At 66.4% G+C, this 106314-nt stretch carries 85 protein-coding genes and 2 pseudogenes (1 of these 87 only partly in view); 35 read left to right on the forward strand and 52 right to left on the reverse strand.

The genetic code is table 11. The annotated features are described in order from the left end of the window. The 11 genes and pseudogenes from ABD231_RS20510 to ABD231_RS20550 all read right to left on the reverse strand — a co-directional run. Window positions 1-1638 carry the 5' portion of an SDR family NAD(P)-dependent oxidoreductase gene (locus ABD231_RS20510; protein ID WP_344154145.1) on the reverse strand. Its footprint begins 4002 nt before the window's first position, so 1638 of the gene's 5640 nt are visible here — the first part of the coding sequence; the start codon lies at window positions 1636-1638; the stop codon falls past the left edge of the window. Beyond that, window positions 1638-4913, reverse strand: a complete 3276-nt coding sequence (locus ABD231_RS20515) for a non-ribosomal peptide synthetase (protein WP_344154148.1) — start codon at window positions 4911-4913, stop codon at window positions 1638-1640. The genes ABD231_RS20510 and ABD231_RS20515 overlap by 1 nt, the downstream gene beginning before the upstream one ends. Window positions 4914-4974: 61 nt before the next feature. After that, window positions 4975-6363 (reverse strand): serine hydroxymethyltransferase, encoded by a 1389-nt coding sequence (locus tag ABD231_RS20520; protein ID WP_344154151.1) that lies wholly within the window; start codon window positions 6361-6363, stop codon window positions 4975-4977. 20 nt (window positions 6364-6383) lie between these two features. Continuing rightward, complete coding sequence (locus tag ABD231_RS20525) at window positions 6384-8798, reverse strand: non-ribosomal peptide synthetase (protein WP_344154154.1); 2415 nt, start codon at window positions 8796-8798, stop codon at window positions 6384-6386. A 182-nt stretch (window positions 8799-8980) separates the two neighbouring features. Continuing rightward, a complete protein-coding gene (locus tag ABD231_RS20530) occupies window positions 8981-10483 on the reverse strand; it encodes a condensation domain-containing protein (RefSeq protein WP_344154157.1) in 1503 nt (500 codons plus the stop codon). Between the two features lie 126 nt (window positions 10484-10609). Then, complete coding sequence (locus tag ABD231_RS20535) at window positions 10610-12301, reverse strand: DUF885 domain-containing protein (protein WP_344154160.1); 1692 nt, start codon at window positions 12299-12301, stop codon at window positions 10610-10612. Next, the gene (locus ABD231_RS42190) at window positions 12291-13691 is read right to left on the reverse strand and encodes a SagB/ThcOx family dehydrogenase (protein WP_425554194.1); all 1401 of its coding nucleotides are present in this window, start codon (window positions 13689-13691) and stop codon (window positions 12291-12293) included. Before ABD231_RS42190 ends, ABD231_RS20535 begins: the two co-directional genes overlap by 11 nt. Next, a pseudogene (locus tag ABD231_RS42195) lies at window positions 13668-14942 on the reverse strand (amino acid adenylation domain-containing protein); the annotation flags it as partial. The gene ABD231_RS42190 and the pseudogene ABD231_RS42195, both read right to left, overlap by 24 nt. A 63-nt stretch (window positions 14943-15005) precedes the next feature. Then, a pseudogene (locus tag ABD231_RS42200) lies at window positions 15006-16427 on the reverse strand (condensation domain-containing protein); the annotation flags it as partial. Between the two features lie 147 nt (window positions 16428-16574). Then, window positions 16575-23606, reverse strand: coding sequence for an amino acid adenylation domain-containing protein (locus ABD231_RS20545; RefSeq protein WP_344154166.1), 7032 nt, complete (start codon window positions 23604-23606; stop codon window positions 16575-16577). 361 nt (window positions 23607-23967) lie between these two features. Continuing rightward, entirely contained in the window at window positions 23968-24900 is a 933-nt protein-coding gene (locus ABD231_RS20550; RefSeq protein WP_344154169.1) for a phosphotransferase, read from the reverse strand. Window positions 24901-25085: 185 nt separating this feature from the next. Here ABD231_RS20550 and ABD231_RS20555 point away from each other — a divergent pair, with 185 nt between their 5' ends. From ABD231_RS20555 to ABD231_RS20565, 3 genes are read left to right on the forward strand one after another with little or no spacing between them, the layout of a single operon-like run. Further along, window positions 25086-25769: a hypothetical protein gene (locus tag ABD231_RS20555; RefSeq protein ID WP_344154172.1), complete on the forward strand. Its 684-nt coding sequence runs from the start codon at window positions 25086-25088 to the stop codon at window positions 25767-25769. A gap of 1 nt (window position 25770) precedes the next feature. Further along, complete coding sequence (locus ABD231_RS20560) at window positions 25771-26922, forward strand: phosphotransferase family protein (RefSeq protein ID WP_344154175.1); 1152 nt, start codon at window positions 25771-25773, stop codon at window positions 26920-26922. 22 nt (window positions 26923-26944) lie between these two features. Further along, window positions 26945-28063 (forward strand): DegT/DnrJ/EryC1/StrS family aminotransferase, encoded by a 1119-nt coding sequence (locus ABD231_RS20565; RefSeq protein ID WP_344154178.1) that lies wholly within the window; start codon window positions 26945-26947, stop codon window positions 28061-28063. On the opposite strand, the gene ABD231_RS20570 is transcribed toward ABD231_RS20565, so the two are convergent. Then, window positions 28047-29381: a condensation domain-containing protein gene (locus tag ABD231_RS20570; RefSeq protein ID WP_344154181.1), complete on the reverse strand. Its 1335-nt coding sequence runs from the start codon at window positions 29379-29381 to the stop codon at window positions 28047-28049. The two genes, ABD231_RS20565 and ABD231_RS20570, sit on opposite strands and share 17 nt — an antisense overlap. Before the next feature lie 109 nt (window positions 29382-29490). On the opposite strand from ABD231_RS20570, the gene ABD231_RS20575 reads away from it, so the two are divergent. Continuing rightward, window positions 29491-30333: a thioesterase II family protein gene (locus tag ABD231_RS20575; RefSeq protein WP_344154184.1), complete on the forward strand. Its 843-nt coding sequence runs from the start codon at window positions 29491-29493 to the stop codon at window positions 30331-30333. On the opposite strand, the gene ABD231_RS42205 is transcribed toward ABD231_RS20575, so the two are convergent. The 9 genes from ABD231_RS42205 to leuA form a co-directional block, all read right to left on the reverse strand. Then, complete coding sequence (locus ABD231_RS42205; RefSeq protein ID WP_425554192.1) at window positions 30280-30558, reverse strand: SAV_915 family protein; 279 nt, start codon at window positions 30556-30558, stop codon at window positions 30280-30282. The two genes, ABD231_RS20575 and ABD231_RS42205, sit on opposite strands and share 54 nt — an antisense overlap. Before the next feature lie 64 nt (window positions 30559-30622). Further along, window positions 30623-32080 (reverse strand): bifunctional GNAT family N-acetyltransferase/NUDIX hydrolase, encoded by a 1458-nt coding sequence (locus tag ABD231_RS20580; RefSeq protein WP_344154187.1) that lies wholly within the window; start codon window positions 32078-32080, stop codon window positions 30623-30625. Between the two features lie 40 nt (window positions 32081-32120). After that, window positions 32121-33956, reverse strand: coding sequence for an ABC transporter substrate-binding protein (locus ABD231_RS20585; protein WP_344154190.1), 1836 nt, complete (start codon window positions 33954-33956; stop codon window positions 32121-32123). A gap of 13 nt (window positions 33957-33969) precedes the next feature. Then, a complete protein-coding gene (locus ABD231_RS20590; RefSeq protein WP_344154193.1) occupies window positions 33970-34176 on the reverse strand; it encodes a hypothetical protein in 207 nt (68 codons plus the stop codon). After that, window positions 34176-35162 (reverse strand): ABC transporter ATP-binding protein, encoded by a 987-nt coding sequence (locus tag ABD231_RS20595; protein ID WP_344154196.1) that lies wholly within the window; start codon window positions 35160-35162, stop codon window positions 34176-34178. Before ABD231_RS20595 ends, ABD231_RS20590 begins: the two co-directional genes overlap by 1 nt. Beyond that, window positions 35159-36217, reverse strand: coding sequence for an ABC transporter ATP-binding protein (locus ABD231_RS20600; protein WP_344154199.1), 1059 nt, complete (start codon window positions 36215-36217; stop codon window positions 35159-35161). The genes ABD231_RS20595 and ABD231_RS20600 overlap by 4 nt, the downstream gene beginning before the upstream one ends. A gap of 5 nt (window positions 36218-36222) precedes the next feature. Then, window positions 36223-37128: an ABC transporter permease gene (locus ABD231_RS20605; protein ID WP_344154201.1), complete on the reverse strand. Its 906-nt coding sequence runs from the start codon at window positions 37126-37128 to the stop codon at window positions 36223-36225. Between the two features lie 4 nt (window positions 37129-37132). After that, the gene (locus ABD231_RS20610) at window positions 37133-38233 is read right to left on the reverse strand and encodes an ABC transporter permease (protein ID WP_344154203.1); all 1101 of its coding nucleotides are present in this window, start codon (window positions 38231-38233) and stop codon (window positions 37133-37135) included. Between the two features lie 213 nt (window positions 38234-38446). Then, window positions 38447-40120, reverse strand: a complete 1674-nt coding sequence (gene leuA, locus ABD231_RS20615; protein WP_344154376.1) for a 2-isopropylmalate synthase — start codon at window positions 40118-40120, stop codon at window positions 38447-38449. Between the two features lie 293 nt (window positions 40121-40413). Here leuA and ABD231_RS20620 point away from each other — a divergent pair, with 293 nt between their 5' ends. Further along, a complete protein-coding gene (locus tag ABD231_RS20620) occupies window positions 40414-40830 on the forward strand; it encodes a PPOX class F420-dependent oxidoreductase (RefSeq protein WP_344154205.1) in 417 nt (138 codons plus the stop codon). A gap of 52 nt (window positions 40831-40882) precedes the next feature. Beyond that, window positions 40883-41872: a GNAT family N-acetyltransferase gene (locus tag ABD231_RS20625; RefSeq protein ID WP_344154208.1), complete on the forward strand. Its 990-nt coding sequence runs from the start codon at window positions 40883-40885 to the stop codon at window positions 41870-41872. On the opposite strand, the gene ABD231_RS20630 is transcribed toward ABD231_RS20625, so the two are convergent. From ABD231_RS20630 to ABD231_RS20660, 7 genes are all read right to left on the reverse strand, one after another. Further along, the gene (locus ABD231_RS20630; RefSeq protein WP_344154211.1) at window positions 41869-42540 is read right to left on the reverse strand and encodes a GNAT family N-acetyltransferase; all 672 of its coding nucleotides are present in this window, start codon (window positions 42538-42540) and stop codon (window positions 41869-41871) included. The two genes, ABD231_RS20625 and ABD231_RS20630, sit on opposite strands and share 4 nt — an antisense overlap. After that, window positions 42540-43607 carry a GTPase Era gene (era, locus tag ABD231_RS20635; RefSeq protein WP_344154214.1) on the reverse strand — a complete coding sequence of 356 codons (1068 nt, stop codon included), beginning with the start codon at window positions 43605-43607 and terminating at the stop codon, window positions 42540-42542. Before era ends, ABD231_RS20630 begins: the two co-directional genes overlap by 1 nt. Continuing rightward, on the reverse strand, window positions 43591-43923 hold the full coding sequence (locus ABD231_RS20640) for a cytidine deaminase (protein ID WP_344154217.1): 333 nt from the start codon (window positions 43921-43923) through the stop codon (window positions 43591-43593). Before ABD231_RS20640 ends, era begins: the two co-directional genes overlap by 17 nt. 10 nt (window positions 43924-43933) lie before the next feature. Then, window positions 43934-45238: a hemolysin family protein gene (locus tag ABD231_RS20645; RefSeq protein WP_344154220.1), complete on the reverse strand. Its 1305-nt coding sequence runs from the start codon at window positions 45236-45238 to the stop codon at window positions 43934-43936. Window positions 45239-45245: 7 nt separating this feature from the next. Next, complete coding sequence (ybeY, locus tag ABD231_RS20650) at window positions 45246-45725, reverse strand: rRNA maturation RNase YbeY (protein ID WP_132406537.1); 480 nt, start codon at window positions 45723-45725, stop codon at window positions 45246-45248. Next, on the reverse strand, window positions 45722-46654 hold the full coding sequence (locus ABD231_RS20655; protein WP_344154379.1) for a PhoH family protein: 933 nt from the start codon (window positions 46652-46654) through the stop codon (window positions 45722-45724). Before ABD231_RS20655 ends, ybeY begins: the two co-directional genes overlap by 4 nt. 138 nt (window positions 46655-46792) lie before the next feature. Next, window positions 46793-47785 (reverse strand): hypothetical protein, encoded by a 993-nt coding sequence (locus ABD231_RS20660; protein ID WP_344154226.1) that lies wholly within the window; start codon window positions 47783-47785, stop codon window positions 46793-46795. Between the two features lie 119 nt (window positions 47786-47904). On the opposite strand from ABD231_RS20660, the gene ABD231_RS20665 reads away from it, so the two are divergent. Together ABD231_RS20665 and ABD231_RS20670 are read left to right on the forward strand one after the other, a co-directional pair. Further along, window positions 47905-48414, forward strand: coding sequence for a SigE family RNA polymerase sigma factor (locus tag ABD231_RS20665; protein WP_344154229.1), 510 nt, complete (start codon window positions 47905-47907; stop codon window positions 48412-48414). Further along, the gene (locus ABD231_RS20670; RefSeq protein ID WP_344154232.1) at window positions 48411-49553 is read left to right on the forward strand and encodes a Gmad2 immunoglobulin-like domain-containing protein; all 1143 of its coding nucleotides are present in this window, start codon (window positions 48411-48413) and stop codon (window positions 49551-49553) included. Before ABD231_RS20665 ends, ABD231_RS20670 begins: the two co-directional genes overlap by 4 nt. Before the next feature lie 857 nt (window positions 49554-50410). On the opposite strand, the gene ABD231_RS20675 is transcribed toward ABD231_RS20670, so the two are convergent. From ABD231_RS20675 to ABD231_RS20695, 5 genes are read right to left on the reverse strand one after another with little or no spacing between them, the layout of a single operon-like run. After that, window positions 50411-51127 carry a 16S rRNA (uracil(1498)-N(3))-methyltransferase gene (locus ABD231_RS20675; RefSeq protein WP_344154235.1) on the reverse strand — a complete coding sequence of 239 codons (717 nt, stop codon included), beginning with the start codon at window positions 51125-51127 and terminating at the stop codon, window positions 50411-50413. Window positions 51128-51130: 3 nt separating this feature from the next. Beyond that, complete coding sequence (gene dnaJ / locus ABD231_RS20680) at window positions 51131-52273, reverse strand: molecular chaperone DnaJ (protein WP_344154238.1); 1143 nt, start codon at window positions 52271-52273, stop codon at window positions 51131-51133. 28 nt (window positions 52274-52301) lie between these two features. Next, complete coding sequence (gene hrcA, locus ABD231_RS20685; protein ID WP_344154241.1) at window positions 52302-53324, reverse strand: heat-inducible transcriptional repressor HrcA; 1023 nt, start codon at window positions 53322-53324, stop codon at window positions 52302-52304. A 49-nt stretch (window positions 53325-53373) separates the two neighbouring features. Continuing rightward, window positions 53374-54459, reverse strand: coding sequence for a Gfo/Idh/MocA family protein (locus ABD231_RS20690; protein ID WP_344154244.1), 1086 nt, complete (start codon window positions 54457-54459; stop codon window positions 53374-53376). Beyond that, a complete protein-coding gene (locus tag ABD231_RS20695; RefSeq protein WP_344154247.1) occupies window positions 54456-55097 on the reverse strand; it encodes a ThuA domain-containing protein in 642 nt (213 codons plus the stop codon). Before ABD231_RS20695 ends, ABD231_RS20690 begins: the two co-directional genes overlap by 4 nt. 90 nt (window positions 55098-55187) lie before the next feature. Here ABD231_RS20695 and ABD231_RS20700 point away from each other — a divergent pair, with 90 nt between their 5' ends. The 5 genes from ABD231_RS20700 to ABD231_RS20720 all read left to right on the forward strand — a co-directional run bounded on the left by ABD231_RS20700 (window position 55188) and on the right by ABD231_RS20720 (window position 59224). Then, window positions 55188-55532, forward strand: coding sequence for an EF-Tu/IF-2/RF-3 family GTPase (locus ABD231_RS20700; protein WP_344154250.1), 345 nt, complete (start codon window positions 55188-55190; stop codon window positions 55530-55532). 10 nt (window positions 55533-55542) lie between these two features. Next, window positions 55543-56313: an MBL fold metallo-hydrolase gene (locus ABD231_RS20705; protein ID WP_344154253.1), complete on the forward strand. Its 771-nt coding sequence runs from the start codon at window positions 55543-55545 to the stop codon at window positions 56311-56313. 78 nt (window positions 56314-56391) lie between these two features. Then, window positions 56392-56838 carry a DUF4870 domain-containing protein gene (locus ABD231_RS20710; RefSeq protein ID WP_344154256.1) on the forward strand — a complete coding sequence of 149 codons (447 nt, stop codon included), beginning with the start codon at window positions 56392-56394 and terminating at the stop codon, window positions 56836-56838. Between the two features lie 60 nt (window positions 56839-56898). Further along, a complete protein-coding gene (locus ABD231_RS20715) occupies window positions 56899-58407 on the forward strand; it encodes an NCS1 family nucleobase:cation symporter-1 (protein WP_344154259.1) in 1509 nt (502 codons plus the stop codon). Further along, window positions 58400-59224, forward strand: coding sequence for a DUF3097 domain-containing protein (locus tag ABD231_RS20720; protein ID WP_344154262.1), 825 nt, complete (start codon window positions 58400-58402; stop codon window positions 59222-59224). The genes ABD231_RS20715 and ABD231_RS20720 overlap by 8 nt, the downstream gene beginning before the upstream one ends. Here ABD231_RS20720 and ABD231_RS20725 read toward each other — a convergent pair. After that, a complete protein-coding gene (locus ABD231_RS20725) occupies window positions 59199-61775 on the reverse strand; it encodes a DUF3376 domain-containing protein (protein ID WP_344154264.1) in 2577 nt (858 codons plus the stop codon). The genes ABD231_RS20720 and ABD231_RS20725 overlap by 26 nt on opposite strands. Before the next feature lie 156 nt (window positions 61776-61931). On the opposite strand from ABD231_RS20725, the gene ABD231_RS20730 reads away from it, so the two are divergent. Together ABD231_RS20730 and ABD231_RS20735 are read left to right on the forward strand one after the other, a co-directional pair. Beyond that, a complete protein-coding gene (locus ABD231_RS20730) occupies window positions 61932-62564 on the forward strand; it encodes a hypothetical protein (RefSeq protein ID WP_344154266.1) in 633 nt (210 codons plus the stop codon). A gap of 3 nt (window positions 62565-62567) precedes the next feature. Further along, complete coding sequence (locus tag ABD231_RS20735) at window positions 62568-63404, forward strand: hypothetical protein (RefSeq protein ID WP_344154268.1); 837 nt, start codon at window positions 62568-62570, stop codon at window positions 63402-63404. 11 nt (window positions 63405-63415) lie between these two features. Here ABD231_RS20735 and ABD231_RS20740 read toward each other — a convergent pair whose 3' ends face one another. The 3 genes from ABD231_RS20740 to hemW all read right to left on the reverse strand — a co-directional run bounded on the left by ABD231_RS20740 (window position 63416) and on the right by hemW (window position 67263). Then, window positions 63416-64423, reverse strand: coding sequence for a LacI family DNA-binding transcriptional regulator (locus tag ABD231_RS20740; protein ID WP_344154271.1), 1008 nt, complete (start codon window positions 64421-64423; stop codon window positions 63416-63418). An 81-nt stretch (window positions 64424-64504) separates the two neighbouring features. Continuing rightward, window positions 64505-65815: an ABC transporter substrate-binding protein gene (locus ABD231_RS20745; RefSeq protein WP_344154274.1), complete on the reverse strand. Its 1311-nt coding sequence runs from the start codon at window positions 65813-65815 to the stop codon at window positions 64505-64507. Between the two features lie 236 nt (window positions 65816-66051). Further along, complete coding sequence (gene hemW / locus ABD231_RS20750; protein ID WP_344154277.1) at window positions 66052-67263, reverse strand: radical SAM family heme chaperone HemW; 1212 nt, start codon at window positions 67261-67263, stop codon at window positions 66052-66054. Between the two features lie 83 nt (window positions 67264-67346). Between hemW and ABD231_RS20755 the strand changes: the two genes are divergently transcribed. Beyond that, entirely contained in the window at window positions 67347-69359 is a 2013-nt protein-coding gene (locus ABD231_RS20755) for an MDR family MFS transporter (protein ID WP_344154280.1), read from the forward strand. On the opposite strand, the gene ABD231_RS20760 is transcribed toward ABD231_RS20755, so the two are convergent. Beyond that, a complete protein-coding gene (locus ABD231_RS20760; RefSeq protein ID WP_344154283.1) occupies window positions 69356-69823 on the reverse strand; it encodes a hypothetical protein in 468 nt (155 codons plus the stop codon). The genes ABD231_RS20755 and ABD231_RS20760 overlap by 4 nt on opposite strands. Before the next feature lie 40 nt (window positions 69824-69863). Next, window positions 69864-71093 carry an MFS transporter gene (locus ABD231_RS20765; RefSeq protein ID WP_344154285.1) on the reverse strand — a complete coding sequence of 410 codons (1230 nt, stop codon included), beginning with the start codon at window positions 71091-71093 and terminating at the stop codon, window positions 69864-69866. Window positions 71094-71256: 163 nt separating this feature from the next. Here ABD231_RS20765 and ABD231_RS20770 point away from each other — a divergent pair, with 163 nt between their 5' ends. From ABD231_RS20770 to ABD231_RS20795, 6 genes are all read left to right on the forward strand, one after another. Beyond that, entirely contained in the window at window positions 71257-72162 is a 906-nt protein-coding gene (locus ABD231_RS20770) for a DUF929 family protein (protein ID WP_344154287.1), read from the forward strand. Next, window positions 72163-72627, forward strand: coding sequence for a vitamin K epoxide reductase family protein (locus tag ABD231_RS20775; protein ID WP_344154290.1), 465 nt, complete (start codon window positions 72163-72165; stop codon window positions 72625-72627). It abuts the gene before it with no gap. A gap of 233 nt (window positions 72628-72860) precedes the next feature. Continuing rightward, on the forward strand, window positions 72861-73061 hold the full coding sequence (locus ABD231_RS20780) for a hypothetical protein (RefSeq protein ID WP_344154293.1): 201 nt from the start codon (window positions 72861-72863) through the stop codon (window positions 73059-73061). A gap of 8 nt (window positions 73062-73069) precedes the next feature. After that, entirely contained in the window at window positions 73070-73588 is a 519-nt protein-coding gene (locus ABD231_RS20785; RefSeq protein ID WP_344154296.1) for a DUF6879 family protein, read from the forward strand. Then, window positions 73569-74426: a helix-turn-helix domain-containing protein gene (locus ABD231_RS20790; protein WP_344154299.1), complete on the forward strand. Its 858-nt coding sequence runs from the start codon at window positions 73569-73571 to the stop codon at window positions 74424-74426. The genes ABD231_RS20785 and ABD231_RS20790 overlap by 20 nt, the downstream gene beginning before the upstream one ends. A 48-nt stretch (window positions 74427-74474) precedes the next feature. Further along, complete coding sequence (locus ABD231_RS20795; protein ID WP_344154302.1) at window positions 74475-74678, forward strand: hypothetical protein; 204 nt, start codon at window positions 74475-74477, stop codon at window positions 74676-74678. 127 nt (window positions 74679-74805) lie between these two features. Here the strand turns inward: ABD231_RS20795 and ABD231_RS20800 are convergent, their stop codons facing one another. Beyond that, window positions 74806-75246, reverse strand: coding sequence for a hypothetical protein (locus ABD231_RS20800; protein ID WP_344154305.1), 441 nt, complete (start codon window positions 75244-75246; stop codon window positions 74806-74808). A gap of 9 nt (window positions 75247-75255) precedes the next feature. Further along, entirely contained in the window at window positions 75256-75984 is a 729-nt protein-coding gene (locus tag ABD231_RS20805) for a TIGR02391 family protein (protein ID WP_344154308.1), read from the reverse strand. 388 nt (window positions 75985-76372) lie between these two features. Between ABD231_RS20805 and ABD231_RS20810 the strand changes: the two genes are divergently transcribed. Next, complete coding sequence (locus ABD231_RS20810; protein WP_344154311.1) at window positions 76373-76624, forward strand: hypothetical protein; 252 nt, start codon at window positions 76373-76375, stop codon at window positions 76622-76624. A 195-nt stretch (window positions 76625-76819) separates the two neighbouring features. Beyond that, entirely contained in the window at window positions 76820-77032 is a 213-nt protein-coding gene (locus tag ABD231_RS20815; protein ID WP_344154314.1) for a DUF6458 family protein, read from the forward strand. Window positions 77033-77681: 649 nt separating this feature from the next. Here the strand turns inward: ABD231_RS20815 and ABD231_RS20820 are convergent. Next, window positions 77682-79496, reverse strand: coding sequence for an AMP-dependent synthetase/ligase (locus ABD231_RS20820; protein WP_344154317.1), 1815 nt, complete (start codon window positions 79494-79496; stop codon window positions 77682-77684). Window positions 79497-79604: 108 nt separating this feature from the next. On the opposite strand from ABD231_RS20820, the gene ABD231_RS20825 reads away from it, so the two are divergent. Next, window positions 79605-81188 (forward strand): peptide-N4-asparagine amidase, encoded by a 1584-nt coding sequence (locus tag ABD231_RS20825; protein ID WP_344154320.1) that lies wholly within the window; start codon window positions 79605-79607, stop codon window positions 81186-81188. Here the strand turns inward: ABD231_RS20825 and ABD231_RS20830 are convergent. The 5 genes from ABD231_RS20830 to ABD231_RS20850 form a co-directional block, all read right to left on the reverse strand. Beyond that, window positions 81176-83239, reverse strand: a complete 2064-nt coding sequence (locus ABD231_RS20830; protein ID WP_344154323.1) for a tetratricopeptide repeat protein — start codon at window positions 83237-83239, stop codon at window positions 81176-81178. The genes ABD231_RS20825 and ABD231_RS20830 overlap by 13 nt on opposite strands. Beyond that, the gene (locus ABD231_RS20835; RefSeq protein ID WP_344154326.1) at window positions 83193-83363 is read right to left on the reverse strand and encodes a hypothetical protein; all 171 of its coding nucleotides are present in this window, start codon (window positions 83361-83363) and stop codon (window positions 83193-83195) included. Before ABD231_RS20835 ends, ABD231_RS20830 begins: the two co-directional genes overlap by 47 nt. Window positions 83364-83381: 18 nt before the next feature. Next, window positions 83382-84407, reverse strand: coding sequence for an aspartate-semialdehyde dehydrogenase (locus ABD231_RS20840; RefSeq protein WP_344154328.1), 1026 nt, complete (start codon window positions 84405-84407; stop codon window positions 83382-83384). 294 nt (window positions 84408-84701) lie between these two features. Further along, window positions 84702-84887, reverse strand: coding sequence for a tautomerase family protein (locus tag ABD231_RS20845; RefSeq protein WP_132194310.1), 186 nt, complete (start codon window positions 84885-84887; stop codon window positions 84702-84704). Between the two features lie 20 nt (window positions 84888-84907). Next, on the reverse strand, window positions 84908-86419 hold the full coding sequence (locus tag ABD231_RS20850; protein ID WP_344154331.1) for a sodium:solute symporter family protein: 1512 nt from the start codon (window positions 86417-86419) through the stop codon (window positions 84908-84910). A gap of 160 nt (window positions 86420-86579) precedes the next feature. Here ABD231_RS20850 and kduI point away from each other — a divergent pair, with 160 nt between their 5' ends. From kduI to ABD231_RS20875, 5 genes are read left to right on the forward strand one after another with little or no spacing between them, the layout of a single operon-like run. Continuing rightward, on the forward strand, window positions 86580-87416 hold the full coding sequence (gene kduI, locus ABD231_RS20855; RefSeq protein WP_344154333.1) for a 5-dehydro-4-deoxy-D-glucuronate isomerase: 837 nt from the start codon (window positions 86580-86582) through the stop codon (window positions 87414-87416). Beyond that, window positions 87413-88189: an SDR family oxidoreductase gene (locus tag ABD231_RS20860; protein WP_344154335.1), complete on the forward strand. Its 777-nt coding sequence runs from the start codon at window positions 87413-87415 to the stop codon at window positions 88187-88189. Before kduI ends, ABD231_RS20860 begins: the two co-directional genes overlap by 4 nt. A gap of 20 nt (window positions 88190-88209) precedes the next feature. Continuing rightward, window positions 88210-88959 carry an IclR family transcriptional regulator gene (locus ABD231_RS20865; RefSeq protein WP_344154337.1) on the forward strand — a complete coding sequence of 250 codons (750 nt, stop codon included), beginning with the start codon at window positions 88210-88212 and terminating at the stop codon, window positions 88957-88959. A gap of 54 nt (window positions 88960-89013) precedes the next feature. Further along, window positions 89014-92028 carry a glycosyl hydrolase 2 galactose-binding domain-containing protein gene (locus tag ABD231_RS20870; protein WP_344154340.1) on the forward strand — a complete coding sequence of 1005 codons (3015 nt, stop codon included), beginning with the start codon at window positions 89014-89016 and terminating at the stop codon, window positions 92026-92028. Window positions 92029-92058: 30 nt separating this feature from the next. Further along, the gene (locus ABD231_RS20875) at window positions 92059-94719 is read left to right on the forward strand and encodes an AfsR/SARP family transcriptional regulator (protein WP_344154343.1); all 2661 of its coding nucleotides are present in this window, start codon (window positions 92059-92061) and stop codon (window positions 94717-94719) included. 95 nt (window positions 94720-94814) lie between these two features. Here ABD231_RS20875 and ABD231_RS20880 read toward each other — a convergent pair whose 3' ends face one another. From ABD231_RS20880 to lepA, 3 genes are read right to left on the reverse strand one after another with little or no spacing between them, the layout of a single operon-like run. Then, a complete protein-coding gene (locus ABD231_RS20880; protein ID WP_344154346.1) occupies window positions 94815-95441 on the reverse strand; it encodes an MOSC domain-containing protein in 627 nt (208 codons plus the stop codon). A 14-nt stretch (window positions 95442-95455) separates the two neighbouring features. Continuing rightward, window positions 95456-96358: an aminoglycoside phosphotransferase family protein gene (locus ABD231_RS20885; RefSeq protein WP_344154349.1), complete on the reverse strand. Its 903-nt coding sequence runs from the start codon at window positions 96356-96358 to the stop codon at window positions 95456-95458. Further along, entirely contained in the window at window positions 96358-98244 is a 1887-nt protein-coding gene (gene lepA, locus ABD231_RS20890) for a translation elongation factor 4 (RefSeq protein WP_344154352.1), read from the reverse strand. Before lepA ends, ABD231_RS20885 begins: the two co-directional genes overlap by 1 nt. Before the next feature lie 117 nt (window positions 98245-98361). Here lepA and ABD231_RS20895 point away from each other — a divergent pair, with 117 nt between their 5' ends. The 3 genes from ABD231_RS20895 to ABD231_RS20905 are packed head-to-tail and all read left to right on the forward strand — an operon-like array spanning window position 98362 to window position 101018. Next, a complete protein-coding gene (locus ABD231_RS20895; RefSeq protein ID WP_344154355.1) occupies window positions 98362-99264 on the forward strand; it encodes an aminoglycoside phosphotransferase family protein in 903 nt (300 codons plus the stop codon). Window positions 99265-99309: 45 nt separating this feature from the next. Continuing rightward, window positions 99310-99837, forward strand: coding sequence for an RNA polymerase sigma factor (locus ABD231_RS20900; RefSeq protein ID WP_344154358.1), 528 nt, complete (start codon window positions 99310-99312; stop codon window positions 99835-99837). Next, window positions 99834-101018, forward strand: a complete 1185-nt coding sequence (locus ABD231_RS20905) for a hypothetical protein (RefSeq protein ID WP_344154361.1) — start codon at window positions 99834-99836, stop codon at window positions 101016-101018. Before ABD231_RS20900 ends, ABD231_RS20905 begins: the two co-directional genes overlap by 4 nt. Before the next feature lie 56 nt (window positions 101019-101074). Here ABD231_RS20905 and ABD231_RS20910 read toward each other — a convergent pair whose 3' ends face one another. Beyond that, the gene (locus ABD231_RS20910) at window positions 101075-104059 is read right to left on the reverse strand and encodes a S8 family serine peptidase (protein ID WP_344154364.1); all 2985 of its coding nucleotides are present in this window, start codon (window positions 104057-104059) and stop codon (window positions 101075-101077) included. Between the two features lie 139 nt (window positions 104060-104198). Here ABD231_RS20910 and ABD231_RS20915 point away from each other — a divergent pair, with 139 nt between their 5' ends. Continuing rightward, window positions 104199-104648, forward strand: a complete 450-nt coding sequence (locus tag ABD231_RS20915) for an SRPBCC family protein (RefSeq protein ID WP_344154367.1) — start codon at window positions 104199-104201, stop codon at window positions 104646-104648. Between the two features lie 148 nt (window positions 104649-104796). After that, window positions 104797-105057: a 30S ribosomal protein S20 gene (gene rpsT / locus ABD231_RS20920; protein WP_344154370.1), complete on the forward strand. Its 261-nt coding sequence runs from the start codon at window positions 104797-104799 to the stop codon at window positions 105055-105057. A 91-nt stretch (window positions 105058-105148) separates the two neighbouring features. Here rpsT and holA read toward each other — a convergent pair whose 3' ends face one another. Next, window positions 105149-106084 (reverse strand): DNA polymerase III subunit delta, encoded by a 936-nt coding sequence (gene holA / locus ABD231_RS20925; RefSeq protein ID WP_344154373.1) that lies wholly within the window; start codon window positions 106082-106084, stop codon window positions 105149-105151. Between the last annotated feature and the right edge of the window lie 230 nt (window positions 106085-106314).

Here is a 106314-nt window from a genome sequence, read left to right on the forward strand (position 1 = left end):
CAAGGTACGCAGCTGTGCCAGCGTACCGCCCGCCTTCCAGACAGGTTCGTGCGGCAACGCCCCGTCGTGATCACTCGGCAGTCCGGGGCCGAAGTCGCGAAGCTGCTCCAGGATCTGCGCGCGCGACCCCGCGAAGAAGGCCCGGTGTTTGAAGTCTGCTCTACCGGCGCGAAGTGTGAAGGCGATATCGGCCAACGAGTCGCCGGCCGCATGCTGCAGGTGATGCATCAGCCCCGCGGCGGCCGCACGTAAGGCCGGACGCGTCTTCGCCGACACGAGCAGCAGTTCATCGCCCTTCTCCGCGCGCGGCCGCGGCCGCTCCGGTGCCTGTTCCAGGATCAAATGCGCATTGGTACCGCCGAGTCCGAACGAGCTGACCGCCGCCCGTCGCGGCCGCCCGCGGTCGGGCCAGGCGATGAGCTCCGAGTTGATGTGGAACGGGCTGCTCTCCAGTTCCAGATCGGGGTTGGGCGTCTGAAAATGCACAGTGGCCGGGATCATCGCGTGCTCGATTGCCAGGACTGTCTTGATCAATCCCGCGACGCCCGCTGCGGTATCCGGATGGCCGATGTTGCTCTTCACTGATCCCAAGGCGCAGTACTGCTGTCTGGCGGTCTGCTCTCGGTAAGCCTTGGTCAAGGCTCGGACCTCGATCGGATCGCCCTTGAGCGTGGCCGTGCCGTGGGCCTCGACGTAGTCGAGGGTGTCCGGATGTACGCCGGCCAGGCGCAGCGCCTTGCGAATGACTCGGTACTGTCCGGAGACCGAGGGCGCCAGGTACCCGACCTTCAGCGAACCATCGTTGTTGATCGCCGACGCACAGATGACCCCGCGGATGTTGTCGCCGTCCGCGATGGCGTCCTCGAGACGCCGGAGCACCACGACGCCGACTCCGTTGCTGACGACGGTGCCGGCGCCCTCGGCGTCGAAGGGACGGCAATGGCCGTCCTGCGAGAGGATGTTGCCTTCCTGGTAGCTGAAGGCCGAGCTGGACTCGAGTCCGACGGTCGCGCCGCCTGCGAGCGCCATGTCGCATTCGCCCGAGAGCAAGCTTCGGCATGCCATGTGGACCGCCACCAGCGAGGTGGAGCAGCTCGTCTGCACGGTTACCACAGGGCCGGTCAGTCCCAACTTGTAGGCGACCGCGGTCGCCAGATGGTCCTTCTCGTTGCCGATGATCTTCTGGAAGCCGATCCGCTCGCGCTCAAGCAAGCCACCAGCGACCATCTTCAAGGTATAGGTGCTCAGACCGCAGCCGGCGAACAGACCCGTGGTGCCATCAAACTTCTCGGGCGTATATCCCGCGTTCTCCAGCGCTGACCAGGTCTCCTGCAAGAACAATCGATGCTGCGGATCAAGAATTTCGGCGTCGCGGGCCGAATACCCGAAGAACTCGGCATCGAAGTGCCCCGCGTCGGTCAGGATCCCCAGCGCACGGATCAGCGCCGGATCGCGGAGGCGCCCGTCGTCCAGCCCCGCCGCCCGGAGCTCCGCATCCGACAGACGGGTGATGCCCTCTCTGCCCGAAGCCAGCAGGTCCCAGTATTCTTCGAGATCGCGGGCTCCCGGCAGGCGAGCGGCCATACCCACGATCGCAATCTCCAGACCGGTGTCTTCGCGCGTGGTCGTCGTTGACATCAAGGCGCTGCATCCTCTCTTCTCAAGGTTGCGTTCAACCGAAGAAGACGTTCACGCTCCACGTTCGCCGGCTCAGGATCCTGGGGGGACTCAGATTCGACCGGCGCGGCTGTCCCCCGTTTCCCCAGGTATTCTGCGCAGCTTCGCACCGTGGGGTACTCGAACAGCTTCACGGCAGGAAATTCGTGCCCCGTCATGTCCACGAGGCGGCGATAGACGACGTACAGACGCGGAGAATCCCCGCCCACGTCGAAGAAGTTGTCGGTGGGCTCGATGCCCTCGTTCCCCAGAACCTCACGCCATGCGGCGAGCACCTGCGATTCCAGGTCGGCACCGGCCGGCGGCGCCTCCCAGACCGACGCCAGCTCCGCTTCCCGCACGAGCACGCCGTTGCGGTCCACCTTGCCGCTGGGCAGCAGCGGCAGCCGCTCCACGAAGCGCAACAGGCGCGGAATCATGTGTGCAGGCAGCGAATCGACCAGAAGTTCGCGGATCTCGCCGAGGCTGCACGAAGCCCCCCGCTCCAACTCGACGTGCGCCACCAGGCTCGGCATTTGCTTGTCCCGCGAGAGGACCACAGCGGCTTGCCGCACCTCTGGATGCGCGGAGATGGCAGCTTCGACGTCAGCGGGTTCGACGCGGTACCCGCGCAGCTTGATCTGCTGGTCTCTGCGGCCGAGGAACTGGATGTTGCCGTCGGCCAGGCGCAGTCCGAGATCGCCTGTGCGGTACATCCGTCCGCCGGATGGACCAAGCCCGTCCTGGGGCAGGAAACTGGCAGCTGTGAGCGCGGGGTTTTCCGCGTAGCCTCGGGCAACGCCCGATCCTCCTAGACAGATCTCCGCAGGCGATCCGGCGACCCCCGGCCGCAAGGCCGGGTCGAGCAACTGAGCGATCGTCCCCCGGATCGGAACCCCGATGGGAACCGCGCCTCCGCTACTGCCCGCCTCAAGGAAGTGCGTCAGGCTGCCGACCACCGTCTCGGTCGGACCGTATTCGTTGACAAGCCGCATCCTCGCGTCCCGCCATTCAGCGACGTCGGAGTCATTGAGTGCTTCGCCTCCCAGGATGCAGATGTCGCACCATTCGCGGCCGGCCAGCCCTGCCTCTTCGTCCTTGAGCATTCGCAGATGGGTGGGCGTCATCTTGATCACCGCATAGTGCTGTTCTTGCAACAAGGCCGCGCGTAGACCCTCGATGCCCTGAGTGGCGTCGGCGATGTGTACTCGCTGTCCCGCGACCAGAGGCCCCAAGATCGTGGTCACGGTCATATCCGAGAGCAGCGAGGTGTGCGACAAGGTCGGCGCCGTGCGCATCCGGTACTGCTCGACGCACCACGACAAGTAGTTCTGCAGCCCGCCATGGGTGATCATCACCCCCTTGGGCCTCCCTGAAGAGCCTGAGGTGAACATGACATAAGCCAAGTTCTCGGCATCGGGTGAGGCAGGGCGCCCCGCATGCTCCGGCTCCGAGAGCGGAAGAGCACCAAAGGGCAGCAAGGTCGCCCCGCCGAGTTCGCCGCCGAGCGTCGCATCCGTGCAAAGAATCCAGCGAATCCCCGAGGATCTCACCTGGGCCGCCACCCTGGCACGGGGGCCGTGGACATCCAGAGGCACGTAGGCGGCGCCCGCTTTCATGACCGACAGCAGCGCCGGGACGGCGGCGATGCCAAGGTCGACAGCCACCCCCACGCGGTCTTCAAGTCCTACGCCTCGGGCACGTAGCGCCTCGCACCCGCGATCGGACAGGCGATCGAGCGCTGCGTACGACAGAGCCTCTTCGCCGTTCTCGAGGGCGATACGGTCCGGTGCCCGCAGAGCCCACTCCGAAATCCGCTCGTGCACAGGTCCTGCACTCCCCCGCGTGCCGGATCCTGACGGCAACGGCTCAGGAGTCTCCTCCCCACGATCCACTTGGGCGAGCAGGTCGCGCAAGCATGTCTGCGGGTTCTCCACGGCGTGATGGATCAGCGCCAGATACTTGCGCCGCAGCCGTTCGACGGCCTGCTTGCTGAACAGGTCGCTGCGGTACTCGATGGCGCCAGTCGTGTTGCGGCCATCTTTCTCCAGCAGCATCGTCAACTCGCATTTCGTGGTTGCCCCATGCAGTACGAACGATTCGACACACAGCTCCTTCCCGCGGCGGCTGCCATGCCCCCGCTCCTGGAAAGCAAACATGGCTCGGTATGCCGGACGCCCTGGCATCCCGGCCGTCCGTGGCGGCTCGTTCCTGGCGGAAAGCAGCAACATCACCTCGCGGCGTACCCTGCCCAGGTAGTCGGACACTGTCGAATCGAGCGCCACGTCCATCGTGAACAGCATCGTGTTGACGAAGCATCCGATCAGGTCCAGATCCTCCGGCCGCTCCCGGCAGTCCACGGGGCAAGCGATACGGACCGCGCTTCCCGCATATCGGTAGAGCAGGAGGTTGAACATCGCCAGAAAGAGAACGAACGAGGTGACACGCTCGCCGTGCACGAACTCGCTCAGACGCTCTGCGTCAGCCAGGCTCAGCGGGACGCTTTCGCACGGGCGGTCGGTTCGTGCCTGACCGGGCAGGTCCGTCGGCAGTCGCGGGTCCGGACTGGCCAGTACCGCCGAATGCTGCTCAAGTTGCGCCTCCGGCAGTCGGCCCCTCGCACGTTCGGTGCACTCGAGGGCGTACTGCAGATACTGGCGCTTCGGAAGCGGCAAGGGCGGTGCCTTCAGATCGGCGGCGCGTTCGTAGTGCTCAACCAACTCGTCGATGAGCAGCTGCCTCGAGCGCCCGTCGAACACCACGTGGTGAATCACGAGGACGACAACGTGCAGATCCTCGCGCTCCTTCAGCAGCGCCGCGCGCAGCGGAGGGTGCCGATCCAGATCGAACGGCCTGGCAGCGAAAGCTGCGACCCACTCCTTCGCTGCCCTGCTGTCTGTCTCGCGCGTGCAGTCACGGGTCTCCCAGACGATGGGTTCGGCCGGCGCCAGCCGCTGCACCAGCTGACCGGCTTCCAGGCCGATCCGGATACGCAGAATGCTGTGTCTGCGGATCACCTCCTCCAGTGCCAGTCGAAGGCGCCGCGGATCCAGGGCTCCTTCCACTCGGATACCGAGCGGCACGTGGTAGCTCGAAGGCCCTTCTTGGAAGCGCTCGCCCAGGAAGATGGCCGCTTGCGCCGGAGCCAGGGGGTAAGCCGCGTGCTCGGACATCACGTCTGCCGAGCCGACCTCGCCTCGCTCCTGATTGAGCAGAGACCTGAACAGAGCGTTCCTGGACAGCGGCTTGTCGCTCATGATCGCTCCCTGGCCTCCGCCTCGTGACAGGTCGTCCCCGCCGCCGTCGAGCACGTCCGCTTCACTCCGGCCCTCCCGTGACGGGATAGCCGTCCATCGGATGCCGACGGCACAGCTGCACCACTTCACCTTCCACTTGGGCGGCTACCTGCTCGTCGAGCGAATAATCACGCTCGCCGCGCTGCTTGGCTGCACGCAGCACCCTGTCGACCAGATCAGCGCATTGCTCCATCTCGGCGCTGCCAAAGCCTCGTAGCGAAGTGGTATTGCTCCCCAAGCGAATGCCACTGGCGATCGCTACAGACTTTGCGTCGTTCGGGATGGCGTTCTTGTTGACGTTGATGCGGCAGCGCTCGAGCGCCTTCTGAGCGACGATGCCGGTGAGTCCGTAGGAGGAGGCCACGTCGACCATGACGAGATGGTTGTCCGTGCCGCCCGAAACGATGGCACAGCCGCGCTGCGCCAGACCGGTGGCGAGGTCGCCGGCGTTGGCCTTGATTCGCAAGGCGAGCTCTCGGAACCAAGGTGTCGTGAGCCGATGAAATGCTCGAGCCTTGGCCGCGATCACATTGGGAACCGGGGCCCCCTGGAAATAAGGAAAAACGCCTCGCTGCACTTCGTCCTCCAGGCTGACGTCCCCCTTCCACAACCCCGATCGGTCCGGTCCCAGGAGAATCAGGCCGCCACGAGGCCCGTAGAGCTGCTTGTGCGTGCAGGTGGTGACCAGATGCGCATGCGGTAAAGGACTCGGGTGCAACCGCGCCGCGACCAGCCCGGCGACGTGAGTGATGTCGGCCAGCAGCAAGGCCCCCACCTCGTCTGCTATCTCACGGAAGCGCTGAAAATCGATGTGCCGAGGATAGGCGGTGGCACCACAGATCAGCAGTTTCGGACGATGGGCAAGGGCCAGATCACGCACCTGAGAGTAGTCGATGAAGCCTTCTGCCGTGACGCCGTAACCAACAGCCCGGAAACGCTTGCCCGAGACCGAAGCGCCGGCGCCGTGAGTCAAATGCCCGCCGGCATCCAGGCGCATGCCCAGGATGACGTCACCAGGCTCCAGCAGCCGCAGCAGGAGCATTTCGTTGGCAATCGAGGCCGAATGGGTCTGGACATTGGCAAACTCGGCGCGAAATGCCACCTTGGCCCGTTCTATCGCCAGTAGCTCGATCTCGTCGATCACCTCGCAGCCACCCTGGTAGCGTCGGCCCGGATAGCCTTCGGCGGTAACATTCGCCGCCACCGACGCCATGCAAGCATGAGTCGTCGGGTCCACAACGCTCGAGGAAGCCACGAGATTCAGGGACGTCTGCTGGCGCTGAAACTCCTGCTCCAGCAGCGAGTACAGGGCTTCGTCTTCTTGCTGCAGCCTGGTGTGGCCCTGTCTCAGCAGCTGCCCCATATCTGTCGGCATCTCATGAGGCTCGGCATCTCCGAGCTGCTCGCTCACGGGTAGCGGCTGCGAGTTGTTCATTGGCCACCCCGCAATTCTTGGCGAGAGAGCGCGTCGATCTCGCCCGCGCTCATGCGATTGACCGAATTCCACAGCTCGACAACCTGGTCCAGGTCAATGGATCTCGCCCGGGCCTCCCGCTCCAAGTACGCGGCCAGCCCCGCCGGGGTAGAGAATTCGAAGACCGCGGGCAAGGGCACCTCGACCCGAAAAATATCGTCGAGGCTCGAGACCAGGCGCAGTGCCAGTAGGGAGTGGCCGCCCAGCGCGAAGAAGTCCGCACCCGGTCCGACCCATTCCCGGCCGAGCAGCTCCGCGAAGACCGAGGCGACCACAACGGCCAGCGCCGATTCCGGAGTCTCGGCGGCGCGCGGTGGCTGCAAGCTGACCAGCCGGCCACGGTCGATCTTGCCGTTCACGGACAACGGCAGCTCGCGCAACGGCACGATCTGCTGCGGGATCATGTAGTACGGCAGGTGTTCCGACAGGGATCGACGCAGTGCCGACAGGTCAAGCTCCCCCGAAGTCGCGACGAAGGCGGAGAGCACCGGGCCACCTTGCTCCGCCGCTGTCACCAGCGCCACTGCGCGCGTGATCCCGGGATACCGCGCCAGTACAGCCTCGATCTCGCCGAGCTCAATGCGCCAGCCATGGAGCTTGACCTGAAAATCCCGCCGGCCCAGCAGCTCCAGCTGGCCGTCGGGCTGGAACCTTGCGAGGTCACCCGTCGCGTAAAGCCGCGTGTGCGGTCCGCCGCTGTACACATCAGGCCTGAATTTGGCCGCGGTCAGGCCCGGCTGACGGTGATATCCCCAGCCCACGCCATCGCCACCCAGAAACAGCTCACCAGCGCTGCCGGTCGGCGCCAGCCTGCCCCGTTCACCGATAACATAGGCCTTTTGATTGGCCATGGCCCGGCCGTAAGGAACGCTTTTCCAGTTCTGATCGGCATGATCGATGGCGTAAAAGGTCGAGTCCATCGAAACCTCAGTGGCGCCGCCAAGACCGACAATACGGGCCTTCGGCCAGAAAGCCCGTATTCGGTCGGCCATGCCCACTGGAATCCAGTCTCCGCCCAGCAGCACCAGCCGCAGTGACGACGGCACCGTGTCAACCGTTTCGTAGGACTCGACATGATCCAAGAGACTTTGCATCAGGCTGGGCACAGAATGCCAGATGCTCACTCTTTCCCTTTGCATCAGCTCCAGCCACTCCGACGGCGCTGCCTGCTCGCGCTCCGACACGAGAGCCAGCTTGCCGCCTGCCATGAAGGTGCCGAGAACGTCGTAGGCGCTCATGTCGAAGCTCATCGACGACAATCCCAGGACACAGTCTCCGGGCCCGATCTGGAAACGCCTGTTGAAATCCGAGAAGTTGTTGACCCGGCCACGCTGGTCGAGCAGAACGCCTTTCGGATTTCCGGTGGAGCCGGACGTGTAGATCAAGTAAGCAGGAGCAACAGGACAATCCAGGGCCGGCAATCCTGAGCTGCTGTCACCCGTCAGCAGGTCCTCGATGCACAGCACCGGGCAGTTCGTCTCCGGCAGCTCTGCGTGCAATCGGCGCTCGACCACAACCAGCTCCGGTTCCGCGTCAGCGAGCAAGTACGCGGCACGCTTGGCGGGATACAACCTGTCCACGGGGAGGTAGAAGCCACCGGCCCGCAGGACCCCCAGCATGGCCGCGGCCGCAGCGAACGTCCGCCCGGCGAAGATGGCCACGCCTCCTGCCGGGCGCAGGCCATTCGCGCGCAATTGTGCGGCGATCGCGCCCGAAGCGCGTCCGAGTTCGGCATAGCTGTAACTGCGGCTTTCGCAGGCGAGGGCGATGCTGTCCGGCAACTGCGCCTGGGTTCGCTCGACGAGAGCCTGCAGCGTGCTGTCGCGCTCGTAGGCGATCTCGGTATCATTCCACTCATGGACGGCGGAGACATCAGCAGGTCCGCTTTCCCACATCTTTTCCAGCTCGACCGCAGGTGCCCGTAGGCCCAGGTCCAGGATGTTGACCATGCCGCTCACCGCGTCGGCGACGGTATCCGACCGGTAGAGGTCGCTGCTGTATCGGCAGGACACCTCTTTTGAGGCCTCGAGAATACGAACGTGCAGGCCGACCGGAGCAGCTCGGGGATCGGAATGCAAGTCGGCTGTGCTCACCAGCGTGGCAGGGGAGGCACAGTCACCGGCACCGATCGCTGCCGACGGTGACTGATAGGCAGCCCGGAGCTGCTGCCTCATTGATTCGAGCACGTCCTGAAAGGTCTGAAGGCGCTCGAAATCAACAACGACGGGGAACCATGAATCCCCGGAGCCCGCCGGCGAAGGGGAATGGAGAACGAAGTACTGCTGACCGCCGTGCCGTTTCACGTAAACAGCCACTGCGGACAGGAGCGCAACGTGCTCCAGAAAAGGATTGCCACCCGTCAACTCCTTCATTCCCCGCACCAGATCAGGCTGCAGAGTCGCCACATGGGTTCTGAAGGAGGTAAGGGAGTCCTTGCGGACATAGTCGGTTCTCAGGCTACCGCTGGTACCACCCTGCGTATCTGACATCGCGTCCCGGCCTTTTCCGATCGATGTACTAGCGGGGAGTCGATCTGCGCACCGTTCCTTGCTTGTCAGGATGCGGACGACTCGGTCGGGTACCGGAAGCCTTCCTCGAAGAGCCGGCGGTCGTCCAGGCCCGCCACCGGCAGTTCTCCGATGACGCGATCACGCGAGCCGGGCAAGGCTTCCAACAGACCGATGTACTGCTCGATCCAGGCAGCGACGGTCTCCGGAGCGAACAGGTCCGGGTCGTACTCGACAACGCCGTCCAGCGCCTGACCTGACTCCCAGCAGCAGAGGAAGAGGGAGCACTTCGCCGTCTGGGTATGTACTTCGACATCGAAGTCCAGGGACACCGGCGCCGGCCAGCTCGACTCCTGGGCTACCTCCGTGGAAGCACTGGGTCGGCGAAAATCGAGGAACTCGAACATCGCGTCGTACGCTCCGTCTTCCAACGGCTCACCTGACCGCCAGTTCGAGACCACCTCTTCGAACGGCGCGTCCTGGTGGGTATGCGCTCCCAGCACCGTGTCCCGTACAGCAGCCACTGCCTCGTGCACCGTCATCGTCGGCGACAGCCGACTGAGGCACAGCACCGTATTGCCGAAGTACCCGATCAGCTTTTCCAGTTCGGCCCGGCTTCGGCCGCTCATGGGGACAGCAACCAGCACGTCGTTCACGCCCGCGACTCCGGCCAGCAGGATCTTGTAGCAGGCCAGCATCACGACGAACATCGTGACGCCCTCGGCCCGGGCGAAGTCGCGCAGACGGGCCACCACCGACTCGTCCACCGTGAGACGATGAACCGCGCCGCGATGGTCACGGCGGGCAGGCCGGGGGAAATCCGTTGGCAGCGGCAACCTCGGCCGTCTGTTACCCAGCACCGAACGCCAGTACTCCAAACTCTGGAGGCGAGACGATCGACCGGCCTCGGACTGTTCCCACAAGGCATAGTCGACGTACTGGATGGGCTGCGGCTGCGCCTCGAACGGCAGTCCTTGTCGCAGGCACTGGTACCTGTCTCCGACCTCACGCACGAGCAGACGCACCGACAAAGCGTCTGTGACCAAATGGTGCAGGACGAAGACCACATACTGTTCCTGGCGGTCGAGGTGAATGACCTGCACCCGGAGCAGCGGCGGAACCTGCAGATCGAAGGGCAGGAGAGCAAAGTCGTCGATTCGACGCTGCAGAATCGTCATGACCTCAGCCTCCGGGGCATCGGCGATCCGATCTTCACCGAGGACGGCCGGCACGGATCGGTGAACAACCTGCCGGACTGTCCCATTGCGCAGGCAAAAGCCCAGGCGCAGCACCTCGTTCTGATCGATCGTCTGCTGCAAAGCTTGCCGTAGGAGTTCTGGCTGCAGCCTCTCACCCAGCCGGACAATGGAGGGAACATTGTAGACCGCGGTGCCCGGGTACAATTTCTCGAAAACAAACACACTGGCCTGCGCGGACGACGCAGGATAATCGGACTGGGACCGCGGCTGTGGCAGTATCGGTATTTGCTGCAGATCGATGTCTTCTTCAGCCAACAGCTTGCAGAACAGACGTTTTTTGACCTCGCTCATTCCCGCATGGAGCGAGTAGAAGAGTTGCCGCGAATATGCTGACACCATAGTACTGTAACTCTCTTACGCCCCGGATTACCAGCGTCCGCGTTGATTGACGAAAGCGGCCCGGCCCGATCCAGGCCATTAAACGGGATCCGCGACGACCAGTTCTCCTAGCATCGTCAACGGGCAGGGCCCCAGATCAAGGACACGGTGATGGAATCGAGCCAAGTCGAATTTTGCGCCCCAGGACTTGCGCGCGCGCTCACGCGCACTCAGCAGGGCTAGTTCACCTGCTTTATAAGAAACACCCTCACCAGGCTGTATGCAGACACGCTCGATTTCCTCGTCGAGCCATGCCATTTCTCCAATTTCTGAATGCAGCCTCCGCCGCGCCTGCCCCTGCGACCAGCCGCGGTGATGAATTCCGGTGTCCAGCAACATCCGCGTCGAGCGGCGGAGGTCGGCGGCGAGCCGGCCGAGCTCACCGACCCGGTCTCCTTCGTAGAAGCCGAGATCGGCGACCAGCCGCTCCGCGTAGACGGCCCAGCCTTCGGTGTAGCCGTGGAACGGCAGGGCCAGCCGGAACGCCGGCAGGGCCGGAGCCCGCCCGTACAGATGGACAGACTGCAGGTGGTGACCTGGAATCGTCTCGTGCACAGTCAAGGTTCTCAGCGCCGCGGGCTCTCTTCGACAGCTTTCCGGATTGAGGCGGAAAACCCCGTAACCAGCGCTCAAACAAGAAGGTGGCTGATAATATCCCTGCCCGGCAAAAGGCCGCATGAACTCGTCCATCGGCTCCACCCGCACTGGATGCGACAGCGGGCCGGCCACATCTCGAGCTACCTGGGGAGAGATTTCGTCGATGCAAGCCTGGGCGCCTGCCAACAGTGCTTCCGCGCTGGTGTCCAGGTCCGAGGCCCAGCGCGGTGAAAGACACAGGTCCCGATGGCCCAGGAAGGATCGCAGCTCGTCGCATGCTCGCTCGAACTCGCCCTGCGCTTGCAGATACAGCGTCTCGGGGTCTGCGTCTGTGGTAGCGAACTTGGTCAGCAGGTACCGGTAATAGCCGGGACCGTCGTCGCGCACAGCCAGGGAACAGGATTCCGGCGCCTCGGCGACGAGGGCGACGCAGGTTCCGATCAAGTTGCCATAGGCAGGCGAAACGCTCTCGGCGATAGCGGAGGCAGCCATCTGCAGGAGCACCGCCCGCTCGCGTTCACTGATATCGAGCACAACCCCGAGCTTCTGCCGAAAACTCAGCAACAGCGGGTGGCCGGCCCCCGCCGTCGCATGGACCCGCATTGCCTCGATGGCCCGTTGCATCACCAATGCCGGCGTGCGAAAACCGCGGGCATGCCGCTCGATCAGCACAGCCTGCAGTTGCTCCAGCTTGACCGGAACGGAGTGCAGGCGGGAGAGGTAGTCGAAGGCATCCTGCCGTGTGAAGATCGCATGTCCGTGGATCAGCAGCATCGGCAACTGCTGGGAGACACCACTCAGCAGAAGATCACTCAAGCCACCCCTCGAATGCACCGGGTAACTGTTCAGGCAGTACGGTTCGGCGTCCACGATCCGTTGCAGATACCAGTACAGGAGCCGCCTGGAGTGGGCTTCGTCGCGACTCATCGTTGCCTCGTCGAACCCGTCCAAGGTGTCCAGGCAGGCCCGGGCCCTGGAAATGCGCTCGGCGACGAAACGTTCTGTGCATTCGGTCAGTGCACCGTTCCCGAGCACCAGCCCTGTTCGGCTGCCCAGACCCAGCGCGGTCGACAACTCGCTGTCGTCTTCCAGATAGTCTCGCAGAAACGAGTTGAAGTAGATTTCAGGCTTCATCGAGCCCATCTCCAGCAATACAAGCCTCCAGCTCCCTGGCGTGAGGCTCGTCCAGAGCATCGACGCGGCGGAGCAGAGACACAGCACGATCCAGTTCAGCGGCCTCACGCCCGACGCGGTTCTCCCCGTCGAGATCCAGGTTCCCCTCGTCAACGGCACCGCAGGTCAGCGAATGCAGCAAGAGGTGCCGCTCGTCGATGCCGAAGCCGGGCCTGACCCTTGAGAAGTCGAGTGTGCCAATACTGCACACCCCCAGGCCGAGCTGCGCGGCGGCTTCGCGCAGCAGCTGTCCCATCGAGCCTGCCTCGAACAGGGCCAGGTCGTAACCCCACTCGCCGTAGGACGCCTCCACCGCGTCGAGCGAGCAGACCAGGAACACCACGAGGCCCGCCTGGTCGTAGATCAGGCGGTTCTCGTCGCCGTAGACGTCCCTGTTCACGCGGGAACCCGGGCCGAGCTCGACCAGACTCTGTTGTCCCGGGTGGTAGTAGTAGTCACCGCCCAACAGCCCCGACACTCTGCCCGGTTTCACATGCAGGTAGACCTGAACGGCATAAAGGCTGCCCGCCGATCCGTACCGATAGCTCGGACCGCCTTCAGGACCCAGCGCGGCCAACGTGGCGAGCCAGCGGCTGAGGGTACGGAAACCGATCGGGTCGAGGGAGTAGCACCTGCGGGAGCGGAGCCGGCGTCGCAGCGACGGGTCGGCGTCGGACTCGCGCAGAAGTCGCACCGCCGGTGCTTCCCCAAGGTCCTTGCGCAGGCCCACGTGGGCCTGCTTCACGGAGAGTTCGATGCTTGTCCTGCCGGTCGCAAGTCCCCCCGCGGCGCCCCGTTGCCTCGGCGGCGCCAGGTCGGACGTGTGAGGGTCGTCCGCAAGCGCGAGAAGCAGCGCGTCGATCGACGGAGCAGCAAAGTAGTCCTGCAGCCCCAGACGATCCTGTGCGTAGCCGCGCACCCGATTGCTCAGCCGCACGATTTCGATCGAAGCGGCTCCCATCGCGATCAGGCTCTTGCTGGTGTCGACTTGCTCGAGGCCCAAGATATCGGCAATGTCCTCAAGAAAATGGCGGCTACGGTCGTCGTCGGGTGCTGCCGACCGCGCGGTCCGCGCCGTCTCCTTCTTGAGCGAGGCGTAGTCGAGCTTGCCATTGGTGGTGATCGGTAAGGTGTCCAGCACCAGGAATCGCGACGGCACCAAATAGGTCGGCAGAAGCTCCGCCAGATGCGATCGCAGGTCTTCGGCGGTGCAGGAGGAGTCAGCCGGCGTCACGGCGGCCAGCAGCTGGTTGGACTCGGTCTTGACCACAGCTGCGCGGGCCACCGACGGATGCGCGCGCAGCTGTAACTCCACCTCGTCCAATTCGACCCGGAATCCGTTGATCTTCACCTGGCGGTCGTCGCGTCCCAGGAATTCGATGTCGCCGCCCGGAAGGTACCGGCCCCAATCACCGGTGTCGTACAGGCGCTCGCGCTTTCCTGCTCTGCGGCGGAAGCGGAGATCGGTCTGCGCAGGGTCGTCCCAGTAGCCGACGGCCAAGCCGGTGCCCTCGATGCAGAGCCGGCCGGGAACCCAGACCGGGCAATCGCGGTCCTGCTCGTCGAGCACATGAAAACGCTGGTTGGACAGCGGGCGACCATAGGGGATGCTCGGCCAGGAAGGAGACACGGAGCCGACCGGGAAGAAGATCGACCAGATCGCGGCCTCGGTGTTGCCGCCCATACTGACGATCTCGACGTCGTCGCACAGGGCCCGGACGCGGTCCGGAAGGTCGACCGGGATCCAGTCGCCCCCCAAGAAGACCAGCCGCAAGCTCGGCGGCAGGCGTTCCCCGGTGTCCTCGGCGTACTGGACCAGCATCTCCATCAGCGCCGGCACGGTATTCCATACTGTGACGCCGTGGGCGCGCATCAGACGAAGCAGAGCAGCCGGGTCCCGCAGTCCGTCCGGCTCGGGCAGCACCACGCAGGCACCGACGGCATGCGCGCCGAAGATGTCATAGACCGACAGGTCGAAGCTGAGTGACGAAATCCCGAACACTCGATCCCTCGCTGTCAACCGGAACCGCTGGTTGACGTCCCGCAGGGTGTTGACGGCGCTGCGATGGCTGACCATCACGCCCTTGGGTTGACCTGTCGACCCAGAGGTGAAGATGACGTAGGCGAGATCATCAGGTGCGCACGGCGCTGCCACGGCTTCCGCTTCGTCGCGGGCTGCTTCCGAAGGGATCACCTCGTCGATGGCGATCCGGCAAAGGCCGGCGAATTCCTGCGCCTGCAACAGGGCCTTTGGCGCAAGGACGATCCGTGCTCGCGTGCGCTCGAGCAGTCGTCGGCGATAGTCCGGCGGCAGATCCGCAGCCACCGGCAGGTAGGCAGCGCCGGCCTCGAGCGTCGCCCTCGCGGCAACGATCTGTTCCCATCCCTTGTGCGCCACGATCGCGACGAGTTCGTTGGGCTGAACCCCTTCGCTGATCAGTTCCTGCGCCAGCGCTCCTGACAGCCTGGCCAGATCTCGATGGCTGAGGGTCCGACGGCTGCTGATCACCGCGGGCGCCTCCGCGAGAGCAGCATCGAGCGAGCCGCCGAAATCATGGAGCAGACCGTCGAGGATCGGTGCGTCGGTGGCATTGGCCTGCACCCGCTCCAGTCGCTGCTCCGGCGGGATGTCGACCGGGGAGGTCTGGTGCAGCAGGGAGGGATCAGCTGCGCAGCCCCGCAGCAAGCTGCAATAGGCGTCGAAGAGCACGCGTAGCAGTCCAGGAGGGAACAGCTCCTCGACCACATCCCAATTGAAATGCAGGCAGCCCTGCATCTCAGCGGCCTGATGATCCAGATAGACCTGGGGTGTTTGCGTGATACCGAACAGGACCTCGGCGTCTTCCGCCCTGGGCTCTGCCGCAGCCCGTCCGTCACGCAGACTGGAAGCCATGGTGAACACCACCGGCACCTCGACCGACCCTGAGGACTGTCTGTGCTGGGTGAGCTCGCGGATGATCCGCACGCCGCTGACACAGTCGTGCTCCAGGCCCTCGAAGACCCGTTGCTGGAGACCCTGAATACGCTCGATCAACGTTCCCAAGGTGAGCCCGTCATTGCCTATGAGAATGAAGGAGGCGAAATCTCCGACAACGTCGTTGATGTGCTCATGGAGCGGTGGTCGATTCAGCGTAGGCATACTGACAGTCAGCTCCGGAGACCTGCTCCATCGGCCCAGTACCTCCATGAAACAGGCCAGCAGCAGGCCCGCGGGCGTGACCCGATGTTCCCGGCACTGTGATTTCAGGATCTCCCACTCGTCCCGGTCCAGCTTGGAGCTGTAGCGTTGAAACCTGGCTCGCACCGCACCGAACTGCTTGGCCATCGGCAGCTGCGGACTTTCTGGCAGGCCGGCCACCCGCTCCCGCCAGTAGGTGAGGGCCCGGGTATAAGCAGGCAACTCTCGCCCGGCTCGTTCTGCCAGCACGTAGTCGCGGAACGAGTACTCCAAAGGAGGCAACGAGAGCGCGGGATCACGGTACAGCCTGATCCACTCCCTGATCAGGATCTGGTAGCTGCGATCGTCGATCAGCATGCCGTCGAAACCAATGTGCAGGCGCGTCAATCGCTCGTCGATCCTGGTCGCTCTGATCTCCCATTGCGGCCACACATCCAGCGGGAACAAGCGATGGGACATCTCATGGCGGGTCGCATCCAGGTGCGCGTTGACGACCTCCGGGGCGCGGCCACGCAGATCCTCGACGGCGATCTCGTAGGGCGGCGTCTCCGCGACCATCCGCTGCGTCCCCGCATCGGTCACCACCGAGCGCAAGGCACCGTGCCGGCGCACCAGCGCGGACCAGGCCGCGCTCAGCCGTTCGATGTCCAGGTCCTCGATCTCGGTCTCGCGATAGCTGTGGATCGAGGTCCCGCCGAGCTCGAATCCACTCTGCCGTCCCACCCAATAAGCCTCCTGCATGTCGGTGAGCGGAAAGGGATCGAAGGTGCGGGAAGCCTGCGGGCCGTCCTGACGCCGTGGCATCTCTGGGGCCTTGCCATCGGCACCGCTTCGGGCCAGCGCGTCGATTCCGTCCTTGAGCCGTTGCTGCAGCCTTGCACGCCGCTCGGTTGCCTCGGATCGATCCATTCCTTGTGCCCCTCGATCTCTTCTGAGTCTGTCGTCCCGGCGGACTCCGCCGGATCATCAGAGTTGATTTCGTGGACGAACTCGCACTACGGACGGTCGCCCCAGTACCTGAGATTCGGAAACCTGACACCCGACCGATACACATGGTCAGTCCAGCTCGGCAGCCAGCTTCTGTTCGATGACTGCAGCTAGTTGCCGCACCGTCGTCGCCGCGACAACCTCGCGGAGCGGGATTTCTGTCGAGAATGATGCCCGCAAGCGATTCATCAATTGCACCGCCAGAATCGAATCACCGCCGAGCTGGAAGAAGTCGTCGTGGCGGCCGACCCTTTCGACACCGAGCACATCGGCCCAGAGCCCGGCGAGGGCCTGCTCCAACTCGGTCTCCGGCTCGGCGAAATCGTGTAGTGCTTCGGCGCCGTGCACCTCGATCGCCTCCAGCGCGGCGACATCGACCTTGCCGTTGCTGTTGTAGGGCATTTTTTCGACGGGCACGAAGTGGTCCGGAACCATGTGCCGGGGCAGCAGCCGGCGCACGAACGGCGCCAGCGCGTCGACGGGAGCGGATTCGGCGGGCTCCGTCCATTTCTTCGACGTGTCGGTGAGATAGAGCTTCGGATCGGAGAATTCCGCCGCGGACACGGCGCCGCCGAGGAAGGCATAAAACAGGTCATGGCTGTCACCGAGAGCAAGGCGTCCACGCAGTTCGTCGAACTCCATGGTGCCCACCGGACAGAGCCCCAGATCGAAATCCGGTGCCCGCGACATCAGCAGCTGGCCCAGGTGCCCCGCCTCCAGCAGCCCGAACTCAGCCGCCTTGGCACCGTAGAGAGGCACCATCGCCGCCATGTCGCACAGCACGAACAACGAGAAGGCAGCCTGTTGCGATACCGGCACGTTGTTGGCGGCGTGCAGAGTATCGTCCCAGTTGCCTTCCGGCGAAAACATGATCAACCTGTGTTCGACCGGATGGTAGTAGTAGGCCCCCTCGGGAACTCCGTCGATCCTGCCCGCGCGCACCAGCAGATAGCACTGCAGTGGGTAAGCGTTGCCGGCAGAAGGATATTGGTACTTCGGCATCGCGAACCCTGGCGGCATGATCTGCATGAGCAGGCTCAGGAATCCGCCGATGTGGCCATGGCTGATCGGCGAGATTTCGAAGTGCCGCTGGGTCCGGCGCCTCATCAGAACCTGCAGATCCTTGTCGGTCAGCTCCGGCCGGGAAAGGTCGACGGTGCGCGTCTGCGCCGGGATGTCTTTGCGGATGCCCCGCTGGTCCGTCTTGAACTGGATGCGCTCGATGGCATTGAGCAGCATGCCGTGGCTGTCCGTGCTGCCCTCAGGCGGTTCGGCGACGGTGGTGTGATCGGTGACCAGCTCCACGTAAGCCGTCAGCGAAGTGCCGGTGCCGACATCAGCTCTGAGCGCGACTGTCGCTGCTCGCACGAGTGGATGCCGTTGCAGAACCAGCTCGATCTCCTCCAGCTCGATGCGCTGTCCGTGCAGCTTCACCTGGCGATCCAGCCGCCCCAGGATGTCGATGGTGCCGTCCGAGCGCAAGCAGCCCAGATCGCCACTGCGATACAGGCGTTCGCCGGTCGCTTCATGGTGGAAGAACTTGGCCGCTGTCTTCTGCTCGTCCCGCCAGTAGCCGCGCGCCAATCCCGCGCCGGCGATGCACAGCTCCCCAGGGACGTTCACCGGACAGAGCCGGTCCTCACTGTCCAGTACGTAGTAGCGCGCATTGTTCAGCGGCCGGCCGTAAGGCAAGCGCCCGGTGTAGGCGCCGGCCAGTCCGATGGGGTGCCAGATATCCCACACCGTGGTCTCCGTGGGCCCGCCCAGGCTGTACAGCGCCGCCTCGGGCAGCCATTGCCGCATGAGTTCGTTCAGGGACAGGGAGATCGTGTCACCGGACAGCAGCACACGCAGCCCCGCCGTCCGCGGCAACGGTCCACGACCGCATCCGGAAAGGTACTCCAAGAACATCGCCATGAACGCGGGTACCGAGTTCCACAGCGTCACCTGGTGCACCGTCACGAGGTGTGTCCAGTGCTCAGGATCGCGCTGCAGATGAGCCGAGGGCAGGACCAGCGCCGCGCCCGCGCTCAACACTCCGAAGATGTCGAAGACCGAGAGATCGTGGTGGAGCGCCGTGAGCCCGAGCGCCCTGTCGTCCGGCCCGACGGCAAATCGGGCGTTGACGTCCGCGATCAAGTCGGCAATGCTGCCGTGCTCGATCATGACCGCCTTGGGCCGACCGGTCGAGCCGGAGGTGTAGATGAGATAAGCCAGATCCTCGGAACGCCACGTCTGCGCGAACGGTAGGCATGACTGTTCCTCGAACCAGGTCCGCTCGTCCCACGACAGATAATTGACCTGGGCGCTGAGGGGCTGCCTCAGCGTGTCCTGGGTGATCAGGACGGAAAGGCCGGCATCGCGCATCACGTACTCGACACGCTCGACCGGAGCTTGCGGGTCGATCGGGATGTAGGCCGCGCCGGCCAGAACTACGCCGAGGACAGAGGCGATCTGCTCCCAGCCCTTGTTCAGCAGGATTCCCACGACATCTCCACGAGCGACACCTTGACCGCGAAGCGCGTGCGCTACCCGCCACGCGGTGTCGGTCAGTTCGCGGTAGCTCACCTGTCGTGTGCCGGTGATCACTGCCGGGCTGTCCGGCCGTGACGCCGCTGTCCGCAGGATGGATTCGAGGGCGAGCTCCGCAGGTGGCGGCACGGAAGTGTCGTTCAGGCTCGCGTAGGCGTCGAGCGTCGTGGCCGGCAGCAGATCCGGCGGCTGTCGCCAGGCGGACTCCTCGGTCAGCGAATCGACGAAGGCGCAGTAGCGCTCGAACATCGCATCGAGCATGCCGGCCGGAAACAGCTCGTCGAGGCTGTCCCAGTTCAGGCTGAGTTCGCCATTCTCTTCGACCAGCTGATGATCGAGATAGATCTGCGGCGTCTGGTTGACGCCCATCGCATCGACCTGCTGATCCTTGAGGAACGTCGCCTCGTCGGGCTTGCGGTGTGTCAACGTGCTGGTGAAGACCACCGGCATGATCGGAGCCGACTTGAAGCCTTGCTGGCGACCCATCTCACGCAGCACGCGGACGCCGCTGAAGAAGCGATGCCCCAATCGTTCCATCAGCCGCCGCTGGACCTCCTGCGCGCGCTGTTCGAAATCAGCGTCCGACGGCTGGAAGTCGATCAGTACCAGGGAGGTGAAGTCTCCCACGATGTCGTCGATCTCGGGGTGCAAAGGCTGACGATCGAAAACCGTCAGCACCAGCGTGAAGCTCTGCGTTCTGCTCCAGCGCGAAAGAACCTCGGCGAAGGCCGCCAGCAGCAGCGCCGACGGAGTGACCTCTGCTGCCGCGGCGCGCAGCTTGATCCGGCCCCATCGCTCGGCGTCCACGAGGTGATTCCGCCGCTCGAACCGCGGCTCGGCGACCTCACCCAGCTGCTTGAGCATCGGCAGTTGCGGCGCTGAAGGGATGCTCCGGATCCGATCCCTCCAGTAGTCCTCAGCTTGCCGGAACAGTGGCGAGCGGAGTGGGTCGGCGGTTGCCTGCACGTAGTCGCGGAAGGTCAGCTGCAGCGGCGGAAGCGCCAATTCGGGCTGGGTGTACAGCTTGGAGAAATCTCGTAACAGAATCTCCAGGCTCCAGGCGTCGGCCATCAGTGCGTCAAAGCTCAGATGGAGGCGGATCTGCTGTTCGTCGATCAGGCAGGCGCAGACCGCGAACAAGGGCCATTGCGACACGTCGAACACCTGACGAGTCATCCGGTCGCGGATTCCGAGGACGACAGCCTGCTGCTCGCCCGCGGTCTGATCCCGAAGGTCGAAGACCTCGATCTCGTAGTCGGGAACCTGTTCGAGTACCTGCTGGCGACCGTCCGGCAGAATGATCATGCGCATCATGTCGTGGCGATCGATCAGTTTCCTCAACGCAGTCTCCAGGTGCCGCAGATCCAGCCCGTCGAACTGCGTCTCCTGGTAGACGTGAGCTCCGACGTTGCCAAGCTCGTAGGCGTCGGTCTGACCCACCCAGTAGGCCTGCTGCACATCGGTCAGCACGAACGGTTCGTAGCGGCCCGCCGGGTCGAGCTCGATGCCCGCCGGCAGCCTGGGCCCGGTCCCTTGCCCGTCACCGACCCCGCGCTGCCGAAGGAATTCGGCGAGCTCCGCCACTGTCGGACGATCAAAGATGTCTCCGAGCTCCAACTCCGCCGGTATTCTGCCGCGGATGTCGAACAGGATCCGCATCGCCATCATGGAATGGCCACCGAGATCGAAGAAATTGTCGCGCACGCCGATGCGCTCAACTCCGATGTACGTCTCCCAGATCTCGACCAGGGCCGCTTCGATCTCGTCGCGCGCGGCCACGTAGTCCGCCTCCGACCTGGCCACTGGAGCCTGTCGCGCCAGTGCGATCAGGTCGACCTTGCCACTGCGCGTCAGAGGCAGGGCATCGAGCAGGAGGATGTCGTTGGGCACCATGTGCGCGGGCAGCCTGTCCTTGCAGAAGTCGCGTAACGCGTGCGAGGACAGCGCGGCTCCCGCTCCAGGTACCACGTAGGCAGCGATGCCGACGTCCTGCGCGAAGAGACGCAGATCCACGGCGACGTGAACAACCTCGGGATGCGCATGCAGTACGGCTTCGATCTCGTCGAGTTCCACGCGGAAGCCGCGGATCTTGACCTGACGATCCCTACGCCCGAGGTACTCCAGGCAACCAGGCGCACACGCGGCGACGAGGTCACCGGAACGATAGGCTCTTGCTCCGGGCACGAGACCGAAGGGGTCCGGGATGAACGCAGCGGCCGTGAGTGCGGGACGTCCGCTGTACCCTTCCGAGAGCACGCTTCCCGCGATCACCAGCTCCCCGCGCACACCGTCGGGAACGGGACGCAGAGCCTCGTCCAGCACGTACAGCCTGGCGCCGGCTATGGGGCCGCCAATCGGAACTCGTCCGTGCCCGGTTTGCTGAGGTATGTCGAACGCGCAGCAGGCCACGGTGGCTTCTGCCGGTCCGTATTCGTTGACCAGAAGCGGAGCTTCAACGTGGCCGAGCCAAGGCGAGAGATGTTCGTAGAGCAAGTTCTCACCGCCCAGAACGAGGCCGTCGAACCCAGGGAGCGGATCGTCCTCGATCGCCCAGTGCCCGGCGAGCAACATGGCGTGGGTCGGTGTCATCTTCAGCAATCCAGCATGGCCGGTACGGCGCAGCAGCCGGGCCAGTGCGTCGATGCCGTCGCCCTCCTCGACCATCTCCACACAGCCCCCCGCGACCAGCGGCAGCAACAGTGCCGTGATGCTCAGGTCCACGTCTGGAGATGTGTGCGCGATCGCACCGACGGGCTTGCCGTCCGCGTAGCGCCGCCACGCCCACTGCAGGTAACGAGTCAGCGAACCATGGCTGACGGCAATCCCCTTCGGCCGGCCGGTCGAGCCAGATGTGTACACGAGGTAGGCCGTGCTTTCGAGCGGCATCTCCGCGGCCGTCGATTCCTGCGTCGCCCCCTCTTCCGGAACATCCGGAAGAACTACCGGCAGACCCCATCTCTCCTCTGTGTGGCGAGAGACCATCACTTTGGCGGCCGAGTCGCTCAGGATTCCCGCTTTGCGTGCCTGCGGCAACTGGACGTCGAGGAGGACGTGGCAGCCGCCCAGCTGATAGACGCCGAGGACGGCGACGAGAAGATCCGCCGATCGGGGTAAATGAATCGCGACCGTGTCGCCAGGCAGAACACCGAGGGAGCGCAGGTGCGCCGCGAATGCGTCGCTGCGTTTGGCCAGGCCACCGTACGTGAGAAACGCCCCCTCCCCTTCGGCCACCGCGATGGCGTCAGGCGTGGCCACCGCCCAGTTCCGGAACAGGGCATGAACAGGCACATCGCGCGGCTGCGCGTCGGTATCGGCCTCAGCGTTGAGGCCGGCTATGACTGCGTCGGCGGACTCGGCATCCAGTAGTCCGGAGCAGAGAACGGCTGATTTCTCGGCGTCGAGCAGGCGCGCCAGCCACTGCACGAACAGGCTGAGTAGACCGGGCCCAGCTTGAGCATCGAACGATGCCCGCCGGCCGACCAGGGCCAGGCCGACCCGCTCTGCCTGCACCCATGCCACCAGCTTCAGATCGCTTTCGTCCGAACCGCCGGCGCAAAACTCGAGCCGCGGACCAGCGGGCTGTGCCACTGGCATCTCGGTTCGCAGAAACTCGAAGGCCACCCGGTGTGCGTCATCCGGCACTTGCCACGCCTGCATCGAAGCGTCATAGGCATCCTGCTGTTCCCTCGCCAGGCAGATCGCGGACGCCGCCTGCTTCGCCAGCTCGACCAAGGTGGCACCTGCCCGCATCGATACTCGCAGCGGCAGCGTCTTCGCCAGCAGTCCCACGCAGGCACGCTGTACTTCCAGCGTCCTACCGTCCGCCACGTACCCCATCTGCAGCTCGCCGCGACGCGACAACTTGCCGACGAAGCCTTGGAAGGCAGCCATCAGGACCGACTCGGCATTCAGCCCGTAGGCCCGGCAAACCCGCTCGAGGCCGGCCCCGGGCACGCTGGTCCAGTCGATCCATCGACCGGCTTCGGTAGCAGAATCCTGGCCGGCATCGCGGGCGTACGGCAGTTGCGGCGCGTCGAAAGCCGTCCACCCGGTCTCCTCGGCAGTAGCACTCGCCGTGACGTCCTGCTGCCGACAGTACTCCAGATACTGTTGCGCGGGTGCGGCCTGCTCAGATTCCGCCGCGACGAGCTGAGCGGCCACGAGGCGAAGGCTGGTGCTGTCCATGAAGAGCGCGCAGGCGCTCAAGAGCAGCCACGACACCTCGGCGTCGCGCATCAGCACCACGCGCAGCTGCGGGCCCTCAGCCGCATCGAATCCGAGCTCGCGCTCCTGGCGCGCCAGGTCCGCCGCGTCGGTCTGCGTCCCGACAGCTTCGCGGATCCACAGGTCGCAGGTGTCGGCTACCTGCAGAACCGGCCCGTCGGAGTCCTCGACCGCGAGCCGCAAAGCGTCGTAAACCTGTACGAGCCGCGCCAAGCGCTCGCGCATCTCCGGCAGTGGAAATTCGCCGGATATCTGGAACAGACATTGCGTGGCGGGCATCCGTGTCGACTTCACAGTCCGCCACAGATTCAGTTGCTGACCGGAAATCGGGATCTCTGGGCTCATGCTATGAAGGAGTCCCATCGGGCTTCAGCCCCTTTTGACTGAATAACATCCGCCGCCTCCATCTCGTCGTTTGCCAAGCAACTCGCGATGGTTCGATCGCTCCGGGAAACCCGAGCGAGCTCCTCACATTACAGCCCTTCAGGGGCCGCTACAAGATCGACGTATGTCAGCAAGAAATTGCCAAAAAACCAATGTCGGCGACAGCCGGCGTCGGCACTACTCAGTTCATACCGAGCAGGATTACAGGACCGCTGGCCGACGATGTCCACTGATTATCCGATTCATGGCCGTCGAGATTTTCGGCGTCGAAGAATTCCACGAAACCGGTCCTTATCGGCCGACTATGATCCGCCTTACGGGATCAGATCGATCGCCAGTCCCGCAGGTCTGCGACGGGAAGCCCGCGGGCTGCGCTCACCCAGTGCAGATTGATGAGCGCCAGCCTTTTGAAGACGTTCACGAGCCACGAAGGCGCCGGCTCGGCTGCACGGTTGACCATCTCGCCGGCGCGCCAGGCGGCGAAGGGAGCCGCGTCGGGCAGAACGTCCTGCGGATCGGGGCCGCCTTCGAGCGGCAGGCCCTGGACCAGATTGGCGAGATCGAATCCGCCGGCGCCCCGACTGGCGTCGCTCCAGTCCACGAGCACCACTTTGTCTTCGAGGAAGCACACGTTGTCGCTGCGAACGTCGCCGTGCACGAAAGTCGCGCCGCGTAGGTCAAGCGCCTTCTCTGCCGCAACGAGCTCTGGCAACGCGGAGTCCAGCCATCCAGGACCGGCGAGCCCCAGAGCGTGAAAGCGATCCGGCTCCTCGGAGATCAACTCCCATTGGGGCCGGTAGACCGACTCGAGAGGTGGCAAGACCGGCGGCGGCGTCACCTTCGCAAGTCGATCGAGCGCGTCGAACAGACGCTCGACATGCCCTGGCTTCCACAGGACCTCCTGCCCGCCGCCGCCTGGAGTCTCGAAGACCCCCGCCGGCCAGTAGGCACGATCGTGCAAGGACTCCGTCACCAGCACAGGCCGCCCGGCGGCTGCTGTCACCGCGATCACTTCGGGTGCGAAATCTCTGGCGGCCGACATTGCGGCAAGCTCCGTCTCCAGCCACTGCTGAGTCTGGTCGTCAACGGCCGCCTTGACGAAGACCGAACTTCCGTCGGGCAGCGTGACGACGAACCTCTGAGCGTCGCTCAGCCCAGCATGAGGGCTCCGCCAGGCGACACCCCGTGCCTGCAGCGCGGTCTCGACCGCGTCGACGAGATCGCTGGTCGGAAGTCGCTCTTCCTCGGTGCTCATGGTAATCACAACGCTACTCGACCCACAACGCAATCGCGCTCTTCGGCACACCGTGTGGAACCAGTACTGGAAAACCCGAGTCAGGCACTCACCAGACTGGTGCAGCCGCATTGCTTCGGCAACCGTCAGGCCCTGACAAGCAGCCGCGCACGACATTTCCAGGACCGCAACTTAGGATCGTCGTCATGAAAAAATGCGGAGCTCAAACAATTTGGCTTTCCGAACTGATTGAAAAGTCGCGAAGTCCAGCCGTGCACATCAGACCGCCCACATCCGGCAGCTCCGAGGATCGGATGCTGTACACGGCCTACCGGAACGTGCAAATACAGGAGATTTCAGATGGCGGCTTCTGGCACGCCGACGAGGTCCATTACGAGAGTGGCAGCCTGGAGACCAGCGAGCCGGTGCGCTCGATCGGCCACTGGAACAAACCGGATCAGGTCGAGATATTCCAGGTGACCAGTGGACGCGTGATGATGATCGTTGTGCCACGCAGCCCCGTAGACGTAATTTATGCCGCAAACTACGCTGCCGGTGATTCCTGCGTGATTCCGCTGGGCGCCTTCCATCTCACCTATTCGCCGTGGACCGCCAGCACGGTGTTCAATATATCATTCGAGGGCGCCGCGCCCCCGGATCAAAAATACGATCGGCATCCCGCCCCCGAAATATCGGCAGTACTTGAATCGAACCGAATCCGTCTTGAGACGCCTGCGGGCATGTCCGTGAAAACTGACCAACTGTCCCCGGTGCTCAGCTCGGTCCCGTCGGATCTCGCGAAATTTCTGTGCGCGGCCCGGCCCAGCGACCTCGCGGAACTGCGCGCGGAAGTTGCGGCACTGACAGCCGCCGGCTGGCCGGCTCGGTAACGTGAAGAACTCCGATGCGCTGGAACGCGCCATGACGCGCTTCCGCATCCAGCCGATCGCTCCGATGCATGGCGGATCCTCGGCCACGACGTGGCTCGGGAGAAGCGAGGACGGGGCCCCGGTCGTGGTGAAGTGCCTCGCGGACGGCGAGGGTCTGGTGGACGGTCACGATCTGGAGACCTTCCGCCGCAAGGAAGCTCAGATCGAGCATCTTCGCCAGGTCGCACCGCGTATTGCCGAGTGCTATCCGCGGACACTCGCGAAAACTCATCAGCCGGACTGGTCCGCGTATGCGTTCGAGTACATCGACACACCACCGCTGGCCGAAGTGATCCGCGAAAACCATGCCGATCGTGGCGCGGAACTACTGGTGGGGGTCTGGCATCGATTGGTGACATGCGGCTACACGATCTCCCGGCACCGCACCGATCCGGAGCGTTTGTGGCGGGACTTCTATCTCGACCGCATCGCTCGGCGTGCGGTGATATTGCGCGCCAGCCTTCCGGCTTGTCTCCTCACCGCGGAGAGCGTGGTGGTGAACGGGACGGTGATCCGAGGTCTGAACCGGACCTGTGCCGATGCCTGGGATCTCCGGACGCATCTGGGCGAGGCCGTGCTGACAGTTCCCGTCCATGGCGACTTGAACCTGCGCAATATGCTGTTTGGGCCGGCGCGCGAGGCCACGAACGGCGTGACGCTGGTCGACCCGCGCGGCACCCTGGCCTACTGGGACCCCTATTACGATCTCGCCAAGATGCTCTTCAGCGCCAGCATCTTTGATGCCACGATGGCGTCGGGCTTCAACGTCGACCAATACGGCCGCGAGTTTCAAATCTCCTTGCGGAAGGCCCGCGACGAGCCGTTGCTGCGGAGCGTCCTGACGGCGATTCCGAGGATGGCTTCGGAGATCGCATCGGCCGCTGATCGAGGTACGGAAAGCACGTTTCCCTGGCACGTCGCACTGGCTCACGCATGTCATGTCACGGCGGAGGCCGCCTGCCGGCTGTCCGTGACACAAGACAGCCTGGGCACGCGGAAGAACAGAGCCATCGGACTTCTCCTGTTCGGCATGATTTTACTGAACGATCTCCTGGAAAAACATGCGGACAGGCGGCCCCTGGACCTGTCCGAGCACCTTTCCCTCATACACTGACCAGTAGACTTATGGAGCCCGCATGACGGTCCCATTTCGTGATCTGAAACGCCTGCACGAGATTGGTCGAGACAGCTCCAGGTCGCGTCTTGAATCGGCGCTCGATTCGGCGACATTTGCTCGGCCGAATCAATGGATCGAGGACTTCGAAGCATCTTACGCGGACTATTGTGGCGTCGACCATGCCGTCGCGACGGCGAGTGGAACGGCGGCGCTGATGCTCACGTACCTCGCCCTGGGCATCGGCCCGGGCGACGAGGTCGTCACCGCTGCCAATACGTTCGTTGCGACCATAGAGCCTGCATTGGCGCTGGGTGCCACCGTGCGGCTGGCAGATGTCGATCCGGAAACCCATTTGATGAGCCAAGAGGCCGCGCTCGCCCTGGTAACTCCAAGGACGAAGGCGATAGTCCCCTTCCACGCCTACGGCAGGCTGGCGGACCTGAGCCTACTGCGCCGGGAGACTTCCCGGCTCGGCATCACACTGGTCGAGGAGGCTTGCCATGCTCCGGGGGCGACCCGGAACGGACGCATGGCGGGCTCCTTCGGCGACTGTGCAGTCTTCAGTTTCGGTCCGACCAAGCCACTTGCCGGTCTCGGCGAAGGTGGCGCCGTCGTCACCAATGATTCCCAGCTCGCGCTGCGCCTGCGGCGATGGAACGACCACGGGCGGACCGGCGGCGAGCATCTGGAGATCGGGCTGAATTTCCGGATGCACCCCATGGAGGCGGCGTATCTGACGGAGAGATTGAAACTCCTGCCGGAATTCCTCGAGGAGCGCCGAGCGCTGGCGCATGTCTACAACGACGCCTTCGCGCCGTACGGAGTGGTCAAGAATCCGGACGTCACCGACTATTCCGCACACAGCTACTATGTCTACGTTCTCGATGTGCCAGAACGCCGCAGATTCACCGAACTGCTGACGGAGCACGGAATTGGGTGGGACATTCACTACCCCCGGGCGATCTATGAACTTCCCGCGCATCAAAAGATGTTTGCCGACCTGGACTTTGCCAACTGCAGTGCCCTGCAACGCCGGATCGTCTCACTGCCGATGATTACCGGGCTCACCGAACTCGAGCGAAATCAGGTCGTGTCGTGCGTGTGTGATGCACTGGCCGAGGTCAGCCCGGATCACTGATCGTGGCGTCAGATGAAGTCAGCTCACGTGCCACCAGGCCAAGCGTTTGCTCGCATTCATACAGCGCCGACCTGATCCATTGCGGTGGGATGTGTTCACTGTCCGCCAGAAGCCGCAGAACGACACCGCCGTGGTGGATATCGACGTTCCAATACATCATTTGACCGTCACGATCCAGCCCTGGCAGCCACTCGAACCCGGTTGGCCCCTCGGCACCCGGCAGCCGTTGCTTTCGCTGGAGCTCCGCACCCGGTTCTCGATGGTCGAAGAAGTTGAAGCAGGCCAGGCGGGCATTGTTTGTATAGGCATCCCGGCCGGCTCCGCGCAGCATCGTTTCGACCGCACGCGGGTCGCTCGCTGCGTGCCGGCAGGCCTGCAGGATGCCCCGGCTGGTGCGGCGCAACGATTCACGACTGTCGCCACGGCCGTCCAGCGCGATCAGGGTTTCGCGGAAGAAGCATCCCACAGACGTTGCGGCCGCCCTGTCGATCCGATTGTGGAAGATCACGCGGAATCCATTCGCGTCGGCCCCGGTGACCTGGGCCGTGACCGAATTGATCGCCATCAGGAACGGAGCAGAAGCGGTACAACGAACCACCGAGCGTATGGTCGACAAGGATTCAAGAAGTCGCGCGGAAGTAAGTTGACCCCATCGGTACCGAGTGCCACCTTCGTCGGGCCGCGGAAGCTTGGGGACATGCCGCGACGGCAGCTCCCGCAATTGCGAAGCCCAGAATTCCAGCGCGCTGGAATTCTGCGATCGGAAACTCTCCGTCTGCTCAGCGGCAGCCCTGTCAACAGGCTGCTGCGCCGTCACCTCGGGCCGCGGCACACCCGCTTCTGCGTACCGCAATTCGGCATCGAGATCGTGGAGCAATCGCTGTGCGCCCCAGCCGTCGATGGCGAGGTGCGAGGCGGCAAAGTCTATCCGCGTGACCAGGCCACGGGTGGTTCGGACGGCGAATTCGAGAGGCCATTCCGACGTGCGCGCCGTTGCCGGCTCACACGCACTGCCGGTCGGCGACTCGAGGATCTCCGCGACGATGACGCCGGCGCCGAGAACGCGTTGAGCCGGAACCGCGTCCGGCCCGACTTCGAACACGGTGCGGAGACTTTCGTGACGCCGCACGAGAATCTCCAGCACCCGCTCGACCGTAGATATCGAGGCAGCCGGCCGAAGGATGTGACTGAACTTGACGTCGTACCGTTCCACACCTGGCGACATCCGCTGGAAATAGTCCCACATATATAGTTGTGACCACGTGAGCGGACCGGTTCTTGAACTGAGGCCGTCGAATCGAAGATTGATAGCGGGCAATCAATTCTCCTCGAGCACGGAAGGTGGGCAATATGTCGAGTCGCTTGAATGTTACCGCTTCGTTCAGAATCGATGAAGGTGCCGATCTCGCAAGGAAGGAATCAGCTGCATGACTGACTCGGTCCCGGGGGCACCTTGGCTGCGTCGGCTCACGCACAGGCCGGCACCCAGCGGCCAGCTGATCGTCGTTCCCCACGCCGGGGGTGCCCCGTCCTCGTTCCGCAGATGGGGCGATCTTCTCGGCGGTGCGGTCGGCTTGTGGGCAGTTGAACTGCCCGGTCGCGAGAGCCGCCTGGCCGAGCAACCCATGAAAGACCTCGAGATGATTGCAGACGCTGTGTCGGAGGCAGTCCGCGAGGCGGTGCCGGCACCCTATGTCATCCTCGGGCACAGCATGGGCGCACTCATCGCCTATGAGGTTGCCCAGAGGTTGCGCTCTGTGCACCCGCCTCGACGTCTGTTCGTCTCCGGCTGCTCGGCACCGCACCTGGTGCGTCACCGCGACACCAAGCATGCTTCCGACACCGAGTTCGTCGAGCTCCTACGGGCGTTGAAGGGCACGCCTGGAGAGGTGCTGCAGAATCAGGAATTGATGGCATTGCTCCTGCCCACCATTCGCGCGGATTTCGAGGCCGTCGACAGTTATCGGTGTGCTGACCGACGTGCCTTGGACATTCCGCTCACTGCCCTGACCGGCTCGGAGGATCCCGGAGTCGGGCCTGGAGACATCGACGGCTGGGCCGTGCACTCGACGTACGCCCTGAACTCGTCGGTGCTGGCGGGGGACCACTTTTTCCTGGACACCGCGTTTCCGGAGGTCGTCCGGTTGGTGCTGGCAGCCTTCGATCCCTCGGCCCACGGCGGCGCCTCGAGTAGACCTCGTTCAGGGCGACAACTCTCAACCGGCGAGCGAGGCCGCAGCGGAGGCGGAGGTTACGCGGAGGGGGTTTAGCTGGATTCGGGTGATTCCCAGAGCCGCCAGGGCTTCGCGGAGGGAAGGTTCGCTCATGCGGAGGTATTCCTGGTCGCCGGTGGTGGCTGCGCGAAGGCACAAGCAACTGGTGAAGGCGATGCCTACGCGTTGGCCGGTGGGGAGGTGGCCGGTTTGGAGGGTGTAGGCGACGCCGCCGGCGGAGTGGACGGGGACGAACCAGTCATCGCTATGTCGAGGCTTCACAGTGAAAACGGTAGGACGGGATGCAGCGCAGCGGGGAGTTTCTCACAGGGTTTGTGCGGGGTTCTCACAGGTCCAGGGAGAGGGGGATGGTGGGTGGGCCGGTGTGGAGTAGGTCGGCTACCAGGTGCGGGAGGTTGCGGGGAGCGAAGCGGCCTTCGTGGGATTGGAGTTCGGCCAGAGTCCACCAGCGGTGGCCGTGGACTTGTTCGGCGGCGAGTTCGGCTGCCGTCAGGGTGCCGGCTACCTCGAAATGCTCGGTGCGGATGAGGAAGTAGTCGTTGATGACGCCGTCGTAGCCGGTGGCATGGCCTTCGGCTACTACTTCCTGGTGCCAGATGTGAGGCGGGTCCTCAACCAACGAGAGGCCGACCTCTTCGGTGAGTTCGCGTTGCAGGCCTTCGAGGAGGGACTCGCTCCCCTCAAGACCGCCGCCCGGCGTCGCCCAGAGGGGGCCGTCGGCGAATTCGAAGCGGACCAGGAGGATGCGGTCGTCGGGATCGACAATCAGGCCGCGGGCGGCTGGGCGGAGGCGCGGGCGGGTTAGTTCGAGTTCCTGGTTCTGCTCGACGGTTGTGAAGCCGAAGCGGGCGTTGACCTTTTGCATGGCGGTGTTGGAGAGGGCGGTCCACGTGTGCAGGTAGGACTGCGCGACGCGGTGGTCGGCGAGGAGGTCGAGGTTTGCCAGCTTCAGGTGGGTGCCTAGGTTGTGCCCGCGGTGGTCAAGCAGCACGAGGGTGTCGTCTTGCTGGACGTTGTCGGGGTCATCCCGGGGAACATAGATGAGCGTGTACCCGGCCGGCTCACCGGCGTCGGTGTGCGCCATCGTGACCAGGGCCAGGTAGCTGCGGTCCACGCGCTCCTCACTGGCCATCAGCCGCTCGACCGTCCACGGGACCGTCTCGCGTGTCATCCCGCCGGTCGGCACGTCGTTGTCCATCGCCGTGTGCAGATCGGCGTACGCCTGCTGGTATTCCGGCGGGCAGGCCCCCGCCCACGACGTCAGCGTGTAGCCCTCGAACTTCCCTGCGGATTCGCGCAGGGAGGCAAGCCGCGCCGAGTCATAAGGCAGCGGTACGACGAGGTGGTCCTCGACGTGCTCGACCGTGAAACCCAACCGCTCCGCGAACACGGACCCCGGCCACGGCGTCGACGGAACTCCGAGCTCGGTCTGGAAGATCGTCCGGCCGAGTTGGGCGGCGCGAGTCGCGGCCCACTGCCACAACGCCGTACCGATGCCACGGCGTCGAAACGCAGGCGGTACGTCGATCTCGACGTCGACGCTGTCCAGGTTGTCCTGCAGGCGGTACTCGAAGAGCATCGCGCCGACGACCTGATCGTCGTCCAGGGCAACGATCGCGAGCCGGGTCTTCAGCGGTGACGGGTCGCGCAGCGAGACACGGAACGTCTCTCGCGTTCCGAGGAGGGCCGCCGAGCGGCCCGCGACCACGCCGGCGCGCAGGGCGTCGTACCACTGGTCGAACAGAACAGGGTCGGCCGGGTCGATCTCGCGAACGGTGATCACCCGGCCGACCCAACCAAATCGAAGGGTCAAAAGCTACCGATTAAACCGGCGCGACCTTGCCCGAGTACATGCCCATGATGACGAAGTTGTCGGCGTACGGCGCGTTCTTCAGGATCGGGTCGTCGTCGGCCGGGAACTTCGCGACCCGCTTGCCTTCGAGCGCGGGGTTGTTCCCGTAGCGCTCCCAGAGCGGGATGATTGGCAGCAGTTCGTTGAACGCGAGCGCGGCGGCGGTCACGTTCTTCTTCTGCTCGTCGAGGTCGAGGCCCTGGGCGGACTTGTCGACCACCGCTTGTAGGTCGATCGGGCCGGCCGTGGTGGTCTGCTTGAGCGGGAAGTTCATCCCCTTGCCACCGGTGTTGGCCGCCAGGACGTAGTTGAAGCGGTAGAGGTCCGCGACGAAGGAGAAGTACGGGTGCGGGTGGGATGACGCGCCCCAGGCCTGGATCGCGATGTCGAACTTTCCGTCCAGGACGTCGGGCTCCTGCTGCACGTAGTTCACACCGCGCTTGGTGATCGTGATGCCGAACTTCGTCAGCTGGTCGGCCGCGTTGGTACCGGCCGGGTTCCAGTCGGCGAACTCGGTCGGGAACTTGATGTCGTACGCCGCGGGCTTCCCGGCCGGGGTGAGCCACTTGTCGCCGGACTTCTTCCAGCCGGCCGCGGTGAGCAGCTGGGTGGCCTTGTCGAGGTCCTTCTCGTAGGCGTTCAGCTTCTTCTGATCGGCGTCGGAAACCCAGTCCGGGACGGAGATGTCGGAGAAGCCGGCCATGAACTTGCAGGGCTTGCCGGAGTCGCCGAGCGCGACGGTGCCGTTTTCGTTGCGGTCCAGGATGTAGGCGATCGCCTGCCGGACCCGGACGTCGGCGAACTCGGGGTGGGTGGTGAAGTTGAAGTACAGCGCCGGGCCGGAGTAGACCGGCGGACGGAGGATCCGGAATCCGCTGCTCTGGAAGGTCTTCTCGCTCGCCACCGCGAAGCCGTGGGTCGCGTAGTCGACGTCCTTGTTCATCACCGTCGGCGTGACGTCGGAGGTCTCACCGTTGTAGAGCACGACCTTGCTGAACGCGATCTTGTCGGCGAACAGGCCCTTGTCGTTCTTCACCAGCGTCATCTGCGCGTTCGTGAAGCTCTTGTGGTCGTAGTTGAACGGGCCGGAGACGATCGGGTTCTCCGGGCGGAACTTCTGGAAGTCGCCGTTCAGCGCCTTGCCCTCGCCCTCGTCCAGGCTGCCCTTGGCCTTGCGGAGCGTCTCGGCCTTGGTCGCCCACTCGCCGTACACGGCGGCCGGCAGGATCGGGGCGCGCATGATGTAGCGCTCCAGCACGGTCGACGGCGTACCGATCGTGAAGACGACCGTGGTGTCGTCGGTGGACTTCACGTCGGACAGGAAGGTCCAGGACTGCTGGCGCATCAGCCAGTGCAGGTTGAACGTCGCGACCACGTCCTTGCTGGTCACGGGCGTACCGTCGCTCCAGGTCAGGCCGGAGCGCAGCTTCATCGTGTAGGTCTTGGCCTTCTCGTCCAGCGTGCCGGACTCGGCCATCATGTATTCCCACTTCTTGTCCGACCAGTAGTACATGGCGCCGCTGGGGTAGATCAGGTCCATGTACGGGCTGGTGGCGCGCTGGATGCCGTCCAGGACTCCCGGGCCGAGGTTGAAGTGCCCCTTCGGCGGCAGCTCGTACGGGTAGGCGCCGTGGAACGGCTTGTCGCCGCCACTGCTGCCGGAGGCGTTGGGCTTGCTGGGCGAGCAGGCGACGGCCGAGCCGATCCCGGCGGCGCCGAGGCCGGCGAAGCCGAACAGCTGCAGCACGTTCCGGCGGGAGACCTCGAGGTTCCGCGGGTCGGGCTCGTTGGTGCCGATGGAGCTCATTCTCGGTCCTTTCCTACAGGGATTCTTCTCGCTTTGCCCGCCGTCGGCTCCAGACGACACCGGCGGCCACGGCCAGGCCCAACAGCAGGCCCAAGGACAAGGTGAACAACGTGACCACGAACTGCGGCGTACCGGGAGTCAGCGTGAGCAGCAGAACCCCGGCGCCGAGCACCAGGAAGACCGCCCAGCCGAGCGCCATCCGGCCCACCTCGGGAGGCATTACGCCGCGCCGTCCCGCTGTACGACGTGACACGCGGCAGCCTGATCGTCGCGCACCGCGAGCAACTGCGGTACGGCGCCGTCGCACAGCCCGTCCTCGAACCGGCCGCAACGTGGGTGGAACGCACAGCCCGGTGGCAGATGCGCCAGGCTCGGAATCTCCAGGCTACGCAGGGATTCCGCGTTCTTGGTCCGGGTCAGATCGGGGTCCGGTTCCGGGATCGCGTCGATCAGCGCCCGGGTGTACGGGTGCGTCGGCGCGTTGATGATCCGCGGGGTCGGGCCGAACTCGACGACCCGGCCGAGGTACATCACCGCGGTCCGGCCGCGCCAGCCGAAGTACTTCGCGATCGCCAGGTCGTGGGTGATGAAGAGGAACCCGACTCCGAGCTCGTCGCGCAGCCGGCCGAGCATCGCCAGCACGCTGATCCGGATCGACACGTCGAGCATCGAGGTCGACTCGTCGGCGATGATGATCTTCGGATCCAGCGTGAGTGCCCGGGCCACCGCAACTCGTTGCCTTTGGCCACCAGATAGCTGGTGCGGATACTTCGACAGGTAGTTCTCCGGCGGCGTCAGATCGACCTTGGCGAGCAACTCGGTCGCGCGCTCGACGGCGGCCTTGTTTCCCTTCACCACACCATGCTTGAGCAGCGGCGCGGTGAGCGTCTGCTGGATCGTGCGCGTCGGGTTCAGCGAGGCGTACGGGTCCTGATGGACGTACTGCACGCTGCGCCGGAAGGTTTTGAACTCGTTCTTCCGCAGCGACCAGATGTCGGTGCCCTCGTACCTCACCGTACCGCTGCTCGGCCGGGTCAGCCCGGCCGCCATCCGCGCCGCGGTCGTCTTGCCCGAGCCGCTCTCCCCCACCAGGCACAGCACCTCACCGGGGTTGATCGACAGGTTGCCCTGGTCGACCGCGCGGATCGGTCCCGCCTTGGTGTCGAAGACCTGGCTGACTCCGTCGAGCTGCAGTGTGCCCTTCATGACGCACTCCGGCCGAGGTGAACCGCGGCGGAGTGGATGCAGGCGACGTCGTGGGCGTCCCCCGGCTCGTCGGTGATCGGGATCAACGGCGGATCCGCCTCCTGGCACTCGTCGGTGGCGAACTTGCAGCGCGGATGGAACGTGCAGCCCTTGGGCAGGTTGGCCAGGCTCGGCGGCCCGCCCGGGATCGACTCGAGATCCGGCAGATCGCCGACGATCGGCGGCACCGCCTTGATCAGACCGAGCGTGTACGGGTGCCGCGGTTTGTAGAACATGTCCCGGACGCCGCCGGTCTCGATGATGCGACCGGCGTACATGGTGGCGACGCGGTCGGCCAGCTCGGCGGCCAGCGACAGGTCGTGCGAGATGAAGATCATCGAGAAACCGAGCCGCTCGCGGACTTCGTGCAGGACGTCGACCACCGAACGCTGGGTGAGGATGTCGAGCGCCGTGGTCGGCTCGTCGAGGATCAGTACTTCGGGCTCCAGCAGCAGGCTCATCGCGATCAGGACGCGCTGCCGCATCCCGCCGGAGAGCTCGTGCGGGTAGGAGTCCATCACCCGCTCGGGCTCCAACCGGACCAGCCGGAGCAGCTCCGCGGAGCGCTCCTCGATCTCCTGCTTGGTCGCCTTCGTGTGCGCCCGCATGGTGTCGTGCATGTGCCCGCGGATCTTCAGCACCGGGTTGAAGGCATTCATCGCGCCCTGGAACACCATCGCCGCGTCCCGCCAGCGGAACTCGCGCAGGTCGCGCCCGTTCAGCTTCAGTACGTCGATCTCCGTACCGTCGCTGCGGTTGAAGGTCACCTGGCCGGACGCGTGCCCGAGCCGCGGCAGCAGTCGCAGGAGGCCGAGCCCGAACGTCGTCTTGCCGCAACCGCTCTCGCCGACCAGCGCCAGGCTCTCGCCGGGATACAGGTCCAGGTCGAGGCCGCGGACGGCCTGCACCGTCGTACCGGAGCCGGTGCGGTACTCCACCTTGAAGTCGCGGATCGAGAGCAGCGGCTTGCCACCGCCACCACGGGTCGCGCGGGGCACGGAGGAGGTTGTCGTCATCGCTGTCACCGGTCCCGGAGCCGCGGGTTGAGGATCTCTTCGAGCGACCGGGTCATCATCACCAGGCCGAGCAGCAGCAGCGTGATCGCGACCACCGGACTCAGGATGAAGCCGATACTCGCGTCGTTGAAGATCGCGCCGGCGATCCAGGCCCGGTTCAGCATGATCCCCCAGTTCGAACCGGTCAGCGGCGCGAGGCCGAGCAGGTAGAGGCCGACGAGCGAGTAGATCGCGTTCGTGATCCCGATCATGAAGTTCATCAGGATGAAGCTGGCCATGTTCGGCAGGATCTCGACGAACACGACCCGCGCCGTCCCGAGATCGAGCAGCCGGGCCGCCTCGACGAACTCACGCTCCTTCAGCGACAGCACCTGGGAGCGGATCGCCCGGGTCAGCACCGGCCAGGACAGCCCACCGACCAGCAGCGCGAGCAGGATCGGCGAGTCCAGCCGGAAGAGCGCACCCAGGACGGCGAGCAGCACGATCTGCGGAACGGTCAGGACGACGTCGGCCGCGGTGACCACGACCGAGTCGACCCAGCCGCCGAGGTACGCGGCCAGCGACCCGAGCACGATCGCCAGCGCGGTCGAGATCGCGGCCGCGACGAACCCGATGAAGATGACGGACCGGCCGCCGTCGATCATCTGGATCAGTACGTCTTTGCCCTCGTTGTCGGTGCCGAGCAGATGCCCCGGCGACCCGAACGGCAGCAGGATCTCCTTGACGTTCGGCTCCAGCACCGGGGTGAAGATCGGCCCGATCGCGGTGATCAGCACCAGCGCGGCGACGATCAGGAAGCCGATGAAGCCGGCCGGGCTGCGGCGCAGCGAGCGCAGGATCCCGGCGAACCGGGAGACCCCGGTCGTCCCGATCGCGGCAACGGCCCCAGAGGTCACGGTCTCGGTCGCCACGCGGCTACCCCTTGGTCTTCCCGCCGACCCGGATCCGCGGATCCAGCCGGCTGTAGAGGAGATCGGCGAGCAGGTTGGCCACCACGACCGAGATCGTCACGACCAGGAAGATTCCTTGCAGGACCGGGTAGTCCCGGCCGGAGACCGCGGTGTAGAGGCTGTACCCGATGCCCTGGTAGCCGAAGATCTTCTCGACGAAGATCGAGCCACCGACCACGAATCCCAGCGAGACCGCAAGCTGGCTGAACATCGGCAGGACGGCGTTGCGCCCGACGTACCCGGAACGGATCCGGCGGTCGGTCAGGCCGCGCGCCCGGGCGACCGTCACGTAGTCCTCGCCGAGCGTCTCGACCGTCGACGACTTCATCACCAGTGCCCAGGATCCGACAGTGGTCAGCAGATACGCCAGGATCGGCAGGGTGGCGTGGTACAGGATGTCGTTCAGGAAGCTGAGGCTGAAGCTCGGCGTCACGCCGGGCGTGTAGGAGCCTCGGGCCTCGGTCAGGTTGAAGACCTGGAGCTTCACGCCGAGGAAGACCACGATCAGGATCGCGACGATGTAGTTCGGGATCGCGTGCAGCAGCGAGCCGATCGAGGTGAGCAGATGGTCGATCCAGCTCTCCCGGCGGTAGGCCATCACCATGCCCGCGACGATCCCGATGAGGAAGCTGAGGATCTGCGCGATACCGACCGAGAACAGCGTCCACGGCAGGTAGGTCTGGATCACCTGGGCGACCGTGGTGCCGGGCGACAGGATCGACGTCCCGAGATCACCTTGGAGCAGATTGCCCAGATAGGTGAGGTACTGCAGGATCACCGGCTCGTCCGGGTCCAGTGAGAACAGGTTCTTCGCCTGCGCGGCCGCGTCGGCGTACGAGATCCCGGTCTGCGCGATCTGGGTCTGGATGTAGGTGTCGACCGGGTTACCCGGCAGCAGCCGGACCAGGAAGAACGTCAGGGTCGACACCAGGAAGATCGTCAGGATCGCCTTCGCGAGCCGCCGGACCAGCCAGGCGCTCAGGAACCGCCGTACTGGTGAGGGCGTCGGTTCGTCCACCGGCCCTTCGATCAGCTGCTGGGCAGGTGTGTCGACCGCACCGCTCACTGCTCACCTCCATCGAGGACTGCCGAAGAGCTGCCACCTAATGCACGATCTCTTGCATTGATCTGCGCACAGTGGGGTTAGTTTGCGCAGGCTCAGGCACCAAGTCAACGGTTTCGGAGGTTCGGAAGTCAGAGACACCGAATCGTGAGCAGACGGCTGCTCTGCGCAGTGATCCTGCCACGGTGTGTGCCGGATCACTGCGCAGCGGTCTAGTCAGCGGGTCGCGCGGTTGATCGCGGAGACGACGGCCTTCAGCGAGGCGGTCAGAATGTTGGCGTCGCGGCCGACGCCCCAGAACACGTCGTCGCCGACCTCGCACTCGACGTACGCCGCGGCCAGGGCATCGCCACCGGCCGAGAGCGCGTGCTCGTGGTAGTCCAGCACCCGTACGTCGTACTTCAGCGGCTTGATCGCGTCGACGAACGCAGAGACCGGGCCGTTGCCCTCACCGGTCAGCTCGTGCGGAACGCCATTGGAATAGACCTGTACACGGAGCAGGTCGCTCTGACCCTCGCCGGACGACGAGTTGACCGTCAGCAGCGACAGCTTGCCCGGCGCCAGGTACTCGGCCGCGAAGATGTCCCACAGCTGCTGCGGGCCGACCTCGCCACCCTCGGTGTCGGTGTGCTGCTGAACGACCCGGCTGAACTCGATCTGCAGCCGGCGCGGCAGGTCCAGCCGGTGCTCGGCCTTCATCATGTAGGCGATGCCGCCCTTGCCGGACTGCGAGTTGACGCGGATGACAGCCTCGTACGAGCGGCCGACGTCCTTCGGGTCGATCGGCAGGTACGGCGCCTCCCAGTGGATCTCGCCGACCGGGCGACCCTCGGCGGCGGCCTGCTTGTCCAGCGCCTCCAGGCCCTTCTTGATCGCGTCCTGGTGCGATCCGGAGAAGGCGGTGTAGACCAGGTCACCGGCGTACGGCTGACGCTCCGGGACCCGCATCTGGGTGCAGTACTCGACCGTCCGGCGGATCTCGTCGATGTCGGAGAAGTCGATCTGCGGGTCGATGCCCTGGCTGAACAGGTTCATCCCCAGCGTCACCAGGTCGACGTTGCCGGTCCGCTCACCATGGCCGAACAGACAACCCTCGACCCGATCCGCGCCGGCCATCAGCGCCAGCTCGGTGGCGGCGACCGCCGTACCGCGGTCGTTGTGCGGGTGCAGGCTGATCGTGCTGTGCTCACGCCGGGTCAGGTTGCGGCCGAACCACTCGATCTGGTCGGCGTACACGTTCGGGGTGCACATCTCGACGGTGGCCGGCAGGTTCAGGATGATCTCGCGCCCGGCGGCCGGCTGCCACTGGTCGCTGACCGCCTCGCAGACCTCCAGGGCGAACTCCAGCTCGGTGCCGGTGAAGATCTCCGGGCTGTACTGGTAGCCGAACTCGCAGTCGCCCAGCATGTCGTCGGCGTACTTCATCACCGTCTCGGTACCGCGGACGGCGATGTTCAGGCACTCGGCCTTGTCCACGTTGAAGACGACCCGGCGGAACAGCGGCGCGGTCGCGTTGTACAGGTGGATGGTCGCCTTCGGCGAGCCCTGCAGCGACTGCACGGTCCGCTCGATCAGCTCGTCACGGGCCTGGGTCAGCACCGAGATCGTCACGTCGTCCGGGATCGCGTCACCCTCGATCAGGCTGCGGACGAAGTCGAAGTCGTACTGGCTCGCGCTCGGGAAACCGACCTCGATCTCCTTGTAGCCCATCTTCACCAGCAGGTCGAACATCCGCCGCTTGCGGGCCGGCGACATCGGCTCGACCAGTGCCTGGTTGCCGTCCCGGAGGTCGGTGGACAGCCAGCGCGGGGTCTTGTCGACGGCCTTGGCCGGCCAGGTGCGGTCCGGCAGCTCGATCGGCGGGAACGCGCTGTAGCGGTGGATCGGCATACCGGACGGCTGCTGTACAGGCTGAGGCTGGTTCTGGGGTGCCACGGGTGTTCTCCTCGGGAGGATGTCTACTGCTCAGGGTCGCTGGACGACCGGCAACGACGAAACCCCGCGGCGAGGAACCGGCCTTGTCAGGCCTCGCCGCGGCAGCGAAGGAGGAGAAGCTGGTGCCGCATAGTGGCTGTGAGTCTATGCACAACCCCGCCCAGCCGTCGAACCGGGGGTCTCACCGGCCGAGACACAGAGCGTGACCGGTTGCCCTGAAGGGCACTTGAATTCATAGGCTCTCCGGTATGACTTCCCTCCTGGAACGCATCGGCAGCACCGGCCTCGGCGTGCTCGTCACCCTCAAGCGTGACGGCCGGCCGCAGCTGTCGAACATCACCTATGTGTACGACGGCGAGCGCATCCGCATCTCGCTGACCGACGACCGCGCGAAGACCAAGAACCTGCGCCGCGATCCGCGCGCCAGCGTCTACATCAACGAGAACGGCGGCCGCGGGTACATCGTCCTGGAAGGCAAGGCCGAGCTCACCCCGGTCGCCGCCGACCCCCATGACGCGACCGTCGACGCGCTGGTCGACTACTACCGGAAGGGTTCCGGCGAGCACCCGGACTGGGACGAGTACCGCACGGTGATGGTCCAGGACAAACGCCTGCTGTTCTCGATGACCGTCGAGCACTCCTACGGGATGCCGTCGCCCAGCTGACCGTGACGATAAATGGGTCGCGAGACTGAGTCGCGGGCGGCAATCTGGGGATGTGGAGATCACGAGATTGTCGCCTGACGACGAAGCCGGCGTAGCCGCCGCGTCAGCACTGGAGACCGCGGCCGCGAAGGTCGACTGCCCGGACCTGGTGATGTCGACCCCCAAGGGCTTGGCGAACGCTTTGCGCTACGGGTGGGACCTCAACCCCGGCAAGAAGTACCTGGCCCGCGATGCCGACGGCACCCTGGTGGGCACGGTCGGCCTGCACTTCCCGAAGTACGAGAACACCGACCAGGTGTGGTTCGACGCCTGGGTCCATCCCGACCATCGCGGCGGGACCGTGTTCGCCGAGCTGATGGCGTTCGCCGAGCAGGAAGCCCGGGACGCCGGCCGGACGATGATGGGCCTGAACACCTTCGACACCGAGCACGACATCGCGCAGGCCACCGAGAACGGCTATGTGCAGAAGGCCGTCGAGGTGAACCGCAAGCAGGACATCGCGGGCCTCGACTGGGAGCTCGTCCAGAACCTGTACGACGGCGCTGTCGCCAAGTCGACCGAGTACGAGCTGCTGCGGCTCAAGGGCGCGCTGCCCGACGACATGGTCGAGGAGATGATCGCCGTCACCGAGTCGATCAACGACGCACCGACCGATGACCTGGAGATCGAGGACGACGTCTACAGCGTCGAGCGGATGCGTGCCTACGAAGAAGCGCAGGCGAAGTGCGAGATGACGACGTACCGGCTCGTCGCACGGCAGAAGGAGACCGGCGCACTGGCCGGTCACACGGTGATCGCGGTCGAGCGCGAGCGGCCGCACATGGGCTGGCAGCACGACACCGCCGTCTCCCGGGACCACCGTGGTCACCGCCTCGGCGCCCTACTCAAGGCCGGCATGCTGCTCTGGCTGCGCGAGGAAGAACCCCAGCTCACCCGGGTCGACACCTGGAACGCCGAATCGAACAACCACATGATCGGCATCAACGAACAGCTCAACTACACCATCGTCGGCCGCTTCCTCGACTACCAGAAGAAGCTCTAAGCCACCTCGACGATGGTGACGTGCATGCGGTTGCTGATGGTGAAGCCCATGGCGGTGTAGAGGCGTTGGGCGGTGACGTTGGTGCCGCCTGTGTGGAGGAACGGAGTGCGGCCGGTTGCGGTGATCTCTGCCGCGACCGCCTGGATCAGCCGGCGCGCTAGGCCCTGACCACGGTGGTCGGGGTGCGTGCAGACGGCGCTGATCTCGCCGTACGACGGCAGTGTCTGCCGTACGCCGGCCATCGCGATCAGCTCGCCGTCACGGCGGATGCCGAGGTACGGGCCGAGCTCGATCGTGCGGGTGCGGAACGGGCCCGGGTCGGTGAGCGCGACCAGGGCGATCATCTCCGGTACGTCGTCGGCCGTCAGCACGACCGCCTCGTCGTCGGCCGCCCCCAGCCCGTCCGGTGCGACGAACTGGACGAGGTCGAACTGCTGGTCCAGCTTGAACGGCTCCGGTACGACGAAGTTCGGGCGCATCAGGGCGACCGTCGTACCGGGGCCGATCAGGGCGGCCGCGTCGGCCCAGTCCTGCTCGGTCGGATCGACGGGCAGGCCGACGAACGGCGCGACCTCGGGCAGGTAGCGATGGGCGTTACCGCGGGACTCGGCGAACTGTGCGTGCGGGCCGGTGAGGGCGTCGTACGTCGGATTCTGGAGCTCGCGCATCAGAATCCCAGTTTGCGCAGGTGCTTGGCGTCGGTCTGCCAGTTCTTGGCGATCTTGACGTGCAGGTCGAGATAGACCGGCGTACCGAGCAGAGCCTCGATCTGGCGGCGGGCCTCGGCGCCGACCTCGCGCAGGCGGGCGCCCTTGTGGCCGATCACGATGCCCTTCTGGCTGTCGCGCTCGAGGAAGATGTTCGCGTAGATGTCGAGCAGCGGCTTGTCCTCGGGACGGTCCTCGCGCAGACCCATCTCGTCGATGGTGACGGCGATCGAGTGCGGCAGCTCGTCGCGGACACCCTCCAGCGCGGCCTCGCGGATCAGCTCCGCGACCAGGGTCTCCTCGGGCTCGTCGGTGATGTCGCCGTCGGGGTAGAGCGGGAAGCCGTCGGGCAGGAGCTGGACGAGCTCGTCGGCGACCAGGTCGACCTGGAAGCCGGACGTCGCGGAAACCGGGATGATCGCAGCCCACTCGATGCCGGCCGACTCCCCCAGTGCCTGGATCTCGCTCAGGTGCTCGATCATCCGCTCCGGCTCGACCAGGTCCGCCTTGGTGGCGAGCGCGACCTTCGGCGTCTTGGCGACCTTCGCCGCCTCGGCGACCAGGAAGCGGTCACCCGGACCGATCTTGTCGCTGGCCGGCAGGCAGATCCCGATCACGTCGACCTCGGCCCACGTGCTCTTCACCAGATCGTTCAACCGCTGCCCGAGCAACGTCCGCGGCTTATGCAGACCGGGGGTGTCGACCAGGATCAGCTGAGCGTCGGCCCGATGCACGATCCCCCGGACCGCATGCCGAGTCGTCTGCGGCTTCGACGAGGTGATCACGATCTTCTGCCCGACCAGCGCATTCGTCAGCGTCGACTTGCCGGCGTTAGGTCGCCCGACAAAGCACGCGAACCCCGACTTGAACCCGGTGGGGGAAGGAGTAGGCGCGGGAGCAGGAGCCGGTCGGCCCGAGCCCCGGGACGCGCCCGAACCGCCCTTGGCCGGGGACGCGGCGGCGCCGGCCGAGCCACCCTTCTCGGGGGCCGGGCGGCCTTTGCCCTTGCTCTCAGGTGTTGATGACATTGCGGACCTCTCCGGTGGCGTCGGCGAGGACGACGGGGATGGCGGCGCCGGCGAAGTGGCGGACGACGTTGATGTCAGCAGTATCCGCCTCGGTGACGACGGCGGCGGCTTCGAGGCCTTTGACGCCGGAGGCCAGGGCCATGGCTACGGCCAGCTGCAGCGCCGTCAGGTCTACGGTGTCGAGGGCGACCGTGCACGCCGAGTAGGTGCGGCCGTCGGAGTCGCGGACCGCGGCTCCCTCGGCGGCACGGGTGCGCGCGCGGGCGGCGCGGGCGAGCGTGACGAGTTTGGCGTCCTCCGCCGAAAGGTCTGACAACTGGATGCTCCTAGGCGTGCTGGTGGTTCTGGTCCGGGCGGCCGGCGACGGGTTCCTCGCGGCGCACGAGCACAGTACCGACCTGGTTGCGGCGGCCGGACGGCCGCTCCGCGGTGAGAGACAGGCCGGCGATCTCGACCTGCGCGCCGGGGATCGGCACCTTGCCGAGCAGCTTGGCCATCAGGCCGCCGACGGTGTCGACGTCGTCGTCGTCCAGCGGTACGCCGAACAGTTCGCCGAGCTCGTCGATCGGGTACCGGCTGGAGACCCGGAAAGCCCCGTCGGACAACTGCTGCACCGAGTCCGGATCCTCGTCGTACTCGTCGGTGATCTCGCCGACGATCTCCTCGAGGATGTCCTCGATCGCGACCAGGCCCGCGGTACCGCCGTACTCGTCGACGACGATCGCCAGGTGCATCCGGGCGGCCTGCATCTCGCGCAGCAACTCGTCGACCGGCTTGGAGTCCGGCACGTACATACAGGGGCGCATCACCGATTCGACCCGCTCGGTCGACTCGGCCGAGGCGTTGTCGTAGACGCGGCGCATCACGTCCTTGAGGTAGACGACGCCGACGATGTCGTCCAGGGACTCACCGATCACCGGGATCCGCGAGTAGCCCGAGCGCAGCGCCAGCGAGGTGAGCTGGCGCAGCTTCTTGTGCTTCTCGATGTAGACCATGTCGGTCCGCGGCACCATCACCTCGCGGGAGATGGTGTCGCCGAGCTCGAACACCGAGTGGATCATCTGCCGCTCGCCGGACTCGATCACCGCGGACTTCTCCGCGTAGTCGACCAGTGCGCGCAGCTCGGCCTCGGTCGCGAACGGGCCCTCGGCGAATCCCTTGCCGGGGGTGAGCGCGTTGCCGATCATGATCAGCACCTTCGGCAGCGGCCCGAGGATCCGGGTCACCGCCATCACCGGCCCGGCCGAGATGATCGCGAACCGGTCCGAGTGCTGCCGGCCGAGTGTCCGCGGCGCGACCCCGATGATCACGTACGAGATCAGCACCATCACCACGGCGGTGATCAGGATGTGCTCCCAGGTGACCTCGAAGACCTCCGAAAGCGCCTGGGTGACGAGCACGATCGCGGTGATCTCGCAGCTCAGCCGAAGCAGCAGCAGCGAGTTCAGGTAGCGCGGCGCGTCGGACAGCAACGCACTCAGCCGAACGGCCCGCAGGTTGCCCTGCTCGACCTGCTCGTTGGCCCGCACCTTCGAGTACGACGACAGTGCCGCCTCCGCGCCGGCGAACAAACCGGCGAGCAGCACGAGCACCGCAGCAACGACCAGGAGTACTAGGTCGTGAGAGCTCACGGCAACGTCACTGTCCTTCGAGTCGATTCCCGGGGGCGCGCCAGGCTTCGAGTAGCCGGCCTTGGATGTCCCACATCTCCGCCTTCTCGGCCGGTTCGGCGTGGTCGTACCCGAGCAGGTGCAGGATGCCGTGGACGGTCAGCAGCTCCAGCTCGGCCCACGTGCCGTGGCCGGCCTTGGCGCCCTGAGCGGCCGCGACGGTCGGGCACAGCGCGATGTCGCCGAGATGCCCGAGGGGCAGCTCGGCGTCGTCACCGCCGTCCGAACCCGGTCGCAGCTCGTCCATCGGCCAGGACATCACGTCGGTCGGTCCCGGCAGGTCCAGGAACTCGACGTGGTACCTGGCCATGGTGTCCTCGTCGACCAGCTTGATCGACAGCTCGCACTCCGGGTGCAGCCGCAGCGACGACATCACGAACCGGCTCAGCCGCATCAGTCCGCCACCGTCGATCTCGACGCCGGACTCGTTGTTCACTTCAACGTTCATCTTTGGTGCTCAGCGCCCCGTTGTCCTTCGTAGTTCTCGTACGCCGACACGATCCGGCCGACCAGCTTGTGCCGGACCACGTCGTGCGAGGTGAGCCGGCAGAACTCCAGGTCCTGGACACCCTCGAGGATGCCTTGGACGACCCGCAGTCCCGAGTTCGTCCCGGTCGGCAGGTCGACCTGGGTGACGTCACCGGTGACGACCATCTTGGAGCCGAAGCCGAGCCGGGTGAGGAACATCTTCATCTGCTCCGGCGAGGTGTTCTGCGCCTCGTCCAGAATGATGTAGGCGTCGTTCAGCGTCCGGCCGCGCATGTAGGCCAGCGGCGCGATCTCGATCGTGCCGGCGGTCAGCAGCCGCGGGATCGACTCCGGGTCGAGCATGTCGTGCAGGGCGTCGTACAGCGGGCGCAGGTACGGGTCGATCTTCTCCGACAGCGTGCCGGGCAGGAAGCCGAGCCGCTCACCGGCCTCGACGGCCGGCCGGGTCAGGATGATCCGGGAGACCTCCTTGGCCTGCAGCGCCTGGACCGCCTTGGCCACCGCCAGGTAGGTCTTGCCGGTACCGGCCGGGCCGATCCCGAACACGATCGTGTTCTTGTCGATGGCGTCGACGTAGCGCTTCTGGTTCAGCGTCTTCGGCCGGATGGTGCGGCCGCGGCTGGACAGGATGTTCTGGGTCAGCACGTCGGCCGGGCTCTCGCCGGTGGCCTGCTTGACCATCGCGATACTCCGCTCGACCGAGTCGGCGGTCAGGCCGTGCCCGGTCCGGATCACCACGACCAGCTCGTCCAGCAGCCGCTCGGCCAGCGCAAGTTCGGCGGGTTCGCCCTTCAGCGTGATCTCGTTGCCGCGGACCAGGATGTCGGCGGCGAACTCCTTCTCGATGATGCGGAGGAACTCGTCCCGGGCTCCGAGCAGGGCCACCATGTCGATGCTGTTCGGCACGACGATCTTGTGCGCCGCCTGCGGGGTGGCGGTGGCGCCGTCCGCGCGCGCCTCCGGTTCGATACTGCGTGGCCTGGACAGGCTCTTCCTCCTGGAGAGTGGGGTGGTGATCCGTCCATGCTAGCCGCCCCGGCGGACACCCCCACTGTCTTTTTCCTGGGACACGCCTCGGGAGGGTCGTTCGGCGGGCGCCTGGCCCCCATCCGGGGACACCCGGCCGGGTGCGGCGAGCCCGGCCTGGAGCCTGTGCAACTGGGCCACTTCCGGTGAAACCACGGCCACTTCTTCGGCAACTTCCGCTTGTTCTTCGGCGGGTTGCACCTTCGGACCGGCCTGCTCCAGTTGCAGCCGGGTGTCCCGCTCGGCGGTCCACTCCGGAGTCGGGTGCAGGTTCACCACCACGTTGTCGGCCGGCCGGACCAGTTCGTCGAGCGCCGCACGCCGCGCCAACTCGGCCTCCTGCGGCGGCAGCTCCCGGGTCTGCTCGTAAGCACGCACCATCCGGTACGTCGCCTCGACCGCGGCCAGCGTGGACCCGGACGATTCCGGCGGCGAGTCGAATTCGTCGGCATGCGTGTTGCGGTGCTCGTCCAGCCCGATCACGTGGCCCGGCGTGAACACGTGCAACGACTGGACCCGCGCTGTCGGATCGCCGTCGTACACCGAGAGTTCTCGCCAGGCATGTGCGCCGGAGTAGCTGTCCTGCAAGGCGTGCACGGCCGCACCGAGGTGCATCATCTCGTCACGCGGTGACTCCGCCGCGTGCGCCGCGGCCAGCTCCTCGAAGAGGTACTCGGTGTTCGACCGCAGGTTGTCGGCACCGCGCCGGTACGGGTCGGCCATGAAGTGTTCTCGCTGAGCGTCAGGGTTCGCATACGCGGAGTGCGCGGTCTTGCCGGGGCCGACGTACACGAAGGGCAGGCCGGTGCCGTTGAAGTTCTTGATCACGCCGGCACCCAGCGGGCGGTCCTGATAGGCCTGGGCCTCGTCGAGCTGCTTGGCGTAGTCCGCCTGGCTCAGACCGTCGCGGGACTGGCTCTGGTACAGCTTCTCGACAGCCTTGTAAGTGATCTCGCGGTGTCCGCACCAGTGACCGTCTCCGTGCTGCTTCATGCACAGAGAGTGCCAGTTGAATGGTTCAGCGTCGGTTCGCTCTGTGCTGTTGTCAACCTGGGACGAGGCCTTCGCGTCTCTGTTGTGTGGCACAACCTGCGGTGGTGTACGAAGAGTGCGTGACACATGAGTCCTCGTGGAATGCCGACGAGGCGCTGACGGCTGTCTACACGGCGCACTACACGTCGTTGGTCCGCCTCGCCGCCTTGCTGCTGCGTGACACCGGAACGGCGGAGGAGATCGTGCAGGACGCGTTCGTCGCGATGCACGGCCGCTGGAACCGGCTGCGCGACCCCCACAAGGCACTCGCCTACCTACGCACCGCCGTGGTCAACCGCACCCGCTCCCGCCAGCGCCACCTGGTGGTGGTCGACAAGCACATGCCGCGCAGCCTGCCGGACGAGCCGAGCGCCGAGCAGGCCGCGCTCCGGACGGCCGAGACCGACCGCGTCATCGAGGCGATGCGCAATCTGCCGGAGAAACAGCGCACCGTGATGGTGCTGCGGTACTACGGTGACCTGTCGGAGGCGGAGATCGCCGACACGATGGGCATCAGCCGGGGATCGGTGAAGAGCCACGCCGCGCGAGCGACCAAGTCGCTGCGCCAGCTCCTGGAGCGGACCGCATGAACGACCACCCAACTGACCCGTTCGACGAGATGATGCGGCGATCCCTGGCCGAGGAGGCCGACCGGATCGAGCCGACCGACGCCCTGCCCGAGATCCTGACCCGAGCCCACACCGTACGGCGCCCTGTCGCGCGCCGACCGTGGGTCATCACGGCCGGCCTGGCCGCGGTCGGGACCGCCGCAGCCGTCGGCGGGTTCACAGTCTTCAACGGCAACCTGAACACCGCGAACGAAGGCGACGCGGTCGCCGGGCAAGGCAATGTCACCTCGGCCAGCGGCGCACCTAGCACCCCGCCGGACACCCCGCGGAGCGAGCCGACCAAGGCGCCAACCGTGCCACCGACCGAGGACAAGTCGGTCTCCACCCAGCCCCGACGCGGAGTGCCCGAGCAACCCGTGACAGGCAAGCCCGTCCCGGTCTACTGGCTGGGCAACGCAATGGCCGGCAAGTCCGTCAAGAAGCCCGCTGTGCAGGCGAGATCGTCAGCCCGGCTCTACCGAACCTGGTCCAAGGTGAGCGGGCGGCCGGCGTACCAGGCGGTCAAGATCATGACGACGAGGCAGCCCGAAGATACCGACTACTACTCGGTCTGGAAGGGCGCCGAGGTGAACTCGGTGACCCTGGACAGCGACGTGGTCACGGTCGACTTCAAGCAACTCCCGCAAGGCCGGATGGACGCAGAACTCGCCGAAATGGCCGCCCAGCAACTCGTCTACACCGTGCAGGGTGCGCTTGACGACAGCAGCCGGCCGATCCAGATCACCCAGAGCGGCCGAACTGGCATCCGGCTGTTCGGCCAGGTCGACACCAGCCAGCCGCTCGGCCGCGCGCAAGCGCTCGACGTACAGGCGCTCGTCTCAATCGAATCACCGACCGAAGGGGCCCTGGTAAGCGGCAGCCTCGTCACCGTCCAAGGCACAGCCGCCGCCTACGAAGCAACGGTCAACTACCTCGCCACCAACCTGAAAACCGGCCAGCAGTACGGCAGCGTCGTGAACGCCAAGGAAGGCCAGAAGTTCTCGCCCTTCACCATCGAACTCAAACTCGAACCAGGCCCCTGGCAACTCGAGGCCTACCTGCTCTCCCCCGGCGACGACTCAATCAGCGACATGGACACCAAAACCATCGAGGTCCGCTAGCAGCCACCGGGAGCGCGACGTCGAACTCGATCGTTCTCAGGCTCCGTTCATGGCTCGAGCTCCCACAGAGCGCTGATCGGCATCGCGCGCAGCTTCGGGCACCCGACTGCAAATTTGCCGTACCTCTCACTGCAAATCTGCCGCCCGGGTGACTGCAGATCTGCCATCCCTCACCACTGCTGGCCGGCGCACGCCTGGCATGGCTGTCTGCACCACTTCCAGAGAAGCTCGTCCCGAGTCACCGACCGAAGGGTCCCTGGTGAGCGGCAGCCTCGTCACCGTCCAAGGCATCGAGGTCGTGGCCCGCTAGCGCCCACGGCACTGGCGGCCCGATCGTCGACTGTGAGGAGTTCGTCGCCGGCAACCGATTGCCGGCGACAGGGAAGCCAGAGTCGGCGGCAGCTCACCACACTCGCACGGTGACCGGCGGGCGGACCGCCCCCACTCACCAACTCCCTCCTGAAGCGCTCGGGCAGGAGTCGCTGAGCGTGCACCGCAACCTCGGCGCAGCGTTGGACAGTGCCAGCGGTTCGCCAACTGCCCACCACGACCGTCACTCGCACGGTGGCTTCGCTCGGCGGCGCACTCCCGGCCCGGATCCCCCCGGGAGTCTGCAGTGTGGGGTGCATGTTGGGCCGTTCAGGGCTGCCTTCCTCCCCAGCCCCGCGGAGTGGGAGGTCAGCGGCGCCGACAGCCCGTCAACCAGGGCGGCGTTCACGCCGACAGCGCAGAACCTGTTCATTTGTACCCGGTGACAGCCTCAGCGGGCCGCACAGTCCCGCACCACCGCCGACCCGGGCGGGTAAACCGCAGGTGCACGCGCGACCCGCACGGGTGGGTGAGCTACCCCAGCTCTATTAGGTCCAGCGGGAGTGGGCGAGTAGGGCGGAGGCGGCGGCTACGCCGGCGGTTGAGGTGCGGAGGACGGTGTTGCCGAGGCGGACCGGGGCGACGGCGAAGGTGGTTAGTTCGGTGGGGGTGATGCCGCCTTCGGGGCCGATGACGATGACGATGTCGCCGGCGGGTGGGACTTCGAGGCGCGCCAGGGGGACGGTGGCTTCTTCGTGGAGTACGACGGGGAGGGCCGCGTCCTGCAGGAGTTTGGCGATTTCGGGGGTGGTGGCGATGGGGGCTACCTCGGCGAACCAGGAGCGGCGGGACTGTTTGCTCGACTCGAAGGCCCAGGCCTGCCATTTGGCGAGGGTTTTGGCCGAGCGTTCCGGGTTGCTGCGGAATTGGCTGCGCTCGGCGTTCCAGGGAACGATGACGTCGGCGCCGACCTCGGTCAGCATCTCGACGGCCAGCTCGGCGCGCTCGCCCTTCGGCAATGCCTGTACGACGACCAGTCGCGGCGTACTGGCCGGGTCGGTCCCGCGCTGGTCGACGGTGACGGTCAGCCCGGTCTTCGACGCGGTCGCGACCGGACCCTCGGCCCAGGCACCGCACCCGTCGGTCAGGCGGATTCGCTCGCCGGGGCCGATCCGCCGTACGACGGCGGCGTGCCGGCCCTCGGCGCCGTCCAGTGTCAGCTCTTCGCCGTCCAGCTCGGCGGCGAAGAAGACCGCGACCCCCATCGCTTAGTGCTGGCCGAAGGCGTCGCGGAGGCGGCCGAAGACACCCTTGTGGGTGGCCTGGATCTGACCCTGCGGCCGCTCCTCGTCGCGCGCCACGGCGAGTTGCCGGAGCAGCTCGGCCTGGCTGTCGTCGAGCTTGGTCGGGGTTTCGACGATGATCTGCACGATCAGGTCGCCGCGACCCGCATGCCGCAGTCGCGGCACACCGCGTGCGGTCAGCGTCATCGCCGTACCGGACTGGGTGCCCGGGCGGACCTCCAGCGGGGTGGTCTCGCCCTCCAGCGTCGGCAGGTCGATCGTCGTACCGAGTGCGGCCGCCGTCATCGGGAGCGTGACCGTGCAGTGCAGATCGTCGCCGTGGCGGGTGAAGACCTCGTGCTGCTCGACCTCGATCTCGACGTACAGGTCACCGGCCGGGCCGCCGCCGGGGCCGACCTCGCCCTGACCGGACAGCTGCACGCGGGTGCCGGTGTCGACGCCGCCGGGGATCTTCACGGTGACGGTACGGCGGGAGCGGACCCGGCCGTCGCCCGCGCACTCGACGCACGGGTTCGGGATGGTGGTCCCGAAGCCGCGGCAGTTCGGGCAGGGGCGCATCGTGCGCACCTCGCCGAGGAACGAACGCTGGGTGTGGGTGACCTCGCCACGGCCGTGGCAGATCTCGCAGGTGACCGGCTCGGAGCCGGCCGCAGCACCCGAACCCGAACAGGTCGGACACAGTACGGCGGTGTCGACCTTCAGCTCGCGGGTCGTCCCGAAGGCCGCCTCAGCGAGATCGATCCGGAGCGGGATCAGCGCGTCCTGGCCGCGTCGCGTCCGCGGCCGCGGACCACGGGTCGCCCCGCCGGTCTGGCCGAAGAACGCGTCCATGATGTCGGTGAACGTGAACGCCTGGCCGCCGCCGAACCCACCGGGACCGCCACCGGCGGACGCGAACGGGTCGCCGCCAAGATCGTGCATCTGCCGCTTCTGCGGGTCGCTCAGTACCTGGAACGCGCGGCCGATCTCCTGGAACTTGTGGTGCGCGTCCTCGGAGTCGTTGACGTCGGGATGGTACTGGCGCGCCAGCTTGCGGTACGCCTTCTTGATCTCGTCCGCTGAAGCGTCACGGCTGACGCCCAGGACGGCGTAGTAATCGGTGCTCATACTCCAGACCAGGGGTTAAGTGAATGCATCAGGATTCGGCCAATATCTGGCTGACATAGCGCGCGACAGCCCGTACGGCGCCCATCGTGCTCGGATAGTCCATGTGGGTCGGGCCGACGATGCCCAGCGTGGCCAGCGCCTCCGACTTGGACCCGTAGCCGGTCGCGACCACCGAGGTGGTGGCCAGCTCCTCGTACGGGTTCTCGTGACCGATGCGAACTGTCAGCGTCTGCGGGTGAGTGGCCTCACCGAGCAGCTTGAGCAGGATGACGTGCTCCTCCAGCGCCTCCAGCACCGGCTTCACGTTCCGCTCGAAGTCGTCGCCGTACCGGGTCAGGTTGGCCGCGCCGCCGACCGCGATCCGCTGCTCACCCATCTCGTCGGTGAACGCCTCGAGCAGGGTGGTGACGATCGCGGCCACCAGCGGCCGGTCGTCCGGCGCGAAGTTGTCGGCGACCAAACCCAGCGAGGTGGTGGCCTCGGTCAGTCGCTGACCGGCCATGGCCGTGTTCAGCCGCGACCGCAGGTCGGCGACCAACTGCTCGTCGACGTCCTTCGGCAGCTCGACGATCCGCTGCTCGACGCGGCCGTTGCTGGTGATCAAAACCAGGAGCAGCCGGCGCGGTGTCATCGTGACCACCTCGATGTGCCGGACGCTCGACCGGTTCAGCGACGGGTACTGCACGATCGCGACCTGGCGGGTGATCTGGGCGAGCAGCCGGACAGTACGCCGTACGACGTCGTCCAGGTCGACCGCGCCGCCGAGGAAGGACGTGATGGCCTTCTTCTCGGCCGCGGACAGCGTCTTGACCGTGCTCAGCTTGTCGACGAACAGCCGGTAGCCGGCGTCGGTCGGGATCCGGCCGGCGCTGGTGTGCGGCTGGGTGATGTACCCCTCCTCCTCCAGCGCGGCCATGTCGTTGCGCACCGTGGCCGGGGAGACACCGAGGTTGTGCCGGTCGACGAGTGTCTTCGAGCCGACCGGCTCGTGGGTCGCCACGTAGTCCTCGACGATGGCGCGGAGTACATCCAGCTTGCGCTCGTCCAGCACGCGCACCACCCTCTCCCACGCTTGGCACTCACAAAGTCAGAGTGCCAGTCTAGGCGGTGTCGGGCGTCGCTCCCAACGGAACGGCTGCGGGGCGCGTCACTGTACTGGCCACATCCAAGGGCTGATCCTGGACGGCAGAGTCGATAAAAGACTCCAGTACGTCGAGCACGTGGTACGCCAGCTCGCCGTTCGCCCGGTGCGGCTCGCCGTTGCGCAAAGCCCGGGCCATGTCCGCCACACCGACGCCCCGACCGGCTCCGGCGTACCCACCGGCGACCGGTACCTCGGTCCACTCCCGCTGCTCCGGAGTGACGATCTCAACCGTCCCGTCGAAGCCATTGGGGTCCGGAACCGACAGACTGCCGTCAGTACCGTGCACCTCGATCCGCGGCAGCCGTCCGGCCCACACGTCGAACGACATCAGCACTGTGGTCAGCGCGCCGGACTCGTGCTCCAGTACGCCGGTCACGTGCGTCGGAACCTCCACCGGGAAGACCGTCCCGGCCCGGGGACCGGTGTGGATCATCCGCTCCTGTTTCGACTGCCCGGCGCGCGCGGTGACCCGCCGTACCGGACCGAGGAGGGTGACCAGGCTGGTGACGTAGTACGGGCCCATGTCGAGAACCGGGCCGCCGCCAGGCTGGTAGTAGAACTCGGGCGCCGGGTGCCACAGCTCGTGGCCGGGCGTCACCATGAAGGCAGTCGCGGCATGCGGTACGCCGATGTCCCCGCGGTCGATCACCGCGCGCGCAGTCTGCGTGCCGGTGCCGAGAACCGTGTCGGGCGCGCAGCCGATCCGCAGGTCGTTCGCGGCGGCGTACTTGAGCAGCGGGTCGGCCTCGGCTCGATCCATGGCCAACGGCTTCTCGCCGTACACGTGCTTGCCGGCATTCAGAGCAGCCTGATGTACGGCGGCGTGCGCGGCCGGGATCGTCAGGTTGACCACGATGTCGACGTCGTCGGCGGCGTACAGCTCATCCGGAGTGAGCGCACGGACGCTGTCCGTGGCGACCGCCTGGGCGCGTGCGAGGTCCAGGTCGGCGACGGCGACCACCTCGACGCCGGGGAGCTTGGCCAGGTGATCGAGGTAGGTGCCGGAGATGACTCCGGTGCCGACAATGCCAACGCGCGTCACTTGCTCGCCCACAGCAGCCCCCGCTCGATGATCGTGCGCACCTCGGGAACGTCGAAGTCGTCGAGCTTGTGGCCGACCGTGCAGACGAACACGCGGCCCTCGCCCCACGTGCGCGTCCAGACCGCCGGCATCACCGCACCCTCGATCCACGGGAAGTCCGGGTGCGAGGCGAGCGTGGTCGTGGCCAGTACGTCGTTGGTCGGGTCCACGTGCAGGTAGTACTGCTCGGTGTGGACGTCGAAGTGCGTGATGCCCTCGACGATCGGGTGCTCCGCGATCACCTCGACGCGGTAGTCGGTGAAGTTGTGCGGGTGCGAGATGAACTGTCCGCCGGTGATGAAGTGGTAGTCGGGGTTGTCCCGGAACGAGTCCACGATCCCGCCGTGCCAACCCGCGAACCCGGTCCCGCCGCGGATCGCGTCGGCCAGGCTCTTGATGTGCTCCGGCTTTGTCTCCCCCATCGAGACGCACTGCAGCACCAGGTCGACCCCGTCGAGGTCCAGGTAGCTCTCGGTGCTCTCCGACGTGGTGACGTCGTACCCGTTCTCCTTCAGGTAGGGGATGAACAGCTCGGTCGCCTCGACCGGCACATGCCCGTCCCAGCCACCCCGCACCACCAGCGCACGCTTTGTCGTCACATCGACCACCCTCGAAAGTTTCGCGGAGACCATCGGAAGATTCGCTCACGACCTTATGCGGCTGCCCCGGGCGCGGTCTAGGGTCGGCCCATGGGCTGGAAGTTCTGGAAGCAATCGCCGGCGAACACGTTCCCGGGCACGCGCCCGCAGGACGTCGTACCGCCGGGCGCGTTCGCGCTGACCATCGAGGACGTCTTCTCGATCACCGGCCGCGGCACGGTGGTGACCGGCCGGGTGCAGGCCGGCAGTGCGGCCGTCGGCGACCAGGTGGTGATCAGCCGGGCCGGGCAGGTGCTGGTCCAGAGCCAGATCGACGGGATCGAGATGTTCAAGAAGTCCGGCCTCACTGTCGCGAACGCCGGGGACAACGTCGGACTGCTGCTGCGTGGGGTTTCCAAGGACCAGGTGACCAGGGGCGATGTCATCGGCAAGTAGGGTCGTTGCCATGAGCAGTTGGACTGAGCTGGGCGACAGGTGCTGGGTACGTCGGTACGACGAGTGGGACCTGAACGTCGGGCTGGTCGTCGGATCCGGCGGCGCGTTGGTGATCGACACCCGCGCCACGACCGAAGAGGCCGAGGAACTGCTCGGGCACATCCGCGAGCTGACCGACCAGCCGGTGCGGTGGGTGGTCAACACGCACTCGCACTTCGATCACGTGAACGGGAACGGCGTGTTCACGGAAGCGACGGTCTACGCACACGAGAACACGGCGGCCGCCGCGGAGTTGACGGCCGAGACGTTCTCGGTGGCGAAGGTCATCGACCTGGGTGATCGCCGCGTCGAACTGCTGTACCTCGGCAACGCTCACACCGCCGGCGACGCGGTGGTCGTCGTACCGGATGTGAACGTGTTCTTCCTGGGCGATCTCGTCGAGGAGTCGCAGCCCCCGCAGTACGGCGACGACTCCTTCCCGCTCGAATGGTCGGACACCCTGGAGCGGGTGATCGGGACGATGCCGGCCGGCGCGGTCGTCGTACCGGGTCATGGCGCGGTGGTCGACGCGGCGTTCGCGACCGAGCAGTCCGCGGAGCTCGGTCAGGTCGCGAACACGATCTCCGACCTGCACCACGGCGGGAAGTCCCTCGAGGACGCGCTGAAGCACACCGAGGGCTGGCCATGGGACGGCGCCGACCTGCAGCACGCGATCAAGCGCGCGTACGGCGTGCTCGGGCCGCCGCGGCGGCCGACGATCCCACTCCTCGGCCCGAGCTAGTTTGCCCCAACGTGCACAAGTGCACGATCGATGCGACAACTTGATCATCGGTACACCTAACTCCCCTACCGTTCTGCCATGACCGAACCGCAGAACAACAACAACTTCCAGCCGCCGCAGGACAACGTCCCGCCGCCGCCTCCGGGACCGCAGTTCCAGCAGCAGCCTGGGTTCCAGCCGCCGCCGTACCAGCAGCAGCCGCTGAGCCCGCAGGACGAGCGCACGTGGTCGCTGCTCGCCCACATCGGCACCATCGTGCTGGGCTTCATCGCCCCGCTGGTCGTGCTGCTCGTCCAGGGTGAGAAGTCGCCGATGGTGCGCGCGCACTCCGTGGAGTCGCTGAACTTCCAGATCACCGTCACGATCGGGTACGTCATCTCCTCGATCCTGATGTTCGTGATCATCGGCATCTTCACGTTCTTCGCGCTCTGGATCGCCGCGCTGGTCTTCGCGATCCTGGCCACCATTGCCGCCAGCAAGGGCCTGCCGTACAAGTACCCGTTCGCTTTGCGTCTGGTGCGGTGACATTTAAAGAGGGAACAGTTACTCGTTGACACGGGTTCGGTGAAAGGCGCAACTTGATCCATGGCCACGACTGAGCAGACCACGCACCCCGACGGCCGGGTCGAACTGACCGATCCGGACGCGATCGCGACCAGCCGGTACGGGAACGCGGAGCTCGCTCCGACCCGGCTCCGCGACCGGAACTGGACGACGTACAACTACGCCGCCCTGTGGATGGGGATGGCGCACAACATCCCCAGCTACCTGCTGGCCGCGGGGCTGGTCGCGCTCGGGATGAACTGGCTGCAGGCGTTCGTCACGATCACCCTGGGGAACCTGATCGTGCTCGTCCCGCTGTTGCTGAACAGCCACGCCGGGACGAAGTACGGCATCCCGTTCCCGGTCTTCGCGCGCGCCTTCTACGGCGTCCGCGGGGCGAACTTCCCGGCCCTGCTGCGGGCGTTCATCGCCTGCGGCTGGTTCGGGATCCAGACCTGGATCGGCGGGCAGGCGATCTACGTGATCGTCGGCGAGCTGTTCGGCAAGGGCTGGACCGACGCGTCCGTGGTCGGTGGTCACCCGTGGACGCTGTGGCTGAGCTTCGGCTTCTTCTGGCTGCTGCAGATGGTGCTGATCTGGCGCGGGATCGAAGGCCTGCGCCGGTTCGAGAACTGGGCGGCGCCACTCGTCACGGTGGCCTTCCTGGCGCTGATGATCGCGATCCTGGTCAAGGCCGGCGGCTTCGGCCCGATCCTGTCGCAGCCCTCGAAACTCGGCTGGGACGCCGACTTCTGGAAGATCTTCGCGCCGTCGCTGATGGGCATGATCGCGTTCTGGGCGACGCTCAGCCTGAACATGCCGGACTTCACCCGGTTCGGCAAAGGCCAGCGCCAGCAGGTGATCGGGCAGATCATCGGCCTGCCGACGACGATGTCGTTCATCGCGCTGGTCTCGATCATCACCACCTCGGGCACGGTCCTGGTCTACGGTTCGGCGATCTGGGACCCGGTTGAGCTCACCCGCCGCTTCGAGAACCCGGTCGTGGTCACGATCGGTCTGATCATGGCGATCCTCGCGACCATGTCGTGCAATGTCGCGGCCAACGTCGTCAGTCCGTCGTACGACTTCGCGAACGCCCTGCCGCGCTGGCTGAACTTCCGCACCGCCGGTCTGCTCACCGGCGTGATCGGCATCGTGATCCAGCCCTGGCGGCTGATCTCGGACCCGTCGATCTACATCTTCGTCTGGCTGTCGTTCTACGGCGGCCTGCTCGCCTCGGTCGCCGGCGTGCTGATCGCCGGCTACTGGTTCATCGACCGTACGGCGCTCGCGCTGCCCGACCTCTACAAGTCGTCCGGCCGCTACTGGTACTCGTCGGGCTGGAACTGGCGCGCAGTCGTCGCCACCCTCTTCGGCTCACTCCTCGCCGTCGGCGGCGCCCACTCCGAACCAGGCAAAGGCCCCTTCCCCGTCGACGGCCTGATCCCCTTCCTCAAGCCCTTGTACGACTACTCGTGGGTCGTCGGCCTGATCGCCGGTTTCGCTGTCTATTTCCTGCTCAGCAAACCGGTACGGTTGGCGCGTGGCTGATCGGTATGGGAACGACGTACTGAGTGGGGACTGGCGCAAACCCAAGAACGGGCGGACCGTCGAGGTCGAGATCGAGAAGGGCATGGTCGTCGAGGAACCCACGTCCGGGTTCGTCGGGGCGATCGTGCGCTGGGAACACGGTGTCGTCGACCTCGAGGACCGGCACGGCAAGATCCGTTCGTACCCGATGGGTCCGGGGTTCTGGCTGGACGGCAAGCCAGTCAGCCTGACCGCGCCGAAGAAGGCCGGTCCGGCCAAGAAGACCCGTACGGCGTCAGGTTCGGTCGCTGTCGACAATGTCCGGGCGAAGGTGGCGCGGGCGAGCCGGATCTACGTCGAGGGCCGGCACGACGCCGAGCTGGTCGAGAAGGTCTGGGGTGACGACCTGCGGATCGAGGGTGTCGTCGTCGAGTACCTCGAAGGGATCGACGACCTGCTCGGGATCGTGAACCGGTTCCAGCCCGGCCCCGGCCGGCGGCTCGGCGTCCTGGTCGACCACTTGGTCGAGGGCTCCAAGGAATCCAAGATCGCCGCGCAGATCGACAACCGGTACGTGCGGATCGTCGGGCACCCGTTCATCGACGTCTGGGAGGCGGTCAAGCCCTCCTCGGTCGGTATCAAGGCCTGGCCAAGGATCCCGCACGGCCAGGACTGGAAGAAGGGCGTGCTGCAGTCGTTCGGCTGGCCGGCCACCGACCAGGCCGACGTCGCCGCAGCCTGGAAACACATCCTGTCCAAGGTGAACAGCTTCGCCGACCTCGACCCGAGCCTGCTCGGCCGGGTCGAGGAGCTCATCGATTTCGTGACGCTGGACTGATCTCCGGCAACCGCTTCTCGATCCAGGCCTTGATCAGCCGGCGAGCCCGCCGTACGTACCAGGTCAGGGCACCGAGCAGCGCACCCGCGGCCAGCACCATCCCGGCCAGTACGGCGGCGATGATCCGCACCCCGGCGGTGTCGACCACGCCGGCGACGATCAGCAGCACGATGCCGAGACCGAGCGCGGCCAATGGCATCCACGGCTCGAAGAGCAGCGGGCGCTTGGCCTCGGTCAGTTTGGCCCCGCGCACGACTCGGCCCCACACGGTCTCCCGGGCCGGTTTGGTGAACCAGCGCGCGGTGCGCAGCAGCCACGTCTCCGGCTGATGCTTCCGACCGGCCATCGCCTTGACCATGTTGCCCACCTGCGGACCGAGACCGCCCGAGACATCGACCATTCGATCTGCAAGGCCTTTGGTCGTCGCACGTCCCTCGGCTGACTGGTTCAGCTCGTCGCGCATCGTCGTCAGCGCACTGAGCCCTGCCTCGGCCGGGAAGTCCTCGGCCAGCCGCTGGATCCGGTCCGCGACCGCTTGCGGCTTCCAGTCCTCGGCCTCCAGCACTTGACGCTGAGTCTCCCGAATCCAGTCCTTGTCGGCGCCGAGCATCGCACCGAGATGCGCGACGCAGTGCAAGCGGCCCATCAGCCAGTCCCAGCGCCGCCAATCCGCCGCACCGAACGCACCGAAGTGGCCGACCTGACTGCCGTACAGGATGCGGTCCTTCAGATCGTCGGCGATCGATCCGGCCGGCAGATCATCCAGCAGGGTCAAGGGAATGTCCGGTCCGAGCCGGAGGAACTGGAACGGCGCACTGCGCTGCTGCGGCGTCCGCGCCGACGTACAGCGCGAGACGATCTCCACTTCGAGCGCGGTCTCGACGAGGTTCCAGCCGATGACGGCGACCAACTCCGCGAACGCCGTACCCAGTGCCTGCTGGATCTGCAGGTCCTCGAAGATGTCGGTCAGCCCGACCGCGACCGCCTCGGCGCCACCGGCCGGCCGCAGGTCGAGATCCGCCTTGGTGAGCTGCTCGGTCAATGCATCGCGCACGGCCTGCGCCTTGAGCAGACAGTCGCTGGTCGCCTGCAGCCGCCGCTCGAGCTCGGCGCGTTCATCGGCGGGCGCCACGCTGATCCGGTTCCGCAGTGAACGCAGGATCAGCCGGATGACCCGCTCAGCCGCGCCCGTCCCCCACACCCAGCGCGCCTCGCCGTTCTGTTGCAACGGCTGGATCCCACCATCCGGATCCGGAACCCACGGGTGATCGGTCGCGAGGATCTCGTCGATCTCCCGCTCGGACAACGCGGTGGCCGCGTCGAGCACGGTGGACTGGTCGTGGCTCGCGATCGTCACGGCCTCCCAGATTCCCCCAGCGGCCCGACCACGCGAGTACGCCGGTTGCAGCGCCGCCGCGGCGGAATGCAGCCGCTCCCGTTCAACTGATTGCTCCATGCAACGATCGAACAGCCGCTGGGTGTCCGACCAGGACGCGTCCGCCTCCAGCAGCAACCGCTCGAGCTGCTCGACATCGGAGCGGAAGTCCACCTCGCGCGGGAACTGCACGGCCGACAACGCGGCCACCCGCCAACTCGGTTCCTTGGCCTCGGGGAGGGCAGTCGACGCACTCCCGATCCCGGCCGACGGTACGACGTACAGGACGTATCTGCTCGCCCGTCCGGCGACCGGCCGGCGCGCGACCACGTCGAGCACCGGACCGAACGGCGCGTTGTCGAGCACACCACCGTCGACCAGCCAGGCACCGGACTCGGCGGTCGTCGGCTGCATCCGCGGCGGCGACGAGGCCAGCTTCGGCGTCTCCAGCACCGGCCCGAACGCAGCCGGGAACGACGCACTCGCCCGCGCGGCCCGGGCGAGCAGCTTGGTGTCCTTCAACCCGTTCGTGTCCTTGACCGTGAACGTCCGGGTCGCCCCGTCGTACTTCGCCGTGTTCTCACTGGTGAACTGGAACAGATACCGATGATCCGGTACGACGAATCGCTGGCCGGCCGCATCCCGCGCTTCGAACTGCTGAACACCAAGACCGGACGCGGTCACGAACAACGTGACGGGCGCTTCGGCTGCGGTCTCGCCAGCATCGGCGACGCCCTTGATCAGACTGTCGAGCTCCTGCAAGAAGTAGTTGCCGTCCAACACCGAAGTCGACTTCTCGCCGGCCGACGGCACGAGCTTGCCGACCTCGAGCGATCCGAGCCCGACCCACTTCTGTCGCAACCACGGTCCGTCCGAACCACCCGGGTCCAAGGTCGACCCGTTCGAGATCGCGGTTGCCAGCAACGATCCGTTCAGCCCACCGGCGCTCGTACCGGCGATGACGTCCACGACGACTCGCCGCCGCTCGTCACCGCGCTGGCACAGTTCTCGCCAACGGTCGGCCAGCACCTCGTCGTACGGCTGCGGACCCGGCGCCGCCGACGAACCGGACGCACGCCGGATCAGATCCAGCTCGTGTGTCACACCGCCCATCCACACGGCCAGACTGACCCCACCGTTGAGAACCAGCGCGATCCGGATCTCATGCTCACTCATACGTGTCGTCCCCCTAGCCTCACATGTACCACCTTGGTCACTAAGAGGGACGAAAGCAACAGCGGAGCGTGAACAATAGGTTGCCCGGACGAGCAATCACTGAGAGCTTGTCGACCCTCACCCACAGGCGCATCCTGGATTTGGGGGGTGATCGATATGCGCAGAGCGTTATCGGCCGCGGTAGCGATCCTGATGCTGGTCGCGGGGTGCGACGACACGTCGGCGGGCGATGGTCCGCCGGGAGGTACGTCACCGCCGGAAACGACGGCGCCGACCGAGGAACCGAAGCCGGAACCGACCGATCCGGAGAGCACGCAGACCACGCAGAACAAGCCCGCCATCTCGTTGGCGACCGCGCCGGTCGGAGGCGCCCCCGACGAGGCCGGGATCAGCCAGTGCGCGTCGGTCGCCTGGCTGGCCGGCGAGGTCCCGGACGGCACGGTCGTCACCTTCGGCGAAGTCCACCTCGAGCCGAGCAACATCTTCAAACTCGACCAGGAGGCCTGTGCGGATGACCGTCGGCAATGTCCCGGCCTGGTCATCAGCTCGAACAGGCAGTTCGAGCCGTGCTACGTCGGCGCGCGGCAGGTAGCCAACGGCAACGAGGACCCGAACGTCGTCATCGAGGCCGAGGTCACCTGCAATACCGAGGAGGACTGCCGCAAAGTCCAGAAGGAGGCGAAGAAGCGGGGCACCCAGGTGGAGTTCATCACGGGCGAGCTGCCCACGCTCGAGCCCACGGAGACTGTTGAGCCCACCGAGACACCCGAGACTCCGACCGGTGGGTGAGCGATGCCGGACGAGCGATCGCAGGCCGAGCGCTGGGTGAGCTTCGCCGCCGGCATCGTCACGCCGGTGACGCTGATCAGCACGTTGCTCTTCTACTTCGGGTACGTCTCCGCGCGCTCGCAGTACGAGTACTTCGGCATCGACGTCGACACGATCGGCCTGAGCACCCAGGACTACGTGATGCGCAGTCCACAACCGCTGCTCGTCCCACTCCTCGTGCTGACGCTCATCGCGGTGGCCGCGCTCCTTGTGCACAACGCGATCCACCCGACAGCAACCGCCGTACGGCGAGCCACTCGTGTCATCGTCGTCGTACTGCTGCTCGGCGTGGCCGGGCTACTCGCGTTCCCACTGATCGGGCAGCTGCCGTACTACGCGCTGATCGTGCCGATGGTGATCGGACTGGCCGCTGCCGCGCTCGCCTACGCCACCTTTCTCCGCAGTCGCCTCGATCCGGCGACTCGTGCGCCACGCGTGCTGATCGGCCTGCTCGCGGTCGCCACGGTGACTTGCGCGTTCTGGGCGACTGCGACGACAGCGCAGTACTCCGGTCGTGGCCTGGCCAAGGGTGATGCGCGGAACCTCGATCGCTTCCCGGTGGTCATCCTGGACACCAAGGAGAAGCTCGCACTGCGGTCACCAGGTCTGGAGGAGACCGCGCTCCGGCCCGGTGCCGGGCAGACGTTCCACTACCGGTACCGCGGTCTGCGGCTGCTCGTGGTCGGCGAGAACCGCATGTTCCTGGTGCCGCAGAACTGGACGGCCTCGAACACGACTGTCGTCGTACCGCTGAACGACTCGGTCCGGGTGCAGTTCCTGTTCCAGAACGATCCGCCGTAAGCACTCACGACTCAGGCGGAGTCGCGGATGATCAGCTCGGTGCCGTAGACCTCGGGGCTGGTCAGGTCGGCGCCGCCGATCTTGGCCAGCAGGATCTCGGCCAGCCGCGACCCGAGCTGCTGGATCGGCTGGCGAACCGTGGTCAGCTTCGGGGTTGTCGTGGTCGCCATCACCGAGTCGTCGAAACCGACCACCGCGACATCGGCCGGAACCCGGCGACCGCGCTCGGACAGCACCCGCAGTACGGCGGTCGCCATCAGGTCGTTGGCCACGAAGATCCCGTCGAGATCGGGGTACTTGTCGAGCAGCTCCTGCGCGGCCGCTTCGCCTCCGTCGGCGGTGAAGTCGCCGAAGGCAACGGCCTCCGGCAAACCGGCCTCGGTCACCACGTTCTGGTAGCCGGTCAACCGGTCCAGACCCGCCGTCATATCGATCGGACCGGCGACCGTGCCGAGCTTGCGACGGCCGAGACCCAGCAGATGCTCGACCGCGGTCCGCGCGCCGGCCACGTTGTCGACGTCCACACTCGCGACCGGGATGTCGACGCCGAGCGGACGAGCACTGAACACGATCGGCAGCGGCAGTTGCGCGAGCTCCTGCAGCACGTTGTCGCGGCCGTGGTGGCTGATCACGATCGCGCCGTCGACGTGACCACCGCGCAGATAACGCAGCAACCGCTGATCATCACCTTCGGCCGGCTCGAGCAGCAGCACCAGCTGGAAGGAGGTCGGGGCGAGCGTCCGGCTCACGCCACGCAGCATCCCGGCGATGACCGGGTCGGAGAAGACCCGGCTGTCCGGTTCCGGTACGACGATCGCGACCGAGTCGGTCCGTCGTGTCACCAGCGCACGGGCGGCCCGGTTCGGCACGTAGCCCAGCTGACCGATCGCACGCTCGACCAGCGCCACCGTCTCCGGCAGCACCTTGGGCGATCCGTTCACCACCCGGGACACAGTCGCGCGCGAAACCCCGGCCAGTGCTGCGACCTGCTCGAGCGTGGGAGAACCCGTGTCGTCCATCGGCCCTCCCCGTGTCGGTTGGTGTGTGTTCACACCGTATTACTATCCGGGGTTATTTTCTGTCCTACACCCCGAGTGGCGTCAGCCACTCGATCGCGTGTTCGCTGCCTTCTCGGCGTCGTTCAGTGCCTGCTGCCAGGCCGCGTTCGGAGGCTGCTTGCGGTCGTCGACCCGAGCCAGTGCCGCACTGAACACCTGGTTGATCTCACCCTCGCGCGGGCCCTTGTGCTGCTTGAGAATCACCGCCCGCGCCCGGTTGACGAAGATCTGCCCGACCGGCGCATTGTTGAAGTAGGCATTGACCTGCGACTTCACCTGCGGGTCGTCGTACGCATCGAGGGTCGACGGGAACGAACCGACCTTCTTGAAGACCTTGACCTGCTGTTCCGGTGCGGTGAGCCAGGCCGCTAGCCGGGCCGCCTCGGCCTGCTGCGGCGACTGCTTCGGCACGGTCAGGTAGGACCCGCCCCAGTTGCCGCCACCGCCGGGGAAGACATCGGCAACATCCCATTTGCCCTTGCCATAGCTGCCGGCGTTCTCCTGGATGACGCCGAGCAGCCAGCCCGGGCAGGCCATCGTCGCGAACGCGTCGGAGCGGAAGGCCTTGTTCCAGGCTTCGCTCCAGGCCGGCAACCGCGCGGACAGACCGTCCGCACTGCCTTGCACCACCTGGTCCCAGACGTTCTTCAGCTGCGTGTTCTCACTGCCGAGGAAGCGGTCCTGGTTGGAGTAGTAGGCCTGGATCAGCTGGTTGCGCATCGCCTCCCAGGTCAGCACCGCGGAGTCGTACCAGGCCGAACCCGGCACCTTCTGCTTGAACTTGCGGCCGGTCGCGAAGTACGACGGCCAGTCCGCGAACAGCTTGGCCACCTCGACCCGGTCGGTCGGCAGGCCCGCCTTCGCGAACAGGTCGCGGCGGTAGCAGATCGCCTCCGGCCCGATATCCGTGCCGTAGCCGATGATCCGGCCGTCCTGGGTGGTCGCGCCGGAGACCTTCCAGTCCAGCCAGCGGTCCTTCAGGTCGTTCGCGCCGTAGTCGCGCAGGTCGGCGAACTGGTCACCACGGGCCAGGTACTTGTAGATCCAGCTGAGTTCCATGGCCTCGATATCGGCCATCCCGGCGCCGCTGGCCAGGTTCGCGTCGAGGTTCTTGATGTGTGCGTCGACCGTTTCCGCGTGCCGCTCCACGATCCGGATGTTCGGGTGCTCGGCCATGTACTCGTCGTACAGGTCGGCGTACCCGAACTCGTTGAAGGTCGCGATGGTCAGTTCGATCTTCGGCTGGTCGCCGGAGCTGGTCGGGTCGCCGCCGCAGGAGGCAGCCAGCAACGTCAGCGCGCAGCCGAGCAGTACGGCGATGGGGCGGTGGCCGGCACGGAATCTGCGCCGCATGAAATGGCTCCCTGGAACTGGACGGAGTTGAGAGCGCTCTCGGATCGCGAAAGTGAGCTGAGTTTCGAGCGTTCCCACCGGCTCTGTCAAGCCTTTGCCGATTACTCTCCGGTGCCGAAAGATGCAGGTCAGTACATACCAGGCATCGTTGTCACACTGCGAACCACGCCGATTACCGTCTGCTGAATCTATACGTTATTCACAGCCAGTTACCAGGTTCGCGATAAGACGGCTTGTCAGGGCAGGAGATCCCGGACCACTGCGTCGGCCAGCAGGCGGCCGCGATCGGTGAGCACCAAGCGGTCGCCGATGAGGGTGATCAGGCCGTCGATGACGAGGGTGTCGACGGCGGCTCGGCCGGGGGTGTCGAGGACGTCGAGCGGCAAACCTGCGGCCAGGCGAACCTCGAGCAGGACTCGCTCAATCCGGCGGGTCTCGTCGTCCAGGACCTCACGGGCGTGGGCTGGACTGGGACCGGTGGCGAGGCGTTCGGCGTACGCGGTGGGGTGCTTGACGTTCCACCAGCGGACACCGCCGACGTGGCTGTGTGCGCCGGGTCCGATGCCCCACCAGGTGTCGCCGCGCCAGTAGAGCTCGTTGTGGCGGCAGCGGGCGTCTTCGGTGCGGGCCCAGTTCGAGACCTCGTACCAGTTGAGGCCGGCCTGGCTGAGCAGGTTGTCGGCCAGCACGTACTTGTCGGCCAGGTCGTCGTCGTCCGGCATCGGCAGTTCGCCGCGACGTACCCGCCTGGCCAACTGGGTCCCATCCTCGACGATCAACGCGTAGGCGCTGACGTGATCCGGATCCGCGGACAGCGCCGACTCCAGCGACGTCCGCCAGTCCTCGAGCGACTCCCCCGGCGTGCCGTAGATCAGGTCGAGGTTCACATGCTCGAAGCCGGCCGCGGTCGCTTCCTTGACGGCCTGCAGTGCGCGACCAGGGGTGTGGTGGCGATCGAGAATCTTGAGTACGTGCGACGAAGCGCTCTGCATGCCGAAGCTGACCCGCGTGAACCCCGCCTCCAACAACGCTTCGAGGTACGCCGGATCGACCGACTCGGGATTGGCCTCGGTACTGACCTCCGCGTTCGGCGCCAGACCGAACTCGTCGCGAACCGCCTTGAGCATCGCGCCGAGATCAGCGGCCGGCAGAAGTGTCGGCGTACCGCCCCCGAAGAACACCGTCTCGACCGGCCGATCGAGGTCTGCCAGCACCCGCCGTGCGAGTCGGACCTCGCCGATCGCAGTCTCGGCGTACGACGCCTGGGAGCCACCGCCGCCGAGCTCCTTGGCGGTGTAGGTGTTGAAGTCGCAGTAGCCGCAGCGCGACGCGCAGAACGGGACGTGCAGGTAGAACCCGAACGGGCGGTCGGCCGCCTCGCGGACAGCGGCATCCGGCAGCGCCCCGTCCTGGGGCGCAACCTCCCCCTCGGGCAACGTTGACGGCACCCGCCCAGTCTACGGACCGGTTCTTGATCGGATCGCCGGGATTCCGTGGTAGCGGAGTGTGCTGAGGCCGTTACATTCGGCTCATGGAGACCGAGGCTCAGCCGGTAGGACGTGGCACCCGGAACGCCGTGGTGGTCGCGATCATGCTCGGGATGCTGCTCGCGGCACTCGATCAGACTATCGTGGCCACCGCGCTACCGACCATCGTCAGCGACCTGGGTGGTGCGAACCACCTGTCCTGGGTGGTCACGTCGTACCTGCTGGCCGAGACGATCATGACCGCGCTGATCGGCAAGTTCGGCGACCTCTACGGCCGCAAACGCATGTTCCTGCTCAGTGTCGTGCTGTTCCTCGCCGGTTCGGCACTGTGCGGGATGGCCGACTCGATGCTGTGGCTGGTCGGCTCCCGCGCCATCCAGGGGCTCGGCGCGGGCGGTCTGATGGTGACCGCGATGGCGGTCATCGCGGACGTCGTACCGCTCAGTGAACGCGGTAAGTACCAGGGCGTGATGGGCTCGGTCTTCGGCGTCTCCACCGTGGCCGGCCCGCTCCTCGGCGGACTGTTCGTCGACCACCTGAGCTGGCGCTGGGCGTTCTACGTGAACATCCCGCTCGGCATCGTCGTACTGATCGTTGCCTCGATCACCCTTCCGTCGGTCAAGGCACCAACGAGTCCGAAGATCGACTACCTCGGCATCCTGTTCATCGGTGCGGCCGCGACCGGACTGACCCTCGTGACCACCTGGGGCGGCAACGAGTATGCCTGGGGTTCGACTGTCATCCTCGCGATGATCGCCGGCTCCGTCCTCGCTCTCGCCTTGTTCATCTGGGCCGAACGCCGAGCTCCCGAACCCTTGCTGCCCTTGCGATTGTTCCGATCCGGCGTGTTCACGGTCTGCTCGATCATGAGCTTCATCATCGGGTTCGCGATGCTCGGTGGTGTCACGTATCTGCCGACGTACCTGCAGTTCGTGCACGGCGCCTCGGCGACCGAGTCCGGGCTGCAGATGCTGCCGCTGGTCGGTGGTCTGCTGGTCGCCTCGATCCTCGTCGGCCAGGTGATCAGCAAGACCGGTCGCTACCGCATCTTCCCGATCATCGGCACCGTGCTGATCGGCGTCGGCCTCTTCCTGCTCTCGCTGCTCACCAACACCACGTCGTACGTCGAGACGGCCGGCTTCATGGTGGTTCTCGGTGTCGGCGTCGGTCTGTGCATGCCGGTCCCGACCGTCGTCGTCCAGAGCACTGTCGACTACTCCGATCTCGGCGTCGCCACCTCCGGCGTCAGCTTCCTCCGCACGATGGGCAGTTCCTTCGGCGTCGCCGTCTTCGGCTCGATCTACGCACACCAGCTTCCGGAGAAACTCGCTCCCGCCGTACAGAGCGCGCAGATCGACCCACGCCTGGCCCAGACGGTCGAAGGCGTCCGGGGTTTGCCGTCGGCCGCCCGCTCGTTCATCACCGCGGCGTACGCCGACTCCCTGCACGTCGTCTTCCTCTGGGCCGTCCCGGTAGCCGGCCTCGGCTTCCTCACCGCCCTCCTGCTGAAGCAGGTCCCCCTCCGCGACACCGCCCGGATGTCCGCCCGCGACGTCGGCGAGAACTTCGCCGCCCCCGCCTCTTTCGACTCCGAGCACGAACTCCAGAAGCTCGCCGCCCTCGTCGTCCAGCACCACCAGCGCAACCCCGCCCCCGAGGTCCTCGCCGAATCCGGCCTCCCCCTCACCACCGCCCAGGCCTGGCTGATCATGCGCGTCTTCCGCGGCGGCCGCGAAACCGGCGCCGCCACCCTCGCCGCCATGACCGCCGACCTCAAGATGCCCCCCGGCGTCCTGGAACCCCTGGCCACCCAACTAGTTGCCGCCGGCTACCTTTCCGAAACCCTCGGCCAGTACCGCTTCACCCCGGCGGGCCTGGAAATGTTCCAACGCTTCGTCGGCGCCTTCCGCACCTGGATGCTCACCCGCCTGTCCGAATGGGACCCCGAAAACTCCGAAGCCTTCTCCGCCGCCGTAGACCGGATAGCCACCCAAATGATCGACCAAGGCCAATCCCTCACCACCGGAAAACACGCCGCAACCCTCACCCCGGTCTAAACCACCAGCAATACAATCCCCACCACCCCGAACACCGCGGTGACAAGCAGCACCGCCGTCTCCATCCGCGGCTTGGGTCCGTCATCCCGGTCATAAACCTTGTTCGGCGCCCATTCCAACGACACGCCCGACCGAGTGGACAGCGACACCACCACAGCGATCCCCGCTCCCACCGCCAGCCCCACCGGCACACCCCGCTCGGACGGTACGGCGGTTGTGGAGATCACCATTGCCGCCAACCACCCGATCCCAGATGTGAGCAGCAACCGCGGCCGGACCCGTCGTACCACCGCGAACAGCCCGAGCAACCACAGCAGCTCAACGGCATACCCAGCCCGCACACTCACCGGGCCGTCGGCGAGTACCGCGAACACGATCCCGATGATGGCGAGCATCACGTTCAGCACGCCGTACGGAATGCTTCCACCGTCCGACCCGAAGTACCGATAGATCCGTCGCAGCACAGTCATCACCGTACGACGCCGGGTGCCGGGTCGTCGTTCCTCAGGTGGTCGGGATCGGGGTGGTGCGTTCTGCGCGGTGCCAGGCGACGGCCAGCAGTACGGCGGCCGCGGTGCCGGCCAGGCCGAACCAGCCGATGGCGGTGGCTGCGTTGGTTTTGTCGGAGAGGATGCCGGCCAGCAGGGGGCTGACGCCGGTGGCGGTGGTGAGGCCGGAGTTGGACATGCCGATGGCTTGGCCGCGGCGGGCGTCGGGGAGGCGGAGCGTCATGGAGGTGGTGGTTTGCATGACGACGATGGTTCCGAAGCCACCCGCGATGACGAAGAGCAGCACGGAGATGACGACGTTGGGTTGGAGGAGGCAGAGTGCGACCGGGGCTGCGGCGGCGATGGAGAGCGGGCCGAGCAGGCCGGGGCGGCGGTCTTCAGGAACGAACTTGCTGAAGAGGAAGGCGCCGATGACGCTGCCGAGGGGGTCCGCGGCGAGGATGATGCCGACTGTTACCGAGCTTCCGCCGAACAGGGCGGCGTACGGGGCGGCCATGCCTTCGTAGACGGCGACGAGGGCCATCAGCCACAGCATCAAGACCAGGGCGCGCATGCCGCGGTCGGCGAACAGCAGGCTCCAGGTTTCGCTTGCTGATGAGCGGCCGGTACGACGGTCGGCCCCTGCCGCAACCGGGTTGGCGGCTGGGCGGTGTTGCAGGCGGAGGCGGATCAGGATCGCGGAGCCGAAGAAGGTGAGGGCGTCGAGAACCAGGACGACGTACGGGTTGAAGACGGCGATCAGCAGGCCGCCACCAGCGAAGCCGGCCATCTGGGCGGATTGGATGGTGATGCTGCGGATCGCCATCCCGGTGCTGAAACGTTCTTCGCCGAGTACGTCGGGGAGGAGTGCGAGCTGCGCCGATTTGAAGACCGGTTGGAGCAGCGAGACGATGCCGACCAGGACACAGAGCGACCAGAACGGCATCGCCGGAATCGCGACCAGGAGGATCAGGCAACCACGTAGACCGTCGATCCAGAGGATCAGATCGCGGCGTGGGAAGCGGTCGGCGAGGCCGGTGAGGAAGAGGCCGCCGAGCAGGGACGGGACGAAGGTCAGCGCGTAGGTCAGACCGGTCAGCGCGGCCGATCCGGTGTCGGCGAAGACGAGCACCGACAAGGCGACGCGCGCCAGTTGATCGCCTGCCACCGACTGCAACTCAGCCAGGCACATCGCGCGGAATTCCGGTACCCGGAACACGTCTCGATAGCTCACAGCACCCGCCATACGCCTGACCGTAAGTTGCATCGAGGGCCTGCCGAGCAGTATTCGAACCTCGTGGAAACCTCGCTTCGGACTGGATTTGAGGGCTCGCGCGGAACTTCGGAGCGTCACCGGCAGTTGTGCTCTTGGGGGATTCTGTAATTGGTGACCAGGCAGGAGAAACGGGATGAGCAGGCGGGTCGAGCAGAAGGCTCAGGCGCGTGAGCGAGTGGCGGCGTTGCGGGCACAGCAGCAGCGGGCCGAGCGGCGCAAGCGGCTGCTGATAGCAGTCGGCGCGGTGGTCGCGGTCGTGGTGGTGATCGGCGGGCTCGTGCTCATCAAGGTCGCGGGCGGTGGCAGCGACAAGACCGCGACCGGACCGTCCGGGACCGCCGACGCGCAGATCGTGACCGCGCTCAGCTCGATCCCGGCCGAGACCTTCGCGAAGGTCGGCAGCGACGACGTACAGGCTGCTCCGTCAGCGATCACCGCTCCCGCGCTGACCGCCGACGGCAAGCCGAAGGTGCTCTACATCGGCGCCGAGTTCTGCCCGTACTGCGCGGCCGAGCGCTGGCCGGTGTCGGTCGCACTGGCCCGGTTCGGCACGTTCACCAACCTCGGTACGACGCACTCCGCGGCGGACGACGTGTTCCCGAACACCCCCACGCTGTCGTACCACGGCGCGAAGTACACGAGTCAGTACTTGTCGTTCACCGGTCTGGAGACCACCACCAACGAGAAGGTGAACGGGCAGTACAAGCCACTGGACACTCCGAGTGCGGAGGACCAGAAGATCTTCGAGACGTACAACGCCCCGCCGTACGTGAAGAGCGGCGGGTCGATCCCGTTCGTCGACCTGGGCGGGAAGTTCGTCGGGTCCGGGGCGACGTACAGCCCAGAGATCCTGGCCGGCAAGACGCAGGCCGAGATCGCCGAGGCCCTGAAGGACCCGTCGAACCCGATCGCCAAGGCAGTCGACGGCTCGGCCAACGTCTACACCGCAGCCCTCTGCCAGCTCACCAACAACCAGCCGGCAAACGTCTGCACCACTGACCCCGTCAAGGCCGCCGCCGCCAAACTCGGGAAGAGCTGAGTGAGCACGACAACCGCCCGGGGATCGTCCCTGGGCACGATCCCCTGGCTGACGCTAGCCGTGTCCGCACTCGGCGTCCTCGTCTCGGCGTACCTCACCTACGAACACTTCACCGCCGGTACGACGCTCGCCTGCCCCGAGACCGGTGTCGTCAACTGCATGAAGGTGACGTCGTCGAAGTACTCCGAACTATTCGGCGTACCGGTAGCCGTACTCGGCCTACTCTTCTTCATCGGCATGGTCGTCCTGTCGCTACCAGCCCTGTGGCGCACGGCATCCCCGTGGCCGGCGCGCGCCCGCCTGGCCGGCGTCGTAGTCGGCGTGGTCTTCGTCCTCTACCTGGTGTGGGCCGAACTCTTCCGCATCAACGCCATCTGCCTGTGGTGCACAGTCGTCCACGCCCTCACCCTGATCCTCTTCGCCCTAGTCGTCATCCGAGTCGCCCTCCCACCCCTGGAAGGCTGACCGATTTAGCAAACCGACCGGACCACTCCGCGGTTCGCCTTAGAAATAAGGGGATCGCCAGGTAGAAGCCGAGTTCGAGTGTTCGGCTAGGGCCGGTGTGGTTCGGCCTGGAGTCGGTTGCGGCATGGGAGACTCGGGCTAGCAACTTTTCGCAACATCGATGACAGGCAACTTCGCGGAACCCCAGACTTGGCAACGCAAGCTCAAGCAACCGATGCAGACAGGGGATCATCATGAAACTGACACTCGTTGCAGGCGACCCGGAATCGGCCCCGAAGAACAGCCCCACCCTCTACAAGACCGACCGTGGAAGCTGGGTCGTACAGGGATGGGTCATTGACGACCCCGACGCACTCGCCACGCTCAACCTCCCGAACGGTGAGAGTGCGGTCGAGATTCCAGACCGCATGATCCAGTTCTTCACCAACCCGTAGGCGACGGCATGGAAGAGATCTCCGAGGACGCCTTCGATGACCTGCTGACGCAGTTCAAGCACAGCTCGGTGCATCTAGAGACCCGCGATGCGTACGGCACCGAGGTTGAACTGCCGCACATGGCCAAGTGGAAACGCGGTGAGCCGGACGACTTCGAGTGGTTGCAGGAGTGGTGCACCGAGCTCGGCGAGCATGTTGCAGCAGGCCGGACAGTACGCCGGGTGAAGATCGTCTCGGAACCGCTCAGCGACTACCAACGCTGGGTGTACAACGTGTTCACTCCCATCGTCGCGGCCGGAGAAGACATCCGTTGGCTGCCTCGGCGACAAGTGTCGACCTTGCTCATCCCTGGCAATGACTACTACCTGCTCGATGCCGAGCGGGCGGTGTTCCTGCACTACGCCGGATCCGGCCTGAACACTGCTTTCACCACCACAACCGATCCAGCAGTCATCGCGATGTGCCGCGACGCGTTCGAGCAGGTGTGGTCGTTGGCGATACCGCACAGTGAGTACAAACCCGAATAGCGCCACCCGCAAGGCACAGGAGGCGTTGGGCCTACGCTTGCGGGAACTGCGCAAAGATGCCGGGCTGACCGGTCGCGAGCTAGCAGCCGCGACCGGTTGGCACTTCACGCGTGTCTCGAAGCTGGAACACGGCGTACAAGCGCCTTCCAACGAGGACATACGGCTGTGGTGCGAGGCCTGCTCCGCTGCGCATCAGATCGCCGACCTCATTGCCCAGGCTCACACGGTCGAGTCGATGTACCTAGAGTTCAAGCGGCAGGCGCGAGCGGGCATGAAGCAGATGATGCTTGCGCCTGTCCCGCTAGAGGAACGAACTGAACGCTTCCTGATCTATGAGCACCACGTCGTCCCCGGCTTCTTCCAAACGGCCGGCTACATCCGGGCGATGCTTCAGTTCTGGTTCGACTTCCTTGAGGTACGCAACGACATCGATGAGGCAGTGGCTGCCCGCATCGACCGCCAATCAGTGCTCTACGACGGCAGCAAGACCTTCGCCGTGACCCTCGAAGAGGCTGCGCTGTACACCCGCTTCGGCGACGCCGACACTCTCGCCGGCCAGCTCGACCGGCTGCTGTCAGTCATGAGTCTGCCGAATGTTGCACTTGGCATCGTGCCACGCAGCGCTGGGCGCGACGTGGTCGGGCAGGTCAGCTTCTGGGTCTTCGACGACCGACTGGTGAGCCTTGAGACACCCACCGCCAGCATTGAGATCACCGCGCCGCAAGAGGTCGCCATGTACGGGCGGATGTTCGACCACTTACGGCAGCCTGCGGTCTACGGCAAAGACGCACGCGCCCTCGTCATCAAGGCGCAAACCGAACTCATCGACAGCAACTAGTTGCAACTGTCTAGCTGAGTGCTGAGCCTCGCTCCTAGCGTCTATTGCATGAGCACAGGACCGATGGAGTACTCCGGCACAGAGTGGAGCGAGCGGCCGGACGGGCCGAAGCCCACCGAGTTCAGCTGGCCCACGTTGCGTCCTAACGATCGCTGCGACGGCGAGAACCCCATGACAGGCAGGGTCTGCATCAACGGTCGCCACAAGGGCTACCACAGCGACGCCTCCGGCGCAGAGTGGCTAGATGACTGAGCTCGGTCTTCGTGGACTCAGCACCTGATCCGGCGGGGCGGGCGTGCTGACCCTGTATCCGCGTCCGCCCTGCCTACCAACCGAATGACCTCCGGCCCAACTCCTTACGGCTAGGGGTCGCGCATCGTTAGCCGCCGTACATACCCTTCGTGATGACCTGAGCCGTCACGTCAGTAAGGATGTCCCGACCGACACCTGCCACCGCTTCGGCGGCCCGGCGGAGCTTACCCTTCTTAACCTCGTCCGGCTCGTTGTCCGCAGCTTCGTTCAAAGCCGCAATGATCCGATCTGCGAGCGCATCAGGGGTGGGCCAGGCGCCGACGGTACGGCGTGCGTGTCCCGTGGGTGCTCCCACTAGGTAGACGTCGCCGTTCCCCTGTTTGGACAGCTTTGTGATGTATGGCGGGTCGTTGTGTTGCAAAGCGCGCAAAGCCTTTTGGACATCACTTTCAGGGACTCCGGCAGTCACGCCGATCCTGGACGGAGACATCAGTGTGCCCGTCTCCTCGTATAGTCGCACAATTGCTTCGAGGACCGGCAGGTCTCGGCTTTCCCATGTTGATTCCATGTCCGCGGCCTACCCTTCGTCGAGCATGTCACCGTGCTCGTATCGGAGTTGCGTCAGGAGAAGGCTCCCGAGACCAAGAACGCCGATGGCATACTGCTTTGCGTCATCCCGCTTCTGGATGCGGTGTCGATCCACGTTGCTCAACGCTTGCGCGAATCCCATCCCCAACTTGTGCCACCCCTCCCACTCGCTTCTCTGCTGCCCGAGTCGTAGCGAATTGTCGTCAGCAGGTGACAGGACCTGCGCGAAGAGACCTTGCCCTACAAGGTTGCCCCCATCCTTGTTCTTCGGCGTACCGGCCCATGTGCGGATGTGGTTTTCGACGAAGGTCGCGACGATGCCAGGGATCTTCACCCAGTCCTCTTCGGCCACGAGCCCTTTGACGTGCTCCCAGAGCTCGCGATCGTATGCACCCGGATCCACAGGGTCGGCGTCACCCACGACCTGCAAACTCAATTCGTAGATCGCTGCCTCAAGCAAGCCACACGCCTTTCGAATGCCTCCACGGCGAGCGTTGTCGAAGGTACTACGCGGGGTGTTCTCGGTCATGATCATCACGCCGTACCTGACCTTGTCTAAGGCTTCGACGAGGTGGTGCGTCGGCGAGAAGGCCATGGTGAGCAAACCTTTGCAGCGAGCCTTCCAGGCTGTGAAGGCTTCTCCGCCATCGATGACGCTTGGCTCGCCGGCCTCCAGCTTCAGCTTCTCCAGCTCCGTGATCGCCACGTCTGGCTTCAACGTCCCTCCCCAGGGGCTAGCTCGTCCGAAGAGCGTACTCGCCAACTCCAACAGTTCTGCCGTTGAACATTGCCTGGTGTTCCTCCGCAGGCTGGGGCAGTAGGACCGATCGAGGAGAGTAACTGGCAGTTGGAGGAACCCATCCGTCCCACGCCGTGTCGCACTCGCCGCCTTCGACCGCCCGTGCGAGGAGGGGCCGGTGATCATCCGGCCGACGGCAGAATTTCGTGCCGAAAGTTCACGGCTCTGCGGAGTCTCCTGGTCAGAGCCGAACTGAGGCCGTAGGGTCGCCGGACGACACGGCGGGATCACAGCTAGGGAGGGCTGCCCGCGCCAGTCGAGGAAGACCGGCCCGATCAGGCGGGCGGTCCTAAAGGGGAGGATTCCAATGAGCGAAGAGACAGCGCCGCAGATACTGCGGCGCATCTGGCTTGCCTGTCAGGAACTGTTGGCAGAGTCCGGCGGTGCACGAATCACCAGCTACGAGGTTGCCAAACGGGTCGATCTGGATCACCCGTTGGTTGTCGAGGGGCTTCGGACGATGGACTACTACCTGTTCATGCGGCCCTTCGACGCTTCAGACGGCCACCAGGCTCATGTCGAGGTGTTGGGACTGGACCAGGAGTACGAGGCGCAGTAGCAGCCCCACTGTGGTCGCAGTCTTGGTCGCTCCTGTGCCGGTACCTGCATCAGAGCAGGCCAGCACAGGGCGTACGACGTTTAGACAAGCGGTGAGAGTGAGATTCGAACTCACGGGCCGACCTTGGCCGACCGACGGTTTAGCAAACGGGTACCTCATGGCTGTCCATCCCAGCCTTTCTGCAAGGAGGACGCCATGGGTATCGGCGTGTCGGTGTTCCTGCTCGCGGTCGGCGGCATCCTGTCGTTCGCCGTCTCCGACCGCATCAGCGGAGTCGACCTCACGGTCGTCGGCTACATCCTGATGGGCGCCGGAGCGTTGGGCCTCATCATGGCTGTGTTCCTCACCAGCCAACGCTCCCGTGCCGCGCGCACATCCGTCACCGAGCGGCGCACCTACGAGGAGTGACCCGCCGTTAGACGAGCGCATGGTGATCGGGCACGGGCTGAAGGGCACCCATCCCTGAGCGTGCCCGGGCCCGATCTGCTAATTGGCTTCGGACATGGAGCATCGCCCGCCGTCAGACGCGCTGTGCTTCGGGAACTTGCCGTTCTTGTTCAAAGTCATTCGCGTTCGCCCGCAGCACGGGCAGATCCTGCCGCTACGCGGCCTGGTGCACGCCCATCGACGATCGGCCTGCGGGGTGTACCGGGTCGTGCCTGATGCTGGGCACAGCTTCTGGGCGCCGTGGCGGAGTACACCCGCGGTTGTCTCGGTGTAGTGCTTCGGAAGCGTGCTGTCTTTGTTGGTCGCCACCCGTAGGCAACATGCATCGCAATGGACCCAGGCCACGCCTCCCCCTCCACTATCCGCATGCGCTTGATTACACCGAGCGTACAACTCGGCCGAGCGCGGCGGGATACTCCGAGTGTCTGCTGCATCCCGCGGTCGCGCTGCGGTGTTGCCACACGCGGCGTCGCGTTGGCGCGCGGTAGCGCGAAGTCGCGGCGGTAGCCGTGGGGTTGCTGGCGGCAGCCAGCGAAGGGTGGAAGGGGTGGGTGGGGCGCCGGCTGGAGCGTGCGACGAAGGAGTGCGCGTGGCCGGCGCCGGGGGAAGGTTACTTGTACAAGCCGTCGAGGACGTCGGCGTACTGGGTTTCGACGTACTTGCGTTTGAGTTTGAGGCTGGGGGTCATTTCGCCGGACTCGACGGTGAGGTCGCGGTCGAGGATGGCGAACTTCTTGATGGTTTCCCAGCGGTTCAGGCCGGCGTTGAGTTCGTCGACGTAGCCCTGGACCATGGCGTGGGCGGCGGGTGAGGTGACGATCTCGGCGTAGGACTTGCCGGCCAGGCCGTTGCCGGCGGCCCAGCCGGTGATGGCGTCGGGGTCCAGGGTGATCAGGGCCGAGACGAAGTTGCGCTTGTTGCCGTGGACAACGAACTGGCTGGCGTAGGGGCAGAGGGTCTTGAAGCGGCCCTCGATGACCTGGGGGGCGACGTACTTGCCGCCGGAGGTCTTGAAGAGGTCCTTCTTGCGGTCGGTGATGAACAGGTAGCCGTCCTCGAAGTGACCGATGTCGCCGGTGTGGAACCAGCCGTCGGCGGTCATCACCTCGGCGGTCTGCTCGGGGAGGTTGTGGTAGCCGCTCATCACGCCGTCGCCCTTGATCAGGATCTCGCCGTCCTCGGCGATCTTGATCTCGGTGCCGGGGAAGGGCGGGCCGACGCTGCCGAGGCGGTAGCCATCGGGGCGGTTCAACGACGAACCGGCCGCGGTCTCGGACAGGCCGTAGCCCTCGAGGATGAGCAGGCCGGCGGCGTGGAACCACTCGGCGAGCTGCTTGTCCAAGGCCGCGGAACCGGAGACGAAGAAGCGGATGCGGCCGCCGAAGCGGGCGCGGATCTTGGACAGCACGAGCTTGTCGGCGACCGTGAGCTGGGCGGCGAGCAGACCCGACGGCTCGGATCCCTTCTGCCGCAGCGCGGACGCCTTAGCGCCGACTCCGAAGGCCCAGTCGAAGAGTTTGGCCTTCACGCCGCCCTCGTCGGCGATCATCGTCTTGATCCGGCCGTGGGCCTTCTCGAAGATGCGCGGCGCGGCCGCCATGAAGGTCGGCTGGACGATCGCGGCGTTCTCGACGATCTTGTCGATCCGCCCGTCGATCGCGGTCGCGAACCCGAGCTGGAACTGCACGGCGAGCAGCACCTGGCCGAACACGTGCGACAGCGGCAGCCACAGGAACTGCAGATCATCCGGACTCAGTACGCCGGTCGCCTCGACCGCCGCACCCTCGTACGTCCACACCGAATGCGGGAGCCGGACACCCTTCGGCCGCCCGGTCGTACCGGACGTGTAGATCAGCGTGCACAGGTCCTCGGGCACGACCTGCGCGATCCGGTCGTCCACCTCGGCCAGCTTCGCTTCGCCGAGCGCGTCGAGGTCGGCCAGGGTGATGACCCAGTCCCCGTCCTCGGCCTCCGGCGTACCGTCGATCAGCACGACCTTGCGCAGCGACGGCATCTCGGACTTGTGCTCGCGCAGCTTGGCGACCTGACCGGCGTCCTCGGCGAACACGACCTGTACGTCGGCATCCGCGACGATGTAGGCGACATCGGCCGACATCGTGGTCGGGTAGATCGTGGTCGTCGCGGCGGCGGCGAGGATCCCGGCGAGGAAACACTCGACCCACTCGATCCGCGTACTCGCGGCGATCGCGACCCGCTGCTGCGGTTCGACGCCGAGCGCGATCAGACCGGCCGCGCGACGGCGCGCCAAGGTGTCGGTCTCGGCCCAGCTGACGGACTTCCAGCCGTCCGCGACCGGGTACCGGAACGCCTCGCGCTGTGGCGTCGCCGCGACCCGGTCCAGGAACATCTGGGCCATCGTGTCCTTGCGATTACTGAGCGCGGCCGATTCGGCGACAGGCTTCATAATTGGCCTCCATCGGGGGTCAAGTGAACTGGACAGTAATGCAAGGTCCGCCGCGTGGCCATGGCACTCGCTTGCCCACCCGCACCTTCTCGATTACGTTTCCGCAACATGCGCATACGGCCTGTGGCTTTTGTCTCACTCTCCGCTCTGCTGCTCGCCCAGATCATCCCCGCGGCAGCCGCCCCGCCCCCGTCCGAGTTCGGCACCGACTACGACGATCCGCGGACGCCGGCCCCGGCCGTCGCCGTACCGGACACCAAGCACTGCGAGGTGGAGATCGTCCGGCACGGCTTCCGCAACTTCGACCCGTACCGGTCGACCTACACGCCCCCGGCCGCCTGCCAGGGCCCGTGGTCGAAGGTCGTGCTGCGGATGCACGGCGAGGTGAAGGGGGTCCAGTACGACCGCCTCGGCCACATCACCATCGGCGGTGTCGGCGTCTTCCGGACCTCGACCCCGGAGCCGAGCGCCGACGGCATCGCCTGGGACGTCGAGAAGGACGTCACCTCCTACGCCCCGCTGCTCACCACCCCGCAGCCGGTCGTGATGGAGCTCGGCAACGTCGTCAACGAGACCTACACCGGTGTCCTCGACATCACCGTCACGCTCGCCTTCTACGGCACGAGCCGCCGAGTCCCCGCCGCCAAGACGGCGAACGTCGTACTCCCCCTGCAGGATCAGCGCCGCGAAGAATCCGACCTGATCGGTACGGCGACGCTCCCGCGGAACGCGACTCGTCTGATCGGCGAGGTGTACGTGACCGGGTCGGGTGGCGGCTGCGAAGAATTCTGGGACACGTCGGCTCCCGCCGAGACGGGCTACTCCTGCCCGGACGGATCGCCGTACCGGGAGGTGGACGTCTCGATCGACGGCAAGCCGGCCGGGATCGCGCTCCCCTATCCGTATATCTACACCGGCGGTTGGTCGAATCCGTACTCCTGGCGCCCGTCCCCGGCACCGCGTGCGTTCGACATCAAGCCGTTGACCTACGACCTGACGCCGTTCGCCGGGCTGCTCACCGACGGCAAACCGCACGAGTTCCGCGTCCACGTGAACGGCGTACCGGCCGGGCAGAGCGGCTGGTTCACCGTCCCGAACCTGCACGTCTGGACCGACCCGCATCGCAGTCAGACCAGCGGCAAACTCACCTCGTACGCCGTCGCCCCGCTGACCAAGTCGGACGAGGTGACCACCACGTCGGTGAAGACCACGGCTAGCAGGACGCTCAAGATCAGCGGTTATGTCGACACATCCGCAGGTCGGATCCGCACAACAGTCCAGCGCACGCTACGCAATACGTCCGACCACACCTGGACGGCCGGTGAGACCCACGACAGCCTGGACGCGAACTGGCGCGACACCTCGATCGTGACCAGCGGCAGCAAGGTCGAGCTCACCGATCTCGACTACGGCAAGACCGGCCTGCTCACTTTCTTGCCGCACGCAACAATCCCGAACGCGTATGACGTGGTCACCGACCTGAAGATCCATGACAAGATCCGGACGACCCACGGCTTCAGCAACGAGACCTACGACGGCCGCGCCTCCTGGATCTACAACGTCCCGCGCGACCAGCGGCACGCCACCGGAACGCAGACCGTCCGCTTCCAGTCCTTCGGAGCGAACGGCTGCTACGACCACACCTTGCAGGCCGTCAACGGCATCTACACCAAGGACTTCTACCGCTGCTGAGCCGCTTCGAGTGAGCGGCGAACCGGCTCGGCATCGGGATGGTCTGCCGCCTCGAGGATCTCGAGCGCGGCGGACCAGGATGCGATCGCACCGTCGCGATCCCCGACCCGTTCCTGAACTCCGGCCCGCGAGGTCAGACACTCGACCGAGTCAAGCCGTCGACCGAGCCGGTGATGGATCTCGATGGCAGTCGTGTATGACGCGATCGCCTCATCGAGCCGGCCGTCGGCGGCCAAGGCGTAGACCAAGGTGTCGCTGACGACCGCCCGGCCGTATTCGGACTCCACCTGTTCGTACAGTTTGAGCGCGTCCTCGGCGTACCGGACGGCGAGCTCGTTCTCGCCGAGCAGCGCGTGGTACCAGCCGAGGTTGTTCAGGGCGTTGGCCTGCGAGTCGTGCAGTTCGAGCCGCTCGTAGAGCCGCAGCGCGCGGGTGGTGGTGGCGATGGCTTCGCGCTGCCGGCCCATCCTGGTCAGCACGCGGCCGATGCTCAGCGAGCTGTGCGCGATCGCCTCCTCGTCGGCGAGCTCCTCGGCGATGTCGAGCGCGAGCTCGTGGTGCCGGATCGCCTCGTCCCACTGCCGCAACGACATGTGGCCGCGGGCGAGGTCCCGCCGGGTCTTGGCCTGCTTGCGGAGATCCCCGAGCCGCACCGCCGCCGCGAAACCCAGATGCTCGGCCTCCAAATACTCCGCGCGACCCGCGAAGTCGAGGTAGTCCGCGATCGCCCAGACGTAGACCCAGAGCAGATCGTCGGCCCGGCCGGCCGCAGCCCGCAGTACGGCGAGGCTGTTCGTCTGCTCCGAGTCGAACCACGCATACGCTTCTTCCCGCGTCGTCGGCAGCTCCAGCTCGAGGGACGGATCGGGATCGGGTACGTCGACCGGAAGCCGCCCGCGCGCGATCTGCAGCGCCGCCGCCACCCCGGTGTGCACGAGATACCCAAGCAATCGGATGAACGCAGCCTCGGCCTCCTCCGGATCCGCGAGCTCACGCGCGTACTCCCGGAGCAGGTCGTGCATCGCGTACCGATCCGGCGCGATCTCGACCAACTGATGCTGGCCCACCAGTACGTCGAGCAGCTGGCGCGCGGAGCGGATCGACGTACCGGCGAGGGCGGCCGCCGCTCGCAGCGTGATCTCGGCCCCGGGGTGCTGACCGAGCAGCCGGAACAACCGTGCCTCCTCCGGCCGCAACTGCCGGTAGGTCCAGGAAAAGATCGTCCGTACGTCGATCCCGTCCGCCACCGCCAGCGCATCCAGCAGCGCCTCGTTCACCCGGGTCGCGAACATGCTGAGCGTCCATCGCGGCCGCAGGGCGATCTGGGCCGCGAGCAACGACAACGCCAACGGCAGGCCGGCACACGCCGCGAGCAGCATTTCGGTGCTCTCGGCATCGGCCTGCAGCCGTTCGTCGCCAACCCTTGCCGCGAGCAACTTCCGGGACTCGGCCGGGTCGAGCGCCTCCAGCCGGATCGGCACCGCCTGCTCGGTCGCGACCAGGTCGCCCAGCTCGTTGCGACTCGTCACCACGGTGCAGCTGCGGGCACCGGTGAGCGGCCTGACCTGCTCCGCCGACCGGGCGTTGTCGAGGACGACGAGGACTGACCGGCCGGCCAAAAGACTGCGGTACAAGGCGATCTGGTCATCGGTTGTCGTCGGCAACCGATCGGAGGGGATGCCGAGCGTGGCCAGGAACCGCGGCAGGATCGCCCGCGGGTCGGCCGGATCCGCATCCGGTGCATAGCCACGCAGATCGGCGTACAGGGTGCCATCGGGGAAGCGGTCCTCGACGCGGCGGGCCCAATGGATCGCGAGTGCGGTCTTGCCGACGCCCGGCGGGCCGATCACGACACCCAAACGGTTCGCGGCGACGAGGTTGTCGAGTGCGTGCAGTTGGTCGGTCCGGCCCGCGAAGCCGGGGACGGCGCTCGGGAGCTGGCGCGGGATCACCATGCTGTCCGCGTCGGTCGCGGTGAGCAATTCGCTGTACAGCCGCTGGAGCTCAGGCCCGGGTCCGACTCCGAGCAGGTCCCGGAGGCGGCGCGACACCGCGGAGTACGTCGTCAGCGCGTCGGCAGGTCGGCCGATGCGCGGGCAGCGGGACGATGTCGCCCGCAGCAGTCCGCACCTCGAGCGTGCCCAACAGCCGGAATCGCAGGTCCAGTTCGCTCACCTCCTGGGAGGCAGGAGCCTAGCGCTTGGCGAGTAGCTCCGCGATCTGTACCGCGTTCAGCGCGGCGCCCTTGCGGAGGTTGTCGTTGGAGACGAAGAGCACGAGGCCGCGTCCGTCGGGAACCGACTGGTCCTGACGGATCCGGCCGACGTACGACGGGTCCTGGCCGGCCGCGAGCAGCGGCGTCGGCAGGTCGGCCAGGACGACGCCAGGCGCGGAACCGAGGATCTCGGTCGCCTCGGCCGGCGTGATCGGGCGGTCGAACTCGGCGTGGATGCTCAGTGAGTGACCCGTGAAGACCGGGACCCGGACGCAGGTTCCGGCGACCGGAAGGTTCGGCAGGTGCAGGATCTTGCGGCTCTCGTTGCGCAGCTTCTGCTCTTCGTCGGTCTCACCGGTGCCGTCGGCAACAATCGACCCGGCCAGCGGGAGCACGTTGAACGCGATCGGACCGGCGTACACCTTCGGCTCAGGCAGCGCGATGCCTTCGGTGCCCAGCGCCAGCCGGCCACCGACCTCGGCGAGCGCGCGGGTCTGGTCCTCCAGCTCGCTGACTCCGACACCGCCTGATCCGGAGACGGCCTGGTAGGTCGAGACCACCAGCCGGGTCAGCGTGGAGGCCGCATGCAGCGGCTTCAGGACCGGCATCGCGGCCATCGTGGTGCAGTTCGGGTTGGCGACGATGCCCTTCGGCAGGTCGTTCAGGTCCTCCGGGTTCACCTCGGAGACCACCAGCGGTACGTCGGGATCCATCCGCCACGCCGACGAGTTGTCGACCACCACAGCCCCGGCCGCCGCCACGCGCGGCGCGAACTCCTTGGACGCCGTCTTCCCGTTCGAGAACAAGGCCAACTCCAGCCCACCGAAGTCAGCCGTCGCCGAGTCCTCCACCGTGATCTCACGGTCCCCGAACGGCAACGTCGTACCCGCCGACCGCGCCGAGGCGAAATACCGCACCTCGTCCACGGGGAACGAGCGCTCAACCAGCAGCTGACGCATCACGCTGCCGACCTGACCAGTAGCCCCAAACACTCCAACTCGCATACCGAACCCTAACCCCGGCCCCTCCCCCGGCTCCCCCAATTTCGTCGTACGGACACCGCCGCACACCCCCCAACCCGGAGGTCATCCCCTCACCTGGGGGGTTGCCCACTCAGATTCTGAGGGGGCAACCCCCTATCTCAGGGGTTAGCCCGTGAGTTGGGGGGTTGCACGGCCAGATGGGGGGTGCGGGCGGGTTGGGGGTGGCGCGTGGGGTGGGGGGTGGGGTTGGGGGCAGGATCCGGCCCGGAGCGTCTGGGCGGAGAGGGGCCGGGGCGGAAGGTGGGTGGGGGCGGGTCAGCTGTCGGAGACTAGGACTCCGCCGTTGGCTACGTCGGACTTCTCGATTTCCTGGAAGACGATGCGGACGGCTTCGCGTTTGGCGCCGAGGATGGCGATCGCGGAGTCCGTCACGGCGGCGACGAACTCGCGGCGCTGGTCCAGGGTGCGGCCGGACAGGAGTTCGACGGTGATGTTCGGCATATCAGGGTTCTCCAGGGGTGTCAGCCGAGGGCGGCGGCGCGCCGGGCGGCGACCTCCGCGGTCTCGTCGGGGTCGGTGTTGAGGGAGTCGAGCAGGTCGTCGACGTCGTCGCGGCGCTCCGGGAGGAGCAGGCCGAGGCCGACGAAGATCACCAGAGAGGTTGCCAGCGGCAACGCGACGACCAGGGTGGTGTCGGTGGAGCCGACGCCGTACTTCACGATCGCCCAGGTGATCAGGCCGATCGCCCAGGAGGCGAGCGCGGCGCGCGGACCGGAGCGCCGGAACCAGGGCAGCAGGCCGAGCATCAGCGGGATCGCGATCGGGCCCATCGTGGCGGCCACCAGGTCGACCACGATCTTCAGTACGACGCCTTGGCCGTTGGTGGAGATCGCGATGATCATGCTCACCGTGACGAAGGCGAACGTGGTGATCCGGGCGAACTTCAGCATCGCGGCGTCAGTCAACGAGCGCACCTTCTTGACCAGCACCGGGGCGAGATCTCGGGTGATGACGGCGGAGATCGCGTTCGCGTCGGAGGCGACCATCGCCATCGTGTGCGAGAAGAAGCCGGCCAGCACGAGCCCGATCAGGCCGCTCGGCAGCAGCAGCTGGGCCAGCTGGACGTAGGACTGCTCGGCCTTGCCCGGGTGCACCAGCAGCGGCGCGGCGCACATCGGGATGAACAGGATCAGCGGCCAGACCAGCCAGAGGAACGACGACAGCAGCGCGGACTTCTTGGCCGCGGAACCGGACGGCGCAGCCATGTAGCGCTGGGCCAGGTTCCACATGCCGCCGTTGTACTCGAAGGTTTTGATGAACAGGAACGCGATCAGGAAGATCGGTGTGTACGGCCCGTTCAGCGCGTCACCGTGGCCCTCGGGGAGCTTGTCCCACATCGTCCACAGCGTCGAGACGCCGCCCAAGTGCGCCAGCACACCGACGAACATCGCGATCCCGGCAGCGGCCTGGATGATGAACTGACCGAAGTCGGTGAGCACGTCGGCCCACAACCCACCCAGCGTCGCGTACGCCATCGTCACGACACCGGTGAGCAGGATGCCCCACCGCATCGGTACGCCGGTGAATCCGTTCAGCAGGATGCTGATCGCGACCCACTTGGACGCGATGTCGACCACCTTCAGGGCCGCACCCGAGTAGGCCAGTGCCTGCTGGGTCGGCAGGTTGTAGCGGCGGGCCAGGTACTCCAGCGGCGAGACAACCCCGTGCTTGGCTCGCAGCCGGTTCCAGCGGGCGGCGAACAGGAACGCGCCGATGCCGACACCGACACCGATCGACACCGCCCACCAGACGTAGACGGTGATGCCGTAGTTGTAGGCGACGGCGGCGAACGCGACGAACATGACCGCGCTGTAGCCGGACATGTGGTGCGAGATGCCGGACAGCCACCAGGGAATCCGGCCTCCGGTCGTGAAGTAGTCGACGACGTTCTTGATCTTGGTGCGGGACCAGAGTCCGATCACCACCATCAGCACGAAGTAGCCGACCAGGACTGTCCAGTCCAGAGCGGTCATGGGGTCCTCCCAGGGACAACGGGCGAGTGACTGGAAGGTTCCACCGAACAGAACAGCGTGTCAAGAGACGGAACCCGGAACAAAAGTCGCCCTAGTTCCACCCGGTAAACCGTGCCCAGCAGCGTTTGACAGGAGGTTCTACTAGATAGAACCTGGTTCCGTGAATGCACAGTCGCCACTCCAGATCCGTCACGCCACTCACCCCGCCCAGGTGCCCGGCTTCGACACCGCCGGACTGCGCGCGCAGTACCTGGTCGACGACCTCTTCACCCCCGACACGGTCACCGCGGTGCTCACCCACCACGACCGGATCGTGCTGGCCGGCGCCGTCCCGGCTACCGCTCCACTCACCCTCGGCACCTGGCCCGAGCTGCGCAGCGAGTACTTCTTCGAGCGCCGCGAGGCCGGCATCGTCAACGTCGGCGGCCCGGGCACGGTCACCGCCGACGGCACCAAGTACGAGCTGACCACCGGTGCCTGCCTGTACGTCGGCCGTGGCACCCGCGAGGTGATTTTCGAAGGCGCCGACTCGGCGTTCTACATCTTCTCGGCCAACGCGCACACCGAGTTCCCGACCGCACTGGTGAACCCCGGCGAGGGCAACCGCCTCGAGCTCGGCGACCAGCAGACCGCGAACCGCCGGACGATCGATCAGTACATCCATGCCGGCGGCGTACAGAGCTGCCAGGTCGTGCTCGGTGTGACCACGCTGCACGCCGGCAGCACCTGGAACACGATGCCCGCGCACACGCATGACCGCCGTACCGAGTGCTATCTGTACTTCGGTCTGCCCGAGACCGAGCGGATCGTGCACCTGCTCGGTGAGCCCGCCGAGACGCGGCACCTGCTGGTGGCCGACCGGCAGGCGATCATCTCCCCGAGCTGGTCGATCCACTCCGGTGTCGGCACCTCGTCGTACAGCTTCGTCTGGGCGATGGCCGGCGAGAACCAGGCCTTCACCGACATGGACGGCGTCGACGTCCGGGGTCTCCGGTGACAGCTGCGCCCGACTCATTTGGGCAGTTCAGCCTCAAGGGCCGTACGGCGCTCGTCACGGGCGCCCGGCGGGGTATCGGAGCGGCCATCGCCGCCGGGTACGCCGCTGCCGGCGCCGAGCTGATCCTGTTCGCCCGCGACGCGGCGCTCGAGGACACGCTGGAGGCGATCAAGCAGAACGGCGGTGGCGAGGCCACCATCGTGACCGCCGACTTCGCCGAACCCGACGCCGTCGAAGCCGCCGCGACCGAACTGGTGCGGACCCGGCAGGTCGACATCCTGGTCAACAACGCCGGCACGATCCGCCGAGCCCCCGCTGCCGAGACCAGTACGGCGGACTGGCGGCACGTGATCGACGTGAACCTGAACTCCACCTGGGCGGTGACCCGGCCGATCGGGGCCGCGATGGCCGAACGGGGTGCGGGGAAGATCGTCACGATCGCGTCCCTGCTCAGCTTCCAGGGCGGGATCACGGTTCCGGCCTACACTGCCAGCAAGCACGCGGTCGCGGGACTGACCCGGGCGCTCGCCAACGAATGGGGTGCGGCCGGTGTCCAGGTGAACGCGATCGCACCGGGCTACATCAGTACCGACAACACCACCGACCTGCGGGCCGATCCGGAGCGCGAGACCGCAATCCGGTCCCGTATCCCGGCCGGTCGCTGGGGGCGGCCGGACGATCTCGTCGGCGCGGCGGTCTTCCTGGCCTCCTCGGCGGCGGACTACGTCAACGGCCATATCCTCGCGGTCGACGGTGGCTGGCTGGCCAGATAAGGAGTGGCAGGATGTCCGACATGAGTTCGCCCTCGGCCATCGACAAGACGTTGATGGTGTTGGATGCCGTCCTGGAGCACTCGCGGTTCACCGACGTGGTGAATGCGACTGGTCTGGCCAAGTCCACCGTGCACCGGATCATGGCTTCGCTCGTGGAGCACGAGTTCGTCGCACAGGCCGACGACGGTTCGTACCATCCGGGCCCGAAGGCACTCCGGCTGGCCGGGCACGCCCTGACGAACGTCGACCTGGCCACGGTCGCCCGCCCGGTGCTCGCCGATCTGGTCGCCCAGACGCGCTGCACTGTGCATGTCGGCCTGCTCAACGGTGACGAGGCGATCTATGTCGCCCGCCTGGACGGCCCGAAGCCATACCGGATGCCGTCCCGGGTCGGGAAGGCGTTCTGGCTGCACTGCACCGGGATCGGCAAGGCACTCCTGGCGGAGAAGGACGACGACGCCCTCGACGCGCACATCACCCGGACCGGCCTGCCCGCGCGGACCCCGCTGACCCACACCACGGCGGCCGGCCTGAAGGCCGACCTGGCTCAGGTTCGGGCGCGCGGCTATGCGCTGGACGACGAGGAGAACGAACCGGGCATCCGGTGCGTCGCCGCCGTCATCCACGACCACACCGGGCTGGCGATCGCCGCGGTCAGCATCTCGACTCTCTCGCTCGAGCAGTCGATCGCGCAGGTGGCGCTGATGGCACCGGCGGCGACCGAGGCCGCCCGCAAGATCTCCGCGGCGTTGGGCTACCGGGAGCCCTGAGCGAGGCCTATGGTTAGGAAACATTCCTAACCATTAAGTGCAGAGGACCGCCCCATGAAATCTCCTCTCCGCTGGTTGCTCGCCGGAGCTCTGGTCGCCGGAATCCTGATTCCACCGACGTCCAGTGTTGCCGCGGCTGCTGCCTCGGTCAGTCCCATCCCCGGTTTCCAGTTACAGACCTCAGCGCAGGTCTCCGACGACTCGGCCGTCACCAAGCCGGGTTTCCCGACCACCGGCTGGTTGCCGGTCTCCTCCCGGTCGACCGTGTACGCCGGGCTGCTGCAGAACAACAAGTACCCCGACCCGTTCTTCTCGACGAACATGAAGAACGTCGACAAGGCGCAGTTCAACGTGCCGTGGTGGTACCGCACAGAGCTGCAGTTGGGTGACACCGGCCAGCGCACCTACCTCGACTTCAGCGGTGTGCTGTCGCGGGCCGACGTCTGGGTGAACGGCGTCCGGGTCGCCGACAAGAACCAGATCGTCGGCGCCTACACGCGGCACGACCTCGACATCACCGCGCAGGTGCATGCCGGGAGCAACTCGATCGCGTTCAAGGTCTACCCGAACGACCCGAACCGCGATCTCACCATGGGCTGGATCGACTGGGCCCAGACTCCGCCGGACAAGAACATGGGCATCGTCCGCGACGTCCTGGTTCGGCGCAGCGGCGCGGTCGCTCTCCGCGGTGCCCACGTGCTCACCAAGCTGACGGTGCCGTCGCTGAACCACGTGGACCTGACACCGAAGGTTGACGTGCGCAACGACTCGTCCGCGGCCGTGACGACCACGGTCAGCGGGACAGTGGCCGGCGTACCGGTCAGTCAGACGGTGTCCCTTGCGGCCAAGGAGAAGAAGACGGTCACCTTCGCGACGATCGGGCTGGACAACCCGAACGTCTGGTGGCCGGCTGGGATGGGCGGTCAGCCGCTCTACGCGATCGACCTGACCGCATCGGTCGGCGGTACGGCGTCAGACAGTACGTCGGCCAAGTTCGGCGTACGGGATGTGAAGGCGCCACTGAACAGCAGTGGTGGCCGGGCGTACTCGATCAACGGACGGCCGTTGCTGATCAAGGGCGGTGGCTATTCGCCGGACCTGTTCCTGCGCTGGGACCAGACCGCGGCCGCCGACAAGCTCAAGTATGTCAAGGATCTGGGCCTGAACACGGTCCGGCTGGAAGGGCACATCGAGCCGGACGAGTTCTTCGACCTGGCCGATGAGCTCGGCGTCCTGACCATGCCCGGTTGGGAATGCTGCGACAAGTGGGAGGCCAATGGGTGGAGCGCGGAGGACAAGGCGGTCGCCAAACTGTCGATGACCGGTGAGGCCGAGCGGCTGCGCAACCACCCGAGCGTCTTCACCTTCCTGATCGGCAGTGACTTCGCGCCGCCCGCGGACAAGGAGAAGGGCTACCTCGACGCGTTGGCGGCGGCCGACTGGCAGACGCCGATCATTCCGGCCGCCTCGGCGAAGTCGTCGCCGCAGCTTGGCGCATCCGGGATGAAGATGAACGGGCCCTACGACTGGATCCCGCCGAACTACTGGTACGACAAGGCGCACAACAACTCCGGTGGCGCGTGGAACTTCAACTCCGAGACGTCGGCCGGGCCGGACATCCCCACGCTGGACACGCTGAACCGGATGATGACGCCGGCCGAGCTCGAGGTGCTCTGGAAGAACCCGGCGGCCAACCAGTACCACCGGTCCGAGTCGTCGACGTTCGGCAACCTGAAGCTGTTCGGCAATGCACTGGCCGGCCGGTACGGCGCTCCGGCGGATCTGAACGACTATGTGAAGAAGGCGCAGCTCGCCGCGTACGAGAACGTGCGGGCTGAGTTCGAGTCGCACAACCGCAACTTCAGCGACGCGTCGAATCCGTCGACCGGGTTGATCTACTGGATGCTGAACAGCGGCTGGACGTCGTTGCACTGGCAGCTCTTCGACGCCTACCTCGATCAGAACGGCGCGTACTACGGCGCCAAGAAGGCGAACGAGCCGCTGCACATCCAGTACTCCTACGACACCAAGTCCGTTGCCGTCGTCAACCAGAACCACGCTGCAGCGTCGGGGCTGACGGCTTCGGTCAAGCTCTACAACATCGATGGGACCGAGAAGTTCTCCCAGTCGGCGAACGTGACGGTTCCCGGTGACGGCGGCAAGACGACGGCGTTGACGATTCCGGCGGTCAGCGGCCTGTCGACGACGTACCTGGCGAAGCTTGTACTGACGAACTCGTCGGGTGCCGAGGTGAGCCGGAACGTGTACTGGCTGTCCACCAAGGCGGACACGCTCGACTGGAACAGCACCGACTGGTACTACACGCCGACGACCAGCTACGCCGACCTCAAGGGTCTGTCTTCGCTGGCGCAGACGCCGGTGTCAGCGAGCGCGTCGACGACGACCTCCGGTGAGAACACCATCACCACGGTGACGCTGAAGAACACGTCGACCGCGAAGACTCCTGCGTTCTACCTCGACGCGCATGTCGTGACGAATGGCAAGCCGGTGCTGCCGATCCAGTGGAACGACAACGCGGTGTCGTTGTGGCCGGGCGAGACGACGGTACTGCGAGCGACGTACCGGACCGCGGATCTGAAGGGCGCCTCGCCGTCGGTGCGGATCACCGGGTGGAACACGGCCACGCAGACGATCCCGGGCAACGGCGGCGGACCGACCGACCCCGAGCCCGTCGTGTATGAGGCCGAGGACGCGACCATCACGAACGGCGTGGTCGAGTCGAACCATGTCGGCTTCACCGGACGCGGTTTCGTGAACTACGACAACGTGGTCGGCAGTGCGGTCGAGTGGACGGTCAACGCGACCACGGCCGGCCCGGCCACGGTCGAGCTGCGCTACGCCAACGGTACGACGGCGAACCGGGCGATGGACGTGTCGGTGAACGGCACGGTCGTCTCCCCCGGGCTCGCCTTCGCCGGGACCGGAGCCTGGACGACCTGGCAGACCAGGACGATCACCGTCAATCTGGTTGCGGGGAGCAACAAGATCAAGGCGGTCGCCACCACGGCGAACGGTGGTCCGAACGTGGACAAGCTCGCCACGTCATAGAATCGGGGCCCCAGGGACCCGGGAGGTCGGATGCGCTTCGCGGTGCTCGGCACGATCGAGGCCCGGACCGATGGCGACGTACCGGTGGACCTGGGGCACCTGCGACAGCAGTCCGTGCTGGCCGTCCTGCTCGTCGAGCACGGGCGGCCGGTGCCGGCCGACGTACTGGTCGACCGGGTCTGGGGCGACGCACCGCCACAGCGAGCGCGGGAGACCCTGTACTCGTACCTCTCCCGCTTGCGGCGCATCCTCGGCGACGTGCTCGTACGGCGGCCTGGTGGCTACGTGCTCGAGGTCGCCGCCGACCAGATCGACATGCACGCCTTTCGCACCTTGGTCGGTACGGCGTCCTTGCCCGAAGCGCTCGCGCTGTGGCGGGGCGAGCCCTTCGCCGGTCTGGACACACCCTGGTTCGCCGAGCAACGGCAGGTGCTCGTGGCAGCGCACTTCGCGGCCGAACTCGACCTGGTCGATCGCCAGCTGGAGCAGGGCGCACACGACCAACTGCTGCCGAGTCTGATCAGCCGTGCCGAAGCTCATCCGCTGGACGAGCGAGTCGCCCGGCAGCTGATCGACGCACTGGACCGGGCGGGCCGGACGGCCGAGGCACTCGACCAGTACGACCGGCTCCGCCGGCGGCTGGCTGCCGAGCTGGGTATCGACCCGTCTACGTCACTCCAGCAGCTGCATCAGCGACTGTTGCAGCAGCCCACCCCCAGCCGAGTCGTGCCCCGGCAGCTACCGGCTGCACCTGGAACCTTCAGCGGCCGTTCCGAGGCGCTCGACCAGCTCAGGTCGGACGCAGGCATCACTGCGGTCAGCGGGATCGGGGGTGTCGGCAAGACCTCGCTGGTCCTGCACTGGGCGCACCGCAACCTGGATCGCTTCCCGGACGGGCAGTTGTTCATCGACCTGCGCGGATTCGACCCGACGGATGCGCCGCTGCCGGTCTCGACTGCGCTCACGGCGTTCCTGCATGCGCTGGGCGCATCTGACACGACGATCGCGGCCGACGAGCAGGCGCGGGTCGGTGCGTACCGGACGTTGCTGGCCGGCAAGCGGATGCTGATCGTGCTGGACAACGCGATCGACAGCACCCAGGTGGTTCCGCTACTACCTGGCCGACCGGGCTGCACGGTCGTGGTGACGAGCCGGAGCCGACTCGGCGGGCTGCTGACACACCACTCCGCCGTACTGGTCGATCTGGACGTGCTGCCGGCTGCGGACGCCGATGCGGTCCTGGCGCGACAGGTCGGTACGGCTCGGCGTGCGGCAGAGCCGGAGGCATTCGCGGAACTGCTGGAGCACTGTGCCGGTCTGCCACTCGCGCTGGCGATCGTGGCGGCGCGGGCTGGTTCGCGTCCCGATCTGCCGCTCAGTGTGCTGGCTGACGAGCTCCGTGAGTCCCGGCTCGACGCGCTCACCACGGACGAGCTGACGGACAGCCTGCGGAGTGTCTTCGCGTCGTCGTACCGGGCACTGTCGCCGGAGGAGGCCGAGCTGTTCGTCCTGATGGCGCTCGCGCCTGGACCGGACCTCGGGATCGGCGCTGCGGCCAGTCTGGTCGATCAGCCGGTCGGCCGCGTCCGCGCGCTGTTGCGGCGGCTGGAGAGCGCCAACCTGATCAACCAGAACGCACCAGGCCGCTACCGCATCCACGACCTGCTCCGGCTGTACGCCGTCGAGCAGCGCGATCCGGAGTCGCGTCGAGCCGCCCTGCGCCGACTGATCGACCACTACCTGTTCAGCACCTTCAACGCCGACCGCCTGCTCGCCCCACGTCGCCCACAACAACAGCTCGAGGACCCCGAGCCCGGTGCGCGTCCGGTGGAACACCCCGATCGTGCTGCGGCGCAGCAGTGGCTGGAGACCGAGCACGCGTGCATAGTCAGGGCACAGCGCCTAGCGGCAGCCGAGGGCCTCCACACTCGGGTGTGGCAGCTCGCCTGGGCGCTCAACACGTTCCACAACCGGAGCGGCCATCAGACCGCTCAGCTGATCGTGTGGGAGCGCGCACTGGGCAGCGTCCCGCAGCTGACCGACCCGGCCGTGCAGGCGCTCGTACTGCGTTTCCTCGGCCACACGTACGCGAAGGTCGGTCGGCACAACGAGTCCATGCAGGTGCTCACCGAAGCGTTGCAGTACGCCGAACAGGACGGCTCCGCGCTGGTGCTCGGTCACGCCCATCAAGCGTTGGCCGCGGCCTATGAGCGACAGGGCGACTACGAGAAGGCCCTGCCGCACGCACTGCAACAGCTGGCACACCGCCGTCGCCTGGATCCCGTCTGGGCCGCTGACGCACTCAACTTCGTCGGCTGGCTCTACGCGCTCAGCGCCCGCTACACCGACGGCCGTCCGTACTGCGAAGAGGCGTTGAGCATCTACATCTCCGTCGGCGACCGCGACGGCGAGGCCGTGACCACCGACAGCCTCGCCTACATCGCCCACGGCGACGGCCGGTACGCCGACGCGGCCGCGAGCTATCAGCACGCCATCGGCTTGTACCGCCAGATGGGGAACGCCTATCACCTGGCGAACTCCCTCGACCGCGTCGGCGACACCTACCTGGCGCTCGGCGATCAGGCCGCCGTACGAGCGCACTGGCAGGAAGCCATCGACCTCTACCGCCAGCAAGGCCGAGAGGCCGACGCCGACCGCCTCACGAAGGCGCTGGCCGAGCTCACCCCCTAGCCCGCCACGAGATGGGTTCCCCCAGAAGCTTGTGGGTTCTGCACTCGCATGCGGGTCCAGAACCCACCACCGGATGGGTTAACCCACGAGATGGTTCAGGTGCGGGCGGCGATGCGCTGCGCGATACCGCGGATCTCGTCGCGGAGGTCGGTACCGGAGTCGAGCATGCGCTGCATCTTGGCGGAGTCCTGGCCGGCGAACATCTCCGCGACCGTCACCTCATGGTCGGGACGGCTGAGGATCTCGATGCGATCGTCGGCGCCGATCGTGCCGGTCTTCAGAACCTTCAGGTACGCGCCGGGGCGGCCGGCTTGGTAGAAGCGCTTCGCCCAGTGCGGCTGCTGCATGCGGTGCTGGAAGGTGACGCACGGGATACGCGGCGACCGGACCTGCACCTCCACCTCGTCGCCGATCCGCCAGACCTCGCCCAGCAGCGCGCCGCTGATGTCCAGGCCCTCGGTGCGGAGGTTCTCGCCGAACAGACCGGTGGGGATCTCGCGGCTGAGCTCCGCGGCCCACCAGCCGGCGTCCTCCTCCGCGTACACGTAGAGCGCCTGATCGGGACCGCCATGGTGCTTCGTGTCGCACACCTGGTCACCGGCGAGCCCGAGGGTACCCACGGCCACCCGCCCGGCCTGAGGCCGCTTGTCGATCGCGGTGAGTCCAGTGTCCTTCGGACCCGGGATGAGCTCCTCGACCACGTTCACCGTCAGCACGCGCATACCGGCCAGGTTAGCTACTCCTGGATGGCTTTGACGATGGAGATATTGCGGGTCAACCAATCCCGCGGCAGCAACGCATCGGTCGTGGCGCTCTCGACGGCCCACAGCACGTTCAGCATCTGGCGGAGGATCACCCAGCTGCGAGCGCGGGCCTCGTCCAGCCCGGCCGCGTCGATCGCGGTGTAGAAGCGCTGCTGGACAGCGAACCGGAGATCACCGGTGATCTCGTCCCAGCGATTCCAGATCAGCGGTGCGACCTCGTAGTGCGGGTCGCCGGACAACGGCTTGGGGTCGATCACCAGCCAGGGCTCGCGGTTCCCCGCCAACACGTTCTGGTAGTGCAGGTCGGTGTGGATCAGACGGCCGTCGGTGGCCGGGTCCGAGGCGAAATCCTCGGCCAGCGAGCTCGCCTGCTCGACGTACCGGTGCGGTACAGGCGCTGACGACGGCAGTTGCCGGAACCGCTCCAGCCACCGCTTCAGCTCCCCCGACAACGTCCGGTACTGCGGCCCGGCAACCACGTGCAGCCGCTGGTACGTCGTACCGACGAGCTCGCACGCGTCGAGGACCGGGAGCGTGGTCAAGTCACGCGGCTCCAAGCGCTCAAGCAGCAACGCGAACCGCCGCGGATCCGCCCGCAGCAGCTGGACCGCACCGTTCCCGGCCCAGTCCCGCAGCGCGAGGTGCTCGGTCTCCGCCTCCCAGTGCGGGAACTGCACCTTCAGTACGGCGCTCTGTCCGTCGCCCGTGCGGACCGGTACGACGAGCGCACACTCGCCGTGCGCCGACGCCCCGTCGACCCGCAACTGCCACTCGTCGAGCAGCTCACGGGCCAGCCGCGGCAGGCGATCCAGCCAGTCCGCCCAGTCCTGCCCACGCGAGGCAACCACCTGCAGACCGGCTGGGATGTCGAGCACTACTTCTTGGCCTTCTCCGCCGGCTCGTTCGTCTTGAGGGCAGCGATGAAGGCTTCCTGCGGGACCTCGACCCGGCCCACCATCTTCATCCGCTTCTTGCCCTCCTTCTGCTTCTCGAGCAGCTTGCGCTTCCGGGTGATGTCACCGCCGTAGCACTTGGCGAGGACGTCCTTGCGGATCGCGCGGATCGACTCACGGGCGATGATCCGGGACCCGATCGCGGCCTGGATCGGCACCTCGAACTGCTGCCGCGGGATCAGCTCCTTGAGCTTCCCGGCCAGCGCGACGCCGTACGCGTAGGCGTTGTCGCGGTGCACGATCGCGGAGAACGCGTCGACCGTCTCGCCCTGGAGCAGGATGTCGACCTTGACCAGGTTGGCCGCCTGCTCACCGGTCGGTTCGTAGTCGAGGGACGCGTAGCCCTTGGTCTTCGACTTCAGCTGGTCGAAGAAGTCGAAGACGATCTCGGCCAGGGGCAGCGTGTAGCGCAGCTCGACCCGGTCCTCGGACAGGTAGTCCATCCCGAGCAGGTTGCCGCGCTTGGTCTGGCACAGATCCATGATCGTGCCGATGAAGTCCTTCGGGCTCAGGATCGTCGCCCGCACCACCGGCTCGAAGATCTCGTCGATCTTCCCCTCGGGGAACTCGCTCGGGTTGGTGACGACGTGCTCCTTGCCGTCCTCCATCGTGACCCGGTACACCACGTTCGGCGCGGTCGAGATCAGGTCGAGGTCGAACTCGCGCTCGAGTCGCTCGCGGACGATCTCCATGTGCAGCAGGCCGAGGAAGCCACAGCGGAAGCCGAAGCCGAGCGCGCCGGAGCTCTCCGGCTCGTACTGCAGAGCCGCGTCGTTCAGCTGCAGACGCTCCAGGGCGTCCCGCAGGGTCGGGTAGTCGTCGCCGTCGATCGGGAAGAGACCGGAGTACACCATCGGTTGCGGGTGCTTGTAGCCACCCAGCGCCTCGGTCGCACCCCGGATCGCCGCGGTGACGGTGTCACCGACCCGGGACTGGCGGACGTCCTTCACACCGGTGATCAGGTAGCCGACCTCGCCGACGCCGATGCTGCCCGACTTCTTCGGCTCGGGCGAGATCACCCCGACCTCGAGCATCTCGTGCACGGCGCCGGTCGACATCATCTTGATCCGGTCGCGGTGCGTCAGCTCGCCGTCGACCACCCGGACATAGGTCACCACGCCGCGGTAGGTGTCGTAGACCGAGTCGAAGATCAGCGCCCGCGGCGGCGCGTCCTTGACGCCCTTCGGCGGGTCGATCTGGGCGACGATCTCGCTCAGCAGGTCCTCGACACCCTCACCGGTCTTCGCCGACACCCGCAGCACGTCCTCCGGGCGGCAGCCGATGATGTGCGCCAGCTCCGCGGCGTACTTGTCCGGCATCGCGCCCGGCAGGTCGATCTTGTTCAGCACCGGGATGATGTGCAGGTCCGCGTTCAGCGCCAGGTACAGGTTGGCCAGCGTCTGCGCCTCGATGCCCTGGGCGGCGTCGACCAGCAGCACTGCGCCCTCACACGCTTCCAGCGACCGCGACACCTCGTAGGTGAAGTCCACGTGGCCGGGGGTGTCGATCATGTTCAGGATGTACGTCGTACCGTCCGCGGCCAGCAGGCCACCCGGAGTGTCCGGCTTCGGCGTGAACGGCAGCCGGACCGCCTGCGACTTGATGGTGATACCGCGCTCACGCTCGATGTCCATCCGGTCCAGGTACTGGGCCCGCATCTGCCGTGGGTCGACCACACCGGTGATCTGCAGCATCCGGTCGGCCAGCGTCGACTTGCCGTGGTCGATGTGGGCGATGATGCAGAAGTTCCGGATCAGCGTCGGGTCGGTACGACCCGGCTGCGGAACGTTCGGGGAGCCAACGGGCACGGAGGGGATCCAGTTCATCTCGGGTGATACAGGTCAACCGGTCAATCATCCCATGCGCGGCCAGCGGATTTGAAAAATCGGAGCGGACGAGGCTCGCGGCCCCTACCGTGGTGACGCATGGCACACGCTGCAGGGGTCCGCTTACCCTTCGAAAAGACGCCTTTGGCGGTGCGGGCGTGGGTCGACCGCGCGCTGGGCTCGCCCGTGGTTTCCGCCACGACCCAGCAGGGCGGCTTCTCCCCCGGCGTCGCCGCCCGCCTGGTCACCGCCTCCGGTCGCCGCGCCTTCGTCAAAACCGTCGGCACGGCGCTCAATCCGAAGACACCCACGCTGTTCCGCCAGGAGATCGAGGCCGTGCAGTCGATCGGACCGCTGTCCTCCACTCCGCGCCTGCTGGACGTGTACGACGACGGTGACTGGGTCGGCCTGCTGTTCGAGGACATCTCCGGTTGGTTGCCCTCCCACCCGTGGATCCAGTCGGAGGCCGACCGCGTGCTGGACGCTTTGGCCGAACTCACCGAGTCCCTGGACCCCTCGCCATGGCCGGACGCACCGGTGGTCGCAATCCGCAGCCGCGAGTTCCTGAGTCGCTGGGATCAGGTGCTCACGGACGGCCTCGCCGTACCGGACTGGCTCGACGGGCGGGTGCAGGAGCTGGCCGCACTGGCCCAGGACACGCTGCGGGTCATGGCGGACGGCAAGGCGCTCGCCCACTACGACCTGCGCGCGGACAACCTCATCCTGACCGAGGACCGCGTGGTCTTCATCGACTGGGCGCACCCCGGCCTTGGCCCCCGCTGGACCGACACTGTGATCCTGCAGGCGGACATGCGGAGCAGTGCGGTCCGGCTGCCCCCGCTACCGGACGACCCCGCGATCACCGGCTTCATCGCCGCCATCGCGGGCGGCCAGTGGTGGGGCGCAGCCCAGGAGCCCCCGCCGGGGCTCCCGACGATCCGCACCTGGCAGCGGGAGCAGGCGCTCGTCCACCTCGACTGGGTGCGGGAGCGGCTCGGGTAGCAGCGTTCTGGCGGTACGGGCGTCTCTGGGGGTGTGACGAATCAAATGGTGAGCATCAGCGGCCCCGTCCGGGCCCTGGCGCGTGATGACGCGCAGACCGCCGTGTCGGCGCTCTATCAGCAGCACTGGGCAGGCCTCGTCCGCCTGGCCGTGCTGGTGATGGACGACCGGCAGGCGGCAGAGGACGTCGTACAGGAGGCTTTCACCAACCTGTACCGACACTGGCCGCTGAAGGAGCCGGAAGCGGCGCTCGGATACCTGCGAACCGCGGTCCTCAACCGCAGCCGCTCGGTCCTGCGCCGCCGCCGGGTCGCGCGGCTCTACATCCCGCCCCACCAGGCCCCCAACGCCTCCGCCGAGAGCGACGCAGTCCTCGGCGAAGAGCGCCTCCAGGTGCAACGGGCACTGCAGGCCCTACCCACCCGGACCCGCGAGGTCCTGGTCCTCCGCTTCTACCTAGATCTCCCGTTCGCCGAAATCGCCCACCTCCTGGGCATCGGCGAGTCCAGCGCCCGCTCGAACGCCTCCCGAGGCCTCGCGACGCTGACCGACCGCTTGAAGGACATCCGATGAACGACACCGAATCTCGCCTCCGCGACTACCTGGACACCAAGGCCGCCACAATCCCCAGCACCTCCCAAGGCCCCGGCCTGCTCGAGGACCTGCCTCGCCGCCGCCCGGTCTGGCCCATCCTCGCCACCGCCGCCTCAGTAGCCGCCGTACTGGCCCTCACCGTCACCGTCCTGACCCACCTAGGCCCCGACAAGGCCGCCCCGGCAGCACCACCCACCGACGCAGCGCCCAAGGTGCCGTACACCGTCACAAACACGAACTGGAAGGGCAGTGTGTACGACGGCTCGCAGACAGTCCGCCTGCCGAACGGCGTCACCACGGTCGCGAGCCGGGTCGACGCCGGCTGGCTGATCAACGGCGGAGCAAAGTCCCCATCCGGCATCCTGACGGCGGACGGGAAGGTCCGCCCACTGGGCCCGAAGATGTCCTTCGGCCCGATCCTGTCGCCGGACCGCAAGCAAGTTGCCATGACCATTTATCCGACCAGCACCACGACGCGGATCGCGGTCTACGACCTCGCCGGCGGAACCGAGGTCAGCTCCATCGCCTCGCCGTCGAGGATGGCCGGCACGGTCAACTGGAACAAGGACGGGATCTGGCTCGATTCCGGTGACCCCTACGCCGAGGAGCGGCTGTACGTGTGGAAGCCGGGTCAGCCGTCGGCCCGGCCGGTGCAGGTCCCCGGGGGCTTCTTCTCGAGCGCAACGGCAGCGAACTCGGACATGGTGGTCTTCGCGAAGGGAGCCGAGCGGACGAAGCCGAAGCCGGGACAGAACTTCGCGACGACGAGGCCCACCCCCAAGGGTTCCGGACCCGAGCCCGAACGCTGCTTCCAGATCGGTGTGCTGCGGGACGCCGCGCTCGACGTGCGGCGGGAGTACTGCGACAAGGGCTTTCAGGCCCTGTACCCGGTCATTTCGCCCGACGGCGGGAAGGTGTTGCACAGCGTGGAGAGCCTGACGATCGACGTCGCCACCGGCAAGACCACCAAGCTCGACCTGCCGGACGAGATCGAGAGCTGGCCGAGCCCGGTGTTCGAGGACGCGACCAAGGTGCTGGTCGTCACCCGGCCCGAGATGGGCAAGGGACCGCAGCGCCTGTACCGCTGCGAGGTCACCACCGGTGAGTGCAAACTGCTCCGGACCGAGAAGGACAACCGAATCACCCTCGCTCGCCCCTGAGCATGACGAAAGGGCGGTCCCACCGTGGTGGTGGGACCGCCCTTCGTTTGTTGGTTCTAGCTGTCTACCCGCAGGACAGTCGAGCCGGTGCCGGCTGCGCCGTCGGTGTAGGCGATCTGGCCTAGGTAGCGGGTGCCGGCGGTGAGGCCGGTCCAGTTCGCGGTGACCGTGGCCTGGGCGGCGGTCGTTACGGCCTGGGCGGCCGGGGTGACCGTCAGGTTGGGTTCCGCCGTCGTGAGTGCCCAGTGGTTGAGTTTCACGGTCTGGTTGTCGGCTCCGGCGAAGTAGTCCAGGTACACGTCGTACGAGCCGGCCGCCGGTGCGACCAGATTCGCTTCCTCCTCCGACGAACCGCCACCACTGTTCGCCAGCAGCGCCGTCGTACCGGACTTGTAGACGTACACGTCAACGTCCGTGGCCGCCGGGTAGTCCGCGTCGAACGTCGAGAACCGGGCGTACTTCGTGCCGGCCGGGATGTTCACCGTGAGCTTCGCGACGTGGTCGTTGGCCTGCGGGTTGGTGGCCGGGAACGACACCCCGCCCGCCTTCTTGATCACGGCGTCAGTCACAGTCGCCGCCGTCAGACCGACCGACGTCGTGTTCAGCGTGCCCGTGTAGCCGGCCGTGATCGGCACCTGCACCGAACCGCTCACTCCGGTCCCGGTGACCTGCACCGGCGCCTTCACGGTCAGCGGCTTGACCGCCAGCGTGCTCGACACCGAGTGGAACGCAGACTTCCAGGTGAGCGTCCCGAAGGAGTACTGCTCGAGCGGCGCACCAGCGTTCTCGACAGTGACCTTGTACGTCGCAGTCTTGCCCGGCAGCGTGATCAGGACCTTCGGCGACACCGTCACCTTGAGCCCGGTCGCACCCTCGACCTTCGGGAAGTAGACCTCGGGCAGCTTGCTGACGCTCTTCACGGTGCGCGTGATGGTCTGCTTACCGGCCAGGTCGCCGACCGCGAGGGTCGGGTAGTTCAGGTCGCTCGGGTCGACCTTGCCACCGGCGCACAGCTCGTGCGTGGCCGCCACCTCACCAGAGCCACAGACGAACTTGGCCCAGTCGGTGTACGTCGAGTCGTAGACCAGACCCGGGTCCATGGCCTTCTTCGGCTGGACCATCCCGGCGCCGTACCCGAACGGGGTGGCCGGCGTACCGGAGTCGTTCTGGATCGGCTTGCCGGCCGTGTCCTTGGTGGTCGCCGTGGTCGCGAGCGCCGACTTGATCGCCATCGGCGACCAGTCCGGGTGCTTGCTCTTCAGGACGGCCGCGATACCAGCGACGTGCGGCGTCGACATCGACGTACCGCTCATGAACGCGTACTCGCCACCGGCCGCGCTGAACGCGGTCGTCGCGGCCAGCACGTTGGTGCCGGGGGCCATCAGGTCCGGCTTCAGCAGGTCGCCGTTACCGGCCGGGGACGGACCACGACTGGAGGACGCGGCCACCTTCGGCGCCACGACCTTGACCGGCGTACCGGCGCTGATGGTCGCGGTCGGGGTCGCCGTACCGCTCACGTAGGCCTTGACGCCCGGGGTGGCCTTGTCGTCCAGGTGGACCGACGGGACCGTGTGCAGGTCGGAGTCCAGAGTGCCCGGGACGATGTTGACCAGGATCATGCCGACGCCGCCGGCTGCCTTCACCTGGGCGCTCTTGTCGACGCGGGCGTTCACGCCGCGGTCGCAGACGACGATCTTGCCGGCCACCTTGGCCGGGTCGAGCGTGCCGGCCTGGCAGAGCACCAGGTTGGTCGGGTTCGCACCGGCGAGGCCGGCGTCCTTGGCCAGGATCACCGGGGAGCTCGGCACGCCCGCGCCGATACCGGCACCGGTGTACTTGCTGCCGTCGCCGAAGGTGACGGTGGTCTGGATGTCGCGGTCATGGGTGCCGTTGGCAACGGTCGTCACCCACGGGTAGGTCTTGCCGACCGTGGCCGCGCCCGGGCCGGTGTTACCGGCGCTGACGGCCACGAACACGCCCGCCTTGGCAGCGCGCAGGAAGGCCAGACCGGTCGCGTTCACGTACGTCGAACCGGTGCCGGAGATCGAGTAGTTGATCACGTCCACGCCGTCGGCGACCGCGGTGTCGATCGCAGCGATGATGTCCGCGTCGGTGCCGGAACCGCCACCGGTCGCGTCAACCGCCCAGAGCGCCTTGTAGATCGCGAGCCGGGCCTGCGGCGCCATACCGGAGCCCTTGCCGTAGTCGCGACCCATCACGGTCATGTCGACGCCGTAGTTGCCGCCCGCGGTGCTCGCGGTGTGCGTACCGTGACCGCCGAAGTCGCGCGGCGACTTGAACTCGTCAGGGATCGGGCGGCTGCCGATGCCCTTGTCGAAGTAGCGGGCGCCGATCACCTTGTTGTTACAGGTGACGAGCGGGGCCTCCTCGCCGGCCTGGCAGGTGCCCTTCCACTTCTTCGCAATCAGCGCGTCCGACGCCTTGGTGGTCTTGATCGGCGCGAAGCTCGACCGCTCCGGTACGAAACCGGAGTCGATGACACCGATGATCACGCCGTCGCCGGCCTTGTCGATGCCACCGGCCTGCTGCCAGGCCCCACCCTTGCCGGACAGCCCGAGGAAGCGCGGCGTGTCGACGGTGTCCTGGTGCTGCAGCTCACTGGGCTCGACGCTCTTCACGCCGGACGACTTCGCCAGCTTCACGGCGTCGTCGTACGACATCTCGGCGGAGAAGCCGGAGTACGTGTAGTTGTAGTCGTAGAGCTTCTTGGCGTCCGGTGCGACCTTCAGGACCTGGTCACGCTCACGCGTCAGGTGCTGCACGTAGTCGAGCACCGGAGCAGCGCTCTTGACCAGCTTGCCGCCGGCCGCGACCCGCGTAGCGGGCAGTCCGGCGATATCGCCGTCGTACTCGGCCACGGGCGCGTCGTCGAGCTGGACGACGTACGAGCCGGTCACCGACTCCTTCACCAGCGGGTCCGGCAGGGACGGCGTCTCGGCTGCCTGGGCGTGAACCAGAGGCAGCCCGGCCAGCGACGCGACGAGCGCGCTGACCAGAACGATCGGGGTACGGCGGGACAAGGGTCCTCCCAGGACGGTGGGCTCGCTGCAATCCCGGCGCTGGTGGTGAGCAGCGTCACGGGGCCCTGAGTATGCCGGGGGACCCTGCGGGGTGTCACGCTCGGCACGGCCGTGTCATCTCACCGCAAGGGAAAACCCGATGCCGGACCTGACAGAGACGATCACCGTGGCAGCACCCGCTGACGCGCTGTACACACTGGTCAGCGATCTGCCCCGGATGGGCGAGTGGAGCCCGGAATGCACCGGCGTGGCCTGGAATTCCAGTACGCCGGGACCGGCCGTCGGAGCGCGGTTCGTCGGCCGCAACCGGGTCGGCGCGGCCCGCTGGTTGACCCAGGGCAAGGTGATCGAGGCCGATCCGGGCCGCCGGTTCACCTTCAAGATCTTCTTCGGCCCGCTCCAGGTGGCGCTCTGGTCCTACGAGTTCACCCCGACCGCCGAGGGCTGCGTGGTGGCCGAGTCGTGGACCGATCGCCGTCCGGCCGCCCTCCGGTCGGCGATGAATGCGATCTTCGGCGACCGCCTGAAGCTCAACCAGCGGGGAATCCGGATCACCCTCGACCGCCTGAAGGCCGCCGCCGAAGCTTGACCCGGTGCGCTCCCCCGCGGCGGCCGGTTTGGTGCCAGGGTGCGCTTGTTGGTAATCTTGCCCTTCGCGCACTCACGGGTGCTACACAGCCGTGCGCGCGACACCTTTCCTGTATTGACCGCATACTCCTGATCGAGGCTCTGCTCACGTGGCGAACATCAAGTCCCAGATCAAGCGCAACCGTCAGAACGAGGCTGCGCGACTTCGCAACAAGTCGGTGAAGTCGACCCTCAAGACGGCCGTGCGCCGCTTCCGGGAGGCCGCTGAGGCCGGCGACTCCGCCAAGGCGACCGAGACCGCTCAGGTGGCCGGCCGGCTGCTCGACAAGGCCGCCAGCAAGGGCGTCATCCACGCCAACCAGGCTGCCAACCGCAAGTCGGCCATCTTCAAGAAGGCCGCCTCGCTCTGATCCGCACCTGACGATCGGCCAGTCATCCGACCGGCCGATCGTTTTTGCGTACCCAAAACCAGGCCGGGCTTCTCGATTTCTGTAGGGTGGGTCAGCGGCGGCCGTGCGCGCGGCTGACTGTGATGACCATCCGCTCCAGCGCATAGCCGGCATCGCCCGACGCGCCCTTCACGTCCGCATCAGCCTGCGCCACCGCCTTGATCGCGGTCGCCAGCCCACCCGGTGTCCACCCCCGGGACTGCTGCCGCAGCGACTTCAGCTTCCACGGCGGTACGCCGACCTCCCGGGCCAGGTCCGCCTCGCGCATCCCACTCGGAGCACTCGAGAACTTCGCGAGCCCTCGCAGCCCACCCGCCATCGCACTCGTCATCAACACCGGCGCGACCCCACAGTCGAGCGCCCACCGAAGCTGCTCCAACGCCGGCTCGGTCCGCCCCGCGATCGCCGCATCCGCCACCGCGAAACTCGTCACCTCGGCCCGCCCACCGAAGTACCGCCCGATCAGCTCAGCCGTGACCGCCTGCCCACCCGAGTCCGACACCAGCTGAGCACACGCCCCAGCAAGCGCCCGCAGGTCATGCCCCACCGCATCCACCAACGCCGACGCGGCCCGCTCATCCACATTCCCGCCATGCAGCCGGATCTCCCCCGCCACAAACTGCGGCAACTCCCACGCCTTGGGCGCCGTCGCCACCACCTCGGTCACCGAGGCCTTCCGCAGCTTGTCGAGAACCCCCTTGCCCTTCTGCCCACCCGAATGCACCAGCACCAGCAAGATGTCGTCCGCCGCCGCACCGGCGTACTCAATCAAGCGCGGAGCCATCTCAGCCGGCAAATTCTCCAGCGCCCGCATCACCAACACCCGCTCAGCCGCAAACAACGACGGCCCAGTCAACTCAGCGAACACCCCGACATCCAACGTCGAAGCATCCAACTCAGTCGTCTCAACGTCAGCAAACTCTTTCTTCACCGCCGCAATAGCCGACCGCACCGCCCGATCCGCCAAAAACCCCTCGGCCCCAGTCACCAGCAAAACATCGCCCAACCTCGGCGCAGCACCCCTACGAACAGCCACACCCCCAGCATCCCACGCCCCCACCGACAAAACCCCTAGAACCCCACCCAACCCAACAGCCAAGATTCCCCCATGCCCACCCCAACCAGTCCAGCCACCCCCAGCCCCGGCGCACCCACCCCCACTGCACCTGCCAGCACACCCACCCCGCCTGCACGCACCTCCCCCACCGCCCCTGTCCC

The sequence above is a fragment of the Kribbella yunnanensis genome (genome assembly GCF_039529655.1).
GTDB lineage: Bacteria > Actinomycetota > Actinomycetes > Propionibacteriales > Kribbellaceae > Kribbella > Kribbella yunnanensis.

What these genes read in the sequence shown, in the direction of transcription:
- ABD231_RS20715 (WP_344154259.1), top strand. Translation starts at nt 56,899, where the DNA reads ATGGCCACGACTGAGCAGACCACGCACCCCGACGGCCGGGTCGAACTG.
- ABD231_RS20865 (WP_344154337.1), top strand. Translation starts at nt 88,210, where the DNA reads ATGAGTTCGCCCTCGGCCATCGACAAGACGTTGATGGTGTTGGATGCC.
- ABD231_RS20815 (WP_344154314.1), top strand. Translation starts at nt 76,820, where the DNA reads ATGGGTATCGGCGTGTCGGTGTTCCTGCTCGCGGTCGGCGGCATCCTG.
- ABD231_RS20655 (WP_344154379.1), bottom strand. Translation starts at nt 46,654, where the DNA reads ATGGTGGCCCTGCTCGGAGCCCGGGACGAGTTCCTCCGCATCATCGAG.
- ABD231_RS20535 (WP_344154160.1), bottom strand. Translation starts at nt 12,301, where the DNA reads ATGAAGCCTGAAATCTACTTCAACTCGTTTCTGCGAGACTATCTGGAA.
- ABD231_RS20590 (WP_344154193.1), bottom strand. Translation starts at nt 34,176, where the DNA reads ATGCCTCCCGAGGTGGGCCGGATGGCGCTCGGCTGGGCGGTCTTCCTG.
- ABD231_RS20660 (WP_344154226.1), bottom strand. Translation starts at nt 47,785, where the DNA reads ATGAAGCAGCACGGAGACGGTCACTGGTGCGGACACCGCGAGATCACT.
- ybeY (WP_132406537.1), bottom strand. Translation starts at nt 45,725, where the DNA reads ATGAACGTTGAAGTGAACAACGAGTCCGGCGTCGAGATCGACGGTGGC.
- ABD231_RS20745 (WP_344154274.1), bottom strand. Translation starts at nt 65,815, where the DNA reads ATGCGGCGCAGATTCCGTGCCGGCCACCGCCCCATCGCCGTACTGCTC.
- ABD231_RS20870 (WP_344154340.1), top strand. Translation starts at nt 89,014, where the DNA reads ATGAAATCTCCTCTCCGCTGGTTGCTCGCCGGAGCTCTGGTCGCCGGA.
- ABD231_RS20905 (WP_344154361.1), top strand. Translation starts at nt 99,834, where the DNA reads ATGAACGACACCGAATCTCGCCTCCGCGACTACCTGGACACCAAGGCC.
- ABD231_RS20545 (WP_344154166.1), bottom strand. Translation starts at nt 23,606, where the DNA reads ATGAGCCCAGAGATCCCGATTTCCGGTCAGCAACTGAATCTGTGGCGG.
- dnaJ (WP_344154238.1), bottom strand. Translation starts at nt 52,273, where the DNA reads ATGAGCACCGATTACTACGCCGTCCTGGGCGTCAGCCGTGACGCTTCA.
- ABD231_RS20785 (WP_344154296.1), top strand. Translation starts at nt 73,070, where the DNA reads ATGGAAGAGATCTCCGAGGACGCCTTCGATGACCTGCTGACGCAGTTC.
- era (WP_344154214.1), bottom strand. Translation starts at nt 43,607, where the DNA reads ATGTCATCAACACCTGAGAGCAAGGGCAAAGGCCGCCCGGCCCCCGAG.
- ABD231_RS20825 (WP_344154320.1), top strand. Translation starts at nt 79,605, where the DNA reads ATGCGCATACGGCCTGTGGCTTTTGTCTCACTCTCCGCTCTGCTGCTC.
- ABD231_RS20780 (WP_344154293.1), top strand. Translation starts at nt 72,861, where the DNA reads ATGAAACTGACACTCGTTGCAGGCGACCCGGAATCGGCCCCGAAGAAC.
- ABD231_RS20585 (WP_344154190.1), bottom strand. Translation starts at nt 33,956, where the DNA reads ATGAGCTCCATCGGCACCAACGAGCCCGACCCGCGGAACCTCGAGGTC.
- ABD231_RS20575 (WP_344154184.1), top strand. Translation starts at nt 29,491, where the DNA reads ATGACTGACTCGGTCCCGGGGGCACCTTGGCTGCGTCGGCTCACGCAC.
- ABD231_RS20600 (WP_344154199.1), bottom strand. Translation starts at nt 36,217, where the DNA reads ATGACGACAACCTCCTCCGTGCCCCGCGCGACCCGTGGTGGCGGTGGC.
- ABD231_RS20880 (WP_344154346.1), bottom strand. Translation starts at nt 95,441, where the DNA reads ATGCGCGTGCTGACGGTGAACGTGGTCGAGGAGCTCATCCCGGGTCCG.
- ABD231_RS20620 (WP_344154205.1), top strand. Translation starts at nt 40,414, where the DNA reads ATGACTTCCCTCCTGGAACGCATCGGCAGCACCGGCCTCGGCGTGCTC.
- ABD231_RS20840 (WP_344154328.1), bottom strand. Translation starts at nt 84,407, where the DNA reads ATGCGAGTTGGAGTGTTTGGGGCTACTGGTCAGGTCGGCAGCGTGATG.
- ABD231_RS20530 (WP_344154157.1), bottom strand. Translation starts at nt 10,483, where the DNA reads ATGAGCGAGGTCAAAAAACGTCTGTTCTGCAAGCTGTTGGCTGAAGAA.
- ABD231_RS20820 (WP_344154317.1), bottom strand. Translation starts at nt 79,496, where the DNA reads ATGAAGCCTGTCGCCGAATCGGCCGCGCTCAGTAATCGCAAGGACACG.
- ABD231_RS20765 (WP_344154285.1), bottom strand. Translation starts at nt 71,093, where the DNA reads ATGGCGGGTGCTGTGAGCTATCGAGACGTGTTCCGGGTACCGGAATTC.
- ABD231_RS20845 (WP_132194310.1), bottom strand. Translation starts at nt 84,887, where the DNA reads ATGCCGAACATCACCGTCGAACTCCTGTCCGGCCGCACCCTGGACCAG.
- ABD231_RS20755 (WP_344154280.1), top strand. Translation starts at nt 67,347, where the DNA reads ATGGAGACCGAGGCTCAGCCGGTAGGACGTGGCACCCGGAACGCCGTG.
- ABD231_RS20730 (WP_344154266.1), top strand. Translation starts at nt 61,932, where the DNA reads ATGCGCAGAGCGTTATCGGCCGCGGTAGCGATCCTGATGCTGGTCGCG.
- ABD231_RS20700 (WP_344154250.1), top strand. Translation starts at nt 55,188, where the DNA reads ATGGGCTGGAAGTTCTGGAAGCAATCGCCGGCGAACACGTTCCCGGGC.
- ABD231_RS20875 (WP_344154343.1), top strand. Translation starts at nt 92,059, where the DNA reads ATGCGCTTCGCGGTGCTCGGCACGATCGAGGCCCGGACCGATGGCGAC.
- leuA (WP_344154376.1), bottom strand. Translation starts at nt 40,120, where the DNA reads ATGCCGATCCACCGCTACAGCGCGTTCCCGCCGATCGAGCTGCCGGAC.
- ABD231_RS20795 (WP_344154302.1), top strand. Translation starts at nt 74,475, where the DNA reads ATGAGCACAGGACCGATGGAGTACTCCGGCACAGAGTGGAGCGAGCGG.
- ABD231_RS20515 (WP_344154148.1), bottom strand. Translation starts at nt 4,913, where the DNA reads ATGAGCGACAAGCCGCTGTCCAGGAACGCTCTGTTCAGGTCTCTGCTC.
- ABD231_RS20850 (WP_344154331.1), bottom strand. Translation starts at nt 86,419, where the DNA reads ATGACCGCTCTGGACTGGACAGTCCTGGTCGGCTACTTCGTGCTGATG.
- ABD231_RS20725 (WP_344154264.1), bottom strand. Translation starts at nt 61,775, where the DNA reads ATGAGTGAGCATGAGATCCGGATCGCGCTGGTTCTCAACGGTGGGGTC.
- ABD231_RS20710 (WP_344154256.1), top strand. Translation starts at nt 56,392, where the DNA reads ATGACCGAACCGCAGAACAACAACAACTTCCAGCCGCCGCAGGACAAC.
- ABD231_RS20550 (WP_344154169.1), bottom strand. Translation starts at nt 24,900, where the DNA reads ATGAGCACCGAGGAAGAGCGACTTCCGACCAGCGATCTCGTCGACGCG.
- ABD231_RS20705 (WP_344154253.1), top strand. Translation starts at nt 55,543, where the DNA reads ATGAGCAGTTGGACTGAGCTGGGCGACAGGTGCTGGGTACGTCGGTAC.
- ABD231_RS20740 (WP_344154271.1), bottom strand. Translation starts at nt 64,423, where the DNA reads ATGGACGACACGGGTTCTCCCACGCTCGAGCAGGTCGCAGCACTGGCC.
- ABD231_RS20670 (WP_344154232.1), top strand. Translation starts at nt 48,411, where the DNA reads ATGAACGACCACCCAACTGACCCGTTCGACGAGATGATGCGGCGATCC.
- ABD231_RS20735 (WP_344154268.1), top strand. Translation starts at nt 62,568, where the DNA reads ATGCCGGACGAGCGATCGCAGGCCGAGCGCTGGGTGAGCTTCGCCGCC.
- ABD231_RS20800 (WP_344154305.1), bottom strand. Translation starts at nt 75,246, where the DNA reads ATGGAATCAACATGGGAAAGCCGAGACCTGCCGGTCCTCGAAGCAATT.
- ABD231_RS20900 (WP_344154358.1), top strand. Translation starts at nt 99,310, where the DNA reads ATGGTGAGCATCAGCGGCCCCGTCCGGGCCCTGGCGCGTGATGACGCG.
- ABD231_RS20555 (WP_344154172.1), top strand. Translation starts at nt 25,086, where the DNA reads ATGAAAAAATGCGGAGCTCAAACAATTTGGCTTTCCGAACTGATTGAA.
- ABD231_RS20565 (WP_344154178.1), top strand. Translation starts at nt 26,945, where the DNA reads ATGACGGTCCCATTTCGTGATCTGAAACGCCTGCACGAGATTGGTCGA.
- ABD231_RS20915 (WP_344154367.1), top strand. Translation starts at nt 104,199, where the DNA reads ATGCCGGACCTGACAGAGACGATCACCGTGGCAGCACCCGCTGACGCG.
- ABD231_RS20810 (WP_344154311.1), top strand. Translation starts at nt 76,373, where the DNA reads ATGAGCGAAGAGACAGCGCCGCAGATACTGCGGCGCATCTGGCTTGCC.
- ABD231_RS20525 (WP_344154154.1), bottom strand. Translation starts at nt 8,798, where the DNA reads ATGAAGGAGTTGACGGGTGGCAATCCTTTTCTGGAGCACGTTGCGCTC.
- ABD231_RS20595 (WP_344154196.1), bottom strand. Translation starts at nt 35,162, where the DNA reads ATGAAGGGCACACTGCAGCTCGACGGAGTCAGCCAGGTCTTCGACACC.
- ABD231_RS20630 (WP_344154211.1), bottom strand. Translation starts at nt 42,540, where the DNA reads ATGCGCGAGCTCCAGAATCCGACGTACGACGCCCTCACCGGCCCGCAC.
- ABD231_RS20895 (WP_344154355.1), top strand. Translation starts at nt 98,362, where the DNA reads ATGGCACACGCTGCAGGGGTCCGCTTACCCTTCGAAAAGACGCCTTTG.
- ABD231_RS20675 (WP_344154235.1), bottom strand. Translation starts at nt 51,127, where the DNA reads ATGGGGGTCGCGGTCTTCTTCGCCGCCGAGCTGGACGGCGAAGAGCTG.
- ABD231_RS20770 (WP_344154287.1), top strand. Translation starts at nt 71,257, where the DNA reads ATGAGCAGGCGGGTCGAGCAGAAGGCTCAGGCGCGTGAGCGAGTGGCG.